The organism is Tumebacillus lipolyticus, from assembly GCF_042682745.1.
GTDB lineage: Bacteria > Bacillota > Bacilli > Tumebacillales > Tumebacillaceae > Tumebacillus_A > Tumebacillus_A lipolyticus.
Map to the genome: position 1 here is coordinate 572,217 of NZ_JBHUIO010000005.1, position 115,343 is coordinate 687,559.

The 115,343-nt window shown below is 55.5% G+C and carries 91 protein-coding genes and 4 riboswitches; of the genes, 25 read left to right on the forward strand and 66 right to left on the reverse strand.

Annotated elements, in window-relative coordinates; all coding sequences use genetic code 11:
• Nucleotides 1–203: 203 nt before the first annotated feature.
• From ACFSOY_RS08040 to ACFSOY_RS08055, 4 genes are all read left to right on the forward strand, one after another.
• Nucleotides 204–1,382, forward strand: coding sequence for a hypothetical protein (locus ACFSOY_RS08040; RefSeq protein WP_386045484.1), 1,179 nt, complete (start codon nt 204–206; stop codon nt 1,380–1,382).
• Nucleotides 1,382–1,525, forward strand: coding sequence for a hypothetical protein (locus ACFSOY_RS08045; RefSeq protein ID WP_386045486.1), 144 nt, complete (start codon nt 1,382–1,384; stop codon nt 1,523–1,525). Before ACFSOY_RS08040 ends, ACFSOY_RS08045 begins: the two co-directional genes overlap by 1 nt.
• A gap of 259 nt (nt 1,526–1,784) precedes the next feature.
• Complete coding sequence (locus tag ACFSOY_RS08050; protein WP_386045488.1) at nt 1,785–3,077, forward strand: helix-turn-helix domain-containing protein; 1,293 nt, start codon at nt 1,785–1,787, stop codon at nt 3,075–3,077.
• A gap of 338 nt (nt 3,078–3,415) precedes the next feature.
• Nucleotides 3,416–3,799: a hypothetical protein gene (locus ACFSOY_RS08055; protein WP_386045490.1), complete on the forward strand. Its 384-nt coding sequence runs from the start codon at nt 3,416–3,418 to the stop codon at nt 3,797–3,799.
• Nucleotides 3,800–4,110: 311 nt separating this feature from the next.
• Here the strand turns inward: ACFSOY_RS08055 and lepB are convergent, their stop codons facing one another.
• Both lepB and ACFSOY_RS08065 read right to left on the reverse strand, forming a co-directional pair.
• Nucleotides 4,111–4,662, reverse strand: coding sequence for a signal peptidase I (lepB, locus tag ACFSOY_RS08060; protein WP_386045492.1), 552 nt, complete (start codon nt 4,660–4,662; stop codon nt 4,111–4,113).
• A gap of 90 nt (nt 4,663–4,752) precedes the next feature.
• Nucleotides 4,753–5,223 carry a hypothetical protein gene (locus tag ACFSOY_RS08065; RefSeq protein WP_386045494.1) on the reverse strand — a complete coding sequence of 157 codons (471 nt, stop codon included), beginning with the start codon at nt 5,221–5,223 and terminating at the stop codon, nt 4,753–4,755.
• 247 nt (nt 5,224–5,470) lie between these two features.
• On the opposite strand from ACFSOY_RS08065, the gene ACFSOY_RS08070 reads away from it, so the two are divergent.
• A complete protein-coding gene (locus ACFSOY_RS08070; protein WP_386045496.1) occupies nt 5,471–5,863 on the forward strand; it encodes a hypothetical protein in 393 nt (130 codons plus the stop codon).
• A 118-nt stretch (nt 5,864–5,981) separates the two neighbouring features.
• On the opposite strand, the gene helD is transcribed toward ACFSOY_RS08070, so the two are convergent.
• The 3 genes from helD to ACFSOY_RS08085 form a co-directional block, all read right to left on the reverse strand.
• A complete protein-coding gene (helD, locus tag ACFSOY_RS08075) occupies nt 5,982–8,249 on the reverse strand; it encodes an RNA polymerase recycling motor HelD (protein ID WP_386045497.1) in 2,268 nt (755 codons plus the stop codon).
• Nucleotides 8,250–8,569: 320 nt separating this feature from the next.
• Entirely contained in the window at nt 8,570–8,884 is a 315-nt protein-coding gene (locus tag ACFSOY_RS08080; RefSeq protein WP_386045499.1) for a DMT family transporter, read from the reverse strand.
• 1 nt (nt 8,885) lies between these two features.
• Nucleotides 8,886–9,224 (reverse strand): DMT family transporter, encoded by a 339-nt coding sequence (locus tag ACFSOY_RS08085; protein ID WP_386045500.1) that lies wholly within the window; start codon nt 9,222–9,224, stop codon nt 8,886–8,888.
• Nucleotides 9,225–9,284: 60 nt separating this feature from the next.
• Nucleotides 9,285–9,390: riboswitch (guanidine-I (ykkC/yxkD leader) on the reverse strand.
• Between the two features lie 163 nt (nt 9,391–9,553).
• On the opposite strand from ACFSOY_RS08085, the gene ACFSOY_RS08090 reads away from it, so the two are divergent.
• Nucleotides 9,554–10,321 (forward strand): DODA-type extradiol aromatic ring-opening family dioxygenase, encoded by a 768-nt coding sequence (locus ACFSOY_RS08090; protein WP_386045502.1) that lies wholly within the window; start codon nt 9,554–9,556, stop codon nt 10,319–10,321.
• Between the two features lie 147 nt (nt 10,322–10,468).
• Nucleotides 10,469–10,840, forward strand: a complete 372-nt coding sequence (locus ACFSOY_RS08095; RefSeq protein WP_386045504.1) for a bleomycin resistance protein — start codon at nt 10,469–10,471, stop codon at nt 10,838–10,840.
• 129 nt (nt 10,841–10,969) lie between these two features.
• Here the strand turns inward: ACFSOY_RS08095 and ACFSOY_RS08100 are convergent, their stop codons facing one another.
• The 14 genes from ACFSOY_RS08100 to eutH all read right to left on the reverse strand — a co-directional run bounded on the left by ACFSOY_RS08100 (nt 10,970) and on the right by eutH (nt 24,976).
• Nucleotides 10,970–11,392, reverse strand: coding sequence for an acyl-CoA thioesterase (locus ACFSOY_RS08100; RefSeq protein WP_386045506.1), 423 nt, complete (start codon nt 11,390–11,392; stop codon nt 10,970–10,972).
• A gap of 95 nt (nt 11,393–11,487) precedes the next feature.
• Entirely contained in the window at nt 11,488–12,123 is a 636-nt protein-coding gene (locus ACFSOY_RS08105; protein ID WP_386045508.1) for an ABC transporter ATP-binding protein, read from the reverse strand.
• Nucleotides 12,120–13,769 carry an ABC transporter permease gene (locus ACFSOY_RS08110; RefSeq protein WP_386045510.1) on the reverse strand — a complete coding sequence of 550 codons (1,650 nt, stop codon included), beginning with the start codon at nt 13,767–13,769 and terminating at the stop codon, nt 12,120–12,122. The genes ACFSOY_RS08105 and ACFSOY_RS08110 overlap by 4 nt, the downstream gene beginning before the upstream one ends.
• A gap of 2 nt (nt 13,770–13,771) precedes the next feature.
• The gene (locus tag ACFSOY_RS08115) at nt 13,772–14,845 is read right to left on the reverse strand and encodes a Fe(3+) ABC transporter substrate-binding protein (protein ID WP_386045512.1); all 1,074 of its coding nucleotides are present in this window, start codon (nt 14,843–14,845) and stop codon (nt 13,772–13,774) included.
• A gap of 321 nt (nt 14,846–15,166) precedes the next feature.
• Nucleotides 15,167–15,604 carry a dUTP diphosphatase gene (gene dut, locus ACFSOY_RS08120; RefSeq protein ID WP_386045514.1) on the reverse strand — a complete coding sequence of 146 codons (438 nt, stop codon included), beginning with the start codon at nt 15,602–15,604 and terminating at the stop codon, nt 15,167–15,169.
• A 63-nt stretch (nt 15,605–15,667) separates the two neighbouring features.
• A complete protein-coding gene (locus ACFSOY_RS08125) occupies nt 15,668–16,747 on the reverse strand; it encodes a ribonucleotide-diphosphate reductase subunit beta (RefSeq protein ID WP_386045516.1) in 1,080 nt (359 codons plus the stop codon).
• Nucleotides 16,748–16,764: 17 nt separating this feature from the next.
• Nucleotides 16,765–18,993: a ribonucleoside-diphosphate reductase subunit alpha gene (locus ACFSOY_RS08130; protein WP_386045518.1), complete on the reverse strand. Its 2,229-nt coding sequence runs from the start codon at nt 18,991–18,993 to the stop codon at nt 16,765–16,767.
• A 56-nt stretch (nt 18,994–19,049) separates the two neighbouring features.
• Nucleotides 19,050–19,271, reverse strand: a complete 222-nt coding sequence (locus tag ACFSOY_RS08135) for a rubredoxin (RefSeq protein ID WP_386045520.1) — start codon at nt 19,269–19,271, stop codon at nt 19,050–19,052.
• Nucleotides 19,268–20,065, reverse strand: coding sequence for a heme ABC transporter ATP-binding protein (locus tag ACFSOY_RS08140; RefSeq protein ID WP_386045521.1), 798 nt, complete (start codon nt 20,063–20,065; stop codon nt 19,268–19,270). The genes ACFSOY_RS08135 and ACFSOY_RS08140 overlap by 4 nt, the downstream gene beginning before the upstream one ends.
• Nucleotides 20,062–21,120 (reverse strand): FecCD family ABC transporter permease, encoded by a 1,059-nt coding sequence (locus ACFSOY_RS08145; protein ID WP_386045522.1) that lies wholly within the window; start codon nt 21,118–21,120, stop codon nt 20,062–20,064. The genes ACFSOY_RS08140 and ACFSOY_RS08145 overlap by 4 nt, the downstream gene beginning before the upstream one ends.
• Entirely contained in the window at nt 21,117–22,121 is a 1,005-nt protein-coding gene (locus tag ACFSOY_RS08150; RefSeq protein ID WP_386045524.1) for an ABC transporter substrate-binding protein, read from the reverse strand. Before ACFSOY_RS08150 ends, ACFSOY_RS08145 begins: the two co-directional genes overlap by 4 nt.
• Before the next feature lie 166 nt (nt 22,122–22,287).
• A riboswitch (cobalamin riboswitch) is annotated at nt 22,288–22,483 on the reverse strand.
• A gap of 128 nt (nt 22,484–22,611) precedes the next feature.
• Entirely contained in the window at nt 22,612–22,785 is a 174-nt protein-coding gene (locus ACFSOY_RS08155) for a hypothetical protein (protein ID WP_386045526.1), read from the reverse strand.
• Nucleotides 22,786–23,009: 224 nt separating this feature from the next.
• Nucleotides 23,010–23,588, reverse strand: a complete 579-nt coding sequence (locus ACFSOY_RS08160; RefSeq protein WP_386045528.1) for an undecaprenyl-diphosphatase — start codon at nt 23,586–23,588, stop codon at nt 23,010–23,012.
• Between the two features lie 275 nt (nt 23,589–23,863).
• Complete coding sequence (eutH, locus tag ACFSOY_RS08165; RefSeq protein WP_386045530.1) at nt 23,864–24,976, reverse strand: ethanolamine utilization protein EutH; 1,113 nt, start codon at nt 24,974–24,976, stop codon at nt 23,864–23,866.
• Nucleotides 24,977–25,158: 182 nt separating this feature from the next.
• On the opposite strand from eutH, the gene ACFSOY_RS08170 reads away from it, so the two are divergent.
• Nucleotides 25,159–26,754 (forward strand): sigma-54 interaction domain-containing protein, encoded by a 1,596-nt coding sequence (locus tag ACFSOY_RS08170; protein ID WP_386045532.1) that lies wholly within the window; start codon nt 25,159–25,161, stop codon nt 26,752–26,754.
• On the opposite strand, the gene ACFSOY_RS08175 is transcribed toward ACFSOY_RS08170, so the two are convergent.
• From ACFSOY_RS08175 to ACFSOY_RS08220, 10 genes are all read right to left on the reverse strand, one after another.
• Entirely contained in the window at nt 26,744–27,805 is a 1,062-nt protein-coding gene (locus tag ACFSOY_RS08175) for a M24 family metallopeptidase (RefSeq protein ID WP_386045534.1), read from the reverse strand. The two genes, ACFSOY_RS08170 and ACFSOY_RS08175, sit on opposite strands and share 11 nt — an antisense overlap.
• 154 nt (nt 27,806–27,959) lie before the next feature.
• Nucleotides 27,960–28,733 carry a formylglycine-generating enzyme family protein gene (locus ACFSOY_RS08180; RefSeq protein ID WP_386045535.1) on the reverse strand — a complete coding sequence of 258 codons (774 nt, stop codon included), beginning with the start codon at nt 28,731–28,733 and terminating at the stop codon, nt 27,960–27,962.
• Nucleotides 28,727–30,481: a WD40 repeat domain-containing protein gene (locus ACFSOY_RS08185; RefSeq protein ID WP_386045537.1), complete on the reverse strand. Its 1,755-nt coding sequence runs from the start codon at nt 30,479–30,481 to the stop codon at nt 28,727–28,729. The genes ACFSOY_RS08180 and ACFSOY_RS08185 overlap by 7 nt, the downstream gene beginning before the upstream one ends.
• 13 nt (nt 30,482–30,494) lie before the next feature.
• A complete protein-coding gene (locus ACFSOY_RS08190; RefSeq protein ID WP_386045539.1) occupies nt 30,495–31,247 on the reverse strand; it encodes a GTP cyclohydrolase II in 753 nt (250 codons plus the stop codon).
• A gap of 61 nt (nt 31,248–31,308) precedes the next feature.
• Nucleotides 31,309–31,884, reverse strand: coding sequence for an FAD-dependent oxidoreductase (locus ACFSOY_RS08195; RefSeq protein ID WP_386045541.1), 576 nt, complete (start codon nt 31,882–31,884; stop codon nt 31,309–31,311).
• Between the two features lies 1 nt (nt 31,885).
• Entirely contained in the window at nt 31,886–32,560 is a 675-nt protein-coding gene (locus ACFSOY_RS08200; protein WP_386045543.1) for a class I SAM-dependent DNA methyltransferase, read from the reverse strand.
• Nucleotides 32,535–33,764, reverse strand: a complete 1,230-nt coding sequence (locus ACFSOY_RS08205) for an MFS transporter (protein WP_386045546.1) — start codon at nt 33,762–33,764, stop codon at nt 32,535–32,537. The genes ACFSOY_RS08200 and ACFSOY_RS08205 overlap by 26 nt, the downstream gene beginning before the upstream one ends.
• A gap of 206 nt (nt 33,765–33,970) precedes the next feature.
• Entirely contained in the window at nt 33,971–35,818 is a 1,848-nt protein-coding gene (locus ACFSOY_RS08210; RefSeq protein ID WP_386045548.1) for a WD40 repeat domain-containing protein, read from the reverse strand.
• A gap of 571 nt (nt 35,819–36,389) precedes the next feature.
• Nucleotides 36,390–36,971: an NAD(P)/FAD-dependent oxidoreductase gene (locus ACFSOY_RS08215; protein ID WP_386045549.1), complete on the reverse strand. Its 582-nt coding sequence runs from the start codon at nt 36,969–36,971 to the stop codon at nt 36,390–36,392.
• A gap of 236 nt (nt 36,972–37,207) precedes the next feature.
• Nucleotides 37,208–38,083, reverse strand: coding sequence for a LysR family transcriptional regulator (locus ACFSOY_RS08220; protein ID WP_386045551.1), 876 nt, complete (start codon nt 38,081–38,083; stop codon nt 37,208–37,210).
• A gap of 297 nt (nt 38,084–38,380) precedes the next feature.
• On the opposite strand from ACFSOY_RS08220, the gene cysT reads away from it, so the two are divergent.
• From cysT to ACFSOY_RS08240, 4 genes are read left to right on the forward strand one after another with little or no spacing between them, the layout of a single operon-like run.
• Entirely contained in the window at nt 38,381–39,181 is an 801-nt protein-coding gene (gene cysT / locus ACFSOY_RS08225) for a sulfate ABC transporter permease subunit CysT (protein ID WP_386045553.1), read from the forward strand.
• Nucleotides 39,178–39,975 carry a sulfate ABC transporter permease subunit gene (locus ACFSOY_RS08230; RefSeq protein WP_386045554.1) on the forward strand — a complete coding sequence of 266 codons (798 nt, stop codon included), beginning with the start codon at nt 39,178–39,180 and terminating at the stop codon, nt 39,973–39,975. Before cysT ends, ACFSOY_RS08230 begins: the two co-directional genes overlap by 4 nt.
• A 3-nt stretch (nt 39,976–39,978) precedes the next feature.
• Nucleotides 39,979–41,082 carry an ABC transporter ATP-binding protein gene (locus ACFSOY_RS08235; RefSeq protein ID WP_386045556.1) on the forward strand — a complete coding sequence of 368 codons (1,104 nt, stop codon included), beginning with the start codon at nt 39,979–39,981 and terminating at the stop codon, nt 41,080–41,082.
• Nucleotides 41,083–41,098: 16 nt separating this feature from the next.
• Complete coding sequence (locus ACFSOY_RS08240; RefSeq protein ID WP_386045558.1) at nt 41,099–42,148, forward strand: sulfate ABC transporter substrate-binding protein; 1,050 nt, start codon at nt 41,099–41,101, stop codon at nt 42,146–42,148.
• Nucleotides 42,149–42,515: 367 nt separating this feature from the next.
• Here ACFSOY_RS08240 and ACFSOY_RS08245 read toward each other — a convergent pair whose 3' ends face one another.
• The 14 genes from ACFSOY_RS08245 to ACFSOY_RS08310 all read right to left on the reverse strand — a co-directional run bounded on the left by ACFSOY_RS08245 (nt 42,516) and on the right by ACFSOY_RS08310 (nt 55,244).
• Complete coding sequence (locus ACFSOY_RS08245) at nt 42,516–43,613, reverse strand: toxic anion resistance protein (protein WP_386045560.1); 1,098 nt, start codon at nt 43,611–43,613, stop codon at nt 42,516–42,518.
• A gap of 12 nt (nt 43,614–43,625) precedes the next feature.
• The gene (locus ACFSOY_RS08250; protein ID WP_386046781.1) at nt 43,626–44,264 is read right to left on the reverse strand and encodes a hypothetical protein; all 639 of its coding nucleotides are present in this window, start codon (nt 44,262–44,264) and stop codon (nt 43,626–43,628) included.
• Nucleotides 44,265–44,283: 19 nt separating this feature from the next.
• Nucleotides 44,284–45,249, reverse strand: a complete 966-nt coding sequence (locus tag ACFSOY_RS08255) for an ATP-grasp domain-containing protein (RefSeq protein WP_386046783.1) — start codon at nt 45,247–45,249, stop codon at nt 44,284–44,286.
• 60 nt (nt 45,250–45,309) lie between these two features.
• Nucleotides 45,310–46,152 (reverse strand): HAD family hydrolase, encoded by an 843-nt coding sequence (locus ACFSOY_RS08260; RefSeq protein WP_386045562.1) that lies wholly within the window; start codon nt 46,150–46,152, stop codon nt 45,310–45,312.
• The gene (locus ACFSOY_RS08265; RefSeq protein ID WP_386045564.1) at nt 46,149–47,282 is read right to left on the reverse strand and encodes a cysteine protease StiP family protein; all 1,134 of its coding nucleotides are present in this window, start codon (nt 47,280–47,282) and stop codon (nt 46,149–46,151) included. Before ACFSOY_RS08265 ends, ACFSOY_RS08260 begins: the two co-directional genes overlap by 4 nt.
• A 19-nt stretch (nt 47,283–47,301) precedes the next feature.
• Nucleotides 47,302–48,669 carry a phosphoribosyltransferase family protein gene (locus ACFSOY_RS08270; protein WP_386045566.1) on the reverse strand — a complete coding sequence of 456 codons (1,368 nt, stop codon included), beginning with the start codon at nt 48,667–48,669 and terminating at the stop codon, nt 47,302–47,304.
• A complete protein-coding gene (locus tag ACFSOY_RS08275) occupies nt 48,614–49,801 on the reverse strand; it encodes an HpcH/HpaI aldolase/citrate lyase family protein (protein ID WP_386045568.1) in 1,188 nt (395 codons plus the stop codon). The genes ACFSOY_RS08270 and ACFSOY_RS08275 overlap by 56 nt, the downstream gene beginning before the upstream one ends.
• A gap of 95 nt (nt 49,802–49,896) precedes the next feature.
• Nucleotides 49,897–50,628 (reverse strand): TerC family protein, encoded by a 732-nt coding sequence (locus ACFSOY_RS08280; RefSeq protein ID WP_386045570.1) that lies wholly within the window; start codon nt 50,626–50,628, stop codon nt 49,897–49,899.
• 24 nt (nt 50,629–50,652) lie between these two features.
• The gene (locus ACFSOY_RS08285) at nt 50,653–51,912 is read right to left on the reverse strand and encodes a TerD family protein (RefSeq protein WP_386045572.1); all 1,260 of its coding nucleotides are present in this window, start codon (nt 51,910–51,912) and stop codon (nt 50,653–50,655) included.
• Nucleotides 51,913–51,980: 68 nt separating this feature from the next.
• On the reverse strand, nt 51,981–52,562 hold the full coding sequence (locus ACFSOY_RS08290) for a TerD family protein (RefSeq protein WP_386045573.1): 582 nt from the start codon (nt 52,560–52,562) through the stop codon (nt 51,981–51,983).
• A 78-nt stretch (nt 52,563–52,640) separates the two neighbouring features.
• On the reverse strand, nt 52,641–53,222 hold the full coding sequence (locus ACFSOY_RS08295) for a TerD family protein (protein WP_386045575.1): 582 nt from the start codon (nt 53,220–53,222) through the stop codon (nt 52,641–52,643).
• Between the two features lie 36 nt (nt 53,223–53,258).
• On the reverse strand, nt 53,259–53,861 hold the full coding sequence (locus ACFSOY_RS08300; RefSeq protein WP_386045577.1) for a TerD family protein: 603 nt from the start codon (nt 53,859–53,861) through the stop codon (nt 53,259–53,261).
• Between the two features lie 189 nt (nt 53,862–54,050).
• On the reverse strand, nt 54,051–54,818 hold the full coding sequence (locus tag ACFSOY_RS08305) for a VWA domain-containing protein (protein WP_386045579.1): 768 nt from the start codon (nt 54,816–54,818) through the stop codon (nt 54,051–54,053).
• 294 nt (nt 54,819–55,112) lie between these two features.
• Nucleotides 55,113–55,244: a hypothetical protein gene (locus tag ACFSOY_RS08310; protein WP_386045581.1), complete on the reverse strand. Its 132-nt coding sequence runs from the start codon at nt 55,242–55,244 to the stop codon at nt 55,113–55,115.
• A gap of 104 nt (nt 55,245–55,348) precedes the next feature.
• Nucleotides 55,349–55,541: riboswitch (cobalamin riboswitch) on the reverse strand.
• Between the two features lie 132 nt (nt 55,542–55,673).
• Between ACFSOY_RS08310 and ACFSOY_RS08315 the strand changes: the two genes are divergently transcribed.
• Nucleotides 55,674–56,591, forward strand: coding sequence for an AraC family transcriptional regulator (locus tag ACFSOY_RS08315; RefSeq protein ID WP_386045583.1), 918 nt, complete (start codon nt 55,674–55,676; stop codon nt 56,589–56,591).
• A gap of 246 nt (nt 56,592–56,837) precedes the next feature.
• Here ACFSOY_RS08315 and ACFSOY_RS08320 read toward each other — a convergent pair whose 3' ends face one another.
• The 9 genes from ACFSOY_RS08320 to ACFSOY_RS08360 all read right to left on the reverse strand — a co-directional run bounded on the left by ACFSOY_RS08320 (nt 56,838) and on the right by ACFSOY_RS08360 (nt 65,466).
• Nucleotides 56,838–57,557: an ABC transporter ATP-binding protein gene (locus tag ACFSOY_RS08320; protein WP_386045585.1), complete on the reverse strand. Its 720-nt coding sequence runs from the start codon at nt 57,555–57,557 to the stop codon at nt 56,838–56,840.
• Nucleotides 57,550–58,374, reverse strand: a complete 825-nt coding sequence (locus ACFSOY_RS08325; RefSeq protein WP_386045587.1) for an ABC transporter permease subunit — start codon at nt 58,372–58,374, stop codon at nt 57,550–57,552. Before ACFSOY_RS08325 ends, ACFSOY_RS08320 begins: the two co-directional genes overlap by 8 nt.
• A 3-nt stretch (nt 58,375–58,377) precedes the next feature.
• A complete protein-coding gene (locus ACFSOY_RS08330; protein WP_386045589.1) occupies nt 58,378–58,926 on the reverse strand; it encodes a nitrous oxide reductase accessory protein NosL in 549 nt (182 codons plus the stop codon).
• On the reverse strand, nt 58,923–60,248 hold the full coding sequence (locus tag ACFSOY_RS08335) for a right-handed parallel beta-helix repeat-containing protein (RefSeq protein WP_386045590.1): 1,326 nt from the start codon (nt 60,246–60,248) through the stop codon (nt 58,923–58,925). Before ACFSOY_RS08335 ends, ACFSOY_RS08330 begins: the two co-directional genes overlap by 4 nt.
• Before the next feature lie 253 nt (nt 60,249–60,501).
• A complete protein-coding gene (rpmG, locus tag ACFSOY_RS08340; protein ID WP_386045592.1) occupies nt 60,502–60,651 on the reverse strand; it encodes a 50S ribosomal protein L33 in 150 nt (49 codons plus the stop codon).
• Between the two features lie 2 nt (nt 60,652–60,653).
• On the reverse strand, nt 60,654–61,883 hold the full coding sequence (locus tag ACFSOY_RS08345; protein WP_386045594.1) for a GTP-binding protein: 1,230 nt from the start codon (nt 61,881–61,883) through the stop codon (nt 60,654–60,656).
• A gap of 752 nt (nt 61,884–62,635) precedes the next feature.
• A complete protein-coding gene (locus tag ACFSOY_RS08350; protein WP_386045596.1) occupies nt 62,636–63,550 on the reverse strand; it encodes an ABC transporter substrate-binding protein in 915 nt (304 codons plus the stop codon).
• Between the two features lie 121 nt (nt 63,551–63,671).
• Nucleotides 63,672–64,328 carry an ABC transporter permease gene (locus ACFSOY_RS08355; protein ID WP_386046785.1) on the reverse strand — a complete coding sequence of 219 codons (657 nt, stop codon included), beginning with the start codon at nt 64,326–64,328 and terminating at the stop codon, nt 63,672–63,674.
• Complete coding sequence (locus ACFSOY_RS08360) at nt 64,321–65,466, reverse strand: betaine/proline/choline family ABC transporter ATP-binding protein (protein WP_386045597.1); 1,146 nt, start codon at nt 65,464–65,466, stop codon at nt 64,321–64,323. Before ACFSOY_RS08360 ends, ACFSOY_RS08355 begins: the two co-directional genes overlap by 8 nt.
• 159 nt (nt 65,467–65,625) lie before the next feature.
• A riboswitch (cyclic di-AMP (ydaO/yuaA leader) is annotated at nt 65,626–65,780 on the reverse strand.
• Nucleotides 65,781–66,243: 463 nt separating this feature from the next.
• Between ACFSOY_RS08360 and ACFSOY_RS08365 the strand changes: the two genes are divergently transcribed.
• Complete coding sequence (locus tag ACFSOY_RS08365) at nt 66,244–66,579, forward strand: YmaF family protein (protein ID WP_386045599.1); 336 nt, start codon at nt 66,244–66,246, stop codon at nt 66,577–66,579.
• Nucleotides 66,580–67,259: 680 nt separating this feature from the next.
• Here ACFSOY_RS08365 and ACFSOY_RS08370 read toward each other — a convergent pair.
• From ACFSOY_RS08370 to ACFSOY_RS08385, 4 genes are all read right to left on the reverse strand, one after another.
• Complete coding sequence (locus tag ACFSOY_RS08370) at nt 67,260–67,547, reverse strand: chorismate mutase (RefSeq protein ID WP_386045601.1); 288 nt, start codon at nt 67,545–67,547, stop codon at nt 67,260–67,262.
• 13 nt (nt 67,548–67,560) lie between these two features.
• Entirely contained in the window at nt 67,561–68,433 is an 873-nt protein-coding gene (gene pheA, locus ACFSOY_RS08375; RefSeq protein ID WP_386045603.1) for a prephenate dehydratase, read from the reverse strand.
• Nucleotides 68,434–69,576: 1,143 nt separating this feature from the next.
• A complete protein-coding gene (locus ACFSOY_RS08380) occupies nt 69,577–71,664 on the reverse strand; it encodes a GmrSD restriction endonuclease domain-containing protein (RefSeq protein ID WP_386045604.1) in 2,088 nt (695 codons plus the stop codon).
• A 546-nt stretch (nt 71,665–72,210) separates the two neighbouring features.
• Nucleotides 72,211–72,717: a GNAT family N-acetyltransferase gene (locus ACFSOY_RS08385; RefSeq protein WP_386045605.1), complete on the reverse strand. Its 507-nt coding sequence runs from the start codon at nt 72,715–72,717 to the stop codon at nt 72,211–72,213.
• Between the two features lie 460 nt (nt 72,718–73,177).
• Here ACFSOY_RS08385 and ACFSOY_RS08390 point away from each other — a divergent pair, with 460 nt between their 5' ends.
• The 4 genes from ACFSOY_RS08390 (at nt 73,178) to ACFSOY_RS08405 (ending at nt 79,379) form a co-directional block, all read left to right on the forward strand.
• Nucleotides 73,178–75,220, forward strand: a complete 2,043-nt coding sequence (locus ACFSOY_RS08390) for an aldo/keto reductase (protein WP_386045607.1) — start codon at nt 73,178–73,180, stop codon at nt 75,218–75,220.
• Nucleotides 75,221–75,598: 378 nt separating this feature from the next.
• Nucleotides 75,599–76,015 carry a VOC family protein gene (locus ACFSOY_RS08395; RefSeq protein WP_386045609.1) on the forward strand — a complete coding sequence of 139 codons (417 nt, stop codon included), beginning with the start codon at nt 75,599–75,601 and terminating at the stop codon, nt 76,013–76,015.
• A 383-nt stretch (nt 76,016–76,398) separates the two neighbouring features.
• Nucleotides 76,399–77,019, forward strand: coding sequence for a TetR/AcrR family transcriptional regulator (locus ACFSOY_RS08400; protein ID WP_386045611.1), 621 nt, complete (start codon nt 76,399–76,401; stop codon nt 77,017–77,019).
• Between the two features lie 38 nt (nt 77,020–77,057).
• Nucleotides 77,058–79,379, forward strand: coding sequence for an MMPL family transporter (locus ACFSOY_RS08405; protein WP_386045613.1), 2,322 nt, complete (start codon nt 77,058–77,060; stop codon nt 79,377–79,379).
• A 476-nt stretch (nt 79,380–79,855) separates the two neighbouring features.
• Here ACFSOY_RS08405 and ACFSOY_RS08410 read toward each other — a convergent pair whose 3' ends face one another.
• Entirely contained in the window at nt 79,856–85,951 is a 6,096-nt protein-coding gene (locus ACFSOY_RS08410) for a cadherin-like beta sandwich domain-containing protein (RefSeq protein WP_386045615.1), read from the reverse strand.
• A 285-nt stretch (nt 85,952–86,236) separates the two neighbouring features.
• On the opposite strand from ACFSOY_RS08410, the gene ACFSOY_RS08415 reads away from it, so the two are divergent.
• Genes ACFSOY_RS08415 through ACFSOY_RS08430 form a run of 4 tightly spaced genes read left to right on the forward strand, consistent with a single transcriptional unit; the run spans nt 86,237 to nt 88,332 of the window.
• Complete coding sequence (locus ACFSOY_RS08415; RefSeq protein ID WP_386045617.1) at nt 86,237–86,737, forward strand: GNAT family N-acetyltransferase; 501 nt, start codon at nt 86,237–86,239, stop codon at nt 86,735–86,737.
• Nucleotides 86,738–86,744: 7 nt separating this feature from the next.
• Entirely contained in the window at nt 86,745–87,242 is a 498-nt protein-coding gene (locus tag ACFSOY_RS08420) for a phage tail protein (protein ID WP_386045619.1), read from the forward strand.
• A gap of 35 nt (nt 87,243–87,277) precedes the next feature.
• Nucleotides 87,278–87,778 carry a phage tail protein gene (locus ACFSOY_RS08425; RefSeq protein WP_386045621.1) on the forward strand — a complete coding sequence of 167 codons (501 nt, stop codon included), beginning with the start codon at nt 87,278–87,280 and terminating at the stop codon, nt 87,776–87,778.
• A gap of 17 nt (nt 87,779–87,795) precedes the next feature.
• Complete coding sequence (locus ACFSOY_RS08430; RefSeq protein ID WP_386045622.1) at nt 87,796–88,332, forward strand: phage tail protein; 537 nt, start codon at nt 87,796–87,798, stop codon at nt 88,330–88,332.
• A gap of 164 nt (nt 88,333–88,496) precedes the next feature.
• On the opposite strand, the gene ACFSOY_RS08435 is transcribed toward ACFSOY_RS08430, so the two are convergent.
• Entirely contained in the window at nt 88,497–89,783 is a 1,287-nt protein-coding gene (locus ACFSOY_RS08435) for an MFS transporter (protein ID WP_386045624.1), read from the reverse strand.
• 110 nt (nt 89,784–89,893) lie between these two features.
• Nucleotides 89,894–105,217, reverse strand: a complete 15,324-nt coding sequence (locus ACFSOY_RS08440; protein WP_386045626.1) for an amino acid adenylation domain-containing protein — start codon at nt 105,215–105,217, stop codon at nt 89,894–89,896.
• Between the two features lie 793 nt (nt 105,218–106,010).
• Here ACFSOY_RS08440 and ACFSOY_RS08445 point away from each other — a divergent pair.
• Entirely contained in the window at nt 106,011–106,661 is a 651-nt protein-coding gene (locus ACFSOY_RS08445) for a hypothetical protein (RefSeq protein ID WP_386045628.1), read from the forward strand.
• Between the two features lie 222 nt (nt 106,662–106,883).
• On the opposite strand, the gene ACFSOY_RS08450 is transcribed toward ACFSOY_RS08445, so the two are convergent.
• The 7 genes from ACFSOY_RS08450 to ACFSOY_RS08480 all read right to left on the reverse strand — a co-directional run bounded on the left by ACFSOY_RS08450 (nt 106,884) and on the right by ACFSOY_RS08480 (nt 112,286).
• A complete protein-coding gene (locus ACFSOY_RS08450) occupies nt 106,884–107,600 on the reverse strand; it encodes a YjjG family noncanonical pyrimidine nucleotidase (protein ID WP_386045630.1) in 717 nt (238 codons plus the stop codon).
• 20 nt (nt 107,601–107,620) lie between these two features.
• Nucleotides 107,621–108,088 carry a DMT family transporter gene (locus ACFSOY_RS08455; protein WP_386045631.1) on the reverse strand — a complete coding sequence of 156 codons (468 nt, stop codon included), beginning with the start codon at nt 108,086–108,088 and terminating at the stop codon, nt 107,621–107,623.
• Between the two features lie 81 nt (nt 108,089–108,169).
• Nucleotides 108,170–108,862: a Crp/Fnr family transcriptional regulator gene (locus ACFSOY_RS08460; protein ID WP_386045633.1), complete on the reverse strand. Its 693-nt coding sequence runs from the start codon at nt 108,860–108,862 to the stop codon at nt 108,170–108,172.
• Between the two features lie 55 nt (nt 108,863–108,917).
• Nucleotides 108,918–109,343 (reverse strand): DMT family transporter, encoded by a 426-nt coding sequence (locus ACFSOY_RS08465; RefSeq protein ID WP_386045635.1) that lies wholly within the window; start codon nt 109,341–109,343, stop codon nt 108,918–108,920.
• Between the two features lie 215 nt (nt 109,344–109,558).
• On the reverse strand, nt 109,559–110,812 hold the full coding sequence (locus ACFSOY_RS08470) for an MFS transporter (protein ID WP_386045637.1): 1,254 nt from the start codon (nt 110,810–110,812) through the stop codon (nt 109,559–109,561).
• Between the two features lie 117 nt (nt 110,813–110,929).
• Entirely contained in the window at nt 110,930–111,052 is a 123-nt protein-coding gene (locus ACFSOY_RS08475) for a hypothetical protein (protein WP_386045639.1), read from the reverse strand.
• 106 nt (nt 111,053–111,158) lie between these two features.
• Nucleotides 111,159–112,286, reverse strand: a complete 1,128-nt coding sequence (locus tag ACFSOY_RS08480) for a GNAT family N-acetyltransferase (RefSeq protein ID WP_386045641.1) — start codon at nt 112,284–112,286, stop codon at nt 111,159–111,161.
• Between the two features lie 644 nt (nt 112,287–112,930).
• On the opposite strand from ACFSOY_RS08480, the gene ACFSOY_RS08485 reads away from it, so the two are divergent.
• Nucleotides 112,931–114,673 (forward strand): SulP family inorganic anion transporter, encoded by a 1,743-nt coding sequence (locus ACFSOY_RS08485; protein WP_386045643.1) that lies wholly within the window; start codon nt 112,931–112,933, stop codon nt 114,671–114,673.
• Nucleotides 114,674–114,808: 135 nt separating this feature from the next.
• Nucleotides 114,809–115,138, forward strand: coding sequence for an ArsR/SmtB family transcription factor (locus ACFSOY_RS08490; RefSeq protein ID WP_386045645.1), 330 nt, complete (start codon nt 114,809–114,811; stop codon nt 115,136–115,138).
• The last annotated feature ends 205 nt before the right edge of the window (nt 115,139–115,343 follow it).

Here is a 115,343-nt window from a genome sequence, read left to right on the forward strand (position 1 = left end):
GCAATACATCTGATCGATCTGATGCCTCTCGTATAGCATGAAGTGGAATCGGAGGAATCCGATTTTGAAGTTGCGATTTACAGTTGTTAATTTCCATTAGCGACAATCGAGCATTTTATATATACAGTAACAAATTCAGCATCTATAATTAGTATTAGTGATGTCTTGAGTGCGATCACTCTCGAAATGGGGGATTTTTCGGAATGAGTCAGGACTCCACCTCAATCCTTGAGCATACAATTCCAATAGGGCGTCGAATCGCTGAAATCATGAAAGAAAAAGGGCGAGCCTTTTCGCAACAGGCTGTCGCAAGCAGGATGGGCATCAGCCGCGAGACATTGCGCTCCATGCTGACTGGCGACCGCGTGATCTTAGATTTCGAACTGAGGCAGATCGCTGCTCTGCTGAAAATGACTGTGGAACGGATCAAGCAGGATGATACGAGGCAAGAGGAGCGACGCTTGCACTCACTGTTGCAAGAAGCGGTAGATCACCGATCCGCCCTCGAAATTGCTGAAAGACTTGCAAAGCTTGCGGTTGGCATTACAGAAAGATGCATTTCACTTAACAATCTGGGAAGCGCTTACTTTATTGGACTCAAATACGATGAGGCACATGATGCGTGGTTACAAGCCTATCAGTACGCAAACGAGATTAAAGAGCGGTACAACGACTCTGAGTATTTGTTTGACGTTGCAAAGAATATAATGATTTCATTCTCCGTTCGAAAAGAGTATGCACACCTCTCCAGCATTCTTTCAGAACTCGAACCTTTATTCGAATCAAAACCTGAACGATCAGGTGCCCTGTGCTACTCCTATGCAATGATCGAATATCAAAAAGGAAACAAGGAGTCGGCCAAGCAAAAATTATACCAGTCATTAGAGTATTATCGAATGACTGGTGATGAGAAAAACATTGGGCAGGCAGAACAAAACATCGGCTACATTGAATATGCCACTGCCAACTATGAAAAAGCAAAAATATTCTTCGAAAAAGCATTACAGAAGTTAGTGCAGTACCGTTATTGGTATCTTGTCACTGTAAAAGATTACATCAAAACTTTGATAATGCTTGGGGAGCATGAACGTGCAACAGAACTGATCATGCAATCGATGAAAGAAGTCCAATCATTAGGCCACTTGGATTTGGAAGGAAGGATGTTGCTTTTACTCTCTAGAGTTAGCAACATACCTGAACATGCAAGCGATGTGGTTAAGGAAGGTAAATATGGACTCCAAGTTCAGCTTCTAGGTTGTAAGTTCTTAATAAAATTCTATAAAGAGAACTATGACTCTTTGATGTTCATGAAGTATTATGAAATTGCCGAGAAACTAAGCGGCAAAGAAATTTCAGATATTTTAGACGAGGAGGATTTGTAATGAAACGACGTTTGCTACTAGGCATTGTCATCGTTGTAACATGTGCTGTTTTAGGTTACACCACGGGTGATCGCGAGGAAAACGCGACTTTCGTACCACCGTTTCCAGTGGGAAAAAATATTATAGACCCGACCAAATTCTAGACTTTTGCCGCAAGATTGCTGAACACCCCTTTGTTACTCCCGATGAAATCGGGTCAATGTATTGAAGCGGTAAAATCGTCTATAATTCGTTTTTCACCTCTCGTCAATCACGAGAGGTTTTTGCTTTCTTAGAACCAAAATTATCAGATAATATTTGGCACAACTTCTTTCCGCAAACCAAACATTAATATTCTATATATTTCTATTATTGGTTTTATTAAAATAAAAACATCAAAGTTGATTAAGAGGAGGTTTTGAAATGTCAGTATTTCTCTCCCTCGGACAAAAAATCAGAGATTTTCGATTAAAGAAAGCAATGACACAGATCGAACTTGCCAAAGGGCTTTGCACGCCTTCGATGATCTCACAAATTGAGAGTGACCGCGCCCGCCCTTCCTACAAGATTCTACATGCTCTCGCTGAACGGCTCGGTGTTCCGCTGGAACATCTTTTGAAAGATGTGAATCTTGACCTCGAATACACCAGCAAGCACAAGCTGGTCACCGGATTGGTGCGATCGAAGGAGTATCGCTCTGCGATCCCCTTGCTACAGGAGCTTTTACAGAACCCGCACCATCGAATTTCAAACTCCGACTTGCATCTGGAGCTCGCCTGTTGTCATCTGGAGATCGGAAACACGGAGGACGCGATCACTCACCTGGACGTTGTATTCGAACAGGCAACTGTACGGCAAGATCACGATCTGCTCGCCACCTGTTTCTTTCAACTTGGACGTGCCTATCAGCAAAAAAGAGAGAATGCGATCGCGATGTTCCACACCAAGCGAGCCCTCGACGAGGTGTATAAAGCAACGACGATCGACCCAGTTCTTCACGCAAAAATTCTGATTCAGTTAGCAAGCATCTACGAGCAAAGCGGCAAAGTCGCAGAAGCGATCAACTTCTATGACCAAGCTTTGCTGCTGAATCAGGGGAAACTGGAAGAGCGCGGCCTGACATTCCTGCGCCTGGCTGAAGCGCACCACCGGCAGGGCGATTATTCAAAAGCGGATGAGTTTGCGAGCAAGGCGCTAACGCTCTTAGAGGAGCAGAGCCATGTCGATCAACAGCAGGAGTGGAAGCATCGCCTGCTATTGCTCAAGAGCAAACAAGGCGATTGGAAACGATACACGGCTGACCTCCTGCAGATCGCAGAGCAGTATGAGCGCACATCCCAGCAAGAACAGGCTGGTGTCGTGATTGCTGACATCGCCATGATCCACCTTGAGAATGACAGTCTGGACGAGTCCTGCATCTTTGCCGAGAAAGCCAAAATGCTGCTCTCCCATCATCACTCTGCGATGGGAATCGTCCATCGAGTGCTGGCAGCTGTCTCCTTTGCCCGTCAGGATGCAACCAAAGGACAAAAGCATCTCGACAATTCGTTTGCGATCTTGGAACAGCATGGCAAACTTGCAGAGCTTGAAGAGATCACGATGTTCATGTGCCACCATCTGAGCGACACCGGAAACGATGAAGAGGCGTTCCTGCGCTTCAAGCAATTTTATCGTTTCATGCGAAAGTCATTGGATGAGCGAGGCATTGCGTTGTAAAAACATATTTTGCCCTACTCCTATGCGTACCGATTGGAGTAGGGCATTTTTAATCTGGCGTGTCATTGGTCAGTTCGTTTTTCTGCCTGTAACCTATCGATATCGATACAAATAGACAGTAGGAATCCTACCTTGACTCGTAACATTCGATGAACGGTCGGGACAGGGAAATAAATCGGTTTCTCAAGCTGAGCAAAATCGCAACTTAAAAATACCTCCCAAAGAAAAATCTAAATAATGGATATCATTCCATATCTTGAACTACCGCGTACCGAACGATAATATGATGATGGGAGGAGAGAAATCGCCCGCACCTACTCCATGATTGGGAGGATGACATGAACAAAACTAAATGGATTCTGCTTGGGCTAATCGCCTTAGCGGGGATACTCATCATTTTCGCACTCATGCCGAAGAGCGGGGCGGCTACATCTGAGCAACTGCTTGAACAGTATCGGACAGCACTGGCTTCGCAGGATCTGAAAGCGTTGCAGGACATCTCCTTACCGACCAATACGTCCGCTCAATTGCAAGAACGTTTAGATAAATTCTGCGGACTCGCACCGGACAAGATCCAGTTTGAGGTGAGTGCAGATAACATCTCAACGGTCGTCATCCGAGTTCATTTGCATACGGAGCAAGCAGGAACAGCAGTCCAGGATGAGTTTTACATGCAGAAACAAGAGGATCGCTGGTATCTCGCTTTTAACCATCAGAAATAAATGAGGGGGAAAAGGCATCGCTCCATGCGCCTTTTCCCCCTGCTTATGCGTATACTACGAGGCGAATGATCCTCCGGTTGAGTAAAGAGAAGCACTCGCCTCAGAAGATTGACCATGATTCAATTCCTGAGCGATGTTCCACGAGTCAGACCATACAAACTGCCCCTTTTTGTACAGCCAATCGTCCTATACCCATTCGCTTCGTACCGTTTCTCTCATCCGGCTAGGTGAACGCATGATTCCCTCGTTCCACCGTAACCGAATTCCGAAAGATCCGAACTACCTTGAGCCAGCTCTCACTTCAACTCCACTCAGAAAATCTTCTTCCCTAGCACATGGCTGAGCGGGATGAACCCGATCTGTCTGCTGTCCTTGCTGTTGTTTCGATTGTCGCCCATCACAAAAACGTGCTCATCCGGTACGACAAGCTTCTCGTCGGACGTGTAGAGCATCGCTTCTTTGATGTAGGGCTCTTGAAGCTCTTCCCCGTTCCGATACACTTTGTGGTCGCGGAACTCCAGAACATCGCCGGGCTTACCGATCACCCGCTTCACATAGTTGCGCCCTTCTTCAGCATCTTGAAACAGGCGAATCAGCGGATTGTCGAGCAGATCGTCCTTGAATGTGCGCTCCCGATCCACTCGGCTGTCGATGATCACAATATCCCCATATTCAGGTTCGTAGTTGAACGTGTGTGACAATTTCGATACGTAGATGCGCTGCTGGTCTTGCAAGGTCGGGTCCATCGAATGACCGAGCACCTCTGTCGGTTGGAATACAAACACGCCGATCATCATCGCAAGCACGAGAGCGAGCCCGATCGAAAACACCCAACTTCGAATCTCTTTCATCATCTTTTTCATATTCTGACCTACTTTCCGGCTCCCAATTTGCGCCTCGATTCTCTTTCAAAAGCATAACATCTCTTATGCTATCCCAAAAGGATTTACATCCTATCTTTGTATGTCGCTCAGGTCGAGATGATGAGCAAATTCCACTCGATCCACTTTCCATGCCTCGCCATCAGGGATGATGACCAAACCGACTTTCGCATGGTAATCGCTTCCCGCCTCCAAGTTGTAGCTCACCTTCGTGTTGACGATAAAGCCATCTGCGCCATCCTCGCCGAGCGGCACCGTGTTGACGATCTGGACTGCTTGCACCTCGGGAACTGATCCTCTCGTATTTCGCCGCATTTCATCGAGCGACAGCAACTGCTCTTTCACACTCTGCTGCGCCCTTGCGGTCGCATCGGGAAAGCCTTCCTCCACTTCCCCGTTTGGCCTCTTGCTGTAATCTAACACATCGGCGTTAAACCGCTTGGCCGCTTCCACCGCTTTTGCTTCCCGCTCTGCTCGATCATCCGAACAACCTGGAAGTGACAGGCTGAGCAAAAGAAGCACAACGATCCATCCTTTTTGCATCCTCGCCCCCCTGTATTTCGGATTGTGCCCTCGCGTAGAACGCATCAAGGCGGAACTCTCTTTTACTAATTATACAATATTTTACTTCTTCCATAAACTACAAATTTGCGAACAACTCCGCCATTCGATTCTGCAAACACGTACATGCCCAGATCTGCTCGCGAAGCTTTTGTGAACAGAGCTGGAAGGAATCGGGAGTCTATTTCGCGAAGGAAATTGTCACCAAAAGAGGCGAAGGAGACTTGCCATGCGATTTGTCGCCTATGAACAAAAGGCACCTCTGCTGCTGTTGCTCGCCGTATTGCCAACATTATTTGATCGATCGTTTCTCTGGCTGTTGATCTTGGTTCCGCTCTTTTTCCTGAACTACGAGCTACAAATTCACGTTGATGAAATCAGATACACGATGAAACTGATGGGGTTTCGACTTTGGACACGAGTTGGCACGCCAGACCTCGTTTCGCGAATGGAATTCAAACGGGCTGGCTGGGCGACAAAGTGCGTCGTCCTTCATTTCCACAGCGGCTTGAGATGGCGACTGCTGCATTTTATGCCGAAAAATTATGACCAAGCCCTCGAACAGTTTGCGAAACGGCATCAGATCGCGTTGTCCAAGCATCCCGATTATCCAGCGCTATAACTCTGCCCTTCCCCACTGCAAAAAGACCGCTGCACCGCCCTTGCGCGGCACAACGGTCTTCCCTTTTTCAAAACTGCGATCTATCAATCCACAAGCAACACATCCGCAAGCGTCTTACCTACGCTTCCAACAGATCGAGCAACTCCGTTTTACCCTCCATCGAATAGACGAACAGGCGGTGCAGAGGACGGGTCATCGCCACATACAACAGCTTCACATCCAACTCGTCTGCCGTGTACTCCTCCTCCAGCGAGACGATAAACACAGCGTCAAACTCCAAGCCTTTCACCACATAGGAGGGCACGATCACCAGATCGGCAGCCGAGTAATCCTCTTTCTCATCCAGCAGTTTGACCGAGAGCTTCGTGCCCAGCTGCTCCATCCACATCTGGATCTGCTCGCACTCGTCCATCGTCTTGCCGATGACGGCGACCGAGTGCATCCCTTGCCCCTTCAGTGCCTCAGTGTCGGCGAGCACTTGAGCGAGCAGCGCTCTCTGTTCGCCAAACAGCTCCCGCTTCGGCTCTTCTCCGTGCCTGACGACCGGCTTGGCCAGCACGAGCCCCGGCGTCTGCGAGTGAACGATCACCCGGTTGGCTAGGTTCATGATCTCCACCGTCGTCCGATAGCTCTGCTCCAGCAGGAGAAACTGACAGTTTCCGTTTGGGAACACCGCTTCTAACACCGCTTCCCAGCTTTCCACGCCGCGATAGGAGTGGATCCCTTGCGACAGGTCGCCGAGGATGGTGAACATCTCCGAGCCGAGCACCTCTTTGAGCGCCAACAGCTGAAAGATGCTGTAGTCCTGCGCTTCGTCGATCACGAGGTTGCGCACTTTCACTTCTGTCAGCAGCCCGAACAGCTTGTGTTGGAGATACAGCAGCGCCGCCGTGTCCTCCAGCTCCATCCGCTTTTTCCCGAGCAGCTGCAGCGAGTGCGCTTGGAAAAAGCGCCGCTCCTCTTCAGACATCAGCGAGTCGAACAGCGCATCGTCTGCCAACAGCTCCTTATAGTGGCCGATCAGGTCGAGCTTCGGAAACTGGGCCATATACTCTTTGACCAGCGTCTTCGAGCGCGCCTCCACACTTTTTAACAGCGCCTCTCTGTCATCCATCAGCTTGATCACTTTCGCTTTGCGCTTCACCGGGTCCTGTAAAAAGAGCGCCTGTTCCAACCGCTCATCATAGTGGTCGGCGATGTCTTTGAGCAGCTGCTTCTTTTTGACTTTCAGCCGCTCGCGCAAGATCTTGCCCACTTTCTCCACGCGCTTGTAGATCGGCAGTCGCAGGTAATCTTCACAGAAAAACTTGCGCACCTCGTCTGCCGTACAGAGCAGTCGCTTGCCCAGCTTGCAGTCTGTCTGGGGCAGCATCCGCACGGTCACCTCGTCCAGGTAGCGGTCGATCTGCTCTTTATACGATTGCGACCCTTTGTAGCGCGACACAAATTTGAGCAGGCGAACCTCCTCATCCCGCTGCAAAAAGCGGAACAGGCGTTGGTTAGGATCGACGAGCTTCAGCTTCTTGCCGATGTTCTCCTGCACGAAATCGAGGTAGGTCGTCTGTCTGACCGCTTCGACGCCGAGCTCTGGCAGAACGTCCGCGATGTATTTCAGGAACAGTTGGTGCGGGGCGAGGATCATAAATTGTTCGGGGTTAAATCGGTCACCATAGGTGTAGATGAGGTAGGCGATGCGGTGCAGGGCGATGGTGGTCTTTCCGCTTCCTGCCGCCCCTTGGACGATCATCGGGCGGTACATCTCGGCGCGGATGACTCTGTTTTGCTCCTCTTGGATCGTCGAGACGATATCTTTCAGTCGGCTGTCCGCACTGCCGCCGAGCGACTCTTGCAACAGCTCATCTCGCGTCGTGATGTCGATGTCGCGAAAATCGAGCAGTTCGCCGCCTTCGATCGTGTACTGGCGCTTGAGGTGCAGGTTGGCATTTTCTGTCCCGGTGGTCGTCTCGTAGCTGACCTTCCCGATGCGCCCTTCGTAGTAGACGTTGGCGACCGGCGAGCGCCAATCGACGATGACCGGCTCCTGCGTGTCGGGGCGAAACAGCGAGGCTTTGCCGATGTACAGCGGCTGAACCCGTTCTGTATCATCCGGCTGGATGTCGATGCGGCAGAAGTAAGGTCTGCTCCGCACCTGCTGCAGTTGGCGAATGTTGCCTTGGGTCATTTCGAAAAACTTAACATTGGTCAGCAAGGCGATGTAGCCTTCCGAACCATCGAGAGAGTTGATGCGCGAGTAGGCCTCCTTGATGTTCTCGCGAAACGCCTGCTCGTTGTGCATGCTCTCATGCAGGACGTACTCCAGATAGGACACCGTCTCATCCAATCGGGTACATTCCTGACCATAATCGCGGTGGAGTTTAATCGACATACCGATTCACTTTCCCCCTTATGTATGCTTCAATTTTTGGAAATGCCTACCTAGTATATCAAAAAAGCGCCTGCAGCAACAGGCGCTTTCCCTATCTTATTTGGCAGTGAAGATCTGTTTACAAGTCCCGGAAACGACAACCAGCAGAACGATCGCACAAAGAACGGGCAGTACTTCGTGCACAGCCAACCAATCCATGTGATCACCTCTTCTAATTGATAACTATTCTCATTGAGATCAGTATAGCATAATTGAGAACCGTTATCAACTACTTGCGAAGATGCTGATCGGACGTGCGCAACATCTTTTTGATCGCCCGCCTAGGCAATTAATTTCAGACCGACCGCCGCAGCCAACACCATGCTCATGTAGAGCATTCTGCGCCAATCTTTCGATTCCCCATAGAGCAGCATGCCGACCACCACGCTGCCGACCGTGCCCGTCCCCGTCCAGACCGCATAGGCGGTGCTCATCGGCAGCGACTCCATCGCCAGCGTCAGAAAGCCGAAGCTGAAACTGAAGCCGAGGATGAGGATGGCGTAGGAGGACCAATTTTTCTTTTGGTTGATCCGGTTGATCCCCGCCACCCCGATCACTTCGCAGATGCCCGCCAGAATCAGATAAACCCACGCCATGCTATTCCCCTCCTCTCGTCTCGCGCTCGGTCGTCACCGTTTTCAACCCGATGACACCGCCGAGCAGCAGCATGATCAACAGCACTTTCGACAAGCGAAACGGCTCGCCGAAGACTGCCATCTCCATCACGACCGTGCCGGCCGTCCCGATGCCTGTAAACACCGCATAGGTCGTGCCGACCGGCAACCGTTGCGACGCTTTGATCAGCAGCACCATCGAGATCGCGATCGCCACGATCGTGCCGCTCCACGCCAACAGACTTTCGGCGTGCTTCAGCCCAATCACCCACGCGATCTCAAACACCCCGGCGACCAAGACGAGCATCCAGTTTCGATTCATCTTCACCATCTCCCTCTCGTTCAGCATGCAAAAAAGCCCAGAAGAATATCATGATCGATATCCTCCCGGGCTTTTCTCCCTCCGTGTACACAGCAGAAGCTGTGCGTTCTCTCTCGGACCAGACCAACCTCAGCAAAAAGGTCGCGGAACCCTAGAGAACGAACCTTATCCAGTTGCCTCTACTATAGACCGCTCCGCCACTCCTGTCAATTTCGAATCATCGGGAGGGAAAAAGTAGAAACTGTAGGCAAACGGTGATTGACGCTCAATTGTTTCTTTTGTAAACTAACTATACATAGGAAACAAAAAATCTGCAAGGAGGCTATTCCATGATTCCCTCGCTCTTTTTGGCACATGGTTCGCCCATGCTGGCCATTCAGGAAAACGATTACGCTAAGTTTTTGCGCGAGCTTGGCAGCACATACACCCCGCAGGCGATCGTCATCTTCACCGCACATTGGGAGCGGGAGACGCTGACCGTCACCTACACAGATGACGCGTATGAGACGATCTATGATTATTACGGGTTTCCCGAGGAGATGTACCAGATCACCTATCCGGCCAAAGGGTCGAAAGCGATCGCCGACAAGATCATCGCTCGCTTGCAAGCTGGCGGCATCCCCGTCCAGAAAGATCTGAAGCGCGGGCTGGATCACGGCTCATGGGTGCTGCTCCAGAAGATGTACCCAGCGGCGAACATCCCGGTCATCCAAGTTTCGGTCAACCCATTCCTCAAAGGCGAGGAGCAGTTGAAGATCGGCCGGTGCTTGCAAGGCCTCGGGCTTGAGGACATCCTGATCATCGGCAGCGGCGTCACCGTGCACAACTTGCGGATACTCAATTGGGATCAGACGACGCCAGAGCCGTGGGCTGTTCAATTTGACGACTGGCTGTTGGAAAAAATGCAGCAGGGCGATCTGGAGTCGCTGATGCAATATGACCGCTTGGCTCCGCACGCTTCGCTCGCTGTCCCGCGGCCCGAGCATTTTGTGCCGCTGTTGATCACCCTGGGCAGCGCCGGAGATGAGGTGTGCCCACAAACGATCCATCGCAGTTACGAGCTGGGCTCGCTCAGCTATCTTTCCCTCGCCTTTTAAGGAGACCGCTTGCTGCCAGTCGATGAGCAGGTGCTGTGCAGGTGCTCTGCAGGTCGAACGGGGCAAGATCGCGATGATAAAGCAGGGGATCGACCCTTAAATGCAGAATTAAGATCTCATTCTGCTCGATAAAGGAGAATGATCATCATGGAACAGAAAGCAACATTCAAAGGCGTGATCCCGGTGCTGATCGTCGAGGATTTGGACGCTGCGATGGCGTTTTACACGGAGAAGCTCGGCTTTGCGGTGACCTTTACTTCTGAGTGGGAATATCACGGCGTGAACCGCGAAGGGATGGAGCTCCACATCGGCAAAGGGGAGCCGAACTTCACCAATACGCGCGCCGTCAACGTGTACTTCATCGTAGAAAACATCGAGGCGCTGTATCAAGAGTTTCTCGATTCTGGCGCGATCACGTCTGACGTGCAACTGATCGAGCAACCTTATGGGGCGCGCGAGTTGCACCTGCGCGATCCGTTCGGCTACCATCTGGGCTTCTCCGAATTCAACCAAGGCTAAACAGCAAACGCCCGCCGAACTTCGGCGGGCATTTTTATCGGCGCAGATGATCTCGATGAGGTGGTGCAGTCCGATCCGCATTCCCCTTCATCAAGCGCGAAGCTGTCAAAAAAGAGTGGCACAAAACGCCTATCCGCGAATCGTCGGCACCCCTGCTGGGCCTTCGCCATGTTGCAACAGCGCATCGCGAATCTCTGTGGAGAGCGGCACCGCTTTTTTGTTGGCAAAATCAAAGCCGAGCAGCGTCGCCTTGCCGCGCGCCACCCAGTTCCCCTGCTCGTCCGCCATCGCGTGCTCCACCTCAAAGCTGGAAGAGCCGACCTTCCCGATCCATCCGTAGACGGTCAGCTTTTGCGCATAGACCGCCTCCTGGAGAAAATCGCAACGGGTCGATGCGACGATCAAGTTCCAAGCGTGGATGTCCAAGCTCGGGTTGAAGATTCGGAAGAACTCTTTGCGGCATTCCTCAAAATATGTAAAATAGACCGCATTGTTCACATGTCCTAGCGCATCGCAATCGTTAAATCGCACATCCACTACGTTCGTATACATCGCATTTCCTCCTCCTGTGGCCAAACCAGATCAAATCCAGTATACCAAAGCGAATCAGACCCTCCCAACCTATAGCGCAGGCGGGCGGGTCTCGCTTACATCCGAATCGTGCGATCGCAGATATCCTCGACATCTTGCTGGTCGTGTGTGACAAACAGACAGGTCATCTGCGCCTTTTTCAAGATCTCCCGCAGCTCGCTGCGGATCGACGCTTTCAACTCCGCATCCAGATTGCTGAACGGCTCATCCATCAGCATGAGGTTGGGACGCGGTGCTAGCGCGCGCGCCAACGCGACCCGCTGTTGCTGCCCACCGCTCAATTCGTGAGGATACCGCTTCTCAAACCCGCTCAGGTGCACCAGTTCGAGCATCTCCTGCGCCCGCTCTTTGCGCTCGCTTCGAGCGAGGCGATGCAGGCCGAACTCCACATTTTTGGCGACGCTCAAATGTGGGAACAGCGCATAATCTTGAAACACCATGCCAACTCCTCGGCGCTCTGGCGGGACGAACGTAGAGTCGTCCACCACGACCTTCTCAGCGACGGAGATCGATCCTTTTGTCGGCAGTTCAAGCCCCGCGATCAGGCGTAACACTGTGCTTTTACCGCTTCCGCTCGGCCCCACGATTCCGACGATCTCCCCGGTCTGAATCGAGAACGAAAGATCATCGATGATCAAAGGTTGGTTGCGCGCATAGGCAAAGGAAACATTTCGAATGTCTACAATGTTCATCGTTCCAACCTCTTTCCTACTTGATGAAATATGATGACGGAGATCGTGCTCACCGCGATGATAAACAGCGCTGGCACGGCCGCTTCGATAATCCGCTCATCGCTGGCAAACTGATACGTTTTGGTCGAGAGGGTTTCAAAGTTGAACGGGCGGAGCAAGAGGGCAAGCGGCAACTCCTTGATGATCTCCACAAAGGTCAAGATCGCCCCGCTCAAAATCGCCCCTTTGATCAGCGGCAGATCGACCTTCCAGAACGTTGCGGTCATCCCGCGCCCGAGCAGTTGGGAAGCTTCCGCATACTTGGTGCCGATCTTTTCAAATCCGGCATCGATCGCATTGTACCCGGTCGCCATAAAGCGCACAACATAGGCGAACACCAGCATGGCGATCGACAGGCTCAACACGAGCGGCGCCTGCTCGTTCCCCAGCCACTGATAGAGCGGCACCAGACGCTTGTCCAACCAGACGAACAGCGCGAGCACACCCATCGCGATGATCGCGCCCGGAATCGAATATCCGGCTGTCACCATCTTCGACAGCGCGTAGGAAAACCAGTTTTTCTGCAGGCGACACACCTGCGCGACCATGACGGCAAACACGATGATGATCGCGGTGGAAAGCAGTGCGACCAGCACCGTGTTGTACGCCAACTCAGTAAAGGTGGTCGTCAGCACATCCTGATAGCTGAGCGCCGACCAAGAGATCAGCTGAAGCAGCGGGATCAAAAACGCGATGGCAAACACCAGCCCGCAACATGCTACCGCCAGAAATGCGCTCCACCCGCGCAGCTTTTTCGGGACGAGCGGGTTTAATTTTGCGGTCGGCGTGCTGTACCTGCGCTGACGGCGCAAGACCCGCTCCACCAGGAAGAACCCGATCAGGCCAACCATCATCCAAGCGGCCAGCCGAACGGCCGAATCGAGATCGTACATGCCAAACCAAGTCTGGAAGATCGCGGTGGAGATCGTATGGATGCCATAATAGCTCGTCACGCCGTAATCGCTGATCACCTCAAAGATGACCAGCGTCACACCGCCAAAGATCGCCGGGCGCGACATCGGCAGGACGACACGCCAAAAAATCGAAAACGGCCTCCTGCCAAGCAGTTGGGCATTCTCGATAAACGATCCGCTCTGACGTTCCAGAAACGACCTCGTGATCAGATAGACGTAAGGAAAGAGGAACATCGTGAAGACGAAGATCGCTCCCTTGAGCGACATCAGATCGAACCAGCTCTGGTTGGCCTCGATGCCGAGCTCCCGCAGCGTCTTTTGCACCACGCCCGTATAGCTCATCATCGTGCTGAACGTGTAGGCTGCAATATACGGCGGGATGGCGAGCGGGAGGATCAGCCCCCAACGAAAGAAGCGCTTCAGTGGAAAATCGTACGCTGCGACCAGCCAGGCGAGCCCCACGCCGATCAGCACGGTGAACAGGCCGGTGAACAGCACAAGCCAGATCGTCTGCAAGATCGAGTCTGTTAATAAGTATTCCTTGATGTGTTGCCAGTTTTCATTCGGTTCCAGAAACAGGGAGACGAGAATTGAAAAAACGGGCAACAGAATTACTGCTGCCCCGACGAGGCTGACGATCAGCCATGCGTTCGTATGTTTTTTCATGCTGCGACGGATCGTCGTCCAGCTCATGATTATTTCCAACCCACTTTGTTCATGATCAGCAGCGCTTGTTTGTTATGATCGCCAAGCTTTGCAAAGTCGATCTGTTGTGCTTTAAACTTGCCCCAGGACTTGAGCAGTTCCGGCATCTCCGCCTTCTCGTTGACCGGGAACTCGTAGTTCGCTTCCGCCATGGTCGCTTGCGCTTTCACATCGGTGATAAACTCGACCAGCTTCACTGCGTTTTCCTTGTTCTTGCTGTATTTGGTCAGACCCATGCCGGAGATGTTGACATGCGTGCCTGTCGTATCTTGGTTCGGGAAGAACAGACCGAGCTGATCTGCCACTTTTACCTCTTCTGGGTCTTTCGAGTTTTTGAGCAACCCGTAGTAGTAGGTGTTCATGATCGCAACATCACCAAGACCTGCAACGACCGCTTTCGCTTGGTCGCGGTCAGCGCCTTCCGGGGTGCGGCTCAAGTTGTTGACGATGCCTTTTGCCCACTCTTCCGTCTTCTGCTCGCCGTTAAGCTCGATCATCGAAGCGACCAGCGACTGGTTGTACAGGCTCGTCGAGGAGCGAACCAGCACTTTGCCTTTCCACTTGTCGGTCGCCAGATCCTCATAGGTGGAGAGCTGTTCCGGCTTGACGCGATCTTTCGAGTAGGCGACCACGCGCGCACGGGTCGAAATGCCAACCCATTGGTTGTCTGTGTCGCGCAGCTGCTTCGGAACCTGTTGGTCGATCTTCTCCGATTGCATCGGTTGCAAAATGCTCGCTTGCTTCGCGTTGTTCAACACCCCGCCGTCCACGGTGACAAACAGGTCGGCAGAAGTGCTTTCCCCTTCGCGCTTCAGGCGCTCGATCAGCTCTTCCGCTTTGCCTTTGACCACGTTTACTTTGATCCCAGTCTCATCGGTGAACTGCTTGTACAGCGTGTCATCCACTTCATAGCTTCGCGCTGTGTATACGTTTACAACTTGCTCTTTAGAATCTTTGGAGCCGCCAGCATTTTGATCCTCTTTCTTATCGGGGGAACAACCTGCCAAGAGACCGGCAACCATAACACCTGCGAGCAATGTCGGGAATAGTTTGTTTCGCTTCATCAGTTTAATCTCCTTAGTATCCACTAGTAGTGAATGATAATCATTATCAACGATTCTCATACTACGTTCTATCGATCCAGCTGTCAACGATTTCATTAATAGTTCCTATTATTAGATAACTCGATTAGGAATGTCCGATGCAACTTCATTATTGTTCATTAGTAAATATAATTGTCACAGCGGCTCCACCCTTGCGCTCGCACATGACCTGATCGCCAAAAGAGCTTGCTTGATCCAACCTGTTCAGCTCATCTCGTAACCAGAAAAAAAGGCTGTGCATCAGATTTTCATCTGGTGCACAGCCTGCCGCTTGGCGATCGATCAGACGCCGGTGGAGCCAAAGCCGCCACTGCGCACGCCTGATGCTTCATCCGCATCGACGAGCAGATACTTTTGAAAGATCGCCTGGGCGACTCGATCTCCCCGCTGGAAGGAGAGCGGTCGATCCCCGATGTTGCGAATCATGATCTTGATCTCGTTGCCGTAGTAGTCCGAATCGACCACCCCGACCCCGTTGGCGAGCATCACCTGATATTTGAACGAGGTTCCGCTGCGGATGTAGATGCCCAGCCATTCATCCGCTTGCATATAGGCGGTCAGCCCCGTCTCCACCAGCCCGACCTGCCCTGGTTCCACCACGATATCGCGCAGAGCGTGCAGATCATATCCGGCCGACTTTTCGGTCGAGCGCTTGGGCAGGATGACCTGCTCCTTGTCTGCCACGTCCGCTACGATTTCAAAACCGCGTACTTTTGCCACAAAAATTGCCTCCCTGTTTCCGATCTTCCCGACCGTTGTGCCCGCTTGTACAAGCTGCGTCGATCAGAGCGGCGACCCCCACTCGCCGATCGGTCGATTGCGCAGCTTGTCGAAGTTTAGCTTGCCGCCCGCCTTTTGATAGTTTCCCACTCGGCGCTCAAAAAAGTCTGTTTTGACATCGTTCATATTGGCAAACTCATCGACCCACTTCATCGGATGCTCAGTGATCTCCGGGTAGGGCTTGGGCAGCCCGATCGCCGCGCATCTGATGTTGCCAAGGTACTTGATGTAGCGCGCGATGATCTCATCCGACAGGCCGATGATCTGATTTTGGATCACATACTGTCCCCAAGCGATCTCATGCTCGACTGCCGTCTTCGCCATGCCGACCAGCTCTTCCGTAAGCTCCGGCGTGAACAGGTGCGGCTCCTCTTTGCGCAGCTCGCGGAAGATGTTGGTGAACAGCGCGAGGTGCAACAGCTCGTCCCGCTGAATCAGGCGGATCACCGACACGGTCCCCCCCATCTTGTTCTGCCGACCGAGCGCGTAGAAAAAGGCAAAGCCCGCATAAAAATAGATGCCTTCCAGCAAAAAGTTGGCCATCAAGCTCCGAAGCAAATTTTTCTGTGAGGGGTCGGCGATAAAATCTTCGTACAAGTTGGTGATAAATCGATTTCGCTCCAGCAGTCGCTGATCGGTTCTCCACTCATTGTATACCTGATCGCGCGTGACCGCATCGACCACCGAGGTCAGGATGTAATCGTACGACTGGCTGTGGATCGTTTCAAAAAACGCCTGGGTCTTCAGGCAGGCATCGATCTCTGGCGCATGCAGGTAGTTGGCGATGTAGCCGAGGTTGGCCACCTGAATGCTGTCGAGAAAGATCAAAAAGGACAAGATCTTTTTGTACGCGGTCTGCTCGCCCTCTGTCAGCAGGAGAAACTGTTTTTTATCGTCGAGCATCGGGCATTCTTCTGGCACCCAGAAGAAGCGGCTCATCTTCATGTACAGCTTTTCCGCCCACTCATACGCCACATTGTTAAACTCCAACATGTTGGTCGTGTTGCCGTTGAGCAGTCGTCGCTGTTGCCAGTCGCGGTCGCCCGCTTCGTTGAACAGCTTTTTGCGTTTGATCTCCGTCATCCGATTCCCTCCTCCGCTCAGGACGAGCAAGCTGCGCAATCTTCTTCCGCATCTGCGTCGAAGTTGCGGAAATAGTACAGGGTCTTCACACCCTGCTCCCAGGCTAACAGGTACATCTCCAAAAACTTTTGCTCATCCAGATCGGCAGTCGCGTACAGGTTGAGCGACTGCGATTGGTCGAGATGGCGCTGGCGAACACCCGCCGCGAGGATCGAGTAGCGTTGGTCGATATGGTGCGCCTCTTTGTAGAGAAACATCGTGCGCGCGTTCAGCTCCGGCGCGACCTGGCGAACCAACAGCCCTTTCTTCTCCTCCGCAAACACGCGCTTGAAGATCGGATCGATCGACGCGGTCGTCCCGACCAGAACGGAGGTCGAGCCGGTCGGGGCGATCGCCATCAGGTAGCCGTTGCGCAGCCCGTGCTTACGCACCTCTTCCCGCAACCAATCCCAGTCCGGCCCGCGCTCCGCAGTTCGATAGCCCCGCAGCTCAAAATATTCGCCCGTCTGCCAATCGCTCCCGGCAAAATATTCATAGGCGCCCTTTTCCTTCGCCAACTCCATCGAAGCTTTGATCGCCGTAAAGTTGATATATTCGTACAGCTCGTCCACATAGTCGAGATGCTCTTGCGACTCCCAGCGAATCCCCTTTTGCACCAGATGGTGGTGATAGCCGCTCGTTCCGAGCCCCACCGCCCGATAGCGCTTGTTGGTGATCGCCGCTTGGGAGAGCGGGAGTTGGTTCAAGGTGATCACGTTGTCCATCATGCGAATCTGCAGCGGCACCACTTCGTCGATCAGCTCAAACGTGTTGGTGCGCCCGAGGTTGGTCGAGCTCAGGTTGCAGACGACAAAATCGCCCGACTTGTATTTGATCAGATATTCGCCCTCGGCCGACACCTCTTCCACCTCTGTCGTCGGCGTCATGTTTTGGATGATCTCCACACAGAGGTTGGAGCAGTAGACCATCCCTTTGTGCTTGTTCGGGTTCATCCGGTTGGCATGGTCGCGGTGAAAGACGAACGGAACGCCCGTCTCGTACGCGCTGGTCATGATCAGGATCATCAGCTCAAGGGCGGGAATCTCCGTCCGCGAGATCGCCTCGTCCGCAGCGCACTCCGCATATTTTGCTTCAAACTCCTCGCCCCAGGAATCTTCGAGCGACCACCCTTTGCGCAGCTTGATCTCGTGCGGATCGAACAGATGCCAAGTTCCCTCTGCGAGCAGGGTTCGATAAAACAGGTCGGGGATGCACACTCCGGTGAACACGTCGTGCGCCTTGCGCCGCTCATCCCCGTTGTTCGTCTTCAGATCCAGCCAGTCGACGATGTCCTTGTGAAAGACATCGAGCCAGATGCTGACACTGCCTGCGCGCCTGCCCAGCTGGTTGACCGCGACCGCCGTGTCGTTGTAGAGTCGCGCCCAGGGAATCACGCCGCCGCCCGCATTTTTGTGGCCGCGGATCTCCGAGTTGGTCGCCCGCAGCTTGCCGAAATAGACGCCCATGCCCCCCGCGTTTTTGCTGACATCGGCGAACGCTTTCAGCCCGTTGTAGATGCCGCGCAAGCTGTCCTCCGGCGTGTCGATAAAGCAGGATGACATCTGCGGGTAAGGGGTTCGCGCGTTGCCAAGCGTGGGGGTGGCGCTCGTCATCAGGTGAAGGCTCAACACATCGTAAAACTTTTTCGCGTAGCCGATCTTGTCTGTCTCCACCAGCGCAAGGTGCATCGCGATGCCCATGTACGCCTCCTGCGGCAGCTCCATCACCTCATGGTTCAGCCCGCGGATCGTATAGCGATCCGACCAGTGACGCAGCCCGATATAGTTGAACAGCAGATCGCGCTCCGGCTTGATGTACGCTTGCAGCTCTGCGATCTCCGCTGCGGTGTAGGCATCCAGCATATACGTTCCGTAGCGCCCGATGTCGGTCAACGTCACCAGCAGCTGGTAGAAGTCGCCATACCCGATGTGCTGATAGCCGCGACTTTGCCCCGCCTCGCGGTAGAGGCTGTGACAGAGGAGTCGAGCGGCCACAAACGTCCAGTCGGGCCGCTGCACGCTGATCTTTTCCACCGCCAACTGCATCAGAATGTTTTCCAGATCGGTCGAGGTCAGCCCAGCTGTCCAATGCGCCTGCAGCTCTTCCTCAAGCTCTGCTGGCTCACATCCTGCCAGCCCGTCGCAGGCGAACTGCAAGACCTCTCGGATCTGCTCGATGTTTCGGTCGTCCTTCACACTTGTTGTCAACGAGTTCCGCCCCCTTGGTTCCTGTGATTCATCGATTGAACGCTCCCATTCGCTAGCTAGCAGATGGGAGCGGTAAAAGCGAGGTTTGCTTTAGCGGGCAGACCGCCTCGCCAAGAGCGTCCACCGCGATCCTGTCGCATGCTCGCGCGCGGGAAGCACGTCGCCAAACGGATATCCCCCATCTCGCCGAGAAAAACGCCAGGCGGCACGCCGTTTTTGCAATCTCCGAGCCACTCGTCATAGCAGTAGCCGCAAAATGTACATTTGGTCACCGTCATGCTCTCTCCGCCCTTTCACCCGCACGCTGCCAATTTGAGAAAAAATCGATTCGCAACCGCCCCGTCTGCGGATGCGTGCTCACTTCCGCCTGCACGCCGAACACGTCGAGCAGCACCTCTGGCGTCAACACTTCCGCCGGCGTTCCCGACAGTGCGATGCGACCGTCTGCGATCACGTAGATCCGGTCGCAATAGGCGGCCGCCAAGTTCAGATCGTGCAGCGCAGTCAGCGTGGTCAGCCCGAGCTCGCCGATCAGATCCATCAGCTGCAGCTGATAGCGAATGTCCAGATGGTTGGTCGGCTCATCGAGCACGAGAAACTGCGCCTGTTGCACCAGACAGCGCGCGATCAGCACCCGCTGCTTCTCGCCGCCAGACAGGGTGAGAAAGCTCCGATCCTCCCAGCCATCGAGCCCGACCCGCACCAGCGCTTGACGCAGCAGCGCTCGCTCCCCCTGCTGATCGCCGCCGAAAAAGCGCTGGTGCGGATGTCTGCCCATCTGCACGATCTCCGCCACCGAAAACTCAAACTCGGTCGACGACTCCTGACCGACCACCGCCATCTTCTGCGCCGCCTCACGCGCTGACATCCGATCGAGCGGACGGTCATCGAGCGTCACCCTGCCCGCATCCGGCTCCAAAGCGCGATAGATGCTCTTCAGCAGGGTGGACTTGCCGCTCCCGTTGGGGCCGATCAGCCCGACCAGCTCACCAGACCGCACATGCAAGCTCACATCGGCCAGCAAGCGCCTGCCCTCTCTGGAGACGCTCAGCTGCTCACCTGCCACTTTCATCGACCATCACCTCCGAATCGATAGCTGTTGCGCCGCAACAGCCAGAGGAAGAACGGCGCTCCCGAGAGCGAGGTGATGATCCCGATCGGCAGCTCCTCCGGGGCGACGACCATGCGTGCCAGCACGTCCGCCCAGATCAGAAAGAGCGCGCCGAGCAGTGCGGAGATCGGCAGGACGCGGCGATGATCAGAGCCGACCAACAGCCTGACGATGTGTGGCATCATCAGCCCGACAAAACCGATCGCGCCGCACACCGCAACCACCACCCCGGTCACCAGCGAGGAGAGCACCAGTAGAAACAATCGAAACGACCTGACGTTGACCCCAAGCGTGTTGGCCGTCTCCTCCCCCATCAGCAGCGCGTTGAGCGAAGAGGATCGCACCAGCAGCAAGATCATCGCGATCGCGACGACGAGCGCGGGGATCAGCAGCTGTTCCCATTTGGCGCCCGCGAAGCTGCCCATCAGCCAAAACAGCGCGTTGCGGATGCCCGCTTCGTTTTTCGCCATGAACACGATCAGGCTGGTCAGCGCGGAGAACACGGCAGACACCGCGATGCCGGCGAGCAGCAGGCGCACCGGCGATAACCTGCCGCCGACCTGTGCCAGCAGGACGACGACCACCACCGCGACCAGCGCCCCGAGGAACGCCGATGCGGACAGCGCCCATTGACCCAAGAAGGAGAACGTCCCAAACAGGATCACCGAGGTGGCGCCGACCGATGCGCCAGAGGAGACGCCGAGGATGTACGGATCGGCCAGCGAATTGCGAACCAGCGCTTGGATGGCGACGCCGACCACCGACAGGCCCGCGCCGACCACCGCCGCAAGCATCACCCGCGGAAAGCGCACCTCCCAGACGATGTTCTCCTGCCCTCTGCTCCAGTCGACGACGAACGAGTCACCGAACAGCGGCAGGTGGGACAAGGCGATGCGCCACACCGTCTCCGGCCGGATCGGGACGGGGCCGAGCATGACCGCAACGGTGATCGACGCGATGAAAAGCCCTGTCAGGATGATCAGCAGCAGGTAGAACGAACGCCACCTTTTCATCATTGAAAGCGGTCCGGATAGAATCCTTTGGCCAGCGTTTCGACCGCACGCACGTTGCGAACGCCTTCAAACGCGTCTGACAGCGGCAAGATCACGAAGCGATCGTTTTTGATCGCCGACACATCTTGCAGCGCGGGGTGCTTTTTCAGCGAGGCGATCTTCTCCGCAGCGGACGGTTTGTCATACTCGTTGATCACGAAGACTTCCGGGTCGCGCTTGACCACCTCTTCCCAGCTCACCTCTGTCCAGCTCTTGTCCAGATCGTCAAACACGTTCTTGCCGCCCGCAAGCTCGATCAGATGGGTCTGCAGCGTTTTCGATGCCGTAAACATCGCCGTATCGCCCGCGTCATACACGGCCACGCGCAGCGGTTTTTTCACATCGCCCACTTTTTTCTGCGTGTCGGCGATCCCCTGTTTGAGCTTGTCGACAAGCTGTTCGGAGCGATCTTTGATGTCAAAGATCTTGCCGAGGTTCAAGATGTCCTCATACACGACATCCATCGTCGGGATCACGCCGGAGACTTCCGTGCCTCTGGCGACATACCCGTTGATGCCCTTTTCCCCAAGGCTTTTGACCGAGCCGAGCGCCTTGTCTGAAAACGCGCTCTTGCGCCCATAGACGAAGTCGGGGTTCGCACCGAGCAGCACTTCCAGCGAGGGATATTGATCGGCCAGCACGGGGATCTTCGCATACTTGGCCTCATATTCTGGCAAAATTTTATCGTCCATGTACGCCGTGCCCACCATCCGATCTTCCAGACCGAGCGCGAGCATGATCTCCGTGGTGTGCTGGTTGAGGCTGACGGCGCGCTTGGGCGCTTCGTTGATCGTGATCGTGTGACCGCCCGTCGAAAGCGTGACCTGCTGATAGTCCGCTTGGGCAGCCGGCGGGGTCGCACCGCCCTTCGTCTGCGAATCATTGCCGCATCCGACGAGCAAAAGCGGTAGCGCGAGCAGGCTCAAGGCGGCCCGCTTCCAGTTGGTGAGTTTTCTTGTCATCATCTCTTTCAACTCCTGACCTGAGTGATAGAATCCGATTCCCATACAGTAAAAAAGCACGTGACGCCAACCAAAAAGGTTGGGGTCACGTGCATAAGCAGGCAAACGATCGCAAAGAATTGATTCCTTGTCGTTCCATGTGAACACCTCTCCTTTTCATCGAAGGACTTCTGGTGTAGCAGATGAGGTAGGTCTCCTGGCTTCCGGATCATCGCGTTCTTTCGCCTTCCCCGATCGTTCGATCGAGTGGCATCATAGAAAGAAAACTCCTCGGTTACAGTGGCGTGACCGCTCGGGATTGGCACCCGATTCCCTGTTACCCTTCGCTGTTCGTCTGCGAAGGCACCTCATCGCCGTCCTATGTAATTGTTGGTTCGGTATTGCTTATTCGCGTTCCGAAAGGGAAATCCTTTTTTGGATTGATTCTAAACAAAAAGAAAAAGCATGCGATGATCGCACGCTTTTTTCTAAATTCGATCGTGAGGTGATGCCCTCACTGCTGTTCCGCATTTTTCAGTGCATGTTCCCAGCTGGGATAATAGTAAAGCGCACTTCGCATCAGCTCAGGATCGGTTTGTTTGACCTTCTTTTTGCTGGTCGGCTCCCCAGAGCTTGCCATCTGTTGGATACGAGCGATCACTTCATCAGCACCCATCGTCACTTCCATGATCTGCTACCTCCCATGCGCGTTTTACCTCTAGCCTGCCCATCTGGACTGCCGTTTATTCGCCAAAAGGGGGGAGGCAGCGACGTTCTTTCTCTCGCGATTTTCCAGCATACTGACAGCCTAGATGTCGCGTAGGAAATTGAGCGCTCTCGATTCAAAGTCTTGAACGGCAGCAGCCCAATTTCTGGCGAGGGCGGCCGAAACAAAAAAGTCATGACCGTTGGTCATGACTTTCTTGTTTGCGAACCACCAAATCGTGCCGTACCTTTTTCGTACAGGTAGAGAGTTCCTTTGAAGATCGGTTCCAGCTTATGCTGAATCCTGAGAATGATCAGGCTGGTCACCAAGCCGACGATCACCGATGCCAAGACATCCCCCGGGTAATGGTGGCCGACAAAAATACGGGAGAAGCCGGTCGCGATCGCGAGCAGCAAAAATGGGGTGCCGATCTTTTGATTGCGCAAGAAGATCGCCAAGGCGATGCAGAACGCTCCCGTCGTATGGTCGCTTGGAAATGACGCATCTGCTGCGTGCGGAATCAACAGATTGACACTGTGCGAAATAAAGGGGCGCGGTTCAAAATACACAAGGCTGATCAGGAAGTTCAGCAACAGGCCGACGCCCCCGGTGATACCTGCAAACAAGGCAATCCGCTTTCCCGCGGAAGAGGATGCAATCCAGAGCAAGGCCAAGCCGATCGCATATAAGAGCAGCGCTTTGTCACTGAAAAAGATCATCGTTTCATCGAGCCACTTGTAGTGGCCTGACCAGTTGTTGATCGTTTGAAAAAGGTCATAGTTCATCAGTATTTTCCCCCTCTACTACTAATGACACATCATTCGAAAGAAAAATGACACATCATTCTAAGGAAAGTTCGGTCCGAGAACGAAACAGCACGTGCCCATCGGGGCGCACGCCCAATTGTAACACGCGCTCTGAAACTTCAGTCCGTCCATTTTATCCCTCCGATCAATCGATTGTCCAGCCTTTTGTAAATAATTTGTAAACGCCCGATCGTTCTGCCGATTTCGAATCGCTTGCTGATTTGCAGCAAAACTGAAAAAAGAAAGAGCACAGGCTATGTGCTCTTCCCTCCCTCTTTTTCGCCTTCTTGTTCCCCTTCGCGCATGCCGCGCAAAAACCACATCGCGACCAGCAGCGCTGCGACGCCTCCACCCAGCTTCCCAGCGATCATCGGCACCAGCATCTCTGGACTGACGCCGGCGACAAAGGCAAACTGCCCGCCGAAGACGAACGCACCGCTGACCGCAAAGGAGATGTTTAAGATCTTGCCCCGGCGATCCATCGCGTGCAACATCGCAAACATCGGCAGACAGTTCGCCAGCGATGTGATCAGCCCTGCGGTCGACGTCTCCCCGATCCCCAGTCGTGAGCCGATCAGCAGCAGCGGCTTGCGGAACACAGTCGTCAGGAAATGAACCAGCGGAAAGGCTCCGGCGAGGATCACGGCGATCTGTCCGGCCAGCAGCAACCCCTCCGACAGCGGCTTCAGGCCATCGATCAGCTCGATGCCGAGCAGCGCGGACAAGATGGCGAGCACGAGACCGATCAGCGCGACGATCTCGATGATCCGCCCAAACACGAGGAAGCATGCGACCATCTTCGCAGGTCGCTTCCACAGTCCGAACACGATCAGGGCGGCGAACAGGGTGACGGGCACCAGGTTGAGCAACATCATCTTCCAGGCAAACCCAGCCACAACACCGCCGATCAGACAGCCGATCGGGATCGTGGATAGCCCGATCAAAATGCCGGTGGCGAGCGGCTCGCGGTCTTCGCGCCGCAAGATGCCGAGCGCCACCGGAATGGTAAACGACAGGGTTGCCCCCATCATCGTGCCCAACAGAACGCCAGAAAACTGTCCCGCATCCGGATGCTGCGCCAGCTCGACCGCGAGCGGATATCCGCCCATGTCGATCGCCAGCACAGACGCGGCTGCAACAGACGGGTCGGCGCCGATCAGCGCAAGCAATGGCGCGGCGACCGGAGCGATCAGGTTGGCCAACACGGGCGAGAGCGACAACAGCCCCGCCATCGAGATCACCAGCGGCCCCATCGCCCGAAATCCGTCCTCAAATCGCTGCCCATAGCCAAACCGATTGCCGAGCAGTTTGTCGACAGCACCGATGATCAGAAAGACGACCATCACTTTTACGATCAATGAATCCATGTCACGACCCCCACCGCTCGTCGAGCGCAACTTTCTTCTTCATTTGTATGAAAGCAAGAATTGTGCCAGTCGGTAGAGCGGAAGTTGTGCCGTTTCGTGTATAATATTTTTGACATATAGATCGAATGAGTGTCCAATTTATTAGACACGTAGATGTGTAACACAGAAAGGTGGCGATCCTGATGAAACAAAAACTGCCGAGCGTGTCAGCGCTCGTGACGCCAAAGGGCGATCTGTCCGACAGCTCGTCCGCCATACGTGAAGATCTGCTTTTGGCTGACGTGTTGCCCCGTCTGGCAGCGGCGGGCAGGCTTGCCGTCGAAAACAAACAGGGAGAGATCGTCGGGTCGCTCGATGCGGGCGATGCGCTGCTGGCGATTCATCAGGCGTATCGACGCCTGGAAGCGTTCTTCGAGACGCTGATCCAGACGGTCGACGCTTCGATCACCGCCGTCGATGAGGAAGGGCGCACCGCCGTCTGGACGGCCGGCGCCGAACAGATCTTCTCCATTCCCAAAGAGCAGATCCTCGGCCATCCGATCGACGATTTCTTTTCACGAGAAATGCTCCGCTGCATGGAGACACTGCGGTCGGGCGAATCGCTGTATCACCATTTTCACCAAGCCAGATCTGACCTTTTCGTCCTGATCAACAGCAAGCCGGTCGTGCTCGACGGGGAGATCATCGGCGCTGTCGTCTCCGAGACGGACGTGACCAGCCAAGTTCGCCTCAATCAAGAGCTGTTCCAAGCGGTGACCAAAGTGCACCATCTGGAAAAAGAGATCGCCAAATGGCGGCCGTCTGTCGATCCCTTTTCACCGATCAAAGGCAAAAGTCCCACCATCCAGCACACGATCGAGATGATCACCAAGATCAGCACGACGAAGGCGACCGCGCTGATCCTCGGCGAGAGCGGTGTTGGCAAAGAGCTGTTCGCCAAAGCGCTCCATCAGCTGCGCGAAGGGGCGGACGCGCCGTTCATCCCGATCAACTGCGGGGCGATCCCCCCTTCGCTGTTTGAAAGCGAGCTGTTCGGATATGAAAAAGGCGCCTTTTCAGGCGCCGATCTAAAAGGAAAAAAAGGCAAGATCGAGTTAGCGCAGGGCGGTACCCTTTTCCTGGATGAAGTGGGGGAACTGCCGCTGGAGATGCAGGTGAAACTGCTGCGCGTGCTGCAGGAGAAAACGTACTATCCGGTCGGCGGCACCAAGCTGTTGCAGGCAGACTTTCGCCTGATCGCCGCCACCAACCGCGACTTAGAAGCGATGGTGCGCAGCGGCCAGTTTCGCGAAGATCTCTACTACCGCTTAAACGTCGTCTCGGTCAACGTGCCGCCCCTTCGCTCGCGAAAAGAGGACCTGCTGGAGCTTGCTCACTACTTCCTGCACGAGTTCGGCCTGCTGCATCAGCGCGAGATCAAAGGGCTGCCCCACACGGTCCTGCAAGACCTGATGCAGTATGAGTGGCCGGGCAACATCAGAGAGCTCCGCAACACGATGGAGCGCTTGGTCGTGCTTTCGACTGACGGGGTGATCAAGCGCGAAGACCTGCCGTTTTTCCCAGCAGCGCGCCCCTTGGAGCAGGAGCAGGAGCCACCGCAGCGGTTAGCCGATCTGCTCGAAGCGTACGAGCGACAGGTTCTGGCAGAAGCACTGCTGGCGGCAGGCGGCAACAAGGCGGCGACCGCCGAGCGCCTCGGCATCTCGCGAGCCACGCTGTACAACAAGCTCAACCGCCTCGGCCTGCTCTCCCTCTCCGCACCCGATGCTACAAGATGATCAGCTCTCGCGCCGACTGCGTGAGCACTTCATGGCCGTCCGCTGTGATCAGCACATCGTCTTCGATCCGCACTCCGCCGAACTGCGGCAGGTAGATGCCCGGTTCGACGGTGATCACCATGCCAGTTTGCAGCAAAACGTCCGTCTTTTGCGACAGGAACGGGTCTTCGTGGATATCCAAGCCGACCCCATGTCCGGTGCCATGCTCGAAGCGATCGCCATATCCCGCCTGGGTGATCCACTCTCTCGCCAGCGAATCTGCCTCGCGGGAGGTGATCCCCGGCTTCAGGCCGTCGGTGCAGCGATGAAGCGCTTCCAGCACGATCTGGTAGATCCCTTTCAACTTTTCGTTCGGCTCGCCGACCGCCACCGTGCGGGTGATGTCGGAGCGGTATCCTTGGTAGAGCGCGCCAAAGTCGAGCGTGACCATCTCGCCCTGTTCGATCTTCTTCTCGCTCGCCACACCGTGCGGCAGAGCGCCGCGAACGCCAGAGGCGACGATGATGTCAAAAGCGGATGATGTCGCCCCTTGTTTTCTCATGAAAAATTCCAGCTCGTTCGAAACTTCCCGCTCCGTCACGCCAGGGCGGATAAACCCTAAGATGTGCGTGAAGGCGTTGTCGGCGATCTGGGCAGCCGTCTTGATCGACTTGATCTCCGCTTCCGACTTGATCAGCCGCAGCGCTTCCACCACGCCTTTCGTCGGCACAGTCGCCGCCTTCACCTGCTCTGCATACTGGCGATACCCCAAGCAGGTCAGGTGCGCCTCTTCATAGCCGAGCTGGGAGATGCCCATCTGTTCCGCTTGGCGAGCCACTTCCTCTTGGATGCTGCCTTTGTATTGGACGATCTCAAATCCGGTCACCTGTGCGGCCGCCTGTTCCGCATAGCGGAAATCGGTGATCAGCTTCGCCTCGCGGTTCGAGATGAGCACCACCCCAAACGTTCCGGTGAACTCGGTGACGTAACGGCGGTTTTGCGCGCCGGTGATCAGCAGTCCATCGATGTTCCATTCTTGAAAGCTTGCTCTCAGTTCGGTTAGTGTTTGCATCTGATACGACCCCCTATGTGAAGTTACACGAGAGAGTAGAAGCAAATATCATGCCAACCTCAGCTGATCGCAAGACGTGCACAGGTCAGGATGCAGGAGGAGGGCGATCTTCAACAGCGCTTCTCTCTCTGCGAAACTTCGATGCGACCCGGCATTACACCTCCCGCACGACGCGAAACCCGGTGAAGCGAAAGACAGGCTCAGGAAAAGGGCCGTGCCTTCTGGCCACGCGGCAGAGATCGCCGCCTCGGGCGAACGATCCGCCTTTTAGAATCGGATAGTCGGGGCCGAGCGCCTCGTAGAGATCGTCCACGACCACCTGTCCGCCCGGGTAGACCTGATAGGGCGAGTCGACCCACTCCTCCACATTCCCGCCCATGTCATACAGGCCGAACAGGGAGCGCCCCTCCTCATAGCGGCGCACCGGCGTCGTGTTCTCGACCTTCGCTTCGATCGAGTTGCACCGCTCTTTCGACCAACCGTCTCCCCACGGATATTCTCTCCCCGTATCCCCGCGCGCCGCTCGCTCCCATTGCGCTTCGGTCGGCAATGAGATCGAGCAGCCCAACCGATCGCTCAACCATCGGCAAAACTGGCGAGCGTCCTCCAAGCTGACACCCCAGACCGGATGATCTATCTCGCTCTCCACTTGCGCCCTTGTCAAACTTTCTGGACGCTTCGCGCCTGTCTGCTCGACAAACTGCGCATACATCCGGTTGGTGATCGGCGTGTCGGAGATCGCAAACGAGGCGAGCTGTACCAAATGCTGCGGCGTCTCTTTGAGCAACCAGCTGCGAAATTCCGTTTCGTACGCCTCTTCCAGCAGGTGATCTGCCCAATCGGCAACCGCACGCTCCACCTCGTCCAGCGTGCTGCCGACGCGAGCAGCTCCTGCCGGAATGGTGATCCATTGAAAATCGATCAGCATTCCACACCCTCCTCCGACTGGTTGAACAGCCGCAGCGCCTCTTGCACGATCCCCTCTTTGCTCACCGTGTACACGCAGCCATCATAGGAAGATGCGTATACTTGATCGCCAGCTGCGCGCAGCGCGCTGATGCCGTTTTGTCCGACGCGCACCACCAGCGGCTGCTCCTCGCGATCGGGGTGCCAGATGCTGACATAGCCCCAATAGTCGCCCGCATAGATCGTGCCATCCAGCGCGATGGCGACCGACTTGACCGAATAGCGATGCGTGAGGTGCTGTGCCACAATTTTTTGCGAATCGATCTCGTAGAGCCTGACCACCTTGTCGCGACCGACTGTGACGAGCTGTCGTCCGTTCGGATGCAAGCTGATATCGTTGACGATCGCCGTCGGTCCGAAAAATTCGGTTCGCCTTGTCGGATCGGTGCGGTCATACGCGTGAATCGAACCGTCAGACGAGCAGGTGACCACATGTTGATCGTTCACCGCTAGCGCTTTGACCGCCCCTTGGTGCGCCTGCCAACTCTGACCGAACGAGCGCGTCGCCAGGTCGAAGCGGTGCACAGCTCCCCCGTAGGTTCCGACATAGAACGCATGCTGCATCGCGTCGTAGAAGATCGTGTTGATCGGCCCTGTGCCCGTCTCGACCGCGCAGGCGACAACGCCTTGCTGCACATCCACCAGCGAGACGTTGCCCGCATGGTCGCCCCAGAGCGCAAAGCGGCCATCTTCGGAGATCGCCACCCCGTTGGTCAAAACTCCGCCCTCCGCATTCACCGCCACGCCTTGGATGCGGAACTTTCCGTCATCAGAGGCGGTGAGGATCAGATCAGGGCCGATCGCGATGTCGTTGATCGAAGGGCTGGCCAATTCGCGTCCGACGCTGAGCAAGCGCTCCTGCTCCACGTCCCACTCCGCGTACACGTTGCCAAAACTGCCGCTCAACACCTGCTGCTCATCTGGCGTCCAAGCAAGCGTCCGCTCCCACTGGTAGCGAAAGGCGGGCAATTCTTTGGCCAGCTTGCCCGTCTTCACGTCCCAGATCTTGATCCGGTGGTCATAGCCTGCGGTCAGCAACCAGCGACCGCTCGGGGAGAAGACCACCCGCTTGACCCCGCGCTCGTGCGCTTGCAGCGTGGTGTGCAACGTCAGCTCCTCGGCGAGATAGATCAGGACGCGCCCATCATCCCCACCGATCGCAAACAGCCCGACACCGCCATGACCGCCGACCGCATCCAGCTCGTACTCGAACGGTCCGATCTCCGCGCAGAGCGTTCCGTCCGCCCACTTCCAGACCAGACAGCGTCCATCATCTCCGGTGGTGAACACGCGATCTCGATAGGCCCAGACGGAGAGCACATCTTTGCTGTGCCCGCGAAACTCGGTCAAGATGCGGCCCGTCTGCAGATCCCACACCAGCGCGCGATGATCGCGCGAGACGGAGATCAGCTTCGAATCGCCGTCGACAAACGTCAGTCCCTCCGCATCATCGTTGTGCCCGTACAGGATCTGCTGCCGCTCCCCTTTCTCCAGATCGTACAGGTGCAGCGTGTAGTCGGAAGAGGAGCTGGCGAGCCATCGCCCTCCTTCTGAGAGCGCCAGCGCGTTGACGAGGTGCTGATGCGCTCCTAACCGCTCAGACGTCCCCTGCTGGCGATCCCAGCGGTAGATGTTTTTGTCATAGCCGCCCGTATAGACATAGCGACCCTCCTTGCTGACGACAACAGATGTGATTGGCCCTCTGTGCATGCGTTTCTCCTCCTTACAGATTGGGTTGCGGGCTGATCGATCGCTCAAGCTTCTCTTCGTCGACCACATGCCCAGAGGCGATCTTGGCGCGAAGATAGTGGCGGTTGTGCGGGGAGGCGGGCACCGTGTGGTCGCCGCGAACGGCTGTCGCGATCCCATAGCGGCGCAGCTCCTCCAGCTTGCGCGGATTGTTGGTAAGCAGGGTGACCGGCCGCTGTTCTCGCAGGAAATAGAGCATCGCCGCCGCCTCCTCATAATCGCGCGCATCATCCGGACAGCCGAGCAGTCGGTTCGCTTCGAACGTGTCGGCGCCACCCTCCTGCAATTTGTAGGTCAGCGCTTTTGCCAGCAGCCCGATCCCCCGCCCTTCCTGTCCGGTGAGATAGATCAGGCAGCCGGCACCAAGTTCGACGATCTTCTGCAGCGACCGCTGAAGCTGCGGCCCGCAATCACAGCGCAGCGAGCCGAACACGTCGCCCGTCTGGCAGACGCTGTGCACCCGCACCGCGGGCAGGTCGTGTCGCTCAAAGTCACCGTAGACGAGGAAGGAGGAGAACGTTTGCTGACGCTCGCTGAGCTCCACCACCCACTTCACATCCAGCTCGACATCGGCTGGCACCTGAGCGTATCCGTACCAGCGAAAGGTGTGCTCCTCCTCGCGCACGGCGATCGGCAGGCGAATCGGGCCTAGGATCGCATATCTTTTGTCCAAAAATAGAAATTCCTGTACCGTCTCTGTGATCTGTTCTGGCATCTTCTGCAGCATGCTCGACCCTCCTCCGATCGGGACAACCTCAAGTGAGTTCAAAGCGCGAAGCTTCCCGCCACTACTTCTTCGGCGGGATGGTGCGATGGATATGTACGCGCTCTCCAGCTTGCTCGGAGATCAGATTGAGCGCGACCTGCGCCCCGTGGCCGGCTGCGATGATCGCCTGTGAGGAAGTCCCCGCACAGATGCCAGCCGCGTAGACGTTCTTCCTTGAGGTGCGCCCGCGCTCATCGATCGCCACTTTCAGCTTGGTAAACGGTTCATCATGCTCGACCAGCTCGACATTTGCCAATTTGGCCAGCTCCATGCCCGGCCCCTGCCCACAGCAGAGGAGGATCGACTCTGCCCGATGCTGTCCTGCCGCGGTCGTGACCAGCAGATGATCTTCCTGTTCGTCGATCGCCGTCACGCGCTCCGAGCGGATCTCCACCCCTCGCTGCTCCACTTGCTGGCGACCTTTTTCCAACAGCTGCGGCCCTTCGAACTCGTCCAACCCGAGGTAGTTGGTGACATAAGCTCGCCCCATCTGCGTGCGACCGTCCTCCAGCACCAACGTCTGATAGCCCAGATCGGCGAGCAACAGCGCGGCGCTCAACCCGGATGGCCCTCCACCCAACACGATCACTTTATACATCTCACTTCACTCCTCCCTTTGGCTTGCAGGCGATCGCATGATATTGGTTGGTGCCGACTTTCGCCCGCACCTCCTCAACCTGCAGCAAGCTGAGGCCAGCCTGCTCGATCATGCTCTCGATCTGCTCCAGCGTGAACGGCAGATGAAACCGTCCGTCCTCGCCAATGTTCTCTTCCTTCCAGCTCTCCGCCCAGACGACCAGCGAAAAGATGCCGCCCGGCGCCAACAGTTTGGCGACCCCTTGTAGACAGGTGGCATGGTCGCTCGGGTGCTGGTGATGGAAACAGCCGTGATCGAGCACGAGGTCAAACTGGCCTCCCGCCTGATCTGCCGACCATTTGACAAAATCGCCGATCACAAACTCGACCGCACCAGATGAGCCAGCTTGCATCCCTGCCCACTCCGGGTGCTCGCACAGATCGACGCCCAGATAGCGCTCGATCTGCGGATCGAAGGCGCGCAGCGCTCTGCCGTTCCCACAGCCGATGTCGAGCGCATTCGGCCGCTGCCCTTCATTGTGATCGCACCAGAGAGCATGTGCGATGCGCGCCGCTTTCAGCAGGGAATCGTCCTGCGACCAGACGTCCGTCCCAGCGGCGTAATGGCCGGCGAACGCTTGGCGCATCATCTCAAGATACGCAGACTGCTCTTCATGATATGCTCGTCGTCTTTTCATGAGCTACCTCCTTCACAGTTCTGGACAGCGGCCCCTTGGCGGCCAGCAGGATGGCGAGCAAGGCCAGACAGGCGGCAAAGGCGAACACGCTCTGCGCTCCAAACAGTCCTGCAATCCAGCCGAGCAGTGCGGTCGACATCGAGAGGGTGACGTGCATGATCATCCGCACCAGCCCGCCGACCCGCCCCATCATCTCATTGGGAACCACATCTTGAATCAATAGGTCCTGCGCCAATGAATAGGAGAAAATACCGATCGCGACAATAAATTGCGCCCCCATCAAGACACCCTGCTGCGGGATGAGGAACAGCGCCAGGCCGATGCAGCTCACGACCAAGCTGCTCAACAGCAGGCGACTGCGCTTCCAGTGCTTAAAGCGAGGCACCACCAGCGAGCCGACAAACAGTCCGAACCCACTGCAGGCGATCACCCAGCTTGTAAACATGTCGGAGGCGCCGATCTCATTTTTCAAATAGAACAGGATCATCGTCTGGATGCCGCTCGTCGCCAGCCCCCCGACCAAGATCACCAGAATGAGTCCTTTGAGCACCGCGTGCCCTCTAAGAAATGTCCAACCCTCGCCCATCGCGTCGATCACCGAGCGCAATGTGCGGATGCCGCCGAGATTTTTTTCGTTGGGGATGCGGCTCCACCAGCACATGACGATCGGACCGAGATAGCTGAGCGCATTGATCCACAGCAGCACTTCATAGGAGAGAAAGCCGAGCAGCAGCCCCGCCAACGTCGGTCCGGCGATAAACATCAGCGTGTGCGCAGACGCCAACCCGGTCGTCGCCTCAACGCGCCGCTCGCCAAACATGATCGGGACGACGGCGATCTCCGCCGTTCGGGAAAACTCAAATCCGACGCTGATCAAAGCGCCAAACAGGTACAGCATCCACGTCTGCAAAAGCTCTGCCTGATAGAGCCCAGCCAGCAGCAAACTGCATCCGCCTTGAAAGAGAAGCGCCGCAAAGATCACCGTTCGCCTGCTCACCCTGTCGACGACAGAGCCGATAAACAGGCTGCACACAGCGCGGGGAACAAACTGGCAGATCGCCATCAAGCTCATGTCGAGCACCGACTGTGTCAAGCTGTATACCAACAGGGGCAGGGCGACCGAATACACGGCGTTGCCAAATCGGTCGATCATCAGACCGATCGCATAGGTCAGGAACCTTCGCTCCAACCAAATGCCCCTCATCCTCATTCCTCCTTGCTCTCACCGTTCAAGAAATGCAGAAAGGGAGAGTTGCCAGTTGACCGACCACTCCCCAATCTGCCTACCCACGATGCTTTTGGCTCTCCTCGCTCATCAACCGTTGTTTTGGTTTACGCGACGAGCCGGCTTTTTGAACGCCTCTTTCTTTTTCATGTAGATCACCTCCTTTCCAATCGTCTGGCGATCGGCTAGCGGATGTAATACTCGCGCACCTTGAACGGGATGCCATCGTAGATGCGGTATGCATTGATATACCCGCTTCGCCCGCCGACCAGCAGGATCGGAATGCCGTCCTCCGGCACTCGGGCGGCAAACGCCTTCGAGAAGTCGGGCAGGTACTCTTGCAGGTCGACCATCTCGCCGTCCTCATAGCGATAGGTGCCCACCTGATAGCCATAGCCGCCGACGTACATATGCCCCTCGCAATAGACGCCGTTCTCCTTGGTGTTGGTCAGATATTTGACAAACTGCTTCTTGATCGCATAGTTCTCCAAGTCGAGCTCGACCATCCCGTCGCCGCCCGTCACATAGATCTCACCTGCGCTTCCTCGCATCATCCGCTTCAGGCGCAGGGTGAACTGGATCGAGCCGAGCCGCTCATGCGAGTCGGGCGGATAGACGTGAACCATCTGGTGCTGATCGGCAGTGACGATGCGGCGACCGTCCAGCGCATAGGCGCACGCATAGACCGGGCTGCCGACCGGAATGCGATCGAGTACGCTGCCGTCCTCCGTGCAGAACTCCCACACGGTGCCCTCATCGGTGGCGACCATGCACCTGTCGTACTCTGCGCTGAGCGCCACGCCGCGAGGGACGCCCAACACCTGCCGATACCACCTGATCGTTCCATCGCGCTCCGCCTGGAAGGCGATCCCGCTGCGCGAGATGCCGACATAGGAGCCATCTGGCAGCGGCTTGACATCTTTGGTGATGCCGAAGCCGTGCACATGCTTCTCCAGCTGTTCGAGATGAACCGTATCGAAGCGACCTGGGCCGTAGCGGATCAGATGCACCCCTTCATCTGTGCCCGCATACAGCAAGCTCTCATCATCTGGATGCGGCTCCAAGATCCACACGCATCGGTTGTGGAACAGCGCGCGATTCACTTCGACGCCCCGCCTATCGAGCTGAATCAGATCGCCCGTCTGCAGCAGCGCGTAGATCTGATCTTCCGAGACGATCGCCGCATGAATGATCTGGAAGTCGAGCGGGCCGATCACCCGCTTGAGGCGAAATTCTTTCGTCTCGTTGTCGAAGATAAAGATCTTGCCGTTAAACCCGCCGACGAACAGGTTGCGACAGTCCTGATCGAACTGGATGAACTCATTGTCCTCGTGCGAGATCTTATATTCCTGAAATCCTGTGCCGTCCTTTTCGATCGTCGTGACGCCGGTGCGAACCAGCTTGTCTTCGCCGAGCCCACCATCCTGCGTCGTCCAGAAGCGGTCATGGCGAGCGTCGTACACGACGCCGTGCACAACGTTCGTATCGACCTGCGCTTGAACTGGAAACTCGTTCGTCTCCAGATTGCCGATGTACAGCTTCCCCTCTACGTCTGACAGCGCATGCAACTCCGGGTTGCCCACACAGATGCAGTCGAAAAAGGTCGGCGAAGGAGAGGTGCGAATGTCGATCACTTCGAACGTCTCCGCATCGAGCACGACGATCTGCGTGTACCCGTTGTTCGTATACACCTTGCCGTTCAGGTAAGCGATGCCGCGGTTGGGTGAAGGGGACGGCTCCTCATCTTCAAACAGATCGCGGCGATCGCAGATCATCACCTCATCATAAAAATCGAGCGGTTGCAACGTCGCCAAGTCCCATTTGCCGATCGCACCTGCCCGGTCTTTCGTAAAGACGTACTTGTCAGATAGGCAGAGGGAGTTGACCGGGCGGTCGTAGGTCACCGCCGGGGATGATTGCAGCAGGTTGAGCGCCAAATCAAACTTGTGAATGCGACCTCGGACATCAGATGCGATCAGCACGTTCTGACTTTCCGCATAGACGACCCGAAGCAAGCGATTGGGAATATGCATGAGTCTGTTCACCTACCTATTCAAATATCTTCAAATATCGAACGAGCTTGCCGTTCGCCACACGCTTTCTGCTCACTGTACAAAGCGAAGATCGATGCGAATCGTTTGCAGAGCGATCGAGAGCAATCATTCGTAACTCCACGACAGACCACGATCCTCATTACATTTATTATTCTACATTAACATCATGAGTTTTGAAAAGGGACTTTTTGTTCTTTTTTGGTAAACTCTTGAAAGACCGCTTGCAAGCCAGAGCGGATCAAGCTTCGCCCCGCTTTTCTGCCAACAAAAAAAGGAGCCCCGCGCTTGGCGCATAGGCTCATCTTCCTAGGTGTCGCATATCGGTTCACCACATGTCGTATCCTTCTCTTGTGATCGAGATCTTGCCCTCTTCCTGTCCAAGCCCCCGCTCCACTCGCGGCCGATCATTCCGTCCTGCAAGCCCCCCACCTCTCCGATCAAAAAATCCCCTCGGCGCAGTTGAGACGAGCTGCACACGAACCTGTGCGCTCGATTCTTTGCCACCGAGGGGATCTTTCAATCTGTGATGCTTTCGAGGCTGTTCGCTCAATCAGTCTCGCTTCGGAGTTTGGTGAACATGGACGCGGTTGCCCACCCGGTCGCTGATCAGGTTGAGCGCAGTCTGCGCACCGTGTCCGGCTGCGACGATCGCTTGCGAAGCGATTCCAACCGCGATGCCCGTCGCATACACGTTCTTTTGCGATGTGCGGCAACGGTCATCGATCTTGATCTTCTTCTTGGTGAACGGCTCATCGTTCTCCAGCAGTTCAACGCCTGCTAGTTCTGCCGTAGCGAAACCAGGACCTTGGCCGCTTGCCAAGATCAGCTGTTCAGCAAGGTAGGTGCCCTGTTCGGTGACGACCTTGATCTCCGCTTCCCCATACTCGATCGCTGTGACCGTCTCGTTGAGCACGGTGACACCGCGATCCTCTTGCACTTGTTTCAGGGCTGTTTCGACCAGGTCGGTGCCGAGGAACGGCTCACGAACGCCCAGGTAGTTGCTGACCCATGCGGATTTCATCATCGTGCGGCCATCGCCGATCACCAGCGTATTGATCTCTTTATCGTGCAGAAACATGGCGGCGCTCAACCCCGCAGGGCCTGCACCGAGTACGATCACATCATATTTCATCGCGATACACCTCTTCATCTCAAAAATTATCGTCATTAGTCTATCATTCTATCTAATCAACTATCTGTTGTCCATAAATTGCTAACAGAGAATAATAATATAATCTCCATCACAAATGCTCCTCGGGAGAGTATTAATGTAATCCCGATCACTAATGCTCTCCAATCGCTGATGCACAGATCGCTTGCCCTTAAAACTGCTGGCGAAGGCGCACACACTTGCCTGTCACAGCGCGCTCACCTTCTGACCACCTCGACCAGATTGCGAACAGACGGGCTCACGCTTTCGCCTGCGCGCGTGCAGAGATAGATCGGCACGCTCAGATTCACATCGCGCACATACACCCGGCCCACCTCACCGCTTTCCACATCTTCCCGCACCAAGAGCGATGGCACCAGCATCGCGCCAAAGCCTGCGCGCACCGCCTGGATCCCCTCGTTCGTCCCGTTGAGCTCAAGCCCCACTTTTGGCGGCGGCAGCTTGTGCTCGCGGCAAAGGGTGAGCAGCGTCTCGCGCGCCGTGCTCCCCTTTTCGCGGAAGAGGAACGGCTCTTCCAAGATCTCCGCCAGCGCTGCCTGTTCCCCAGCCAGCCGATGACCCTTTGGCACGATAAACCAATATTGCTCTTCAAACACGCGCTCCTGCTCCACAGCGGACACCACATGCTCCCCGCCGACGATGCCCACATCGACCCGGTACTCCAGCAACAGATCGAACACCTGCTGCGCGTTGCTGGTGATCAGCTTGACCTCCACATCGGGGTAGTGTCTTTTGAAGCTGGCAATCCAAGAGGGCAACAGTCGATAGGCGGGCAGGTTGGACACCCCGATGCGCACCGACCCGCTCATCCCCCGCTTCCAATCTTCCACCTTCAGCTCCATCTCCCGCTCGATCGCGAACAGGCGATGCGCATAGCCCATCAGCATCTCCCCAACATCGGTCAGCTGAATCCCTCTGCCGCGGGGGGACAACAACGTCACGCCTAGCTCCTTCTCCAACTTGCGCACCTGCGCCGTCACCGCCGGTTGGGTCAGCCCCAGTGCTTCGGCTGCCCGCGTCACGCTGCGGTGCTTCGCAACCTCTGTGAAGATCGACAATGCGTACAGATTCATCTCATCCCCCCATTTGGGCTCACCATTTGCAAGATGGGTCGATACATTGTAGCAGAGTTAGATGCCTATCCATTTCCGCAGATGCTCACAGGTGTATCTTACCATACGAACTGTGCCAATTTTCCATCAACCGGAAAGTTGTTGACAGCAAAATCAAAGGCACCTATAATTCCAAGTATTCGAATAGGAATACAAAGAAAAGTCCCGTGCAAGGGATGTTTTTTTGGCGCAACACATAACGAAAACTTGGCTACTGATCAACGATTTTGATGAATGTTTCCCAGTGGAGGTGGAAAAGTGGTTCGCTTGCTTCGCAACAGCTTGTCGTATACGGCTGTGCTCTTCGTCATCCTCGTCGTCATCGCGCCTGTGACCGGCATTTATGTCGAAGGATTTTCTGTCGGCTGGGACGCCTTTTGGTCGGAGGTCACCAGCCCGATGGCCTGGAGTTCGCTGATGCTCTCCATTCAGTTGGCACTTGTCGCCACGCTGATCAACCTGGTGATCGGCACGACGCTCGCTTGGACGCTCGTCCGGTATCGCTTTTGGGGACGGGGCTTCCTGAACGCGCTGATCGACCTGCCGTTCGCTCTGCCGACGGCGGTCAGCGGCTTGATCCTGCTCATGTTGCTCGGACCGGAAAGCTGGCTCGGCCAGTTGGCACAGCGGGTCGGTTTTGAGATCGTGTTTCAACCTCCGGCGATCGTGCTCGCGATGATGTTTGCGACGTTCCCCTTCGTCATCCGCACCGTTCAGCCCTTGCTGGAAGAGATCGACAAGGGCGAGGAAGAGGCTGCCTACACCTTGGGAGCACGGCGATTCACCACCTTTCGCAAAGTGATCTTTCCGGCGATCCGCTCCGGTCTGATCGGGGGAGGATTGCTCGCCTACTCTCGATCGCTCGCCGAGTTTGGCGCGGTCGTGCTCGTGGCGGGCAACATTCCGGGCAAAACGCTCCTCGCCTCCGTCTACATCTTCGGCGAGGTGGAAAGCGCCAACCCGCAGGGGGCGGCTGCCGTCTCCATCATGTTGCTGACCGTTTCCTTCCTCATCCTGCTTTCGATCAACCTCTTTTTGAACAGGAGAGTATCGAGATGAGAAAAGCTTTGATCGCTGCTTCCTATCTAATCTGTCTCTTGCTCCTGATCGTTCCGCTGATCAAGCTGTTTCAAGGTGCTGGTGAGCAGGGGTTCGCCAGCATCTGGTCCACGCTCACCCGGCAAGACGTTTTGCATGCGCTTTGGGTCACCGGGCTGATCACGCTGATCGTCACTATCCTCAACGTTCTGTTCGGCGTGCTGCTTTCGCTCACGCTCGCACGCGACACCCGTCTCAGCAGGCGCTTTCGCCAGTTTCTCAACTCGTTGGTCGATCTGCCCTTCGCCGTCTCACCTGTGATCGCCGGACTGATGATCGTCCTGTTGCTCGGCCCGAACACGATCATCGGCGCCTTCTTCGAAGGGGTCGGCACCCCAATCGTCTTCGCACTGCCCGGCATGGTGCTCGCGACGCTGTTCGTCACCTTCCCCTTCACCGTGCGCGAAGTGTTGCCCGTCCTGCAAGAGATCGGCACCCAGCAAGAAGAGGCCGCCTTCACGTTAGGCGCGGGGCGGTGGACCACCTTTTGGCGCGTCACCTTTCCCTCGATTCGCTTTGCGATCTACTATGGCATCGTGCTGACGGTCGCCCGCTCGCTCGGTGAGTTTGGCGCAGTTCTCGTCGTCTCCGGCAACATCGTCAATCAGACGCAGACAGCTACGATCTTCGTGTATCAGGAAGTCGAGAATTTCAACTTCGCAGCTGCCAACTCGGTCGCGCTGGTCCTCGCCCTGCTGTCGATCACCACGCTGCTGTTGCTCGAATGGACAAAAAAACGAAAAGGAGCGCTGTAGCTCATGCAGATTGAAGTCAAACAACTGAGCAAATCGTTCGACCGCACCTCGGTCGTGTCCGATGTTCACTTCTCCATCCGCAAAGGGCAGCTGATCGGGTTGCTCGGCCCGAGCGGCGGTGGCAAAACCACGATCCTCCGCCTCTTAGCCGGTTTGGAAACCCCGTCGTCTGGCGAGATCTATTTTGACGGGCAGCGAGTGGATCGCCTGCCCCCGCAAGATCGCGGCATCGGGTTCGTCTTTCAAAACTACGCGCTGTTCAAGCATATGACCGTCAGCGAAAACATCGAGTTCGGCCTGCGCGTGCAGAAAAAAAGCAGAGCGGAAGCGGCCGCTCGCGTGCAGGAGCTGTTGGAGCTGATCGGCCTGCAGGAGCTGGCGAAGCGGTACCCGCATCAGCTGTCCGGCGGTCAGCGTCAGCGGGTCGCCTTCGCCCGCGCGCTCGCGCCTGCGCCGCAACTGCTGCTGCTCGACGAGCCGTTTTCTGCCATCGATGCGAAAGTGCGCAAAGAGCTGCGCGATTGGTTGCGCGACATGATCACCCAGCTCGGCGTGACCAGCATCTTCGTCACGCACGATCAGGAGGAAGCGATGGCGGTGGCAGATGAGATCATCGTCTTCAACAGAGGGCGCATCGAACAGCAAGGAACGCCGTGGGAGATCTTCCGCCACCCCGCCACGCCCTTTGTCGCCTCCTTTATCGGCGATACGAACGCGATCGAAGATCTGTCCCTGCTCGAACATCTTGTTTCGCTCGACAGGATCGAGGCGGGCAGCAAAGTGCTCGTCCGCCCCGAATCGATCGAGATCGATCGCCAGCAGGAGCTTGCTGCTACAGGTGCGGCGCTTCTAGGCGTCGTGCGAAACGTGCAGTTTCGCGGCTCCTATTGGCAGGTGGAGCTGCAGGTCGGAAGTCAGCAGCTGCTCGCCCAGCGCCCGTTGGAACAGGAGCCGCTTCGACCGGGTGATCAAGTCTCGGTGATCCTCCACCGCGCCCACCTCTTTGCTGGCACAGAGAACATCATCTTGGAGAACAGCAAGCGGGAGCACCGGTTGAACGAACACAGCCTTAAAGAACACAGCTTGAAAGAGCACAGCTTCGCCTAAAAAGGAGGTCCTTCCAATGAAAAAATGGGTCACTCGATCGATCAGCCTCTCGCTGCTCACCCTCGCACTCGCCAGCTTGACCGCCTGCGGCACCGAGGATAGTTCCACGCCGGCAAACGGTGAGCAAAAACAGGAGGTCACGCTGATCCTCGGCTCCTACTCGGTGCCGAAAGAAGCTTTCCAAGCGATCCTGCCCAAATTCCAGCAAGCTTGGCAAGCGAAGACCGGCCAGCAGGTGAACTTCCAAGAATCGTACGAAGCTTCCGGCGCACAAGCGCGGGCGATCGCCGGCGGCTTCCAAGCGGACATTGCCGCCCTGTCCTTAGAAGCGGACATCGACACGATCGCCGAGGCCGGGCTGATCACCCACGATTGGCGGAAAAAGACGAACGGCGGCATGATCACCTCCTCCGTCGTCGCCATCGGCACGCGCGAGGGCAACCCGAAAGGCATCAAAGACTGGAGCGATCTGGTCAAGCCGGACACGGTCGTCCTCTATCCCAACCCGAAATCATCTGGTGGGGCGCAGTGGGACATCAACGCGATCTACGGCGCGGGCCTCAAGCTGTCGGAGGAAAAAGGAGCGAAAGACCCGGCCGCCGCTGCCAGCCTGTTAGCCGCGATCCATAAAAATGTGAAAGTGATGGACAAAAGCGGTCGCGCGTCGATGACGACGTTTGAAAGCGGGGTGGGCGATGCGGTCGTCACCTATGAAAACGAACTGCTCGCCCGCGTCCAAGAGGGCGGCAAATATTCGATCATCGTGCCGAACTACACGATTCGCATCGACAACCCGGTTGCGGTCGTCGATAAAAATGCAGACAAACATGGCGTGCGGGAAGTGGCCGAAGCGTTTGTCGACTACCTCTGGAGCGCAGAGGCGCAAAACATTTTCGCCGAGAAAGGGTTCCGTTCGGTCGACCAGGCGGTCGCCGCCAAGTATGCGGAGAAGTACCAAACGCCCGCCGGCCAATTTGACATCGACTATCTGGGCGGCTGGGAGCAAGTGCGCAAAGAGCTGTACGCCAAGGGCGCGCTGTGGGATCAGATCGTGATGGAAAAATAGCGGGAGACCGATCCGCTTCGCAAACAAAAAAACATGTCGCCAGCAGACGTTTTCGGTCGCCGCGACATGTTTTTGTTTTGTGTGCACCAGCACCCGCTTCACCTTTCTCGCTCATCCCGCTCGTTCAGCTTCGAAATCGACTCGGCGCGCTCATAGCTGGCGACCACGATCAGCAGCAAGATCAATCCGCCCATCAACACACCTTGCCCCACAGACACCGCCTCTTTCGTTCTGCGTCGTATGTTAGAGAATTGTATGAAAGCAGCCGCTCCGTTTAGACCAGCTCAACGAGAGCAAAAGGGGCAGGGCAAAAAGAAAGACAGCCTGTGCCGGCTGTCTTTTCTGCTGATCCAGTTCAAAAAGTGGTCTAGTTCAAAAAGCTGGAGATGTCGTTCTCCTTCGTTCCGATCGCCGGAGCAGCTTGCGCGCCCGATCTGAGGCCCAGTCGCTCGTTCATCTGCTGGTTGATCGTCGTCATCTTGTTGGTATAATCTTTGCAGCTCTCGATGATCTGCTGGTTGGAGCGCTCCGAGATATCCAGCGCTGCCATCAGGTCGCCGATCGCCTGGTTGACCGCTTCCAAAGACATCGACGGTTTGCTGAGCAGTTCGTTGGTGCGCTCCGTCGTGGTGCGCAGCAGGCGCGCATTTTCTTTGAACTGGTCTTCCAGCGTCTTGTTGGTCGCGTCGACCGCCGCGATGACCTTCTCCTGATCGCCCAGCGCCATCGCGATCATCGCCGAGACGGTGATCAGGTTGGCCGTCTTGTCGATCGCGTTGTTGACCGCATCGATCAGCTTGTCGTTGTTATCGTTGATGATGTCTGTCGCGGCGATCGCTTGGTTGTAGAGCATGATCATCTCGGTCATCGATTGAATGCGCGATACGACCTTGCGCAGCCCGCGCTCCAGATGCGCTTTGCGCGACGTGTTCTCCGCCTTGGCGATCTCGACCTCGAACATCTCCCTCAGCTTGTCGCCAAAGGCGATCTTCGTCTGCAGGTTGTAGATCTCCTCCATCGAGGTGCGCTTCAGCTGGCGCATGTAGGCGATGTTCTCCTGCAGCGTGTCCTTGCCGTCGCGCAGCCCTTCCAAGATCGCATTGATGTTCGTTTTGACCGATTGGTACTTGTAGACGTAGTTTTTAAAGGGGCTCTTGCGCACCAGCTTCCCGAAAAAGCCCACGTTTTTGCTCTGTTGAAGCCCTTCGCACTCGTCGCGAAGCTTGAGGATCATGTTCGACACTTCCGCCCGCTTGCCAGACATCAGGTCGTTGACCGGCCTGTCCAACATCTGCAGCGTCTGCCCTGCCTTCTCCTGCGTCTTCATCCCCAGCTTCCCGATATCGTCCATCAGGGAATCTAAAGACAGCGTATCGGTGGTCGACACCTTTTGGATCAGCTGTGTTGCCTCATGTACAACCTTCTGCTCGTCCTCTTTTCTCAGTTCGATCGCTTGCGTTGTCATGCGGGCACCTCCTTAGTGATGATCAGATTCGCTATAGCGGCTATGGATCAGATCAGCTTTCGTCTGCAGCTCGATCAGATCCTTATGTTCGATCGTCTCGACGATCGACGTGATCTTCATGTTGATATCCTTCAACCCGTTCAACAACATCCGGCGATTTTTCGTCTTCGTATCACCGCTGAGCCGCAGGAAGGGGGTGATAAAACTGTTCAAGTCTTTGAGCACCAGCCGGCGAATCGTATGGTTGATCGTCCCGTTGTCCAGCTCTTGCAGCAGCGGGATCACACGCTGCAACCTCGCGAACAGCGCGAGCGACTTTTCGACGATCTCATCGTCGAGGTTGTTCTTCTGACCTTCCGAGATGATCATGTCCTCCATGATCTCCAAGTATTCCAAGACCGGCGCGAACTCCGGCGACACCTGCGGACGCCGATCTGTCGCCTGTCTCTGCTCCGCTTGCACGGTCGGCTCTGCTGGCGATTCGGGCAAGACGTCCGGGATGTTGCTCTTCTTCGTATTCCGATCGAGGACGCTACCGACTCCCATCCCGATGAACGGAATCAGCAGCGAGATCATCTCCGGAAGGATCGGGCTGGTGATCAAGGCGATCAGATAGCCACCCGCAGCGCCGAGCACGACTTTTTTCTTCAACAAGACTCTCACCTCCAGCTCAGAAACGCTTCATATGAACAGGCTGTTCCACATGGCTGGCCAAGATCCCGTAGGTTGGCTCCTGTGTGGGAACGTCCATGCCGAGGATCAGCTTCACCGCGAGATAAGGGAAATTTACACCTGATAAACAGGACACGTGCAAACCGCCAGACATCCGCGGATTGATCTCCAACAGCTTCGGTACGCCTCTGTTATATTTCATCTGTATATTAAAATTATAGGGGATTTTGTAGGTTTCTGCTACCCTTTTGGCGATCTGTAGCATCTCTTCGTTCTGCTCCAGCGCACGCAATCGCCCGCCTGCCTTTCTGCGGGGGACAGCGGCGATCAGCTTTCCGGCAGGATCTGCCAGGCAATCGATGCTGTACTCGTACCCCTCCAACAGCTCCATCACCATCAGATCATCGAAGCGATCCACCTGCTCCAAGAGGTGAACCACCTCATCGAACGCCATATATTTATTGATCGGCCCAAACAGATCTTGCACTCGATCCCGACCGTTTTCGATCACGCGAAAGCCTGATCCACCTTCCGACTTGGTCGGTTTGATACAGACGTTGTGCCCCTTGTCTATCAGCTGCTGATACGCTGCTCGAAACTGCTCCACCGTGTTGACCACTTGGTAGTCTGGCAGCGTCATGATGCCCGTCGCTTCGACCGATCGGTAAAACTTCTCCTTGTCGATCAGCTTTTCCAACAGCGACAGGTCTTGGCAAACCATCACTTTTGTTCCGCGCTCCTCAAAGCGCCGCACCTCTTTGGCGATGTCGTACATATTCCAGCGGGGAATGAAAACATCGATGCGATTGCGGTCACAAAAATCTAAGCAGAACTCCACATAGGAAGACCCTGTCACAGCAGGCTCCACCTCCGCATGATCGCACGCTTGCAGCGACATGTGCATCCGATTCGGATGCGTCCCATACAGGGTGAACGGCATGCCGTCCTCATTGTTGCGGATCATGTTCAAATATTGATAGGCCACCGAAAACCAGCGATTGATCCAGATGTTCGTCACTGCGCCTCAACCCCTCGCCCCAGATTGCAGGGCCGCTTTTTTCTCGCCGCTCAAAAGCTCTGCGGCGCTCTCCAAGATCTCCACCGCAGCCAGAATCCCCGATCGGTTGGTGAACAGATAGTTCTGCTCGATCGGATCGGCCTGATGTTCCCGATACAGCTCGCCGTGGCGAGGCGCGATCGCATGGGCGGCGATGTCGAGCATGCAGCGATCGAGCAGCGAATCGCCCGATGCGATGCGAATCTCTTTGCCTTCCAGCTCCTGCAGATGCAAGAGCGCATCCCGCTTGTTCACCACGCGCGGAACCAGATAGACCTTCCGACCTTGGATCGATGTCTCCCAGCCCTCTTTCGCCAGCCGAGCTGCCAGCTCTTTCACCGCTTCGATCGGCATGCGCTTTCGATCGATGACATAGGCGAAAAACATCTCGTCACAAAACCGCTCGCCGATCACCCACTCAGGCGAGGCGATCTCCTGAAACAGCTTTTGCACCTGCTCGCTGGGCGCGCATTCTGATTCGATCTGGCGGCAGATGTTGCGGTTCCAGCTCCGATCGGGCTCCCCGTCGATCAGCAGGTTGCCCCCATTGCTCGTCACCGCATACTTCGGCTTGATCAGATCCTGCAGGATGTGAATGCGGCCGTACTGCGCGATCGTGCGCGTCGTCACCGGCACGAACATCGCTCGCTCCGACAGCTCCCGCAGCAGGTAGAGCGCGCGGACCGCCATATAGGAGAGGGTCTTCCCATCCTTCGACTCCGCCGGAATCAGGTCGCGCTCCTCATGCTCGCTGCCCATCGAGCGCAGGGAGTAGATCAACGTCTGATCCAGATCGCTTGCAAAGATCATTCCACTTCCCCCTTTAACGGCTTGATCAGACCACAGCAGGAATAGGCGAGCCCAGGAAACACTTCGACCGGAACGCTGCGGTCGGACGCGAGCAGCAAAATGTGCTCCAAGTTCGGATTGTCGAGGCGATCGACAAGAATTTTCCACGGTACTCGCCGCAACAGCACGCGGGTCGTCTCCCCGACGCCCGGCTTGACCAGGTTGATGTCCTCGATCCCGAAATGCGCCTGAATCTGTTTGATGCTCTGCAAGCCCTGCCAGTCTGCCTTCACCTCTGCATCCTGATGAGCTTGCGCATCGAGTTTCGCCTGTGCGCTGACTTGCGGAAAATGCGCGCTGATCACATCGACAAAATGATTGGACAGGTCATCTTCCCGCCACTCCTCATAATATTTGGCCCCATGAAAGTCGAGCGCTCCGATCAGATCCGGTCGGAGCACCGTGCGACTGACCAGCCCGGAGACGGTCGAGTTCAGACAGGCGCTCGGGATCAGAAAATCCTCTCGCGTTCCATAAAGCTCCGAACAGCTGCCCGGGTCTGCGAGCACGGCGAGCTGATCGGACAGCTCAACACCGTAGCGGCGAGCAAAGTCTGCACAAGCTTCGATCAGCACTTGTCGAATCGCGCCTTTGCCCGTCCACCCATCGACAAACTGAATCTGCCGATCTGGATGGTTCTGCAAGATGTACAGGAGCGCATTTTCGTCGATCCCTTTGCCGCGGATGATCGAGATGCTGTAGTGCGGCACTTCGATCTGATAGACCTGTGCCAGATAGCGCTTGATCAGGATGCCGATCGGCGTGCCCGCCCGCGCCAGCGAGGCGAGGACGACCTCCGTTCCGCGCTCCTTCACGATCAGCTCGGCAACCGTTCCTGCCGCCAGCGCCACTTTTGCTGAGGTGCGCTCAAGCGTCTGGTGAAACAGCTGCAAGTATTCGGGTGATGGATGATACTCGACAGGAAGCATCTCCGAGTAGTGCGTTCCGCTCTGGATCGCTTCCTCTCGATCCTCATTCGATCGCTCAAGCGATGCGTGCTGTAAGTTCTTCAACAAAAAAATGACATCCTCAGGTGAATAGCTGCCCATCGGGCGAGGAGAGGGGATCTGCTTCGCAAGCACGGAGTTCATAGACGGTGCTCCTTTCCTTTCAAGAGACAAAGACCAAGCGGACGCGCTCGATGCCGAGGTTGCCGAGCAGTTCGACAAACGGCGCGAGTCGTTCCGGCTTCACCTGCCGTTCCAAAAATACAAAGAGATCATCATATTGGTGCGAAGTCACATTGTAGAGGAAATGTCTGATCGTCGGATCGTCTGGGCTTGGGTAGGCGTGCGCTTCCCAGATCGCATAGGGCGGCTCTTGGTGCGGGTGGATCGGGCTTCTGGTCGTCGAATGGTAAGCGACACCTTCTCCCATCTCCGCTGCGATCCGCATCGGCAGGTACATAAATTCGCCCGTCCCCAAGCAGAGCGTCTTGTTGCCCGTCCGCATGCTGCGCAGCCGCTCAGCAGCTGCGGTGATGCGGCTGTCCACCTCCGCATTGGCGGAGGATTCGATCGCAAACCTTCCTGTGCATCCGATGTAGGGCGCCAGGTTGCGCTCACCTGCCGCATCGAGCGAAGACACCGGCACGACGTCGAACAGGCCGTGCAGGTCGATCTGTTCCACCTGCGCCTTGACGAGCGACTCGCTTTGCTTCGCGCGCGGCGCTTCGAGGATCGGCCCCCCCTCCGCCACCATCTCCCCTTTGATCAAGCTGAGCGTCTTGATCGAGATGTCGAGCTCTCTCGCCAACTCGTCAAATCTCGCCTGATCCTGAGCGGTGCGCCAATCTAAGAGCGAGGCGACATAGTAGTCTGCCTGCGGGTATTTTTGGTGCAGTTCGCGGATGATGTTCAGCGCGGTCTTGCCTGTCGTCATCTCATCATCGACCAGCACGATCGATTCGCCAGCCTGAACCGGATGTTCGGCGTAGCAGCGGTGAGCGGTCGCGTGGGAATGCTCCTCTTCAAAGCTGATCGAAGAGGTCAGCTCGGGGATCAGCTCTCGCGTCGTGTGGACATAGCGACACCCCTCGGCAAACGCATCGTACATGCTGTGCCCCAAGGCGGTGGCCGTCTCCGCAAAGCCGATAAAGGCGAGCGGGCGAGGTGGCACCAAGCGATTGGCCTGCAGCTGCAGGTAGGCGCGCTTCGCCTGCGATCGATCGCGCAGCCCTTCGATGATCAACTCGGTAGCAGGTGCTGGGCCGTTCAGTTCCCGCTGCAACAGCACGGCGAGCGCCGAGCCGCTCAGGAGGGAAACGTACGGATCGACAGCCAGATGCTTGCCCAACACTTTGCTGACAAAAAGAAACGCCCGCTTCTTGTTGATCCGCGCTGCCATCGAAAACAGCGCATCGAGCGGCAGATCGAACGGGTTCTCCGTGACGGTCACATGGACTTTCAGGTCCCCCATGATGTCATACGTATGCTTGTCCCTGCTTGCTGACTGGTGAGTGAAAGTTGTCCTGCTCATGTAACACCCCGTATACGTTAGCTTTGGCCAGGATTCGTTTGGCCCAGTTCAGGTGTGGTTTGACCTCGTTCATCTTGTTGGCGTACTCGCTCCTGACCACACCCTGCCGTCCATCTTGGCTCTGCACGATGCTGATCGCATCCAGATATTCTTCGCGCGTGACCGCATGAAGCGTCTGGACGATCCTGAGCTGGCTCGGATGGATCATCGTCTTCCCGACCAGCCCGTTCTCCTTGTCGAGCAGCACTTCGCGAATCAGTCCGCATTCGGCCGGATGGGTCGGTCGCAGCCTATATTGGCGAGCGATTCGCTCCACCCGCTCTTCGGGCGGTGACAGCTCTGTCCCTCTGTGCGGAAAGTATTCCCACACCGGACCGGAGATCTGGTAGCCATCGCCAGCTCGCCCAAACGTGTTGATAATATCGGCGATGCAGTCGCGGATGACGGCGATGTCATAAATCGTGTGATGCACACTGCGCCGAACGCCAAACAGGCTGGAAAAATCGGTGGCGCCGATGCGCACGTTCAGCACATAGTCTCGATAGCGATCGACGATCGCTTTGCTGCCTGCAAGCGTTACTGCTCGCTGCTCCAGATAGATGATCGATTCGCTTTCGAGGATCGGCGATCCGTAGAGCGTCGGTGCGCTCTGCTCTTTGTGCCGGTTGTACTCCTCAAGGATGCGAAAAAAGTCCTCGCCCCGCTCCGGCGTAAACTTCGGAAAGAAAAAGCCGGTGATCAGCGCGACTCGCGCTTCGAAGCGCAAGATCATGCGCCGCATCTGTTCCGGGCTTCTGACGCGGACAAAGAGCAGCGGCACTCGATCTTCGGACAGCGCTCCGATCTCGACGTAGGAAGCCAACTTGAACAGCTGCTGCTGCAGCGACGCTTCGGCCGCTTCCACCTGATGATCGCCGATCGCATCCTCAAGATCGAACACCATCGCGACCAAGCCTTCATGCTTTTGATGCAGGATGTCCTCTGCGATCGTCTGCCGCGTGGCAGGAGAATAGAGGGCGGCTCCTGCCGCATAGGAGAGCATCTCTTTGCTCGAATGGTTGCAAAAAGGTGCGGGCTGTTTGTAAAACGCCGCCAGCGCTTCATCCTCAGATAAATAGTTGAAGTATCTCAAAGGACTGTCTCCCTTCTTACCTTTGCGTGACGTAGAAAAAAAAATCTCTCTTTTGAGGAGAGATTAGATTCGATCTGGATGATGAAGGAAGGGAGTTACTCTGCTGTCTTTTTCTTGCGGATGGAGCTGTAGATCATCGTGCCGATAAACACTGCGATCAGGATGCTGAAGAATGCGATGTGCGACAGTTCGAAGCCGAAAACAGCAGCCATCATCTTCCCTGCGATGATCGCGATCAGGATGAAAGCGGTCGTCTCAAGCTCTGGGAACTTATCGATCAGCTTGAGGAAGATCTGTGCGACACCGCGCATCATCAGAACGCCCAAGATCCCGCCGAGGAACAAGACCCAGACTTGGTTGCTGATCCCGAATGCTGCGATTACGCTGTCGATGCTGAACGCGATGTCCATCAGCTCGACCATCAGGACCGTCTTCCAGAAGGAGAGCGGCTTGTTTTTCACATCGTCCTCATCTCCGCCCTTGAACAGCCCTTTATAGGCGATGTAGAAGAGGTAGAGTGCCCCTGCGACCTTGACCGGCGTAAACGTGACGAGATAGGTGCCGAGACCGATCGCCAGGAAGCGGAAGACGTATGCGCCGAGAATCCCGTAGAACAGCGCGCGCTTCTGCTGCTCTTTCGGCAGGTGTTTGACCATGACGGCGAGAACGAGCGCGTTGTCTGCGGAGAGCAATCCTTCGAGCAGAATCAGGCTGGCGATGATCCCCCAGTTTACCGGATCGGAGAGCGCACCTGTGATGTCTGCCCATGAAAAGAAGTGCCCATAGTTCTCAACGGCACTTTGAAAAAAGTTAGTTAGCCAATCCATTCTGGATTCCTCCATCTGTTTTGATTACTTGCTGGCCGTTTTCCACTTCATGCCCCACCCAAACGCTTTGTCCAATTCGCGATGCCCGGGGAAGAACTGCACCAGCCGCTCAATGCTGAGCGTCTCATCGTTGACGTTTTGAATCATCGCGATCGCACACATCGCTTTGCCGTTATCATGCTCGTTTAGATTCACGATGATATCCGGCCCACCCTGCTGCTTGATCGTGACGACGCCGTCTGCGTCCGACCATCTGGTGACGCCGGAGTAGATGAAAGTGAAGACGAGCAAACGCTTAAACTCCTTGAGCTTGTTGCCGTTGATGCGCAGGTTTTCGCCCGTCTTGACCGTTCCCGTCCGGTCATCCCCGTCCAGCGAGATGTAGGGAGAGGACGTCAGCGAGCCAAAGCTGTTGCCGAGCGCTTGGATCAGACCTTTCTGACCGTTTTTCAGCTCGTACAAGCAGGCGAGATCCAAGTCGATCGCCGCGCTCTTGCGGAAAAATCCACCGCCGCCCTGGCTTTGGTTCCAGTTGAGGTTGACCAGAATCTCGCCCAGATTCCCCGCCTTCTTTTGGAGGTTGATCTTCTCCCCCCGCTTCTTCAGCTCAATCTTCGTCAGATTGACCGCCGGGGTCGGCTCTGGCTTGGGCTCAGGTTTTGGTTCTGGTTTCGGCACCGGTCTCGGCTCAGGTCTTGGTTCTGGCTTCGGTGCAGGTTGACGCGCTTCCGGCTCCGCTTCGACGTCGATGCCAAAGTTGCCGCAGAGCGCCTTGAGGCCATCGGTAAAGCCTGCGCCGACCGCGTTGAACTTCCATTCGCCGTTATATCTGTACAACTCTCCGATGACCACAGCCGTCTCCACGGAGAATAGATTTTCGAGGTCAAAGCGAAGCAGTTCTTGTCCTGTCGAATCGTTCTGCATGCGGATGTACATGTTTCCAACGGAGCCGAAGCTTTGGCCCCGCTTCTCACCCTCATGAATGGTCAGGGAGAAGGCGATCTTCTCTACTTGTGCAGGAATCAGGCCGAGGTTGATCTTGAACTGCTTTTGATCCCCTTGGTTCGGTGCATCCAGGTAGGAGATAAAAGGAGTGGAAGGATTGTTGTAGAAAATCAGATCTTCATCCTTCGATACTTTGCCGTCCGCACGCAAGAGAAAGGCGGACGTATCGAGTTCGAGTTGAGCCGATGCGTTCCAGCCGATGCCCACAACGATCTGCGTGAGTCCTGGCGTGGGCTTGGTCAGGTCAGCTCGCTGACCTTTCACAACTCTAACGGTCATTTGATCTCACCCTTCAACGAGAAATAGAGGGGGTGGCAGTTTGCGCCGCCACTCCCTTTTTGCATGGCTTATTGAGCGTCCAGACCATAGTTTTTGCAGAGCGCTTGCAGACCGCCAGAAAAACCGCTGCCGATCGCTTGGAATTTCCAGTCGCTGCCGTGGCGGTACAGCTCGCAGATCACGACTGCCGTCTCGACGGAGAACTCTTCTCCCAGATCGAAGCGCAGCACTTCGCGGTTCGTCTGCTCGTCCACCACGCGAACGAACGCGTTCGACACCTGTCCGAAGTTTTGCCCGCGCGCGGCCGCATCGTGGATCGTCACCGTGATCCCGATCCGGTGGATGTTCGGCGGGACTGCGCTCAGATCGACTTTGAGCTGCTCATCATCGCCATCGCCTTCCCCCGTCCGGTTGTCCCCCGTATGTTCGACCGACCCGTTGCCGCCCGTCAGGTTGTTGTAGAACACAAAATCTTGAATCCCTTTCGCTTTGCCATCCTCATGGAGCAAAAATGCGGATGCATCCAGATCGAAATCGTGCCCACCGTTGTACTTGTTGGTATCCCACCCAAGGCCGATGATCACTTTGGACAAACCTGGGTTCGTCTTGGTCAAATCGATTCGTTGTCCTTTTGCAAGGCTGATCGTCATCGTTTTCCCTCGCTCTCCATAGCATGATCGTGAAAAGCGGGAGCTGCCAAAAGAGCAGCCCCCGATGTTCTTGCCTGATTAGGCAATGCTCAGACCGTAGTCGCGGCACAGTCCACCCAGGCCATCGCGGTAGCCGCTGCCGATCGCGTTAAACTTCCACTCGCCGTTGTGGCGGTACAGCTCGCCGACGACAACTGCCGTCTCCACCGAGAAGTCCTCGCCGAGGTCGAAGCGGATCAGCTCTTGGTCGTTCGCTTCGTTCACGATGCGAACGTATGCGTTCGACACTTGTCCGAAGTTTTGGCCGCGCGAATCCGCATCGTGGATCGTGATGCAGAACGCAACTTTTTCCACGTCCGCCGGAACGCTTGCCAGATCGATCTTGATCTGCTCATCATCTCCATCGCCTTCGCCCGTTCTGTTGTCGCCGGTGTGCACGATCGAGCCGTTCTCGTTTTGCGGGTTGTTGTAGAAGATGAAGTCTTTCTCGGAGTTCACTTTGCCCGCACCGTTGGCGCTGAACACAGATGCATCGAGGTCGAAATCGCTGCCGCCGTCATATTTGTTCGTGTCCCAACCCAAGCCTACGACCACTTTGGTCAGGCCAGGATTCGTTTTGGTCAGGTCTACCTTTTGCCCTTTAGAGAGAGAGATTGCCATCGTCAAAAACCCCTTTTCATTTGGTTGGATTGGGAGTTACTTGTACTTTGCAGCCAGCAGATCGATATGGGCAGCATGCGTGCCTTCACCGATCGCGTTAAACTTCCACTCGCCGTTGTGGCGGTAGATTTCGGCGACGATCAGCGCCGTCTTGCCCGAGTGGTCATCAGACAGGTTGAAGCGCACCAGCTCCTGATCGTTCGCTCTGTTGACCACACGGATAAACGCCTGCTTGATCATGCCAAAATCCTGTCCTCTGCTTTCGCATTGGTAGATGTTGACCACCATCAGGATCTTATGTACGTTTGCGGGAACTTTGTTCAGATCGACAAAGATCTGCTCGTCGTCGCCATCGCCTTCCCCTGTCAGGTTGTCACCGGAGTGAACGACCGAGTTGCAAGGGCTTTGCTTGTTGTAGAAGCAGACCAAGTTTTTGCCGTCCGTCAGCTTACCGTTCGCATCGAGCAACAGCGCCGAAGCGTCGCAGTCGATGTTCATCTCCGCCTTCTTCTTAAAGCCGAACAGCCCCTTCTTGGTCACTTCGACCGGGTCCCAGCCCAAGCCGACGATCAGGTTGGTCAGACCGGCGTTCGACTTGGTCAGATCGATTTTTTGACCTTTTACGAGAGAGATTGCCATATGGGTCACCTCCTTTCAACCTTTCTTTCGGTCACACCTATCTACATGAAAGCGAGTCGCTGATCTTTTTCCTAAAATATCCACATTCTTCTATCATTCCACTCTGTGCAAAAGCTATTCTTCGATCCAGACTGCCACCGCGCATCGGTGATGATGTCGCAGGTGTTCCGATCGAATTGAGCCTGCCGCTTACTTGATCAGCGCTTTCTCCTTCGCTTCCTTCAGCCAAGCGGGGAATTCATTTAACAGTTGGTCGTACAGCTGGTCGTCGGTGATCTTATCCAGCTTCGGCACTTTGAAGAAGTTCGCGTTGTCGATAAACCGCCCATCCAGGTTGTCCAGCTTGTCCAAATAGGCAAAACCGCTGTTGCCAACGCCTACGAACTGCCAGAAGATGCCCAGCTTCGACACTTCGGTGATCATCTTGGTCGTCTCATCTTTGTCCTGGTTGTCCCCGTCTGTGATGAACAGCACGTAGACCGGCTCTTCATTGCGATACTTCGATGTGTCGACCGAGATTCCTTTTTTGGCGCCGAATCCAAAAAAGCCCTTCTTCTCCACGCTGACCGCGCCGGGGAAATAGTGGTCGGCAACCCGCTTGATCACACCGCCGTAGCGAGTGCCCCCTTCCAGCGCATAGCGGGACAAGATCTCGCGATCCACAAATTGAAAGAAGTTCGATTGCTCGATCTCGCCCACTTCATAATCTTTCACGCCGAACAGAAACACGTCGGCCGCACAGTTGTCATCGAAGTTCATGGCGAGCGCCAACAGCTTCTCGGTCACATCCTGCACGACGCCTCTGCGGTACAGCTCCTGCATCGATCCGGAGATGTCCAAGCAGAGAGCGACGCGAGCTTTCTGACTGCCCAATCCTTTTTTCGCCAATGAGATGTTCGCTTTTTTGCTGAGGTCGATCAGGTTCGCTTCTGCCTTCTTTTTCAGGTCTATGCTCATCAGACTGCCTCCCTTGCGAGCAACTTTTTTATGATTAGTTCTATGGTACTACAGTTTCTTCGACAAATATATACTAATTTTGCCATTAATTTTGAATTATGACTAATTAATTGTGTCTTGGTGTTTTCCTCGGGCGCAATAACTTGATAAGCGATGAAAAAGGGACAGCAGAAAAGGCGGGGCCGTCCGCCATTCTGCTGTCCGTCTGTGCGTGTGCAACGCCTGCGCGGACGATCGCCTGCGCTGCGCAGAGTTGTAAGGTTTCAAGCGTTTTCAAGCGTGGGAAAGCCTGACTTACCGCGCACACTCGCCTCGCAGTTCCTCCCTGCGCCTCATCCTAATCTGGTAGCGCCCTTGCGCCTGTTCAAACTGCTCGCGCTGCTCACCGCGCGCCAAGCGCACCCGAAACAAAAAGGGTTGCCCCAAACAAGAAAACCCCAACCAAGGGTTGGGGGAATGTGCAACATGAAGAGAACGACACAAAACGGCTGGTCGTCTCATCCGCACACCGCTCCTTTCCGCGAAGGCATTCTGGTGTAGCAAGCGAGGTAGGTCTCCTGGCTCCCGGATCATCGCGTTCTCTGGTCTTCCCCGATCGCTGATCGAGTGACTTCGCTGAGAGATTACTCCCCGGTTACAGTGGCGGGACCGCTCGGGATTTGCACCCGATTCCCTGTTACCCCTCGTGCGTTGGACGAGGGCACCTCGCTGCTGGTCGATTTACTTGTCGGTTCCGTATAGATACTTCGCACTTCGGTCAGCAAATCCTTTTTCAGTCTGACGAGCAGTAAAGTTCTTTCAATTCTTTCACACTTGACGTAAGCTGTGAGTACCGAAAACAGTGAGGAGGGCAACATGAACGAGGACTATCAGCAGCGGATCGATCGCGTGATCCAATATATCGAAGACAATCTCTCTCATCCGATCAACTTGGAGAGATTGGCCGAAGTCTCCAACTTCTCTAAATATCACTTCGCGAGAATCTTCACGCACACGGTCGGCATCTCGCCCGTCTCCTTCGTCAACCTGAAGCGCCTCGAAAGATCGATCGACTATCTGACGAAGACGGACAAGACCATCTTGGAGATCTCCGCTCTCTGCGGTTTCGATTCGATCTCCACTTTTAACACTGCCTTTAAGAAGCATTTCAACCTGACGCCGCGAGCCGTTCGCGACGATCTGAAAGATAGCAATATTTTGCGACAAGTGAGCAAGAAGCAAGAAGAGTTTTCCAGCCCCCTGCGCTACGATCAGAGTGAGAAGAAAAGCTTTATGAGGAGGGTCTGGGACATGAATATCACGATCAAAGAATTGCCCGCCTACGAGGTGGCCTATTTCAGACATGTGGGAAGCTACATGGAAACGTATCGAGCCTGGCAGAAGCTCGGAGCTTTTTCGGCGCAGCACAAGCTGTATCCGCCCGAACAGCACTTTATCGGGATCTCGTTAGACGATCCGAGCAGTGTCGACGAATACGCCTGCCGCTACGATGCTTGCATCACCATTCCGCCCGAGTTTGATCGCGAAGGGCACGAAGAGGTGCAGTTCAAAACGCTGCCCGGCGGTCTGTTTGCCCTGTACCAGTTTTACGACACGATCGACAAGTTCGGAATCATTTACCAAAGCCTGTTCGGACAATGGCTGCCCAACAGCGAGTACGATGCGGACGATCGCCCCTGCCTCGAATTTTCGATGAACGACCCCGCGCAAGATCCTGAGCGGAAGGCGAAGATCGATCTGTACATCCCGATCCGCAAAAGAGCGGAGGCGTGACGCGCAGGTTCGATGCTGGGTGTGATCACCAGCTTGCTACATCGAAAAGCACGACACAGATCATTCGATCTGTGTCGTGCTTTTTATCATCTGTCAGCTCGCAGGCCGGATAACAGGCATGCGCACAAAAGGCATCGCGCACTTCTCCCGGCGACTCTTCTCCCCTGCGACCGACGAATCACACTTCTGCTCGAAATCGATCTTCTGCCTCGCATTGCGAAGGGCAGAACATCTAGCGCTCCCCCACTACTTTCCTTTGAGCGACGCGGTGAAAGCGGCCGCCAGACCTGCGGTGCCATGCTGCTCCTGAAAGCTGCGCACGCTTCCCCGGCTGATCACCTTCCCTCGATTGAGGAAAATAACCTGATCGGCGACCGCCTCCGCGACATCCAGCTGATGCGTCGAAAAGATGACCGACTGGCCAGCCGCTTTGCGCTGTGCGAGCAGTTCGACCAGCGACTCCATCCAATAGGGATCAAGCCCGTTGGTCGGCTCGTCGAGCACCAGCAGCGCAGGTTCTGCCAGCTGCGCTTGGGCGAACAGCAGGCGTTGCCGCATCCCTTTTGAAAAGCGAGCGACCAGCTTGTGGCGATCGTCTGCCAGCCCGACGATCGCCAAGACTTCTGCCGCCCTTTGCTCGCCCACGCCGCGCAAGTCCGCATAGAAGCGGATCGTATCCCAAGCGGTCAGCCCGCCGGCGAACTGAAAATCATCCGGCATGAAGCCGATCTGTTGCGCGTACGCCTCGCGCTGCCGTTTCCAATCAAGTCCCTTGACGCGGATCGTCCCGGCGGTCGGGCGCCCGATCCCGACGATCATCTTCAGGATCGTGCTCTTGCCCGCCCCGTTTCCGCCGCACAGCGCGAGCACGCTGCCCGCTTCGAGCGTCAGGGAGAGCGGTTCGACGATCGTCTTGCCACCGATGACTTTGCTCACCTCGCACAGCTCTAAACAATGACTACTCACGCCCTCGCCCCCTCTCCCACAGCCAGCTGGACAGCCCGGTGAACCCGATCGTCCAGAGCAGGCCGAACACGACGGCAGCCGTCGTGCCATACCCGCCCTTGATCCAATCGATAAAGCGGTAATACTCCGGGCCGAACACAGCGCCCCCGCCGAGCTTGGTCACCGTGACCACGCGCACCACCTCCGCCGGGTTGATCAGCGTGAGGATGCCGAGCGTCGGGCGAATCGCCGGATAGGGCAGCAGGTTCAACAGGGAGATCAGCAGTGTCGGCCAGGCGAGCACGGTGACAAACCAGATGCCCACGCCGATCGTCAGCGCCTGCCACCTGTTTTTCGCCACCGCTCCGACGAGGAGCGCCACAGCCAGATAGAGCACGAGCGTCGCGACCGAAAAGGTGACGAACGCGAACAGGCTGGTCAGCGAAATATCCTGTCCAACCAGCGCACCGACCACGCCGAACAGCCCGAATCCGGTCGCCACGATCGCCAGCAAGACGGCGAACAGACCGAGAAACTTGCCGGTCAGAAAGGCGGCAGATGATAGCGCATAGGTCGAGAGCAGCTGCCACCCGCCGTCCTCTTTCTCCGAAGTCAGCGAGAAAGAGCCGAGCAGCAAGGTCATCAGCGGCAGCAGGTAGAGCGTCAGATTGATCATCATTCCGGTCGTGTGCGTGTACCCTTGCAAGCCCATCGCGTTGTTCGATTGGATCAGCAGCAACGCGAGGCTGAAGAGGCTGAACAGGAGCAGAAAAGAGTACGACCAGGGATTGCGAAATCCTTGGCGCATCTCCCGTCGCGCGATGATCCACACGCTCATGCTCTACATCCCCGTCGAGTACGAGCTGGAGTTCCCGCCTTCACCATGCTTGTCCTTGCTCATCTCCATCATCTTTTTCATCATGTCTTTGTTGCGCTCCCACGTGTGTTTGAGCAGATCCTCATAGGAGAGCAGGTCGCCTTTGCCCTCCTTTTTTTGAAACGCTTCCGCATCCGCTTTCGATTTGAAGGAGATCACATTGTAGGCCATCGGCGTGGCGATCTCCTTGTCGAACACATAGGTCGCCTCATCGAGCTTGACCCACTCTTGTGTCGCGTAGTCGCGGACATACTGCGTGCCCACCTGATCTTTGCCGTTCTTTTCGGTCCATTGGAACAGGCAGCCGAGATCGTCAAACTTCATCGCCTTCCCGTCCTTTTGCATCAGTTCGACCGCAAACTGGTTGTTCTTGACTGTCATGTTGCAGATGTCACACTTGTCTACCTTTTCGTCGATCGCGACCGGCTTTGCCTCCTCATTGCCACAGCCGACCACCGAGGTGCTCAGCACCAGCGCGGTGAGAACCGCATAGACCATCTGACGTTTTTTCATGACGATACACTCCTTCTGATCATTCGAATAAAGGGATAGATACCCGCTCCCAACAGGAGCGAAGAGAACATGAATAAGGGCGTGCGCGACCGTTCCGCATCGCGCGGCTCTGCCACCGGCGGGACGAGCAGCGGGGCATCATCGCGCAACCACCGATCGGTCGAGCTGGTGAACAGATCTTCGAGAATGACCAGCCCCGGCGTCTGGAAAAACAGTTGGTAGGCAGGCGCCCGCTCGGTCAGCGACAGGAAAAAGGGCGAGGCGACATACGGGAGCTCCGAGCGGCCGTCGCCGTCCAGATCGAGACCTTGATGCGTGTCCCAATAGTTGCCCGTCATCCGGTTGTCCACGCTGTCTGTCGCCTCGGCTTGCACCACATTGCCCGCCCACAGGTTGCCAGAAAACTCATTGTTCCGCGATTCGGTCATGCGCACGCCTAAAAAGTTGTGCAGAATCTGGTTGCCCGCGATGCGGTTTTGCTCCGCCTGATCGACATAGAGGCCTACCCGATTGCCCTCGATGCGATTGTTGGCGACCTGCGCATCCTGTACGTGGAAGAGAAGGATGCCTTGCGACTGCACATGTTCCGCCTGTTCGGTGATCCGGTTGTCCGCCACCTTGCTCCCCTGATCCTCCATCACCATCACGCCGGTCACGTTGCGCCGCAGCTCGTTGCTGCTGATTGCCGATTGATGGGAGAACATCATGTGCACCGCATAGCGGGAGTTGGAGATTCGATTGTTGTGCACCACGGTGCGCTCGCTGTTGTCCAGATAGACCCCATCCTGCACGCTGTCGAGCGTCGAGTCCTCGATGCGGTTGTCGCGGGAGTTCCAAACCTCGATCCCATTGCCCCGCTGCTCCACATCGGCAGCGCTTCCGCTGATCTTCAGCCCTCTGAGCAGGTTGCGATTGGACTTCTCCATCTTCAGCGCAGTCTGCCCCGCTTGGATCGCGACGTTGAGAATCTGGTTGTCATCGCCGCGCACGACCAGCCCTAACTGCTCGTCGGTCAACTGCAGGCCGGAGACGGTCGCGCCGTTCGCCTCGATCAGCAGCAGCGGCTGATCAGCAGCTGCATCGGCAGCCCGGCGAAGTTGCGCTCCTTCGCCCACCAGCTTGATCGGCTTGCGGATGACCACAGGTCCGAAATGGTCGCCAGCGGGCAGCCTGATCTCTGCTCCCGGCTGAGCGCTGTCCAGCGCGCGCTGCAAATCGAAAGGAGCGCCTGCCGCTTCGGCGGGCAAGCGGGCCGGCAGCATCAGAGCGGCAAGAGTCAACAGGGGGAGTGCCAGCCAAACCGCTTTTGCAAAAGCTTTCATCCTTCCCCTCCTTTCTATCACTGCCAGTATAGCGCGGCGCCCTTTTCACACCTATGACTCGATCGGGCTACTATTGTTACCATTTTGTGAAAGACGAACTAATCATTAAGTGATCGAGTAAATAAAAACTGCCCAACCTCTGGCGCGACAAACTGTCGAGAGGCTGGGCAGATTCGTTTCCTCAGCTTGTGAATCGATCCGCTCCTTTGCGCGAGATCGTGCGCACATTCGCCTCACGGGGAGCAGATACAGGCTATTTCGTTTCGCGGTGCATCGTGTATTTCTTCAGGCGGGGAGAAAACTTGCGAATTTCCAACCGCTCGGGATTGTTCTTTTTATTCTTGCTCGTCACATAGTTGCGATCACCGCTTTCGGTGCAAGCGAGCGTCACTTTTTCCCGCATCGTCACCCTCTCCCTTCGATCAACTCGGCAGCCGCTTCCTCCAACTGGACGGCGGGAAGCGGATCGGGAAACTGGCTCCAGTCGGCTTCCATCTCCGCATCGGTCAGCAGACAGCCATCCAACGCGCCGATCAGCTCTGCCCGATTCATCTCCACACCGATGAAAACCAGTTCGGTAAAGCGGTCGCCCCACTTCTCATCCCACATCTCCAAAATGTCAGGCTGCTCCTCGAAGATCGCGCGCTGCTCTTCCGGGTCGAGCGCCGCCACCCACGTTCCCTCCACCCCGAACTGGATCGATGGGCCCGCTTGCGAAAGGCTGATGCCGACATCGTTGCGGCTGGCGACCCAAACGGTTCCTTTTGCGCGAACTACATCGACGGGAAATTCGAGCAGCCAAGCGTACAGACGCTCCGGATGAAACGGAACATCGCTGCGATAGACAAACGAGGAGATACCGTACTCCTCCGTCTCCGGGGTGTGCTCCTCCCGCTCAAGCTCCTGAATCCACCCTGCCGATTGGCTGGCTTCCTCAAAGTCGAACAGGCCGGTGTTCAAAATCTGGGCAGGCGCCACCCGCCCCTGCGAAGTCTTGATCAACTTCGCCCGAGGTTGCAATCTTCGCAACAGATGCTCCAGCTGTTCAAGTTGCTCAGCAGGGATCATGTCGCACTTGTTCAGGATCAGCACGTCGCAAAATTCGATCTGATCGATCAACAGGTCGACCACCTCGCGCGTATCTTTCGCTCCGGCAGCCTGCTTGCGATCGAGCAGCGTCTCACCGGAAGAGTAGTCATGCCAGAAGCGGTTCGCATCGACGACTGTCACCATCGTGTCGAGACGGCAGATCGCCGACAGGTCGATGCCCTGCTCTTCATCGACGTAAGTAAACGTATGGGCAACCGGGATTGGCTCCCCGATTCCGGTCGATTCGATCAGGATGTAATCGAATCGATTTTCCTTGACCAGCCGCTCCACTTCGACCAACAGATCTTCTCGCAATGTGCAGCAGATGCACCCGTTGGACATCTCGACGAGCTTTTCATCCGTCTTGGAAAGCGCACCTTTTTCCTTGACCAACCCAGCATCAACATTGATTTCTCCCAGATCGTTGACGATCACCGCCACTTTTAAGCCTTCGCGGTTGTTGAGGATATGGTTGAGCAGCGTTGTCTTGCCAGCTCCTAAATAGCCACTTAGCACAGTGACAGGAATCCGGTCGTCTGTCAGCATATCATTCACCTCTTTTTTCGTAATCATTACGATTTAAGTTTGACATCCACCATCATACACAAGTTTTATCGGTATGTAAATCGTAATTATTCTTATTTGTGGAAGTAAGGATGTTTGCCGGAAGCAAATCGCTTAACAGCCCGACTCGGAAAACGACGCATGAAAAAACGCCCAATCGCTTTGTCCGAACAAAGGTTGAGCGTTTCGATTTCAGTTTGTATGGAAGCTTTCATTGGCAGCGATCTCCTGTACGACCTCTCGCAACGACACATTTTCCATCGCCTGTTCCATCGGCTTCTGGGCGACATCGAACAGCGGTATGACGGACGCTTGGGGGGTGCGCCCCGTCTTTCAAATCGGCGCCGTAAAGCTTACCGTTTTCGTTTATCTGCTCCTCACATCTGGTCGAGCTTGCAGGTTCAATCGATGTGGTGATCATCGTCTTCCCTCAATGAATTTCCAAGATTGCCACCAAAAGCGCAGAGATGTCGAGCGGTTCGAAACGAGCAACTACCGCCGCTTTCAGCCTCATTTTGACCGAAGTTTGCTGGTTGAGATCGGTCGGCACTAAAAAGGTGAGCCTAGCGTCAGTGCTAGGCTCACCTTTATGCTCGCTATTTCACAAGACTTATGCTCGCTATTTCACGAGACCTTTGCTCGCTATTTCACGAGACCTTTGCTCGCTATTTCACGAGACCTTTGCTCGCTATTTCACAAGACCTTTGCTCGCTATTTCACAAGACCTGTGCTCACTATTTCACGAGACCGTTCTGCTCCAACCACTGTTTGGCAACATCTTTCGCCTTCTTCTTCTCGACATCCACTTGGGCGTTCAACTCGGCCATCTGCTTCTCATCAATTTTTCCAGCCAACTTGTTCAACGCTTCTCCGACCTCCGGATGCTGTTTCAACACTTCACTGCGCACGATCGGCGCCGCGTAGTAAGGTGGGAAGAACTGTTTGTCATCCTCAAGCAGCACCAGGTTGTTCTTCGCCAAGCGACCGTCTGTGGTGAACGCATCGATCGCCTGCACATCCCCGGAGGTGAGCGCTTGGTATTTGAGCCCTGCGTCCATCGCCTTCACATCTTTGAAGTTCAGGCCGTAGGTGCTTTTCATCCCTTTGAGTCCATCGTCGCGGTCGAGAAATTCCTGCTCGGTACCGAAGACGATCTCCGCTTGGTGCGCTTGCAGATCGGAGACCGTTTTCAGATTGTATTTCTGAGAAGTCTCCTGCGTCACCGCGATCGCATACGTGTTGTTAAACCCGATCGGTTCCAGCCATTCGATCTGATATTTGCCTGGGAACTGCTCTTTCACCTTTTGATAGACAGCGTCCGGGTCGCTGATCGTCTTTTCCCCCATGATGTTGACGAGACCTGTCCCCGTGTACTCGACATAGACGTCAGCACTTCCCGTTTTCAAAGCGCTGAAGCAGACGTCTGTGCCGCCGAGAAACGCTTTTGTCTTGATTTTCAGGTCGGTGTTTTCCTCCAGCAACACGCCGACCAAATTGGCCATGATGTCCTGCTCGGTGAAATTTTTTCCGACAACTGTGATCTGATCGGAAGCTTTCGAACCTGAGCTGTCCGAGCAGCCGATCGTCATGGCGGCAAGCGACAGCGCGAGCGCTCCTACCATCAGTTTGTTCCGAACTGTTGTTTTCAAAAAAAACCTCTCCCTTCAGAATGTACAGATCTATCTCAATGCGATCATAGTTCGCCTATTTCGATGAAGTTGTTGCTCCATGCTTTCCTCTCGGAATGACGTCGTCTGCAGATGAGATTCTCTAGGAATGCAGATCTTTGCGGATGCGCAGCCCTTTTGGCGTCGCCATCCGGTCGGTCCACGCGAGCAGCAGGTCGAACAGGATCGCGAGCACCGCCGCCGGGATCGCCCCCGCCAAGATCACGCCCGTGTCCACCATCGAGATCCCGCGCAAGATCAGGTCACCTAAGCCTCCCGCACCGATAAACGACGCGAGCGTCGCCACGCCGATCGTCATCACCGTCGCCGTGCGAATGCCAGCGAAGATCATCGGTCGTGCCAGCGGAAGTTCGAGCATCCGCAACAGCTGAAAGCGCGTCATGCCCATCCCGCGCCCCGCTTCGAGCAAAGATGCATCGACATCGAGGATGCCCGTGTAGGTGTTGCGTAAGATCGGCAGCAGCGCATACGCGACCATCGCGATGATCGCAGGCACCGAGCCGATGCCGAAGATCGGAATCATGAAGCCGAGCAACGCGAGGCTCGGGATGGTCTGCAACACCGAGACGAGGCCGAGCACGACGCCAGCCAGCTTGCGGTAGCGAGTCAACAGCACGCCGAGCGGAACGGCGATCAAAATCGCCCAGAACAGGGCGATCAGCGAAAGCATCATATGCTGCAAGCTCGCGTCTAAAATGTCGGTCCAACGATCAGCAAACGTGGTCAAAATCTCATTCACCACTGGCGACCACCTCCTCCAGATACGGTTTGGCCAACACATCGACCAAGCTCGCGCGCGTCACAAGCCCGACGAGCTTCCCACCATCGGTGACGACCGGCACGTGTCCGAACGGAGCGTCCTGCACCAGCGGAATCGCCTCCGACAGCGCGATCTCCGGTCGCAAAGTAGGAGCATCGCTGCGCATGACATCTTCGAGCGTCAACGACTCCTCTAGATAGCGCTTGTAGATGTCATTCGTGTCGGCGATGCCGTGGTAGCGCCCGTCCTGATCGGCGACGAGCACCGCCGTCACGCGCTTGCGCTGCATCGTCTGCACCGCTTCGGCGAGACCTTTGAACCGGCTCAACTTGACCGGTTGCAGAAGCATCACATCGGCCACGGTGAGCGACAAGTTCGAGGCGAGACGCTTTTCACCGATGAAGCCGCGCACAAAATCATCTGCCGGATGGCGGAGAATCTGGTCAGGAGTGCCCTGCTGGATGACCTGACCGCCTTGCATGATGATGATCTGGTCGGCGATCTTCAGCGCCTCGTCCATGTCGTGCGTGACAAACACGATCGTTTTGTGCAGCTCTTCGTTTAGGCGGATCAGCTCATCTTGCAACTGCTCTCGCGTGATCGGGTCCAATGCGGAAAACGGTTCGTCCATCAGGATGATCGGCGGATTTGCCATCAGCGCACGCGCCACGCCGACGCGCTGTTGCTGCCCTCCGGACAGCTCTGCCGGGAAACGGTCACGATACGAGGCTGCATCAAGCCCGACCAGTTCCAGCAACTGATCAATCTTGGTCAGATCATGACCCTGTCTCCCCTGCGTCAAGCGCGGCACCAACGAGATGTTCTCAGCGATCGTCATGTGCGGAAACAGGCCGATCTGCTGAATGACATACCCGATCTGTCTGCGCAGTTCGGCGCGATCTTGCTTCCGAACGTCCTGTCCGAACACGCGCACCTCTCCTGATGACGACTCGATCAGACGGTTGATCATCTTCATCGTCGTCGTCTTTCCACACCCGGACGGCCCGACGAGCACGACGATGTTTCCCTCTGGGATCGACAGGCTTAAGTTGTCGATCACTACCTTGTCTCCATACGACTTGCTGACATTTTGAAACTCGACTGCATTTCTGTTCACTTCAACAACCCCTCCCAGTGCTAAACAGGCTTGGTAGGGTCTTTAGGCGATTAAAAAAATGCAAAAAGACCCTACCAAAGGCGATAGGGCCTAAAAAAAGGTATGCAAAAAGACCCTATCGTTTCTTGTCGGGTCAATGTGTGTGAAACCTTCATGCAATTGACCCATCTCCACGCTTACGAGGTTAGCTGACGGGCTCGGGAAAGATGGTTCCCTACAAAAGCTCAGCTTTCGCCAAGCATTGATGCGCCCCAAAGGAAATGTGGTTCCCCCGCTTCCCAATTGGTTTATCGGGAATTAAGCAACATTGTTATTATACACGTTTATTATCTTGCAGGCAAACATTTTTTGGATTTTTTTCATCAGTCAGAGTTCATTTAGCTAAAAGAACTTACGATCTAGGGCGTATTTTGGAGCGGGTCGCGCTGTTTGTTTTTGGTTTTGTCGGTCGGAAGGACTTCGAGTTGCAGCCGTTTTCTGGTGCGGTTTTACGCGGCGTGTTTCGTGTGTTGAGTTTCCTGTTGTGCTTCCCATTTAGTTTTGGAATTTGGTTCGATATATGTTGCCGCGGATGAATTCGGAGGCGTGCAAAGCGTTGAGTATGTGTGTCCGCGTACTTTTTTGTTCACCTAAATGCTAATGGATAATTGAAGCAAAAGCCTCATCAGCTTGTGGCGGTGGATATCGTGGGAAGTAGCATCCACTTTGCGGACCAAAAGAGGCCAGCGCCCATATTCTAAAATGAAGGTGAAATGAATTTGGAAAGGAGCCTCTCCCATGTCAATTGGCAAAGATGATGCGGTACGGGGGCGGGTGATCGGACATACGCACGGCTCGGTGGATTATACAGGGTTAGCTGACGGGCATGTCCACCAATGTCTTGATGTGACTCATCCTGCAATCCCAACTCCCGACGGAAGCCACATTCACTACACTGAGGGATATGTGGTATTCGAAGACGGTCACACCCACCACTACCGCGCGTACTCAAGTACGGCTATCCCAGTTGGGAACGGTAGACATGTCCATTACTACGACTTCTATACTTCGGAGGATGATGGTCATCGACATCATGTCAAAGGTGTCGATATGCCAGCACCAGGGGATCGATAGCATAGCAGAGGGGTAGGGCCGCTTATGCATTTCGACTGGTGATCGTATTTCACCGAGTTGGGGAAACGATGCTTGCTGGCGCTCTACCGCTTGCTTTTTTCTGTCAGGCTTTCCTGCCTATTTTATCAGTCTTGATAAGCTTGCAGACGTTCCTTCTACTCCTGTTGAAAGCACATGACTCCAAAGGCATCGATCTCTGGCTGACGTTCTGGACAATTCTGCTGACTATGCCTAGCTGGTGGAGCTTTTGAAAGAAAGGGGCGATCTCCCTTTGGAGATCGCCCCTTTCTTTTACGTGCATGATACTTGTCTGCCTGCTTGCACGGCGCCTTTCAAACCATCAGGACAATATCGGTCCGCGCTTCTCGATGAGCGAAATGGTGAACCGGTGCCAAGTGGACAGCTCAGATTCCCCTTTCCTCCACTCAAGATCCAAATGTCTGTGTGGAATCCATATCATTCGGACCATTTTTTAAGGACGAGATACCGCCGTAGATTTAAACAATATGTTTCGAACGATTGGAGCGCATCGCCCACCGGTAGCAATGTGTGCTTTCACTTTCTCATCGTACCGATGGGGGACTTGTAAGTGCATTTCATTCTAGAGTTTTCGGCAAAGATGATTAAGCATCGTTTCGCCAAATCGCGTGGATCGGCTTGCTCCCCTCGCGTTTTGGTCATCAGATTCTCTTTTCTAATTCTTTCATTTGAAATTGGACGAACTCATGAATCATGCTCCGGTACACCCCTTCAGCGATGATGGGGTCGAGCCCGTAGTGATTCGACAGTTCACGCACTCGTTGAATGATCTCCTCGTTGCGACGGGGCACATTCACTTCCTGCGGCAACTTTTTATACTTGATCGCCTCGCTGACATACTGACTGCGCTCGGCGATCAAACGCACGATTTGATCATCGATTCGGTTGATGCAGTCTCGCACTTCTTCGATGCTTTTGCATTCGATCATGATATCCCTCTCCTCAATCTGTGGTGGTGTTGACTACTTGGTGTACGTAAGCAGGATAGCTACCAAAGCACTGAACATCGCAGCCGAGCGCCTCCACTTCGGCGATCGCCCCCGACAACAATACATCGTCGATCTTCCGCTCTACGTCGAGGATAAAGTGGTAGCTCCCCAATCGCTTTTTCGTGGGTCTCGACTCGATCTTGGTCATGTTGATCGATCGCCAAGCAAAGGCGGCCAGCACTTGGTACAAAGCGCCCGGGTAATCGGATGCTAGCTCGATCACCAAAGTGGTTTTGACCGCGATGGCGTTTGGAGAATGTAACTGTGGGAGGTCGGTCGCGCCGACAAGCACAAACCTCGTCCGGTTGCTCTCATGGTCTTGGATGTCGCTTCGCAACAGCTCGGCCCGATAGATCGAGCGGGCAAAGCTCGGCCCGATCGCCGCCCACGGCTTGTCTGGATCTGACGTAACCCGTTTGACAGCTTCAGCTGTGCTCGGCGTGAACTCGATTTCCGCATGCGGCATGTGCTCGTGCAAAAACGTGCGGCACTGCGAGATCGCTTGCGGGTGCGATAAGATTGTCCGGACTTCTTGCAGCTCTTTGTGAGACCCTGCCAGCAGCTGTTGCGCGATCGGGAGCGTCAACTCCGCTTGCAACTTCAAACTGACATGATGGATCAGCCAGTCCATCGTCATCGTGACGCTGCCTTCGATCGAGTTCTCCAAGGGAACCACCGCATGATCGACTTCCTTGTCCTCCACCGCATTTAACGCGTTGGGGATCGAAGTGAACGGGATCATCTGAACGTCCTGTTCAGCAAAGAATCGGCGGGCTGCCTCCTGCGTAAACGTTCCCTGCGGACCTAAGTATGCAACTCTCTTCACCACTTGCTCATCCTCTCTGCTCAGCTCTTCTGTGCTCTTCTGTGCTCTTCTGTGCTCTTCTGTGCTCTTCTGTGCTCTTCTGTGCTCTTCTGTGCTCTTCTCAGCTTCTCTCAGCTTCTCTCAGCTTCTCTCAGCTTCTCTCAGCTTCTCTCAGCTTCTCTCAGCTCTCCTCAACTCTCCTCAACTCTCCTCAACTCTCCTCAACTCTCCTCAGCTCTCCTCAGCTCTTCTCAGCTCTTCTCAGCTCTCCTCAGCTCTTCTCGGCTCTTCTCAGCTCTCCTCAGCTTCTCCTCAGCTTCTCCTCAGCTCTTCTCAGCTCTTCTCAGCTCTTCTCAGCTCTCCTCAGCTCTCCTCAGCTCTCCTCAGCTCTCCTCAGCTCTCCTCAGCTCTTCTCGGCTCTTTTCGGCTCTTCTCGGCTCTTCTTGGCTCTACTCAGTTTCTCTACCACATTGCTCTTCTCTACCAAAACGCGTTGAAGCACTAAACTAAATAAAAACAAAAAATCCCTCGCCCCAGCAATCGAACGTATGAGCAACATGCTCGTTTCGATTGCTGGGGCGAGGGAACCGCGGTACCACCCAGTTGCTCTGCCCTTCTCACAAAAGGCAGACTTGGTCAGTCAAAATGACTGTTGTCGGTTAACGAAGACAAATCGTCACCCTCTACTCAGACCTAGATGATCCTTTCAAAAGCGAGGCTCCAAGGTGAAATTTCAACGTCGAGATGGTGACCACCCTTTCAGCCCTCGGGGCGGCTCTCTGACACCAGCGCTCTGGTCTACTTTGCCTTTTCATCGCCTGTCGTATTGATTTGTTACTCATTATAGGGAGCGACAAGTGAAGTGTCAACCCGATTTTTGCCTATTTTCACCGAATATCTTTTTGCTTCTATCAAAACAGTTGGACGCGAAAGGTTCAAAAATAGATTCCAGAATTTTATAATCTTGGTTTCTTTTGCGAAGTCACGGCTTGTCTGTGGGAAGGAAAGCAGGTTCACAAATGAAAAAACGGACGCCGAGCGATTCGCCCGAGCGTCCGTCTCTTATTTTGGCCACACATGTCACGGCAACTGGTGACAAGACAATTTTCCAACAAGCTACCGACGTCCTGCCAAACCTATGCTCCCTACCAGCGATTCTTTACTCTATTCATCATCGCGATGCTTTTCAAAAGACTGCCTGATCAGGGACATCACATCTTCAATCTGATCGGCAGTGGAGATTTCTACCTCCGTTTCACCAGTTCCCTGACGTTCAACCTCACTCACTTCTCTACAGAGTTGTTTCGGGTCGTTCAATTCGGCAAGCGGAGTACCCAAGCTCACGACCAGCTTGTTCTCATGGGGCACGATCTCGACAAAAGGGGTAAACGTTTTGTAGACGATCGACTGTTCGGTGACCTCTACTCGAACGGAACTGTCCAAATTGCAGATCCGCTTGCTCAGCTCTTCGAACAATGTGAGCATTTCCCCCTGCAACCCAGGATGGTTCTTCCCGGTATCGATCACCGCTTGTGCGGTCGGATCATTCCCGTTCAACTTGGAAAGTGCAGCTTCCGAAAGTTGCGGATATTCCCATACTTGCAACGCTTTATCCGCAAGCGAGCGAGCACGCTTGTTGATCTCCGTTTCATTCCAGGCATCCAGTTTGCCAAGCCCTCTGTTCAGCCGCAATGGGCTGTCAGCAAAGCCCCCATCCAGATCCCGCTTTGCCAGAAATGGTCGGTCGCTTAGCTCCGAATTGTACCGGGTCAAGGTCAAATTGCCCAGCGTGTGCAGATAGGTCTTTTGCACTTCCATCCAATTGGCGCCAAGATCTTGCTGCCACTTCGCTGACAGGTTTTCGTTCTGCGGCATGATGTGTTCGATCGTGTAGCTTTCAATGTCGACAACCTCTTTGCGCTTGAAGTTCTCCAACTTGCGCAGCAAGTAGTTGCGCATGCGGAAGTTGTATACGTCCTTGATGACCAACTCCTGCACAAACTCTTCGTTTTTCGGGAAGCGTCGGTGGGACTCTTTTTGCAAAAACGCTGCCGTTGCGCTCTCCAAATAGTTGTCCTTGCTGATCTCTTTGCTGATCGAGGCGAACGTTTTGTTCAAGGAATTGGTCGGAACTCCACAGATCGCTCGGCGGAATACGTACGATTCGACCAGCTTGAGAATCGCCACGAAGTCATCTTTGGAAAGCTTCTGCTGTTCATAATCATCGTACACTTCGAGCAAAAACGGATAGGAAACATCGACCCGCAGAGTGTTGATATCGGTGAGCACCTGATTGATGCTCGGCTCTTTTTCGGTCTGGAAGGCGAGCTTCACAAAGTGCTTGGAGTAACGATAGATATCCTCTACGATCTCTTGTACAGTCATTTCACTCTGTTGCGTGACATGCTCTTTGAACACCGCGTAGACGTGGTGAATGTTTGGGATCTTTCCTGTTTTCACCGTCAAGTAATCGCGCATGAAACGGTCAAAGAGCGCCGAATCGTTCAGATTGCCAAAGTTGCGCTCCATCGGATACCAGTAGTCGGTGTAGAGATCGGTTTGCTCCTTCGGCTCCAACTTCATCAGGACGAAGTTGCGGATCAGATCGGCCTGTGAAAGATCCAGACCTGTCGAGTTCAGGCTTTCGAAGATCAACTGCGGATTATCATGGTCGCGATCCAACGAGATGTCGACGACGATCAGTTTCGCAATGCCCTGATGAAGCTTGTTCAAGTCGATCTCACTCTTCGTGATCAGCTCGTAGAAATACGTATAGTTCTCATAGACTCGTTGCGAATATTCGTCCGGAAGTTTTTTATCGGAGATCAGGCTCAGCAACGTGTCTTTGTCGCTTTTCGTCAAGATCAATTTGTTGTATTGGTCGCCTTCTTCGTCGTTGTTGACCAAGTAGTAGTTCATAATCTTCCGCTTTGTGATCTCACACGTTTGTCCGCTCGCTTCGATCGCTTTGCCCAGCGCAAGCAAAAACAGCGTTAAAGTGGTCAGCCGCTGCTGCCCATCGATCACCAACAGTTGGGGAACTGATGAGATCTGATACAGCCCGCGCTCGATGTAGACGATCGAGCCGACAAAGTGACCTTTTACCGTCTCATCTTCTGCCGCTCGAACGATATCGTTCCAAAGCTGACGACACTGGTTCAGCGTCCAGCTGTATTTTCTTTGATAGATCGGGATGATGAACTGTTTGGTGCCTTGCAGGAATTTCAGCAGGTTGGTCTCTACCGCTTTCACTGTCAAATCTCCTCCGTAAAGATACGCTTTTGTCTCTTATTTTAAATAGGACTTTCTATACAATTGCTCTTTTTCCATCCAATTCCTGCTTAGGAGACGATTTTTGGTAGTGATTGATTGGGAGACTTCGGTTGAGAGGAGGGATTTGGTTGGGGTGGTAGAGGAGATTTTCGTGTCGATTGCAGGGAGCTTTTGGGGAGGTGTCGTTCGGGATTGGTGATGGTACATGCTAAGGTCGGTTGGTGGTTTTTGGCAGTCATATTATCTTCAAGTCCCCTGTAAGCCGGGGATACCATTGTTACAGCTGATTGATGGCATCAAGCGGATTATCCGTAACGGCTTTCAGTCCCCTATAAATCGGGTCTTCCATTGATACAGAGAAGCTCACCGAAGCTCGCTCCTTCATCCGCCAACTTTCATTCCCCTAATAGTCGGGTCTGCCATTGTTACCTTCGAAAGGATTAGCGAGTTCAAAATATGTACAGGTGGTTCACTTTCTGCCAAGGGGGTTCTATCGTTACAAATGCGAATGTACTGTTTGGGGTTTTATCTGCCCGAAATCCAATATCTTTGTACCATAAGCTCATCGTCTGGGTCATAGACCTCGTTTTCCAGAATACCGCCGTTTTTGCAAATGGTCTTTGCGGAGGCGATATTCCCCTTGTCACATATGGCAAGAATTTTATCAATTCCAAGTTCTCTGGCTTTTTCGAGAGCCGCCGCAAATATTGCCGTTGCATATCCTTTCCGGCGCTGGGACGGGCGGACAGCATAACCGATGTGACCTCCGAATTGCAAAAGGTAGTCGTTCAGTTCATGCTTGATACTCAAAACGCCGATTAGCCTATTTTCGTCAAAGCACAAATAATAAGTTTCTTTTACCATGTGTTCAGGCAGATCTTTGCCAGTCAACCTGTTCTGCATCATCGCAAGCCACGACTCGTAATCTTCAAACGCACCGAACCCAATGATATGGTTCTCGTCGTTTTTGATTTCGTTATAAAAATGTATAACGGCTTCTTTGTGTTCTGCTGACGGGAAAACTAAATTCACAATCGTCGCCTCCTCAAAACCTAGACGTGACGTGGGTTCCAGCCACTCTCGTTGGAACACAGATCGACACTTTTTCGAGGATCGACCTTTTACTTCCGGTCATGGGGAAATCCTCAAAAACTTTACCCTTATGCAATTATTATCTACCTTCCAGTATAATTCATGTATAGTCGTGAGAGAATAAGAAACTTTCTGCACAAAAAAGGCCTTTCCTATACATCATCCCCTTGCACGTACCGCTCTGCCATCTCCTCCATTTCCCGAAGCGGCGTAGTATTCAAAACCTATTTTGATGTACTCCAAAAGACCAGTCACTGAACAGTGTCATACCATTTTGCCAAGACTTTCAAAACAGGACTTCCGCACATCCTCACTCGTATGTAAAAGGATTTGATATTTCTATCCAGAAATTTAACATATAAATATGTTCATCTTGGTGTCACCCAAGGAGGATGCTATCTTGAGGCCATCTCAAACCATACAGAACGCATCGATGGAAGCACCAGCTACAAGGGAAACTTTCAAACGCCCGCCTACGCAAAGTCAAGCATCTGTGCCGAATTCAGTTGAACGCATCTTGCAAATGCAGCGGGCGGTGGGCAATCGAGCCGCGATGCAGATGCTACGCTACCAGATGCAGCACTTACCGACTCTCCAGCGAAGCACTGTACCTGGACTAAGCAGTTCGCCGATGCAGATGGCCTGGGAGTCTGCTGGTGACGGCAAAATGAAGTGGGATGAAGTCTTGGACGGACTCCAATGGTACTTCGATTCGGTGTCCGAATTGATGTACTTTACAATCCTCGACGACAGCCCCCTGTTCATGAAAGCTCTCGCGCCCTACCAGAACAAACCCCGCCCCTACAAAGAATGGATCGAAGTCTGGCGGAAAAACGAGTGGACGGACGGCCTTCCCGGAAAAGAAGATCTGACTCCCAAACCAATCTTCGGCACCGACATCCCAAAAGACCGCGACCAAAGCGTTGCAGACATGGAAATCATGATCGAAAAGCTGGATGATGAAAAGATCAAGATCATAAAAAACGCGCTCCGATCCGGCTATCGCATCTTTGACACGGCTGAACTATATGGCAATGCAGCCGAGTTGATCTTCAAAGCGGCAAAAGAGCTGGACATCCCGCCCGACCAGATCGAGATCATCTACAAAGTCGAGCCGGAAGACCCCGCGACAAAAGGCGCCAACAGCGCCAAAAGCCAGAACCTCGCGAGCAGACTGGACAATATGGGCGAGCGCCTTTCTCTCCATATGAAGACGATCCCTGAATCGGCGCAAAAAGTCATTATGCTGCATGAGATGCCGGAGAACCCGGATACGATTTTTGACTACATGGAACAGCTGTACAAGGAGATGGTCTCCGGCAAGCTAGGGGCCGTGCAAGGGCTTGGGGTCAGCAATGTCAATTTGGCGCAGTTACAGGCCATCCATGACTACACCGTGCAAAAGCAGATGATGCGCCTCCGGTACGTACAAAACCGCTTTTCCCCTTACAATCTCAACATGGAGATCCTCGACTTCTGCCACAGCAACGACATCACCTTCATGGGCTATGGCATCCAAGGCGGGGCCGGGCTTGGTGCCTGCAAACAAGGCTACGCGTTGCCACAGCAGCAGTTGCAGGTGCTACAGGATCAGCGCTTCCTCGCCTTGGCAGACGAGTTTCATATGGATTCGAGCCAACTGCTGCTCGCATGGGCCAAAGCGATCGGGGTTAGCGTCGTCATGTACTCCGGCGGACATGCTCAGGAGAATTACGACGCCCTGTCGATCAATCTGACCGGAGCGCAGGTCAAGAAGATCTCTGCTCTTTTCACCTATGACAAAGACACAACCAAGTCAGACTTCAGCGGCGAGGAACAGGTTGAGGATCTCTACAAAGCAGCGTTGGATCCGACCTCCTGGTACATCCTCGACAACTTGATGGCAAACAAGGACATCCGCACGCAGATCAGTGCCGTGGTCACCAAGATTTGTACAAACGACGATGCAGAGCAAGCCAGACAAGAACTGAGTAATTTCATGAACAAGCTAGTGCGCTTCGCCACACACATGCAAGTAATGAAAAAGGAAAGATTTGTGTCGGACTGGCGCACCGGCATGTTGGAGGCATTCGCCGGTATGGTCAGCCAGATAGAATCTGTAGCTGATCTAGCAAAAGGCATCTACAACTGGAGCCAATCGGACCACATGGAGATCGGTGGCGCACTCCATGCCCTCGAAGAGCTCAACCATTTCACCGTACCGCAACAAGAGCCATCCGATGAACCGGAAGAGCAGGCACTCGCACTTCAAGCAGGGGCTAGGTTAACGATTACGAAGGACAATGGCTCTTTGTTAGACGAGGATGATTACAGCCCCATCGTTGACTATTCCACCCTCCAAGAAAACGACAAGTGCATCCTTTACTACCAGAAGCAAAGCTTGAACGTCAAAATCACCACTCAGTTCGGCGATGGCCGAGTAGAGGTCGAGATTGTTGAATAGATGTAACAATAAAGGAGGCTGCTGAACAGCCTCCTTCCCCCAGATGTGAACCTTCTCATTTGTAAACTTTGCCACAGGCCAAGATGATCGCTCAACGTCCGTTATCCTTCTGTCCCCTATTTATCAGGTCTACCATTGTTACCGAGAACGTTCGACCGAGACGAATAAATCCATTGCTCTTCTTATTTTTATCTTCCTAGGTATATAGCATTCTAACTTCGGGTAAAATACCAGAGTTGCCCTCCCCTTGTCTTCTACGATAGAAGCGTTGCGATCGAAGACAGTTCTCCTTCGTTCTTGATTTCGTACTGCTTCGATGATACACTGATTACCCAAAGATATTTACATAGTTTACCATTACAAAAGGAGTGAACGAAAGTGTCGATCGATGTGTACATGAATTTTAAAGGAAACTGTCGTGAAGCAGTAGAGTTTTACGCAGAAGTTTTCGGGACAGAACCATCTCAACTGATGACATTTGGAGAAGTTCCACCGAATCCTGATTATCCACTTGCTGAGGAATCAAAGCACTTAATCATGCATGCACGGCTGACAATCGGCGGGAGCAGAGTAATGTTTTCGGACGTTTTGCCCGAAATGCCTTTCACTGTTGGCAATAACATCAGTTTGGCCTTGGTAACGGACAACAAAGATGAAATTCAATCTGCCTTTGACAAACTGAAAGTGGGCGGCAATGTCGTCATGGAACTGCAAGAAACATTTTGGAGCAAATACTACGGTATGGTCACAGACAAATTCGGCATTGGTTGGCAATTTAACCTTGGTGTTGAGTAGTGAAGTGACCCGTACCTCCTCACCACATGAACCATCGAATGACAAAGACGACGCTTCCGATGCTGAAGCGTCGTCTTTTTGTTGTAGTTCGGAAGCAAAATATCTCAATCTCCGTTTAGAAACTCCTCACCCCTCAAAATTCCCCCAACCAATTGTTAGTCTTCCCAAATCATGTTTTAAGCGACCTTCCTCCTACGAGGAGATAACGAGCATTCACATCATGCATGGTATAGGAGTGGTACTCGCTCAGTTGCTCCATCTGCACTTGCACTTTCTCCACATCGTTGCCCATTGGGCATCATTGCTCATTGTGCAACGATGTGTTAATGTAAATTCTAGTCGATCTATTCGTATCCAAACAAGAGAGGTAGATGCGCTGTACGATGAACAAAAACAGCTTGCGCTTTATCAAAAAGGAGGCAACCGCACAAGCATTGGCAAACGCGGCGTTCGAGCTTGCACTTGAACGAGGTTTGGACGGCTTTGTCGTTGAAGATGTGGTGCAACGCGCCGGTTACTCCAGAAGAACGTTCGCGAACCACTATTCCTGTAAGGAAGAAGCTGTGGTGATGGCGGTTGAACCTATGAATGACATCAACGAATTTGAGAACTTGCTAGATGAACTGCATGAAAACACGTCCCCTGTTGACGCCCTTTACCACTTTATGAAGATGCAACTTACAGCAGAGCTGCTATGGAAAATGCGTCAACTCTCGTCGCTCTCCCAACGGTATCCGACGCTCGAGCCCTACAGACTCAGCGTTCTCCACCAAATGCAAGCGTCGGCCCAGAATTTGTTAAGCCAGTTATTTCACGGGCGTTACCCCGAAGGGTACACGCATCTGCTTACTGGGGCAGTTGTAGGGGCATCGTTGCCTATCATTGACGGAAGCTTCAATGTGTTGCTACCGGACCAATCGACGTCCGATAACCCTGAGGCGATGACATTTGATCAATATTGGGACACCATGTTCAGTTACTTGCGAAACGGTTTTAAGTTTTGACCCCTCACGATTTCTAGCAAAAGGAGACTATCACTCTCATGTCTACATTCTTGTACAGATTAGGGAAGAAAGCATACGACAAACCCTGGTACTTTATCGTCGGTTGGACCTTGATCCTCGGAGTTGTCATCGCCGCAATCAGCGTGAATGGCATACACGTAAGTTCTGATATGAAAATTGAGGGCACCGAGTCCCAAAAGGTGCTGGACATGCTGGCGGAAGAACTTCCGGAAGCTTCTGGCGGACAAGCTAGTGTTGTGTTCACAGTGCCCGAGGGTGAACGTCTGGATACACCAGAACATTTGACCTCGATCAGCAAAGCCGTTAACGAAGTCTACAGCATGGACTATGTGATTAATCCCGTCGAAATGGCCGCCAAAGCGGGCGCATCGCTTGCTGAATCTCCTCAGAGCGCTGGAACCGATCAGGCTACCACGACTGAACGACCTCCGTACGGCCCCTTGATGGCCAATGGCGTTCCGGTTCCTGGTGTGATCATTTCCTCCGATGGCAACATCGCCATGTTCCAATTCCAGTTCACCGTACCGCAGATGTCAGTGCCCAAGACCGTCATCGATTCCGTTGTCGAGGCCGTCACTGCCGTTGAGGATGGCACCCACATTAAGGCGTTGCCCAGCGACTCGATCAAGGGCAAACCCACAGTGTTCAGCTCAGCTGAGATTATCGGATTGGTCGTTGCCGCTGTTGTTCTATTCATGACGCTTGGCTCAGTTGTTGCGGCTGGCCTTCCCCTTCTCACCGGAATCCTTGGTGTCGGCGTTGGCGTTGGCGGAGCTTTTGCGATTTCCAAGTTCATCAATATTGTTGACATCACTCCTGCCTTGGCTCTCATGGTCGGTCTGGCAGTCGGAATCGACTACGCACTGTTCATCGTGAACCGTCAGCGCCGACTGATTCTCGAACAGGGGCTGAGCGCTCGCGAGGCTGCGAGCAGAGCGATCGGCACTTCTGGCAGCGCAGTATTTTTCGCCGGCTTGACGGTCATCATTGCTTTGTGCGGCATGCTCGTGATCGGGATTGAATTCTTATCCACGATGGCGTTGGTCGCTGCAGCGACCGTCCTCATCAACGTGTTCATTGCTCTGAGCCTGCTACCTGCACTGCTCGGTTTGGTCGGAGAGCGAATCTGCTCACAAAAAGCGCGCGAGAACAGCCGCGTCCATGCGACCAAAGTTCGGCGCGGGGTCGCAACGAACTGGATAAATGGGGTCGTGAAGTATCGTTGGCCCTTAATTGTCGGTGTCATCGCGATTCTCGGTGTGGCGACGATTCCGGTAGCGAGTATGGAACTGGGCATTCCGTCTGGTGCCACAGCGAACTTTGACACGACAGTAAGACAGAGTTACGACGCGATTTCAGATGCTTTCGGGGAAGGATTTAACGGTCCGCTTCTCTTAGTTGCTGAGCCCAAGGGTTCCGACAAAGTGACAATGGAAATGCTCTACTCTCTGCTACAGGATCTCCAACAGCAAACAAACGTTGCGCTGGTGTCACCGTTGGGCGTCAAGGAAACTGGGGACATGGCAATTCTAAGCCTCATTCCGAAAACGGGACCTACCGACGCAGAGACCAAAAACTTGGTGCAAGACTTGCGTGATCCCGATTCGAGTATTGCTCAGAAATATGGCCTCACTCTTGGGGTTACAGGGTTCACCGCGATCAACATTGATATGTCGTCCAAGCTAGCGGAGGTCTTCCCGCTCTATATAGGGGTTATCGTCATCCTCTCGCTCATCATTCTGCTGTTGGTATTCCGATCCATCATCATCCCGATTAAAGCCACGCTCGGCTTCCTGCTTAGTGTGCTTGCCACGTTCGGGATCACAACAGCCGTGTTCCAGTGGGGATGGCTTCACTCCCTCTTCGGCTTTGACACGGGCGGTCCGCTGTTGAGCTTTATGCCGATCATGGTCACAGGAATTCTTTACGGGCTGGCGATGGACTATCAGGTCTTCTTGGTCAGTTCGATGCGCGAGTCGTATGTTCATGGGCATCGGGGCGTTGCGAGTGTCGTTCACGGATATGAGCAGGCCAGCCGCGTCGTCGTGGCTGCAGCTGTAATCATGGTCGCCGTTTTCGCCGGGTTCTCCTTTGCTGAAGATGTGATGATCAAACAGATCGGTTTTGCGTTGGCGGTAGGCATACTGCTCGACGCCTTCATCGTCCGGATCATCTTGGTACCGGCTGTCATGGCGATCTTTGGCGACAAAGCGTGGTGGCTACCGCAATGGCTGAACCGTCTGTTACCAAACCTAGACGTCGAGGGTGACAAACTAATCGCCGCTCTTAACGAAAAAGAAATCACTGACGATACGTTGAAACCTTTAAAGACCCACTGATGACAATCGCTTTCGAGAGTCCGACAGCGATACGACTCGATTTTTCAGATTCTCATGGCACAACCTATTGAAAGAAGGAGTCTCTAGAGCTCCTTCTTTTTTTGCATGTAAAAATTATGGTTTTTTCGTATTTTGGACCATCTAAAGCAGAAGGCCTGTTCCTGAAAGTTTGGAAGATCACCCCTTGAGGACAACATTGAAGGAAGTCAACACTTGCAATACCACTTTTGAAATCGATGATACTCTAAGTCCCCTTTAATACGGGTCTGCCATTGTTACCCGGCGCAACAGCTACGAGCGATTATTGACTCCCCTTCTTTCAGTCCTCGACGACCCCAGATTCGAGCGAGGAACGAGCGAGACCTTGACCATACTCCTCTCGTGATGAGCCAACAATTGACGAATGCTCCCTTGCTCCAAAAATAAAACAAACCGCCATCTGCACATGCAGATGGCGGTTTGCTCTTGTCACTCACTTACTTCCAAACGATCATGCCGTTCCCAAGCTTCTGATACGAATGGGCGACAGAAGCGCGCATGATGTCCTTGTTGGCCCAGTGGTTGCTGGACACATCCGACCATCGCTGCGGCTTGTCGACAGGAAGCTCATTCCATCCCAACACTTTGTTGAAGATCACAACCGCTTGAGCGCGAGTCAGTTGCTCATTCGGGCGGTAAGTACCATCCGAATAGCCACTGACCAGCCCCGCTTGTTCAGCGAGGAGAATGGCATCTTTCGCCCAATGACCGTCAATATCATGGAACGAAGATTTGCCGCCGCTCCCCGGAGTCAGCTGCTTCACTTTGCCCAACACGATGGCGATCTCCGCGCGGGTAACCTGCTGGTTCGGACGGAACGTGCCGTCCGGGTAGCCGATCATCAAGCCGCGCTTGGTGACTTCTTCGATCGCTGCTGCCGCCCAGTTGGACGACGTCACATCGCTGTAGCTACCAATCTCCGCCTCCGCTTGGATCTTCAACACTTTCAGCAGCACAGCGGCCAGTTCGGCGCGCGTGATGCCATTGTTTGGACGGAACGTCCCATCCGGATAGCCGCTAATATACGGCTCGATCGTGCCTTCTTCCAGCACTTTCGCTTGCATTGTGAAGTTGGTCTTTACAGCTGTCTGCCCGACATGGAAGAATGCGTTGCGACCATCGTACGCTTCATAGCCTTCTTTCTCCGCCATGATGTAGTAGTCGCCTTCAGGCAGGAGCAACCAGCCGAATTGACCGTCTTTGGTGCTCAGTTGACCGTTTTCGTTCTTGTTGGTCATCGCGGCCAACTTTGGCAGCACGACTTGCGTGCCCGGCGTGCGTCCAAGGCTGCGATTGAGCTCTGTATCCGCCCAGTAGACGGTCACTTTCACGCCCGCGATCGCTTTCTTGGTCAGCGAGTCTGTCACCACGCCGAACGGATCGATGACAGATGCGCTTGCCGTCGCTTCTTTTGAACCGTTGACCGTGAGCGTCACCGTTTGACCGGCCAGCTTCATGCCGTTGTCTGCCAACGCGTACAGCACCATGCGGTACGAGCCGGGCTCGATTTTGTTCAGCTCGAACTTGCCGTTCGCGCTGTTTACCGCAACACCCGATTGAATCAAGGTCTTGCCATCAGCGCTGTAGACATCGGCGCTGAGCTTGGTGCTGTTGCCGATCAGCTTGGTGATGTCTCCATACAGAGTGCCTTTGATTTTGTCATCGACAGGCGTCTCGCGCGTCACGGTGATCGTGTAGGTCGATGTCGTGCCATCCGGAGCGGTTACCACCACGGTGATCACGTTTGTTCCATCGTTCAGGTTGATCAACACAGCATTCCCGCTGCCCGCCGGGTTCCCGTTTACCGTCATCGTGGCATCAACATCTGCCAGAGTAGGCGTTACGCTCAACTGTTTTAAGCTGTTCGACACAGTCACCTTGTAGGTGTCGGTGCCCGATGCGAAATTAGGTGTCAGCTTGCCGGTGTTTACCGTCAAGTTGCTCAATTTCGCATTGCTCGACAGCTTCCGCTTGACTTTCAGCGTATACGTGGTCGATGTGCCATCTTGCGCTTCCACGGTGATCTTGATCACTCGCTCCACGCCGGGCGTCAAAGCCAAGCCGACGATCGGCCCGTTCGCTTGGATCACACTGTCCACTTTCACCGCGAGCAACGTCTGCGTGTCTGGCTCATCCAACACCCAATCCACATCGATGCTACCCGTTCCAAACGGCACTTCCATCTCGTACTCAAGGTCGGTCTTTACAAAACCGGACACAAGCGTTCCATCGACAGTCAGCGAGTTCAAATAGCTGTTGGTCGAAGGCACCGCCTCGTTCACCGTGATCGTGTACGTCTTCGTCGTTCCATCCTGCGCGGTTACGACGATCGTGATCTCCGTCGAGCCGTCAGCATCGAGCGTGACCGAAGTCGCTTCGCTGTTCGATTTACCCGTGCCATTCACCGTCATCGTCGCCGTCGTGTCTTGCAAAGTCGGGATGACGGTCACAGTGGGGGTACCGTAGGGAACTTCAACCGTGTAATTCGTCGTTCCCTGATTAAACGACAGCGAACCTGGCGTCACCGTCAAGTTGCTCAAGTTCGCATTGCTCGACAGCTTCCGCTTGACTTTCAGCGTGTACGTGCTCGACGTGCCATCTTGCGCTTCCACGGTGATCTTGATCACTCGTTCCACGCCGGGCGTCAAGGACAATCCGGTGATCACTCCAAGCGGTTGAGCAACATCATCTACCTTTACTGATTGCAATATCTGTGTGTCTGGCTCATCCAGCACCCAGTTCACGTCGATGCTGCTCGTTTCGTTCTCCACTTCCATGCTGTAGTCTTTGGTTGTTTTCACAAAGCCGGACACGAGCGTTCCATTCACCTTCAACGTGTTCAAATATCCATTGCTCGAAGGTGCCGCCTCGTTCACCGTGATCGTGTACGTCTTCGTCGTCGTGCCGTCTTGAGCGGTCACGACGATCGTGATGTCGGTCGATCCGTCTGCATCGAGCGCGACCGAAGTCGCTTCGCTGTTCGCTCTGCTCGTGCCATTCACCTTCATCGTCGCCAATACATCCTGCATGGTCGGAGTGACGATCACAGTGTCCGTTCCATACGGCACTTCCACCAGATAGCTTACCGTTTCAGAATGAAACTCCAGTTCTCCCGGTGCTACCGTCAAGTTGCTTAACTTCGCAATGTCTGGTAGCTTCCGCTTGACTTTCAGCGTGTAAGTGCTCGACGTGCCATCTTGCGCTTTCACGGTGATTTCGATCACTCGCTCCATGTCGGGCGTCAAAGCCAAGCCAACGATCGGCCCGTTCGCTTGGACGACACTGTCCACTTTCACCGCTAGCAAGGTCTGTGTGCCTGGCTCATCCAACACCCAGCTCACGTCGATGCTGCTCGTGCTATTCGGCACTTCCATGCTGTAGTCTTTGGTTGTTTTCACAAAACCGGGCACGGGCGTTCCATCAACGGTCAACGAGTTCAGCTGACTGTTGGTCGAAGGCGCCGCCTCGTTCACCGTGATCGTGTACGTCTTCGTCGTGCCATCCTGCGCGGTCACGACGATCGTGATCTCCGTCGACCCGTCAGCATCGAGCGTGACCGAAGTTGCTTCGCTGTTCGCTTTACCCGTGCCGTTTACCGTCATCGTCGCCGTCGTGTCCTGCATGGTCGGGGTGACGGTCACAGTGGAGGTTCCATAGGGGACTTCAACCGTGTAGTTCGTCGTTCCCTGATTGAACGACAGCGAGCCTGGCGTCAACGTCAAGTTGCTCAAGTTCGCATCGCTCGACAGCTTCCGCTTGACTTTCAGTGTGTACGTGCTCGACGTGCCATCTTGCGCTTTCACGGTGATCTCGATCACTCGCTCCACGCCTGGCGTCAAGGACAACCCTGTGAGCGGTCCAAGCGCTTGGGCAACATCGTCCACTCTCACCGCTTGCAGCGTCTGCGTGCTCGGTTCATCGAGCAACCACTCTACATTGATAAACCCCGTTTCGTTTGGCACTTCCATGCTGTAGTCTTTGGTTGTTTTCACGAAACCGGACACAAGTGTTCCATCGACGGTCAGCGAGTTCAAATAGCTGTTGGTCGAAGGCGCCGCCTCGTTCACCGTGATCGTGTACGTCTTCGTCGTTCCATCCTGCGCGGTCACGACGATCGTAATCTCCGTCGATCCGTCAGCATCGAGCACGACCGAAGTCGCTTCGCTGTTCGCTTTACCCGTGCCATTCACCGTCATCGTCGCCGTCGTGTCTTGCAAAGTCGGGATGACGGTCACAGTGGGGGTAGCGTAGGGAACTTCAACCGTGTAATTCGTCGTTCCCTGATTGAACGACAGCGAGCCTGGCGTCACCGTCAAGTTGCTCAAGTTCGCATCGCTCGACAGCTTCCGCTTGACTTTCAGCGTGTACGTGCTCGACTTGCCATCTTGCGCTTTCACGGTGATCTCGATCACTCGCTCCACGCCTGGCGTCAAGGACAACCCTGCGAGCGGCCCAAGCGATTGGGCAACATTGTCCACTTTCACCGCTTGTAGCGTCTGTGTACCTGGCTCATCCAGCACCCAGCTCACGTCGACGCTGCTCTTGCTGTTCGGCACTTCCGTGCTGTAGTCTTTGGTTGTTTTCACGAAACCGGACACGAGCGTTCCATTAACGCTCAGCGAGTTCAAATAACTGTTGGTCGAAGGCGCCGCCTCGTTCACCGTGACCGTGTACGTCTTCGTCGTGCCATCCTGCGCGGTCACGACGATCGTGATCTCCGTCGAGCCGTCAGCATCGAGCGTGATCGAAGTCGCTTCGCTGTTCGCTTTACCCGTGCCATTCACCGTCATCGTCGCTGTCGTGTCTTGCATGGTCGGAGTGACGGTTACGGTGGGGGTACCATAGGGAACTTCAACCGTATAGCTCGTCGTTCCTTGATTAAACGACAGCGAGCCCGGCGTCACCGTCAAGTTGCTCAAGTTCGCATTGCTCGACAGCTTCCGTTTGACTTTCAGCGTGTACGTGCTCGATGTGCCATCTTGCGCTTTCACGGTGATCTCGATCACTCGCTCCACGCCGGGCGTCAAGGACAACCCTGTGACCGGTCCAAGCGATTGGGCAATATTGTCCACTTTCACCGCTTGTAGCGTCTGTGTACCTGGCTCATCCAGCACCCAGCTCACGTCGACGCTGCTCTTGCTATTCGGCACTTCTATACTGTAGTCTTTGGTTGTTTTCACGAAACCGGACACAAGCGTTCCATCGACAGTCAGCGAGCCCAGCTGACTGTTGGTCGAAGGCGCCGCCTCGTTCACCGTGATCGTGTACGTCTTCGTTGTCGTACCGTTTTGAGCGGTCACGACGATCGTGATCTCTGTCGATCCGTCAGCATCGAGCGTGACGGAAGTCGCTTGACCGTTCGCTCTGCTCGCACCGTTCACCTTCAGCGTTGCCGTCGTGTCTTGCAAGGTCGGGGTGACGCTCGCAGATGTGGTTCCATAGGGAACTTCAACCGTGTAGTTCGCCGTTCCCTGGTTAAACGACAGCGAGCCTGGCGTCACCGTCAAATTGCTCAACAGTGCGTTGGAGCTGAGCGGAGGAGCTGCGGCAGCCGTCAGAACGAGGCCGGTGCTGCCAACGGCGAACGCTTTCCCATTGGCTACAGCGATCGAAGTCACCGACTTGGCACTCCCGCCTTTGATCTCCTTCACGAAGGTCGAGCCATCCGAAGAGGTCAGGATCGTTTCGCTCGTCCCGCCCACATAAAATTGGCCAAGCCCATAGGTGACGGTAGCAAAGCTGACCGATCCGGTATCATCTGGCGCCGTCTTTTCTTCCCAAGTCACGCCGTCGTCCGATACGTAGAGGTAGCCGGTCAGACCGACAGCGACAAATTTGCCAGCGCCATAGTCGATCCCATATAACAGCTTGCTCGGTGCGGCAGTCGTGACTTTGGTCCACGATTCGCCATCCACCGAAGAGTAGATGACATTGCTGTTGTCTGACGCCTTGCCGACCGCGATGAACTTGCCCTCGCCATAGGTGACTGCGTTAAACCCAGTTATACCGGCGATCGAGCGATCGAACCAGTTATGACCGTCTGCTGAGGACAACACCGTGCCGCCCGCATCCCCCACCACGACAATCTTATTGCCATCGGTGGCGATCCCGACCAGTTTGCCTGTCTTGCCAGTGACTTGGGGAGACCAGTTGTCCACGTCCAACGGATCCTGTCCGTCTGCCAACGTGTAGATCTTCCCGTTGTCACACGCAGCGAGCCACTGTGTGCCGATGTGCTCCATCTCCAACACTTTACAGGGGAAGACCGTCCCAGCCTTTTGAAAAGCAGTTCCAGAGCTGTCTGTGGACTTCCCATAATCCCCTGACTGCGAAAATAGCAGCCAAGTTCCGTTGCCATAGGCGACCTCATTGCCGAACGACCCTACGCCATAGCCAGGATTGAACGAACTCCAAGTTGCCGCCTCCGCACGTTGTACATACGGGTCGATTCCAGAGGAAAAGGCGACCAATAAAAATACCAGCAGCAGACTGATCATCCTCTGGAATTTTTTGAATAATTGAACCGAACTCATTCCATTCCTCCCTACAGAGAGCCTGAACATGTAGACTGTCAGCCCCCGTAAGATAAATGACTTCGAACTTTTCCCTTTTCCTCACCCCCCCGTTGAGGCTTGAAAAACTGTCTATTTTACCTCTTTTATCATAATGCATCGCTGAATACAGGTAAACCTCATCAAAGAAAAAATTAGGTTATAAAACCACTTTTACCAAATCGATAATGATTGTTGAAAGGGGCTGTGCTATAATCTTCCCATCAAGATCATACCACCCAAAAATTGCTGATCATGGAGAAAAAGATGGTCGAACTTTCTCAAGCTCTTCCTGAACAGGATTCGTTCCTGTTTGACCTGTATGCGAGCACGCGGAGAGCGGAGCTTCAGGCGTGGGGATGGGACGAGCAGATGCAACAGCAGTTTTTGCAGATGCAGTGGACCGCTCAACAGCGCTCCTACGCCATGCAGTATCCGGCTGCAGATCACTCGCTAATTCTTTATCGGAATCTTCAGGTAGGTAGGTTGCTCGTCGCCCGCTCCGATGAAGAGATCGTGCTGGTCGACATCGCGCTGCTCCCTGATTTCCAAAACATAGGAATCGGCGCTTTTCTGATTCGACAGCTGCAGGAGGAAGCGGCAGCATCTGCGCGTCCGCTGCGGCTCAGCGTCCTTTCCACCAACCCGGCGCGCCGCCTGTACGACCGCACTGGTTTCGTGCAGACCGCAGAGAACGGGTTGCACATCCGCATGGAATGGCTGGCACCTCAGGTGTCCAAGCCTTCCCATTATAATGACATGAGGTGACACAACGATGAGCGAATCCTATTTGGGCGAAATTCGCATGTTTGCGGGCAATTTCGCTCCGCAGGGCTGGGCCCTGTGCAATGGTCAGTTGTTGAGCATTGCTGAAAACGAAGCGCTGTTTGCCCTGCTCGGCACCACCTACGGTGGGGACGGACAGACCACCTTCGCCTTGCCAGACCTGCAAGGCCGGGTTGCAATTCACCCGAACACCACCTATGTGCGCGGTACAAAAGGTGGATCTGAGACGGTGACCGTGGTCGCGAATCAACTGCCGCAGCACACGCACATCGCCAACGCCAACAACACCTTATCCGACGGGGATACGTCTGCCAATGCCATCTGGGGCAAAACGATCCACACCAACTTCGGAAGCGGCACCACGCAAAACATGAGCGCGCAAACGATTGCATCTGTCGGCGGCAACCAACCGCATGAGAACATGATGCCGACGACCACCATCTCCTTCATCATCTCGCTGTACGGCATCTTCCCGCCCCAATCTTAAAATGACCGACCATCAACCATTGAGGAGGAATTCTCATGTCAGAACCGTTCGTGGGTGAAATCCGCCTGTTCGCCAACAACTATGCCCCGCGAGGCTGGATGTTTTGTGAAGGGCAAATCCTGCAGATCAATCAGAACCAAGCGCTCTATTCTCTGCTCGGCGCCGTCTATGGTGGCAACGGTGTGACGACGTTCGCCTTGCCAGACTATCGCGGCCGCGTGCCGATCCATGTCAGCCAATCCATTCCACTCGGTACTGCTCAAGGGGAAGCGACACACATCTTGACCGTCAATGAGATGCCGCAGCACACGCATCAGGTATCAGGTTCCAACGCTTCCAATGCCCCATCTCCAGCCAACAACACATGGGGCTCAGGTACAGATTTGAATGCATACGGTCCAGCTGAAACGATGGTGCAGATGAACCAAGCGGCGATCGGCACCGCAGGGGGTAGCCAACCGCACAACAACATGCAGCCTTATCTGGTGCTGAACTATGCGATTGCAGTCCAAGGCATTTTCCCAAGCAGAAATTAAAGGAGGGTCGATCGAACATGGCAGACGCATATATTGGTGAGATTCGAATTTTTGCAGGCAACTTCGCTCCCAAAGGTTGGGCTTTATGCAACGGTCAACTGTTGCCGATTCAGCAAAACCCAGCGCTCTATTCCATCCTCGGCGTGCAGTACGGCGGCGACGGTAAGACGACCTTCGCCCTGCCGAACCTGATGGGCAATGCGGCGATGAATCAAGGTGCTGGCCAAGGTCTGACGCCGCGCACCACGATGGGTCAGCAGGTCGGCGCCTCGACCGTCACGCTGCTCAGCACGCAAATCCCTGCCCATACGCACATCCCGCAGGCGATCGTCGGAGATGGTTCAACTGGCGATCCGCAGGGCAATATCTGGGCTCAGCTCCCGGATGACCCGTTCAACCCACCTCCGAATCTCTACGATCCAACCCCGAACGTCCCAATGTCCCCGTTGGCATTGAACGTAGCCGGCGGGACGCAGGCGCACAACAACATGCAGCCGTTCATCGCGCAGAATTTTATCATCTGCTTGCAGGGTGAATTCCCGAGCCGCGGCTAGTTTCACAGATAGGGAGCGATCCCCTGTCGTTCACACCGCCGTCCGTACCGTACAGGATACGAGGCTTGATGATCAAAAGTGAATCGGGGGAAGTCGTTCCGCTCAAGCTGAAAAGCCCTTGGAAACGCCAGTCGGCGAGTCCAAGGGCTTTTATTTGTATTGGATTACGACACCGAAGCGCTCTCCCCATCCGGTTGCACCAGCGGTTTGTGCCCAGCGACGAGGCGCGGGAGCACGACCAGCACGCAGAGCGCGATCAAGGTCATCAGCGCACCCGCTGCGGCGAAGACGCCGCCGACGCCGATAAACTTCGCCAGCGCCGCGCCGATCGCCGGAGCGGCCAGCATCGAACCGTTGGAAATCGCGCTGGCGACGCCGGAGACGCGGCCCATCAGATGGTTGGGCGTCTCCGTCTGCAGGATGTAGCCGAAGGGCACGGTAGCCGCCGCCCCGACCACACCGAAGACGAGGAAGGTCAGCACCCACAGCGACACGTGCGTCACCACATGACCGAGGCCGCCAAAGCCGATCAGGATGTTGATCAGGCCGAGGAACACGGCGGCGATGACGATAAACTGCAGCGGATTTTTTCGCCAAAACGCAAACTGTCCGGCGACGATCGCGCCGACGATGTTGCCGAAGCCGATCGCGCTCATCAGCAGGCCGTAGGACGACTCTCCAAGCCCGATGCCCTTCGCCCACAGCGCCAGCATCCCATCATAGAGAAAGATCATGAAAAATCCGACGCCGAGCAGCAGGATGGCCATCGCCAGAATCCGCCTGCTGCGGATATGTTGCAAGCCTTCGCCAAACTCAGCCCAAAAGCTGGTTTTCTCCCTGTTCTCCCGGTTGGGCTCATTCTGCAAGCGCGGCAGGCGCATCAGAAAGATCGCGGCGATGATCAGGATCACCAGCTCTACCCCGAAGACCACCTGCGGTGAGGAGTAGGCGACGATCACGCCGCCGAGCACCGGGGCCAGCACTTGCGTCAATCGCGTGGACAGCTCGCCCAGCGTGACCGCCCCCGGCAGCAGTTGTTCCGGCACGATGCTCCTGATCGCGCCCTGACGCGCTGGGACGAGCATCACGCCCAAGACGCCGCGCAAAAAGATCAGCGGCAAGAGGACATACAGATTGGGCGCGAAAAGAAAGCCTGCCGTCACGAGCAGTTTTGCCAAGACGAGATAGATCATCAGCGGTCTCCGCGGCAAACGGTCGACCCAGACGCTGACCAGCGGCCCGATGAACACCCACGGGATGCCGACTGTGATCATCAGTGCGGCGATCGCTTCCGGCCCGTGCTGCCAAACGTAGACGAGCAAAACGGTCAGCGCGGTGAAGTCCAGCCAGTTGCTGAGATCGGTAAACACCTGTCCGCCAAACAGCAGGCGAAACGGCCGTAGCTTGAGAGGGGCTAAGATCGAGGGCGAGGCTGTGTTCGTATCGCTCATAGGGCTTCCACCTTTCTTCCTTCTTGCATATGTCATTCGCGAAGGGCCGTCCGCCCTGCGATCGCCAGCTACTATCGACCGCAGGACAGTTACCCGTTTTCAAAATCGAATCAGTCTTCTTGCGCTGCTAAATGCCGCTCGTTGATCGGATCGAGATAGAGGTTCAGACGATCGGCGAGCACTTGGACGTTTGGCGCTTCGAGCATGCTGTTGTGATCGCCCGGAATCTCGTGCACATCCGCCCCGCCTTCGATCAGGTCGAGCCAGTACGGCGTTGCATCTGGCAGCGATGGCGACTTCTCCGCTGCCATGAACATCGCGATCGTGCCGGAGCCTGGGGTCGGGCGGTAGCGGTCGAACGCAGTCTTGGTCTTCTTGAAGACGTTCAGCATGCGAGCAAACTTCGGCAGGGTCAGGTCGGGTGGCACGATCTCCGCCACCTTGCCGTGCTGGAGCAATGCGCCCAAGCACTCTTCCAAGCTCAGCTGCGCCAGCGCTTCCAGCATCGCTTCTGTCTGCTCGTCCACATGCGGCAACATCATCTTCGCAAACTCGATCGCAAACAGTTTGTCCGGCAGCTCCTGCTCGCCCGCTTCTGCGTTTGGCACGTTGGTGTCCATGATGGCGACAAATACTGCCTCTTCGCCCTGCTGTTGCAGGAGCTTGGCGATCTCAAAGGAGATCGCGCCGCCGACGCACCACCCTCCGAGCACGTACGGACCTTCCGGCTGAATCTTCTTGATCTCTTGCAAGTAATGTTCTGCCATCGCACCGATCTCCGCGTGCGGTTCGCTCTCATCTTCCAGACCGGGCGCTTGGATGCCGTAGAACGGCTGGTCGGCGCCCAGCGTGCGCGCGAGTTCCATGTACTGCAGGATGCCGCCCGTGCCCGCGTGGATGCAGAAGAACGGCAACCGTGTACCATGCGGTTGCATGGTGATGATCGGCGATTTCGGCTCGTTCGATTCTTCGCTGATCACAGCGGACAGATGTTCGATCGTGCCGCCTTGGAAGAGCACCGAGACCGGGAGATCGCGACCGAAGCGCTTTTCCACCTCTGCCATCAGCTTGACTGCCAGCAGCGAATGACCGCCCAAATCGAAGAAGTTGTCCTTCACGCCGATCGGGCTGGTGTTGAGCAGATCTTCCCACAGGCGCACCAGCGCCATCTCCGTCGAGTTGCGCGGCGGCAGGAACGGCGTCTCCCGCTCTGATGCGAAGCTCTCCGGCGCAGGCAGCGCCTTGCGATCGATCTTGCCGTTTGGCGTCAGCGGCATCGCTTCGAGCTGGACGAAGGCGGACGGCATCATGTAATCGGGCAGTTGCGCTTTGATCGCACTGCGCAATTCGCCGATCAGCAGCGCAGATTGATCCGCTTCGGGCACGAGGTAGGCGATCAGGCGGTTGCCGCCGTCGCGATCCTGTGCGGCGATAACCAGCGCTTCTTTGACGCCCGGATGCTTGGCGATCACCGTTTCGATCTCGCCGAGCTCGATGCGGAAGCCGCGCACCTTCACTTGGAAGTCGTTGCGCCCGAGGAACTCGATCTGCCCATCCTGCAGGTAGCGTGCGCGGTCGCCCGTCTTGTAGACGCGCTGCCCCGGCTGGAACGGATGTGGGAGGAAGCTGGCTGCTGTCAAATCATCGCGGTTGCGATATCCGCGCGCCAAGCTGATCCCACCGATGTACATCTCGCCAGGGACGCCGATCGGCACAGGTTGCATCTGTTTATCCAACAGATAGACCTCCGCATTCGGCACCGGTCGGCCGATCGTCGGCAGCTGCGGTGCCCCCTCCGCAAACGGTGCAACCGGAGCGGATGTGGTGCAGACGGTCGCTTCTGACGGGCCGTACAGGTTGTACAGCGCGAACGGCAGACCGGGCGCCGGGTAGTGACGCAAGCGATCGCCGGCTGAGAACAGATATTGCAAGCGAGCTTCCTGCGGCCAGTCGACAGACAGAATGCCCTCGGCGAGCGGCGTCGGCAGGAAGCAGTGCGTGATCTGGCGCTCCAGCAGGAAGTCGCGCAGTCGCTCCGGCAACAGGCGGGTGTCCTCGTCTGGGATGTGCAGGCATCCCCCGCTGGTCAAACAGGTCCAGATCTCGAAGATCGTCGCGTCAAACGCCACGCCCGCCAGATAGGTGAACCGGGAATCGGGCTGCACATCATACTGCGGATGGTACCAGCTGACCAAGTTGCGCAGATTGCGGTGCTCCGTCTGCACGCCTTTCGGAAGTCCGGTCGAACCGGACGTGTAGATGATGTACGCCAAGTTTGTCGGGCTGGCGGTGTTCGCCAAGTTTTCGTCGCTCTCTGCCGCCAGCAGCTCCTCCGCTTCGTCGAGTAGGAGTGATGGCAAGCTATGCTCTGGCAGCTTGTCCAGCGTGCGATCGTGTGCCAAGAGCACGACCGCGTCGGAGTTGTCGAGCATGTAGCGGATACGATCGCCCGGGTAGCTCGGATCGATCGGCACGTACGCGCCGCCCGCTTTGAGGACGCCGAGCAGGGCGACCAGATTTTCGATCGAGCGCTCCATGCAGACCCCGACCGTCAGCTCTGGGCCGACGCCGAGCTTTTGCAGGCGATGCGCCAAGCGGTTGGCGCGGCGGTTCAGTTCGCCATACGTGATTCTGTTGCCTTCCGCATCTTGGACAGCCACCGCCTCTGGCGTTTGCGCCGCATGCTGTTCGACCAGCTGATGGGTGAGCAGCTCCTGCGGGAAGTCGCGGTAGGTCGCCGCCCACTCTCCGAGCAAGGTCGCCCGTTCCGCTGCCGGCAAGATCGGCAGCAGTCCGATCTCAGCGTCTGGATCGGTGGCGATTCCGGCGAGCAGCACTTGGAAGTGCTCGATCATGCGCGTGATCGTCGCGCTGTCGAACAGGTCGGTGTTGTATTCAAACTCGCCGACCATCCCCGCTTCCGTCTCGGTCATCTGCAAGGTCAGGTCAAACTTGGCAGCGTCCGACTCCACCTGGTACGGCTCCAGCTGCATGCCGGCCGCTTTCAGCTCGGTGAGTCTGACGTTTTGCAGCACGAACATCACTTGGAACAGCGGGTTGCTCCGGCTCAGGTCGCGCTCCAGATCCAGCTCTTCGATCAGCTGCTCCAGCGGCAGGTCTTGGTGCGCATAAGCGCCCAGGGTCACGCCGCGCACCCGCTTCAGCAGATCGCGGAAGCTCGGGTTGCCCGACAGGTCGGTGCGCAGGGCCAGCGTGTTGATGAAGAAGCCGATCAGCCCTTCGATCTCCTCGCGGTTGCGACCTGCGATCGGCGATCCGACGATGATGTCCTCCTGCTCGGCATAGCGATGGAGCAAGGTGTTGAAGGCGGCCAACAGCGTCATGAACAGGGTGGCGCCCTCCTTGCGGCTCAGTTCGAGCAGGTCTTGACTCAGCGCTTGTGGCACGTAAAACTTCTGCGTCGAGCCGCGGTTGCTCTGCATCGCGGGACGCGGTCGATCGGTCGGCAATTGCAAGGTTGGCAGATCGCCGCCGAGCTGTTGCTTCCAGTAGCTCAGCTGCTTGTCCAGCACGTCGCCTTGCAACCAGCTCCGCTGCCATGCGGCAAAGTCTGCATATTGGATCGGCAGTGGAAGCAGCTCTGGTTCAACGCCTTCGCTGTAGGCGGCATACAGCGTGAGCAGCTCGCGGATCAGCACGTCGGTCGACCAGCCGTCGGCGACGATGTGGTGCATGTTGAGCAGCAGCAGGTGCTCCTCTTGCCCGATGCGCAGCAGCGAGGTGCGGATCAGCGGGCCTTCGGACAGGTCGAACGGCTGTGTCGCTTCTGCCACCGCCAAGCGGTGCGCTTCTGCTGTCCGCTCCTGCGCCGACAAGTGTTGCAAGTCGATGATCGACAACGGCAGCTCAAGTTCGGCGCGAATCATTTGATACGGCTGACCGTCCGTTTGGCTGAACGTAGTGCGCAGCGCTTCATGACGGCTGACGATGCTCTGGAAGCAGCGCTTCAGCACGTCTGCGTCCAATCGGCCACAGATTCGCTGGGCGGAGAACATGTTGTAGGCGTGGTTGTTCGCCTGCAGCTGATCCATGAACCACAGCCGCTGTTGCGCAAACGAGACGGGCGCTTTTTCTGCGCTCACATCGGTGGTCGCGCTCTCCCCAGCAGCTTCCTCTTCGCTTGCCTGAGCGCAGTTTTCCACGCGCTCTCGGGCGACGGGAACGATCGGTGGCGCTTCGATTCCGATCGGCTGCGCTTGCAGTTCCACGATGCGCTCTGCCAGCATGTCGACAGTCGGCGTGTGGAACAGCGCTTGCAGCGGCACTTCCACGCCGAACGCGCTTCGCAGACGGGAGATCAGCTGTGTCGCCAACAGCGAGTGGCCACCCAGTTCAAAGAAGCTGTCGCGAATCCCGACCTGCTCCCGCCCGAGCACTTCTGCAAACATCGCGCTCAGGCGCGCTTCCATCGCCGAGCGCGGTGCCGCATGCGCTTCGGTCAGCTCAGCTGACAGGTCGGGAGCTGGGAGGCTGCGACGATCCACTTTTCCGTTCGGCGAGAGCGGCAACGCCTCCATCAGCGAGTAGACGGCAGGCACCATGAACTCCGGGAGCTTCGCCTGCAGGTATTCGCGCAGTTCCCGCGCTTCCAAGTGCGCGCCCGGTTCAGGCTGCACGTAGGCGACGAGCGCTTTCGTCTTCAGCACGTCGTCGCGGGCGATGACGGCGGCGATGTTCACGCTCGGATGCTGGCGGAGCACCGCTTCCACTTCGCCCAGTTCGACGCGGAAGCCGCGAATCTTCACTTGGTTGTCCACCCGCCCGAGGTACTCGATGCTGCCATCTTCCAGATAGCGCACCGAGTCTCCACTTCTGTAGAGGCGGGGCGCTGTTGCCGCTTCGGCGGACAGCGGGTTTTGGATAAATCGTTCTGCCGTCAGCTCCGGACGGCCGTAGTATCCGTCGGCCAGCACCACCCCGCCGATGAACAGCTCGCCTGGCACGCCGATCGGCACCGGCTGATGTGCCCTGTCCAAAATGTAGAGCTTGGTGTTGGCGATCGGTCGGCCGATCGGCGGCAGGGCCGGCCATGCGGACGGATCGCCAGTCAGCGTGTGGAACGTGACGACATGGCTTTCGGTCGGGCCGTACTGATTGCTAAGCGTGACGCCGTCCATCCGCTGGAACCAGCTCACGATGTGCCGCGTGATCTGCAGCTGCTCGCCTGCCGTCATGATCTGGCGCAGGCGGGTTGGAACGATCTCCTCCTGTGCACCGATCTCCGCCAGATGGTGCAGGGCGACAAACGGCAGGAAGGCGCGCTCGACCGCTTGCTCGACCAGAAAGCGCAGCAGGGCCAGCGAGTTGCGCCGAACCTCATCTGACGCGATCACCAGCGTGCCGCCGCTGCTGAGCGTGCTGAAGATCTCATGGAACGACGCATCAAAATTGATCGAGGCGAACTGCATCGTCCGCGCTGGTTCGAACTCCCACTCGGCCAGCTGCCAAGCGATCAGGTTAGTCATCGGGGCGTGTGCCATCGCCACACCTTTCGGCCGTCCTGTGGAGCCGGAGGTGAACAGAATGAAACAGAGGTCGACCGGACGAACAGCGCTCGTCGGGTTGGCGGTGTGGGCATCGTCGATGGCGAGCGTCACGTTTTCCGCCTGCCTCGACTCTGCCGCCTTTGACAGATCGGATGCGCTGGTAAGCCTGCCTTTTTCGTCGAGCGCCACGATCGCCGCGCCATGCGCTGGCAAGATATCGACCAGATGCGGGCGCGTCACCAGCACAGCCAAGTCGGTGTCCTCCAGCATGAACGCCAGGCGATCTGCCGGATAGGTCGGGTCGAGCGCGACGTAGACGCCGCCCGCTTTGAGAATCGCCAACATGCCGACGACCGTCGCCAGCGAGCGATCGGTGCAGAGCCCGACCGGCGTGTTCGGGGCGACGCCGAGCGCTTGCAGTCGATGTGCCGCGATGTTGGCCCGTTCGTTCAGCTCGCGGTAGGTCAGCTGCTCCTCGCCGCAGATGACCGCGATTTCATCAGGCGTGAGCGCCGCTTGGCGCTCCACCGGCTTGTGGACGCACAGCTCTCCGTCTGCGAAGGTAACGTCTGTGTCGTTCCACGCTTTCAACAGCTGTTCCGACTCCGCCGCTGTCAAAAGCGGCAGTTGCACCAGCTTCGCCGTCGGATCTTCGGCGATCCCTTGCAGCAAGCTGGTGAAGTGGTTGAGGAGTCGCCCGATCGTCGAGGCGTTAAACAGGTCGGTGTTGTATTCGAGCAAACCTTGCAAGCCGTGCTCCATCTCGGTCATCGAGAGCAACAGGTCAAACTTGGCCGTCGCCGTGTCGCTGATCGCAAGCGGCGTCAAGGTCAGGTCGGTCGCTTCCATGCGCTCCATCGGCGCGTTTTGCAGCACGAACATCACCTGGAACAGCGGCGAATGGCTCAGCGAGCGCTCCGGTTGCAGCTCTTCGACCACCTTTTCAAACGGCAGATCCTGATGAGCATACGCTTGCAGCGCCGTCTCCCGCGTTTGCTGCAGCAGTTCGCGCCAGCTCATCTCCGGGGACAGCTGAGCGCGCATGACCAGCGTGTTGACGAAGAAGCCGATCAAGCTTTCGATCTCCAAGCGAGTGCGGTTGGCGATCGGCGTGCCGACCAAGATGTCCTCCTGCCCCGAATAGCGATAGAGCAGCGTTTGGAAAGTGCTGAGCAACGTCATGAACAGGGTGGCACCTTCCGCTTGGCTGATTCGGTTGAGGGCGGCTGTCAGCTCAGCCGACAGAACGAAGCGCTCGCTGGCACCGCGATAGGTCTGCACCGCCGGGCGCGGACGGTCGGTCGGCAGTTGCAGGACGGGCGGGTTGTTGCCGAGCTGCTGTCTCCAGTACGCCAGTTGCTCCTCAAGCGCCGCTCCCTGCATCCAATCGCGCTGCCACAGCGCATAGTCTGCAAATTGCACCGCGAGTTCCGGCCATGCGGGCGCTGTTCTGTCGTCCTGTAAACTCGCTTCGTAGCCGGTGATCAACTCGCCGATCAGGATGCCCATCGACCAGCCGTCGGAGATGATGTGATGCATGGTCAGCAACAGCACATGCTCCGCATCCGCAAGTTGGAGCAAGGTCAATCGGAGCAGCGGGCCTGTCGCCAGATCGAACGGCGTTTGCGCTTCTTCCTTCGCCAGTCGCACCGTCTCCCGTTCCTGCTCGTCCGTTTGCATGCCGCGCAGGTCGATCACAGTCAGCTGTAGATTCAGCTGCGGCGCGATCGCCTGCACCGGTTTGTCATCGACGACGCGGAAGGCGGTGCGCAGCGCTTCGTGGCGGGCGACCACAGCGTTTACGCTCGCTTCCAGCGCGGCGAGGTGCAATCGTCCGCTCAGGCGCACAGCGTCGCTGATGTTGTAGACGCTGCTCTCCGGCTGGAACTGGTCGAGGAACCAGAGCCGCTCCTGCGAGAACGAGAGCGGCATGCTTTGCGCCTGTTCCTCCGTCCGTGCAACGGGGAGGAGCGGCGGCAGTTGCATACCAGATTGCTGCTCGGCAGCGATGTGTTCAGCCAATCCTGCAACGCTCGGCGCTTCGAAGAAAGTTCGCAGCTGCAGTTGCACCTGACAGGCGGTGGCGATGCGCGAGACCGCTTGAGTCGCCAGCAGCGAATGGCCGCCCAGTTCAAAAAAGTTGTCGTGCACGCCTACTCGCTCGATCTGGAGGACGTCCGCCAAGATCGCCGACACTCGCTTCTCCAACTCGGTGCGCGGCGCCACATAGGGGCGATCCAGCTCACTGCGCTTCAGCTCGGGCTCCGGCAAGGCCTGACGGTCGATTTTGCCGTTTGCGGTGATCGGAAACGCATCAAGCACCACAAAGGCGGATGGTACCATGTAAGGCGGCAGTTTGCTTTTCACATGGCTGCGCAACTGGGCGATCCATCTCGCCTCCTGCTTGCTCTGCAGCGGTTCGTTGGCGTAGGCGTTCCACGGTTGACGCTCCGCGCCGACGCCCACGTGCAGGGCGGAGAGCGGGATCAGTTCCGCTTCTCCCCAGCAGGTCAGGCTCGCAGTTGAATGCTCCCTCACCTCAGCGCTCACATCGCCTGTGCATGCTTGCGGCAGTCGGGTGAACAGCACATTGTAACTGCCGTCCACTGCACCGCGCTGCCAATCGATGCGAACCGCATACGGAAGTTCTTCCTCCAGCGTGAAAAACGCCTCTGGGTGCAACGCCATCTGCCCGTCAACCGCTGTGAGCGCGTGCGTTTCCATCAACTCCGCTTGCTGGGCGCGGAAAGCTCCCACCGTCTCCGGCCCCTCTGACCGCTTCAGCCATTCGAGCGCCTGCACGTGCGCAGTCAAGCGTTCGTTCAGAATGCCTTGCAACAGCAGCGCTTGCGGCGCTTGTTCCACCAGATATTCGCGGACATCAGTGACCGAACGGTCAGCTTCCTGCCACCTGATGCTGTGAACCACCTTTTCTTCCTGCGATTGCGCGGCGACCGCGACAGGCGCTGTCGATCCAGTTGGCTGATCCGCTTCGCTTGCCGATGCTGTCGGCGACACAGCGCTTTGTTCGGCGCGGATCGACTTGGCAGGGAACAGATCGGAACTGTTTTCACTCTCCCCCACCGTCAGCACCACATCGTAGCGATACCCGGTGAGCTCATTGTCTTCATACCCGCGCTTCAGCTGCACCTCAACACCGGTGATCTGCGGCCATTCGACCATCAGCGCTTCAAAAAACGCCGGGTCGAGCGTCAGTTCCTTCTCCTGGACGAGGCTCGCCTCCCACTTCTGCACCAGCTCTTTTTTGCTCATGCTGTCTGGAGCTTGATGCAGTTGCACCGCCGCGTGGAAAACTTCCAACAGCGCATACTGGCGCACATCGCCGAGGAAGAGGTGTCCGCCTGGCTTCAGCACGCGCAACGCTTCTTCGATCACCTGCAGCAGGTAGTCGACGCTGGGGAAATATTGCAGCACTGAGTTGATCACCACCGTGTCAAACGCTGCCGTCTCCATCAGTTCCACGCTTTCGGCCGCCTTGCCGTGCACAAGCTCCACGGTGTTTGCTAGGCCAAGGCGCGGCAGGTGCGCTTCGATCATCGCCAGCGCTTTTTGCGAGAGGTCGATGCCCACATACTGTTCGCAGTCGGGAGCGATCCGGTAGAGCAGCATGCCGGTGCCACAGCCGATCTCCAGCACGCGCTGTGGCTTCAGATCTTGAATGCGCTCGACCGTCCGCTCCACCCAGATGCGCATCTCGTCCGCCGGAATCATCTCGCCATCGAACGTGCTGTTCCAGCCTGCGATGTGCAGGGTCGGGTCGTCTGTCAACAGCGGCTGGCTGTACGTTTCGTCAAACACCAGCTCCCACTGCTCCAGGCGCTCCTGCTTTTGCTCTTCCTCCTGCTCCACAGACACTTCTCGCGCTTCCTGCTGCACCACGTAGGCGACCAACTGCTTGTCGCCGCGCGCATCGGGGCGCGCCAACACCACCGACTCCAAGACGCTCTGATGCTGGTCGAGCACCGCTTCGATCTCACCGAGCTCGATGCGGAACCCGCGGACTTTGACCTGATTGTCCACGCGGCCGATAAACTCGATGTTGCCATCCGCCATGTAGCGACCTTGGTCGCCAGTGCGGTAGAGGCGCAGTCCGGTGCGCGGGTGGGTGATGAAGCTGGCGTTCGTCTTCTCTTCATCGCGCCAGTATCCGAGCGCCAAGCCGATGCCCCCGATGTACAGATCTCCCGCCACGCCGATCGGGCAGGGTTCGAACGCATCGTTCAAGATGTAAAACTGCTGGTTTTTCATCGGTCGGCCATAAGGAATGCTCTTCCACGCCGGATCGATCTCGCGGATCGGGTACAGGATCGACCAGATCGACGCTTCTGTCGCTCCGCCCAAGCTGTACGTTTCGATGCTCGGCACCAACTGCTTCAGGTGAACGGGCAGCGTCAGCGGAATCCAGTCGCCGCTCATCATCACCAGCCTGAGCGATTGCGACAGCGACTTGCCGGTCTCGCGCACATGTTCGACCAGTATTTTGGCCAGCGCGGGCGCAGAGTTCCAGATCGTGATGCGCTCCTGTTCCACCAATTCCGTCCAGTAGGCAGGATCGCCCTGCTTGCTCGTGTCGGGGATCACCACCGTGCCGCCGACAGCCAGCGTCCCGAACAGGTCGTACACAGACAGGTCGAAGCTGAGCGACGAAAGCGCCAACACGCGATCTTCCTCCGTGACCCCGAAGCGCTCGTTGATGTCGAGACAGGTGTTCACCGCCCCTTGATGGTCGATGACGACGCCCTTTGGCAGCCCGGTGGAGCCGGACGTGAAGATCACGTAGGCGATGTCGCGCTTGCCCTGAACGGTCGTGAGCGGCGTGTCGGCATAGCTCGCCATCTGGTCGCCATCCACCGCCAAGCGCTGCACATGATCGGGCCATGCCAACCGCTCGTCCACCCAGGACTGGTTGAGCACCACTTCCACTTCTCCCTGCTTCAGCAGGTGCCAGATGCGGTCTTGCGGCAGCGTCGGGTCGATCGGCAGATAGGCGGCGCCTGCCCGCAGGATGCCGAGTACGGCGACCACCTGCTCCCACCCTTTCTCCATCGCGACCGCGACGAGGCGGTTCGGCTGTGCGCCGAGGTCGCGCAACAGATGCGCCACTCGGTTGGCGCGACGATCCAGCTCCGCATAGCTCATCGTCCCTGCCACCGAGACGATCGCGGTGCGCTCCGGCGTCTTCGCCGCCTGCTTGTCGAACAGCGTGTGCAACAGCTCGTCCGACACCTCTCCATCCGTATCGTTCCAGAGCGCCATCCGCTCCTGCTCTAACTGGGTCAGCATCGGCAGTTCGGCGATCTTCTGCGCCGGATTGTCCACGATGCTCTCCAGCAAGGTCAGGTAATGCCCGCTCATCCGCTCAATCGTCGTTGCTTCAAACAGATCCGAATTGTATTCAAAACGCCCGACGAAGCCGTCCGCTTCCTCGACGATGTACAGCGTCAGGTCGAACTTGGAGGTGTTGTTGAGGAAGAGCGTGAAGTCAACGTTCGCATCGTTGTCTGCCTCCACCGCATGCAGTTCCAGACCTGGCAAGGCCAGTGCGTCCATCGGCGCATTTTGCAACACGAACACCACTTGGAACAGCGGGTTGTAGCTGAGGCTCCGCTCCGGCTGGATCTCCTCCACCAAGCGCTCAAACGGCAGGTCTTGATGCGCATACGCATCGAGCGTCACCTGGCTGACGCGATTCAGCAGTTCGGCAAATGTCGGATTGCCCGACAGATCGTTGCGGTGCACCAGCGAGTTGACAAAAAATCCGATCAGATGCTCGATCTCGCTCCGATTGCGGTTGGCGATCGGCGAGCCGACCAGCAGATCTTCCTGACCCGTGTAGCGGTAGAGCAGCGTGTTGAACGCCGCCAACAGCGTCATGTAGAACGTCACACCCTGCTGCTTGCTATAAGCGGCGAGCGAATCGGTGACAGCTGGTGGCAGTTTGAACTTCAGCGTGGCTCCCTCGAACGTCTGCACCGCTGGGCGCGGACGGTCGGTCGGCAGTTGCAGCATCGGCAGATCGCCGCCCAACTGCCGTTTCCAATAGCCGAGCTGCTGGTCGAGCACCTCGCCTTGCAACCAGTCGCGCTGCCACTGGGCAAAATCGGCATACTGGATCGAAAGCGGCTGAAGTGGCGAAGGTTGCTCTTGGACAAAAGCGGTGTAGAGCGCAGAAAACTCCTGGATCAGCACGCCCATCGACCAGCCGTCTGCCGCGATGTGATGGATCGTGACGAGCAGAATGTGCTCCTCCTCAGTCAGCTGCAACAGCTTGGCACGCACCAGCGACCCTTTTTCCAGATCGAACGGTGCGCCCGCCTCTTCCAGCACCAGACGCATCGCCTGCGCCTCGCGATCCGCCTCTGGGATGTCACGCAGATCTGCAAACGGCAACAGCAAGACCGATTCCGGCGCGATCACCTGCACCGGCTCGCCGTCGACGAGCGCAAACGAAGTGCGCAATACCTCATGGCGGTTGACGATCTCCTGCAGTGCCTGCCGAAGCGCCGCCACCTGCAAAGTGCCGCGCAGCCGCACACCCATCGGGATGTTGTACAGACTGCTGCCCGGCTCAAAGCGATCGATAAACCACAGCCGCTGCTGGGCGAACGATAACGGCAGCTTGCCTGCTCTCGGCATCGGCCGAATCTGTGCGGTCTCGCCTTGCCCAGCAGATGCTTCCCTCACTTGCCGCTCGATCTGCTGCGCCAACTTTTCCACCGTCGACGCTTCCGCAAACAGCAGACGCAACGGCAGTTCCACGCCAAACCCGTTGCGGATGCGCGACATCAACTGCGTTGCGAGCAGCGAATGGCCGCCAAGATCGAAAAAGCTGTCCTGCACGCCGACTTCTGCTACGCCGAGCACTTCGCTGAACATGCTTGCCACCCGCTGTTCCGTCTCGGTGCGCGGTGCAACAAAAACGTTGTCCACCTCGCGCGTTCCGTCCGGCTTCGGCAGAGCGCGCAGATCGACTTTGCCGTTGTGCGTCAGCGGCAGTGCTCCCATCTCGACAAAAAAGGTCGGGATCATGTAGCTCGGCAGCTTGCTCACGAGCGCCGCTCGCATGTCGGCAACCGACAGGACTCGCTCCGGCTTGGCGACCACATAGGCGACCAGCACCTGCCCGTCTCCCGTGTCGCCGCGCGCCACCACGACCGCTTCCTGCACCTCAGCTTGTGCAGCCAACGCCGCTTCGATCTCGCCCGGCTCGATCCGATAGCCGCGCACCTTCACCTGATGGTCGATGCGCCCGCGATATTCAAGAGTTCCGTCCGCGCGATACCGCGCCAGGTCGCCCGTCTTGTACAGGCGGTCTGCCACGCCGTCCCCCGCATGCTCCTCGTTGGCAAACGGGTTCGCCAGAAAGCGCTCCGCCGTCAGCTCAGGACGGTTCAGATACCCGCGCGCCACGCCTGCGCCGCCGATGTAAAGCTCCCCGACCGCGCCGATCGGCACGCGATTCAGATGCTTGTCCAGCACATAGAGCTGCGTGTTGGCGATCGGTCGACCGATCGGAATCGATCCTGACAGCGTATCTCCCGCCTGCACCTCGTACACACAGCAGCCGACGACCGTCTCCGTCGGACCGTATTCGTTGAACAAACGCAGCTCCGGGGCGTGCTCACGCCACCACTGGAGGTGTTCGGCCAGCAAATTTTCACCGCCGATGACAAAAGACGCGGTGCAACCGGCCGCCTCGTGCTCTGCCAGCTGATGCTCAAGCAGGTGCAGATGGGCGGGGGTCAGCTTGACTAGGCTAAAGCCACCCTCGGTTCGCAACAGGTCGCCGAGCGCTTCCACATCTGCCTCCTCGGGGAGCAAAACCACCTTTTTCCCGCTCAGCAGCGGCAGGAACAGGCCGGTCACCGTCAAGTCGAACGCTAGCGAAGAGTGCACGGGCGCACCGTGGCCGTCAGCAACAGGGTACTGCGCTCTGCTCCAGAGCAGATAGTTGACCAGACCGCGGTGCTCGATCAGCGTGCCTTTCGGTGTGCCTGTCGAGCCGGAAGTGTAGATCACATAGCACAGGCTGTCCGGCGTTGCCGTGCATGCCAAGTTCTCCGCGCTCTCCAGCTCGATCCGCTCCCACTCCGCATCGAACAGCACCCGCTGCGCCTTCGACTGCGGCAGGCGTTGCGCCAGCCGCTCCTGCGTCAACAGAAGCGGCGCGTTCGCATCTTCCAACAGGAACGCCACGCGCTCTTCTGGGTAGGACGGGTCGATCGGCACATACGCGCCGCCCGCTTTCAAGACGGCCAGCAAAGCGATGACCAGCTCGGCGGAGCGCTCCATGCAGAGGCCGACCAGCACGTCCGGGCCGACGCCGAGCTGCCGCAGATAGCGTGCCGCTCTGTTTGCCCGCCCGTTCAGCTCCGCGTATGTCCACTGTTCTCCGTCCGCTTGCAGCGCCACCGCGTCCGGCGTGCTTGCCGCTTGCTCCTCGAACAGCTGATGAGCACATCGATCTGCTGGATGATCTGCCGCCATGCGGTTCCATCCGTCCAGCAACCGCAGATCTTCCTCTGTCAAAAGCGGAAGTTCGGACAGGCGCAGCTCCGGTCGCTCCGCAGCGCTTTGCACCAAGCGCTCAAAATGACGTGCCATCCGCTCCACCGTCGCCCGCTCAAACAGATCGGTGTTAAATTCCAGCTGCCCCTTGAATTGCCCATCCTCTTCCACCAACGACAGCGTCAAATCATTTTTGGCGGTGCCGCGCTCCACCTGCAACCAATCGATCGTCAATCCGGCCAGCTGCAGATTGGACAGCGGCGCCGTCTCCAGCACGAACATCGCCTGGAACAGCGGCGAGTAGCTCATGTTGCGCTCCGGCCGCAGCTCCTCGACGATCCTTTCAAACGGCACTTCCGAATGCGCGTAGGCATCGAACGCCGTCTTGCCCATCTGCTGCACCAGCTCGCGGAAACTGGGGTTGTCCGCACAGTTGGCGCGCAGCACGATGTTGTTGACGAAGAAGCCGATCAGCCCATCCACCTCTTCCAGATCGCGGTTGGCAACTGGTGAGCCGACCAGAATCTCATCCTGTCCTGTGTATCGATAGAGCAGTGCGTCAAACGCCGCCAACAGCAGGACAAACGGTGTGACCCCTTCGTTTCGGCTCCCCTCATGGACCGCTTGTGTGACATGCGAGGACAGCTCGACCGTCACCGTCGCGCCGCGATAGGTCTGCTCACTGGGACGCGAGCGGTCAAACGGCAACTGCAACACCGGCAGATCGCCCGCCAACTGCCGCTTCCAATAGTCCAGCTGCTCCTCCAGCACCTCCCCCTGCATCCATTCGCGCTGATAGTGGGCAAAGTCTGCATACTGAATCGGCAGCTCCGGCAGCGGCGAAGGCTGCCCACCGCGAAACGCTGCATACAGCGCTGCCAGCTCTTGAATCAGCACCATCACCGACCAACCGTCCGAAATGATATGGTGCATGTTGAGGATCAGCACATGATCCTCAGCTGCCAGCTTCAGCAAGCGAGCGCGAAGCAGCGGCCCTTGTGCCAGATCGAACGCGTGCTGCGCCTCCGCTTCTGCCAGATCTTTTGCCTGCTGTTCGCGCACCGCTTCTGGCAACCCTTGCAGATCGACGATCGGCAAGACGAACGGCTGCTCGCTGCGAACCACCTGCAACAGCTGATCCTGTTGAAAAGAAAAAGTGGTGCGCAAGCTCTCGTGCCGGTTGACGATCTCCGCAAAGCTCTGCTCAAAGGCGGCAACATCAAGTTCCCCGCGAAGGCGTAAGGCGGCTGGCATGTTGTAGATTGTGTTGTGCGGTGTCAGTTGGTCAAGAAACCACAGCCGTTGCTGCGAAAAGGATGCGGGGAACGCGTAGACTTCAACAGCGCTTCCCTTGTTCTGCTGTTCGGCTTGGCTGACTTGTTCGGTAGTTGATTTCATGGGACTGCCTCCTTAACTCAACGTCATGTTTTCATAAAAGCTGTGATAGCAGGGTAGAAACACCTTGTGAACTCAACAAATACTTGGGCCCAGCTCGTTACTTCACACGATGAAAAAAGCTGCATGGGCTGACTCGCACGGGTAAACATTCGAGCGCGGAGGTCTGGCTTTATGAGAACGGCCACATGTGGACATACAAAAAAAGCCTAGCCGCCCTCCGAGCAAGGCCAAAAGGCAAGTCTTCTCGGCTGATCGACAGCTCTTCTTCTGAGCAGCTCGGCAGTTCTCACCGCCCTACACGATATGCAAACCATAGATTCAACCTCCCCCACCCCAGCAATTGATCCGACTCTGTAGGCACCGCCAGTCAACTGTTGAAGCAATACAATATAAGAAACAAAGTCAATATTAGAAAGAAAATTAATTAGATTCGTAATCAATAGAAAATTCGTCACGAAACAAGAAAATACCTTTTATTTTTTATGTATTTTTACGCTACATAAAAATATAATTGTAGTATTTCAAGTGATTTACTTGACATTCAGATCAATAAAATCAATATTTTGGTCAAGAATACTCCAGCAATCATAAATGTTTGGAATGAATATTCTTTTAATGTTCTTCTAGGAAGTGTAATCTTACGCGCCGGAAGCTCTAGCTCGCACTCGCGGCACTCGTATACGGTAAGCGCCTCCTTAACCACGTTGGGATAATATGCCTTTTAAGGATAAGATGGTATAATTGAAGAGGAGATCATCGGGATCAACGCCCGAAGATTAAGGAGGCGGAACATTTGGATTTTATCCTAGATCATAAGTGGGTATTTTTTGTGCTCGCAGAGGTCATCTTTTGGATCTCGATCTTGACCTTTTTTACACTGCGTTACTGGTTCAAGCTGAACAAGCTCAGCCTGGTCTTCATCGCCCTTTTCCTCCTCAACGACCTGTGGATTGCGGCGCTCGGGTTCATGGACTACACCAGGACGGGAGAGATTTCAAGCTACCAAGTGGTCATTCTGATCGCGATCGTCTACGCTTTCACCTATGGCAAATCTGACTTCCGAAAACTCGATGCATTCATCCAGAAGAAGGTGGCAAAGTTCAAGGGCGAATCGATCCCCGCATTCGAGCAACCTCGCGAGCTTTACGGCTATGCGTACGCCATAAAAGAATGGAAACAGTTCCTCGGGCATCTGTTGATCTACGCGCTCGCCCATGTCGCGATGCTGCTGATGTTCGGCTCCTCACAACAGATGGCAGACATCGATTCGTTGAACACCCTCTTCACCATGTGGTTTGCGGAGAATCAAGCGCTGTTTCCTTTCGACCATCCAGATGCGAACAACATCAGCCGAATCTGGAGCATCGTGCTGGCGATCGATGCGGTGATCACCCTGTCCTACACGATCTTTCCGAAAGCGGAGAAGAAAAAGATCGCCGCATAGAACCTCAAGATTATGAAACAGCAGGCCGATCGAGCAAAAAAACGCTGAGTCCTCAGACCCAGCGTTTTTCTGCTTCTTTATTTTGAAGATCCGCCCGTTCAACCATTTCCCCGATGCGCATTTCGATGCAAACCGCCCTCTCGCTCGTTCGAGAGCTTTTCGATAGGGAAGCAGGTATTCGAACTTCTCAAATAGCGTGCTACTTCTCGATTCACCAGGGACTCATAAACGAACAGCTTCTGCCCTGCTTTCAACACGCAGAATTCGATACAGCTGATCAAGCGTTTGGATTTCATATGTTGGAACAATTCCGCTGTCATTCGCTTTCCGATCCGGATTGAACCAGCATGTATCCAGTCCTGCAAGCTGTCCACCTTTTATATCCGCACTCAACGAGTCGCCGATGATCAAACTCCGCTCCACAGAGAGCGCGGGAATCTGTGCGAAGACATAGTCGAAAAACTCCTTCATCGGCTTTTGAAAGCCTGTGTCCTCCGAAACAAAAATGCTTTTGAACAGCGGGTGAAGCCCCGAATTGCGCAAGCGTTTCGCCTGCGTCTTGGACACGCCGTTCGTCACAATGTAGAGGTCATACCGATCCTGCAGGTCGGTGATCAGTTCGAAGGCGCCCTCCACCAGCTGATGCCCTTCTTCCAAATAGCTCCGATACTTCTTTTCCAGTGCGGTACCATCCACCTCTTGCCCGTATTCCTTAAACAAACGAGCGAAGCGCGTATTCACCACCTCGTCTCGATCTAATTCCCCAGCTTCAAAAGACTTCCAAAGCCCGCGGTTGATCCTTTTATAATCAGCCTCGATTTCGGCTGTTAACGCGATCTTTTGCTCCTCGAACAGCAGGCGCAGGGCTGCAGTTTCTGCTGCACCAAAATCTAAGAGCGTATCATCCACATCGAAAAACAGCGCCTTGTAGTTTTTCATCCCGACCCCTCCTATCCTTTCTACATCAGCTTAGACGACTGCTGGCGCTCACGTCTACCGCCCGCTTTAAAAACGACAATGCCTCCGATGATCACCAACACACCGATCAACTGCTGAAAACGAAAAGGAACCTGCTCCAGACCGAGCCAGCCTAGCAAGTCCCAGAAGAGAGCAAATCCGAGCTGTGCAGTCAAAACGATCGAGATGGCATACGTGGGCCCGAGCCGCTTGATCCCCTGCATGAGACAGGTGACCACGCCCACTCCGATCACCCCGCTGAACCAGTACCAGAGCTTCATCTTTTGCAGGTCGAATAAATGTTTCCCCTCAAAGAGCAGGCCGATCAGCAGCGACGCCACACATCCCAGCCCTAAAACGAATGCGGTTGCGGCCCACGATCCTACGCGCTGGTTCACCTTGCTGTTGAAAATCGTCTGCATACTGACCAGCGAACCTGCGAGCAACGCCAAGAACAGTCCCTGCATCATCGCCAGCATCCCCCCATTCGCCGCTTCTCGGTCTGATGCGCTACCTGTGCGCCTGCTTACCTGTTTCCTGAATCAATCTCTCTATTTGTACAGATGGTCGCTTGCCAGCGCGCGCAAACCTTCCCTGTCTTTGACCAGAAGTTCCCCTTTGGCGCGCTCGATCAGCCCTTCTGTGCAGAACTGTTGGATCACCCGATTGAGATGCCGATAGCTGGTTCCGATCAAGTTTGCCGCATCGGTGAGACTGACCGCGTCGATCGGTCCATCCGTGTCAGATTCATCAGCGGAGGCGGACAGCAGATAGCTCGCCAGCCGCACTTCGACCGGATACATCAGGTTGAAGCTCAAAGAGTTGGACTTGATGCAAAACTTTCTCGTGATGATGTCCAACAGAAACTGCAACAGTGGCGCATGATCGCTTCCATGCTTTTTCAACCAATGATGGTGTACCCCGATCATCTGGACAGACGATACCGCCTCGACCGTGTTCAAATACTCAATCCCCCGCACGTACTCAATATCCCCGATCAGCTCAAGCGGTGATTTAAACGAGAGAATCAGCGTTTTGCCTTCTGCCGAAGTGTTGTAGATTTTTATCTTCCCCTTCACCAGCACGTACAGATAGTGTGGGGTTGCCCCTTGCGAACAGATCAGCTCCCCTTGTTCAAAACCGTACAGCGACAAATGTGGCAGCAAAGCCTCGCCAAAGATCGGTTCCAACTGATGAGCATGCAAATACTGATCGAGCCGTTCACGATCTTCCATCTCTTTCATCGCGCAATCTCACCTCCAGCCGTTCACCTGTCACTCATTTTCACTCGTCTAGCTATCAAAACTTTAGGATCACCACACCTGCGATCATCATTCCGATGCCGATGAACTGCGGCCATCCCATCTGCTGCTTCAACGTGCCAAACCACCCATTGCTCTCGACCAAAAAGGTCAGGCTTAGCTGAGCGATCAAGAGAATGGAGATCGTGAGCGTCACACCGATCTGCTGGATCGCCGTAACGTTGCTGAAAATGATGATCGCCCCGAAAGCACCGCCCGTCAGATAGAGCGGTTTCACTCGCTTAAAACTTTCCCAGCTTCCATCGCGGACAAACAGCAAGATCAGCAAGGCGATCACGCATCCGATAAACTGCGTGATCGTCGCCGTTTGCCAAGTGCCGATGTCTTGGCTGATCCGCGCATTCGCCACCCCTTGCAGCGTGATCAGAGCACCGCCTAGAAACGCAAAGATCGCCCCTCTCATGTTTCGCTCCCCTCGTCGATTTCTCTTACTCATTAAAGAGCAGATCCTGGCATCTTGGGTAGGACATATGTCCTCAGGGAGCTGAAAGACGGGGCTTCGTCGCTTAGATCGACCGACAAGGCAATGACTGTGCAACCGATCGGCTAGAAAGAAAGTCTGCAAGGAAAAAAGGGAGTCTATCGAGTAGGCAACCCGACTCAACAGACTCCGCACCGTCAATATTTTTCGCTTCGCTCACCTTTCTGCTTTTGACCGTGCAGTTGGCGGAAAGGACGAACTAGCTTCTCCATCGCAGCTTGGGAAAGGACGAGCAACGGGAGCAAGCTGATGATGACCGCTCCAAAGAATGCTGCTTCAACCCCCATCCTCGCCGTCAGCGCTCCGAGCAGCGAGGTGGACAGCCCCCGGCTGAAAAACTCGATCATCCGCATCGTGCTCCCGATGCGCCCGAGCATCTCATTGGGCGTCAGATCTTGCATCGACACCGTGTAGGCGATGGAGAAAAAGATCTGCCCCATCCCTGTGATGACCAGCGCGACGGGCACGATCCAAAACACAGGGATCAACAGCAGCATGATGCTGCCCGTCGTGACGATCAGCCCGCAACGCATCAGCGTTCCTCTGTCCACATGCTTCAGGCGCGGTGTGATCAAAGAACAGAGCAAAGCTCCGACCGCACTCAAAGTCAAATATCCGGAGATCGTCTCATCGGACAGGTCATAGCTATTTTTCAAATAAAAGATCATCACCGTCGTGATTCCACCGATCGACAAGCTGTGAAACAGACTTCCTGCCAACATGCGAACCATCTGCTTGTGCGAATAGAGGAACTGTAGCCCCGCGCGCAGGTCGACCGCAATCTGGCGCACCGTCCGCACCCCACCCAAGCTTTCATGGGGAATGCGCGTCCAATACAGCGCGAGGAGCGGGCCGAAGTAGGTACAGGCATTGATCCAAAGAATGGTGCTGTAATCGGTGAACGCGAGCAAAAGCCCGGCCAAGGCGGGGCCGAGGATCATCGACAGTCTGAACATCGCGTTCAGCCCGGAGTTCGCCTCCATTTTTCGCTCGCCGAACATCAAGGGCACGACCGCAAAATTGGCGGAGCGCACAAACTCGTGCGCGGTGGAAATGAAAGCGCCGAGCACATACAGCATCCAGATTTCCAAGTGACCGCTGGAATTTAACAAGGCGATGCTAATGCTGCAAATCGATTGAAAGATCAGGGCGGCGATCAGCACGACCCGTCTGCTCAAACGGTCTACCAACGGCCCGGCGAGAAACAGCCCGATCAGCGACCGCGGCACCGTCTCGCAGATCGCCATGATCGACATCGCGCCAACCGATCCGGTCAGCGCAAACACCATCAGCGGCAAGGCGACAAAGTAGATGCCGTTTCCCGTATTGTTGACAAATCCGCCGAGCGCGTGCATCACATATCTGCGATCTCGCCAGATGGAGGCCTGCATCCGCTTCCCCACCCCTCCGATTATGTTATTTCGATTATAAGCGTTGGAGGTGGAATAATAAACCATTTCTTGATCCTAGAAGAGCGTGAGCAGGCGGCAATTAACCAGCTCGGGAGATTAGAATCGCACTCCGAGCGGATACATCTGAGCGATCGCGCCCCAAGTGGAGACGATGCCGAAAGCCGTCCCCCCTGCTACTCCGCCCTCGACTTCGATTCTGCTCATGATAAAAAGAGACATCGGCGTAGCATGTCTCTTGTGCTGGTTCTATACGATTCACACCTCGTTACGGGCAGATCAAGGCGCTCGGTTTCAGCAGTGAGATGATTTTCTGCTTTCTTGCTCGTCAGCTCAGTCCCCGCTCAAACTCTTCCAGCCAGACGCGTCCCTGCTCGGTGTTGCGGAGGTTGGCAAGATCCAGATCATAGCGAAGATCGGAGACATCCTTCCAGCCGAGTTCCACCGCCCGTTTCACATGTTCCAGCGCTTGTTCCGTCTGCCCGACCAACGAGTACCCACAAGCGAGCAGAAAATGATGCCAACCGTTCAAATTGCCCAAAGCGAGCGCCTGCTCCAACAAGCGATGCGCTTCTGCTATGTCACCGAAGTAACGAAAACGGTGATACGCAGTGAACACGAGGTTGTCCTGTTCGTTGTAGACAAACACATACGCGTAGTAAGAGCGGCGGTTCGTAAACCCGACTTTCTCCGCCAGCTTGATCGACGGCAACCGAAAATCCTCCGTTTTCCAATGCGGTGTCCTGCCTTGAAGCAGACATTCGTCGAGGAGCGCCTGCACAGCCAACCTCGCATAGCCTTTACCCCGATCGGCGCGACTGTATGTGCTGATCCCGACTTCAACATCTGTCTCCGCCGCAAAAGCGGTCAGACAGCTGCACACCACCTCACCGCCTGTGCGCACCGCATAGCCAATTCCTTTTTCGACAAACAGCTCCGGCGATTGCCAAAAGTCGTTGATGTTGTTCAGTACCTCTCCGAACGACTCGTCTGCCAACATTTCCAACGTGATGCGCTCCACGCTGACCCCGTCTGGGATCGGCAGGTGAGGCATCTTGTAGAACAGCTCTTGGTCAAACGCAAACGTCACCCGCTCGTATCGCTTGGGCAGAAACGCTTGCAGACATCGCTCGACGACCGGCTGCCATTTTTCCTCCGGCATCAGTTCGACCTGAAAGAACGCATCGCCGATGCGCTCCGCCTCCGGTGCGATCACGTCTTTGATCAAGGAAGAAAGCGATGAGACAAAACTCTCCTGCGGTTCCCCGATCAGATAAAAGATTTCTTGCTCCGCCCAGACCAATGCACAGGCGGGTCGATGCAGGTCGTCGACGAAGATACGCCCTTTGTTGTGCCCTGCGAGAATGCCGTTGAGAATCGGGTGTCTGCTATTTTCTTTGAATAGTGGGCGGATTCTTTCAAGCGATGTTGCTTCTGCGGTCAATTGGTGGATCATTTTGCTGCCACCCCTCCTTGTATGTATCAGATGCGCAATGTAACCTGCGCGAGTAACGCTGGAGTGCTGCGTGATCTTACGCCTCTTATGCCTCTTATGCCTCTTATGCCTCTTATGCCTCTTATGCCACTTATGCCACTTATGCCTCTTATGCCTCTTATGCCTCTTATGCCTCTTATGCCTCTTATGCCTCTTATGCCTCTTATGCCTCTTATGCCTCTTATGCCTCTTATGCCTCTTAGCCTCTTAGCCTCTTTCGCCTTTTACGCCTCTTATACCCTTTTGGCGACTTGCCAGCCAAAGAAACTGATCTTCCATCATCTCGTTTTGACGAAGCCGATCCGTGTGAAGATTTTTGAAGTCCAAAACTTTTAGATCATGCAGACCAGAAGTGAAACTACTTTTATTTGCCGTCAGCCGTTCGTTCCAAGTTTCGAATCGCGCCACTTACTGATTCCTTTCTTACACGCTCAAGCCCTGCACATCAAGGAGCAAACTTTCGATCTGACACGATCCCCTGTCCATTCTCATCATGAGAAACGCCCTACTCATCCGTTTTTGTGGAATTGACAGTGCGTTCATAACAGGAGTATTGTATTCGTATATTCAAATAATCAAATATTCATAAGAAGAAGGGTCGCAAAATGAGCGGGACAGGACGATTTATCGGTTATCAGGCGAAATCATTCCAAAAAGATTGCCTTTCAGGTCTAGTCGTAGGGATCATTGCCATTCCATTAGGGATGGCATTTGCAATTGCGTCCGGTGTGAAACCAGAATACGGCATCTACACCACGATCATCGCTGGGATCTTGATTTCCCTGTTTGGCGGCTCCAGATTTCAGATTGGCGGACCCACCGGTGCCTTTATTCCGATCTTGTTTGGGATCGTCATGCAGTATGGATATGAAAACTTGCTGCTTGCCGGATTATTGGCAGGAATCATGCTCATCTTGATGGGAATTTTTAAGCTAGGGGCTCTGATTAAATTCATTCCTCGACCGGTAACCATCGGATTTACCGCCGGGATCGCAGTGATCATCTTTTCTGGACAGATCGGCAATTTCTTCGGGCTTCGCGATCTTCCCAAACATGAGGATTTCTTTTCTAATATGAAGGAGATTGGGTTGCATCTTGCTACAACCAATCTTTATAGTGTAATCACAGCTTGTGTTTGCTTGGCCATTCTGTTGATCCTTCCACGAGTTTGGCCGAAAGTGCCCGCATCGCTGGTCGGACTTGTCATTTCAAGCATCGTCGCCACCTTCCTGTTCGAAGGCCAAGTGGCCACCATCGGCTCCACGTTCGGCACGATCCCCAGCACTTTGCCGACCTTTCACGTTCCTGAAATCACGTGGGAACGAATCCAGCAATTGCTTCCTGCTGCCTTTGTCATCGCGATGCTTGGCGGCATCGAATCGCTCTTATCGGCGGTCGTTGCCGACGGGATGACAGGCAGTCGACACAACAGCAATCGGGAATTGATCGGGCAAGGGATCGCCAATCTCATCACGCCCCTATTTGGCGGGATACCAGCAACCGGTGCGATCGCTCGAACGGCGACGAATATTAAAAGTGGCGCTGTGTCTCCCCTATCAGGTATTATCCACGGGCTTGTCGTCTTGCTCGTGTTGGTGCTGTTTGCTCCCTATGCCTCGCATATCCCGTTGGCCAGCATGGCACCCATCTTGATGGTTGTCGCCTGGAACATGAGCGAACGCAAAGAATTTGCTCATCTGCTCAAAACAAAGACGACCGATTCTGTCGTGCTGTTGATCACGTTTCTGCTTACCGTATTTACGAACCTGACAACTGCGGTAGAAATCGGTTTGATTCTCGCTTTGATCTTCTTCGTCAAGCGAATGAGCGACCTTTTGACAGTAGCCAAAGTGCTTCCAGATCCTTCAGTTAAGCATGCGAAGGTCAGACCACATATGGTCACCGAGCACCACGATTGTCCGCAAGTAAGCATCTTCACCGTTGAAGGGGCTCTATTTTTCGGCGCAGCATCCACGTTCGAACAGTCGATCATGAACACGATTCAACATCGCCGTGCAAAAATCTTGATCCTCCGAATGGGCAAAGTTCCTTTTCTGGATACCACAGGTGAATCCAACTTGGCGAGCGTGGTCAAAGATTTTAAAAAACATGGCGGGATCGTGCTGATCTCCGGCCTTCAAGCCCAGCCCAAGGAGGTACTCCAACATACTGGGCTGGATGAATACATCGGGCAACAACATTTCTTTGCACACACAGGAGAAGCGATCGATTTCGCACTTACGCAATTGGAACAGAATCGGTGTATCGGCTGCCAACATCATGCCTTTCGTGAATGTGCCGATCTGTCAGATCCTGAACAAGTAAAGAGCCGATCCCAATGCGTGTAGCATATTGATCGCAAGCGATAGCAGAAGTGCCTTTTCGATGAATTTCATCGCCGCACTCGCTTCACTCTCTTCCCAGATGAGCTGCGTTTTCTAGCAGCCTGCGCTGTTTTCATTACAAGAATGGGGGATTTTTCGTTGAACCTTGAATTGCAACAATTCAAAGCAGACTTTTTTAAAGCATTGGGGCATCCTTTGCGAATTCGAATTTTAGAATTGCTGTCTGAGGGAGACAAAAACGTCAACGAGTTGCAGACGTTAAGCGGAAGCGAAGGTTCTGCAGTTTCTCAGCAACTCGCCATTTTGCGGAACAAAAACATCGTGTACGGGACGAAGGATGGGAATCGAGTCACCTATTCGCTTCGCGATCCGATGATCATCGAGCTCTTGGCGGTCGCTCGCCAGATTTTTAACAATCATTTGATCGATACGATCTCCATGTTCGATCGATTGAGTGAGACTGAATGAACGGGAAAGGCTAGCCTCCTAAGCGGGGTCTAGCCTAATTATTGGTCGAGATACGTCCTTTACTCTACAGTCGCTTGCACGCGCGCCCATGTGCAGCGATCACTTCGGGCGCTGTTTCTTGCATTTTCCTGCCGCTTGAGCGTAAAATTGAATCAACTATCTAACAGTTCACAAGAAGCCCTTGGTTGATGCTGGATGTGCGATA

Bases quoted from the DNA above. Each gene is read 5' to 3' on its own strand.
- ACFSOY_RS08065 (WP_386045494.1), bottom strand. From the start codon at position 5,223: ATGCAAAAAGGATGGATCGTTGTGCTTCTTTTGCTCAGCCTGTCACTT.
- ACFSOY_RS08125 (WP_386045516.1), bottom strand. From the start codon at position 16,747: ATGACGGAGATCAAACGCAAAAAGCTGTTCAACGAAGCGGGCGACCGC.
- ACFSOY_RS08430 (WP_386045622.1), top strand. From the start codon at position 87,796: ATGGCAGACGCATATATTGGTGAGATTCGAATTTTTGCAGGCAACTTC.
- ACFSOY_RS08485 (WP_386045643.1), top strand. From the start codon at position 112,931: ATGAGCGGGACAGGACGATTTATCGGTTATCAGGCGAAATCATTCCAA.
- ACFSOY_RS08205 (WP_386045546.1), bottom strand. From the start codon at position 33,764: ATGAGGGGCATTTGGTTGGAGCGAAGGTTCCTGACCTATGCGATCGGT.
- ACFSOY_RS08400 (WP_386045611.1), top strand. From the start codon at position 76,399: ATGAACAAAAACAGCTTGCGCTTTATCAAAAAGGAGGCAACCGCACAA.
- ACFSOY_RS08365 (WP_386045599.1), top strand. From the start codon at position 66,244: ATGTCAATTGGCAAAGATGATGCGGTACGGGGGCGGGTGATCGGACAT.
- ACFSOY_RS08095 (WP_386045504.1), top strand. From the start codon at position 10,469: ATGGAACAGAAAGCAACATTCAAAGGCGTGATCCCGGTGCTGATCGTC.
- eutH (WP_386045530.1), bottom strand. From the start codon at position 24,976: ATGGATTCATTGATCGTAAAAGTGATGGTCGTCTTTCTGATCATCGGT.
- ACFSOY_RS08270 (WP_386045566.1), bottom strand. From the start codon at position 48,669: ATGAGCAGGACAACTTTCACTCACCAGTCAGCAAGCAGGGACAAGCAT.
- ACFSOY_RS08070 (WP_386045496.1), top strand. From the start codon at position 5,471: ATGCGATTTGTCGCCTATGAACAAAAGGCACCTCTGCTGCTGTTGCTC.
- ACFSOY_RS08440 (WP_386045626.1), bottom strand. From the start codon at position 105,217: ATGAAATCAACTACCGAACAAGTCAGCCAAGCCGAACAGCAGAACAAG.
- ACFSOY_RS08420 (WP_386045619.1), top strand. From the start codon at position 86,745: ATGAGCGAATCCTATTTGGGCGAAATTCGCATGTTTGCGGGCAATTTC.
- ACFSOY_RS08115 (WP_386045512.1), bottom strand. From the start codon at position 14,845: ATGAAGCGAAACAAACTATTCCCGACATTGCTCGCAGGTGTTATGGTT.
- ACFSOY_RS08230 (WP_386045554.1), top strand. From the start codon at position 39,178: ATGAGAAAAGCTTTGATCGCTGCTTCCTATCTAATCTGTCTCTTGCTC.
- ACFSOY_RS08285 (WP_386045572.1), bottom strand. From the start codon at position 51,912: ATGACCGTTAGAGTTGTGAAAGGTCAGCGAGCTGACCTGACCAAGCCC.
- ACFSOY_RS08450 (WP_386045630.1), bottom strand. From the start codon at position 107,600: ATGAAAAACTACAAGGCGCTGTTTTTCGATGTGGATGATACGCTCTTA.
- ACFSOY_RS08480 (WP_386045641.1), bottom strand. From the start codon at position 112,286: ATGATCCACCAATTGACCGCAGAAGCAACATCGCTTGAAAGAATCCGC.
- ACFSOY_RS08170 (WP_386045532.1), top strand. From the start codon at position 25,159: ATGAAACAAAAACTGCCGAGCGTGTCAGCGCTCGTGACGCCAAAGGGC.
- ACFSOY_RS08190 (WP_386045539.1), bottom strand. From the start codon at position 31,247: ATGCTGCAGAAGATGCCAGAACAGATCACAGAGACGGTACAGGAATTT.
- ACFSOY_RS08290 (WP_386045573.1), bottom strand. From the start codon at position 52,562: ATGACGATCAGCCTTGCAAAAGGACAACGAATCGATTTGACCAAGACG.
- ACFSOY_RS08280 (WP_386045570.1), bottom strand. From the start codon at position 50,628: ATGGATTGGCTAACTAACTTTTTTCAAAGTGCCGTTGAGAACTATGGG.
- ACFSOY_RS08330 (WP_386045589.1), bottom strand. From the start codon at position 58,926: ATGAAAAAACGTCAGATGGTCTATGCGGTTCTCACCGCGCTGGTGCTG.
- helD (WP_386045497.1), bottom strand. From the start codon at position 8,249: ATGTCGATTAAACTCCACCGCGATTATGGTCAGGAATGTACCCGATTG.
- ACFSOY_RS08295 (WP_386045575.1), bottom strand. From the start codon at position 53,222: ATGGCAATCTCTCTCTCTAAAGGGCAAAAGGTAGACCTGACCAAAACG.
- ACFSOY_RS08055 (WP_386045490.1), top strand. From the start codon at position 3,416: ATGAACAAAACTAAATGGATTCTGCTTGGGCTAATCGCCTTAGCGGGG.
- ACFSOY_RS08135 (WP_386045520.1), bottom strand. From the start codon at position 19,271: ATGACGGTGACCAAATGTACATTTTGCGGCTACTGCTATGACGAGTGG.
- ACFSOY_RS08245 (WP_386045560.1), bottom strand. From the start codon at position 43,613: ATGACAACGCAAGCGATCGAACTGAGAAAAGAGGACGAGCAGAAGGTT.
- ACFSOY_RS08050 (WP_386045488.1), top strand. From the start codon at position 1,785: ATGTCAGTATTTCTCTCCCTCGGACAAAAAATCAGAGATTTTCGATTA.
- ACFSOY_RS08315 (WP_386045583.1), top strand. From the start codon at position 55,674: ATGAACGAGGACTATCAGCAGCGGATCGATCGCGTGATCCAATATATC.
- ACFSOY_RS08100 (WP_386045506.1), bottom strand. From the start codon at position 11,392: ATGTATACGAACGTAGTGGATGTGCGATTTAACGATTGCGATGCGCTA.
- ACFSOY_RS08405 (WP_386045613.1), top strand. From the start codon at position 77,058: ATGTCTACATTCTTGTACAGATTAGGGAAGAAAGCATACGACAAACCC.
- ACFSOY_RS08040 (WP_386045484.1), top strand. From the start codon at position 204: ATGAGTCAGGACTCCACCTCAATCCTTGAGCATACAATTCCAATAGGG.
- ACFSOY_RS08175 (WP_386045534.1), bottom strand. From the start codon at position 27,805: ATGCAAACACTAACCGAACTGAGAGCAAGCTTTCAAGAATGGAACATC.
- ACFSOY_RS08140 (WP_386045521.1), bottom strand. From the start codon at position 20,065: ATGAAAGTGGCAGGTGAGCAGCTGAGCGTCTCCAGAGAGGGCAGGCGC.
- ACFSOY_RS08220 (WP_386045551.1), bottom strand. From the start codon at position 38,083: ATGAATCTGTACGCATTGTCGATCTTCACAGAGGTTGCGAAGCACCGC.
- ACFSOY_RS08345 (WP_386045594.1), bottom strand. From the start codon at position 61,883: ATGCTGACAGACGACCGGATTCCTGTCACTGTGCTAAGTGGCTATTTA.
- ACFSOY_RS08455 (WP_386045631.1), bottom strand. From the start codon at position 108,088: ATGATGCAGGGACTGTTCTTGGCGTTGCTCGCAGGTTCGCTGGTCAGT.
- ACFSOY_RS08305 (WP_386045579.1), bottom strand. From the start codon at position 54,818: ATGAGCATAGACCTGAAAAAGAAGGCAGAAGCGAACCTGATCGACCTC.
- ACFSOY_RS08470 (WP_386045637.1), bottom strand. From the start codon at position 110,812: ATGCAGGCCTCCATCTGGCGAGATCGCAGATATGTGATGCACGCGCTC.
- ACFSOY_RS08150 (WP_386045524.1), bottom strand. From the start codon at position 22,121: ATGATGACAAGAAAACTCACCAACTGGAAGCGGGCCGCCTTGAGCCTG.
- ACFSOY_RS08240 (WP_386045558.1), top strand. From the start codon at position 41,099: ATGAAAAAATGGGTCACTCGATCGATCAGCCTCTCGCTGCTCACCCTC.
- ACFSOY_RS08300 (WP_386045577.1), bottom strand. From the start codon at position 53,861: ATGGCAATCTCTCTCGTAAAAGGTCAAAAAATCGATCTGACCAAGTCG.
- lepB (WP_386045492.1), bottom strand. From the start codon at position 4,662: ATGAAAAAGATGATGAAAGAGATTCGAAGTTGGGTGTTTTCGATCGGG.
- ACFSOY_RS08460 (WP_386045633.1), bottom strand. From the start codon at position 108,862: ATGAAAGAGATGGAAGATCGTGAACGGCTCGATCAGTATTTGCATGCT.
- ACFSOY_RS08110 (WP_386045510.1), bottom strand. From the start codon at position 13,769: ATGAGCTGGACGACGATCCGTCGCAGCATGAAAAAACATACGAACGCA.
- ACFSOY_RS08260 (WP_386045562.1), bottom strand. From the start codon at position 46,152: ATGATCTTTGCAAGCGATCTGGATCAGACGTTGATCTACTCCCTGCGC.
- ACFSOY_RS08105 (WP_386045508.1), bottom strand. From the start codon at position 12,123: ATGAACATTGTAGACATTCGAAATGTTTCCTTTGCCTATGCGCGCAAC.
- ACFSOY_RS08415 (WP_386045617.1), top strand. From the start codon at position 86,237: ATGGTCGAACTTTCTCAAGCTCTTCCTGAACAGGATTCGTTCCTGTTT.
- ACFSOY_RS08210 (WP_386045548.1), bottom strand. From the start codon at position 35,818: ATGCATATTCCCAATCGCTTGCTTCGGGTCGTCTATGCGGAAAGTCAG.
- ACFSOY_RS08335 (WP_386045590.1), bottom strand. From the start codon at position 60,248: ATGAAAGCTTTTGCAAAAGCGGTTTGGCTGGCACTCCCCCTGTTGACT.
- ACFSOY_RS08325 (WP_386045587.1), bottom strand. From the start codon at position 58,374: ATGAGCGTGTGGATCATCGCGCGACGGGAGATGCGCCAAGGATTTCGC.
- rpmG (WP_386045592.1), bottom strand. From the start codon at position 60,651: ATGCGGGAAAAAGTGACGCTCGCTTGCACCGAAAGCGGTGATCGCAAC.
- ACFSOY_RS08090 (WP_386045502.1), top strand. From the start codon at position 9,554: ATGATTCCCTCGCTCTTTTTGGCACATGGTTCGCCCATGCTGGCCATT.
- ACFSOY_RS08370 (WP_386045601.1), bottom strand. From the start codon at position 67,547: ATGATCGAATGCAAAAGCATCGAAGAAGTGCGAGACTGCATCAACCGA.
- ACFSOY_RS08465 (WP_386045635.1), bottom strand. From the start codon at position 109,343: ATGAGAGGGGCGATCTTTGCGTTTCTAGGCGGTGCTCTGATCACGCTG.
- ACFSOY_RS08045 (WP_386045486.1), top strand. From the start codon at position 1,382: ATGAAACGACGTTTGCTACTAGGCATTGTCATCGTTGTAACATGTGCT.
- ACFSOY_RS08435 (WP_386045624.1), bottom strand. From the start codon at position 89,783: ATGAGCGATACGAACACAGCCTCGCCCTCGATCTTAGCCCCTCTCAAG.
- ACFSOY_RS08195 (WP_386045541.1), bottom strand. From the start codon at position 31,884: ATGTATAAAGTGATCGTGTTGGGTGGAGGGCCATCCGGGTTGAGCGCC.
- ACFSOY_RS08200 (WP_386045543.1), bottom strand. From the start codon at position 32,560: ATGAAAAGACGACGAGCATATCATGAAGAGCAGTCTGCGTATCTTGAG.
- ACFSOY_RS08475 (WP_386045639.1), bottom strand. From the start codon at position 111,052: ATGTCTCTTTTTATCATGAGCAGAATCGAAGTCGAGGGCGGAGTAGCA.
- ACFSOY_RS08180 (WP_386045535.1), bottom strand. From the start codon at position 28,733: ATGCTGATCGATTTTCAATGGATCACCATTCCGGCAGGAGCTGCTCGC.
- ACFSOY_RS08235 (WP_386045556.1), top strand. From the start codon at position 39,979: ATGCAGATTGAAGTCAAACAACTGAGCAAATCGTTCGACCGCACCTCG.
- ACFSOY_RS08185 (WP_386045537.1), bottom strand. From the start codon at position 30,481: ATGCACAGAGGGCCAATCACATCTGTTGTCGTCAGCAAGGAGGGTCGC.
- ACFSOY_RS08155 (WP_386045526.1), bottom strand. From the start codon at position 22,785: ATGGAAGTGACGATGGGTGCTGATGAAGTGATCGCTCGTATCCAACAG.
- ACFSOY_RS08265 (WP_386045564.1), bottom strand. From the start codon at position 47,282: ATGAACTCCGTGCTTGCGAAGCAGATCCCCTCTCCTCGCCCGATGGGC.
- ACFSOY_RS08425 (WP_386045621.1), top strand. From the start codon at position 87,278: ATGTCAGAACCGTTCGTGGGTGAAATCCGCCTGTTCGCCAACAACTAT.
- ACFSOY_RS08080 (WP_386045499.1), bottom strand. From the start codon at position 8,884: ATGGCGTGGGTTTATCTGATTCTGGCGGGCATCTGCGAAGTGATCGGG.
- ACFSOY_RS08085 (WP_386045500.1), bottom strand. From the start codon at position 9,224: ATGAATCGAAACTGGATGCTCGTCTTGGTCGCCGGGGTGTTTGAGATC.
- ACFSOY_RS08160 (WP_386045528.1), bottom strand. From the start codon at position 23,588: ATGAACTATGACCTTTTTCAAACGATCAACAACTGGTCAGGCCACTAC.
- ACFSOY_RS08145 (WP_386045522.1), bottom strand. From the start codon at position 21,120: ATGATGAAAAGGTGGCGTTCGTTCTACCTGCTGCTGATCATCCTGACA.
- ACFSOY_RS08215 (WP_386045549.1), bottom strand. From the start codon at position 36,971: ATGAAATATGATGTGATCGTACTCGGTGCAGGCCCTGCGGGGTTGAGC.
- ACFSOY_RS08255 (WP_386046783.1), bottom strand. From the start codon at position 45,249: ATGATCCGCAACAATGAGGACGGCATGCCGTTCACCCTGTATGGGACG.
- ACFSOY_RS08410 (WP_386045615.1), bottom strand. From the start codon at position 85,951: ATGAGTTCGGTTCAATTATTCAAAAAATTCCAGAGGATGATCAGTCTG.